Source organism: Allobosea sp. FW305-C-101 (assembly GCF_058783685.1).
Genome location: NZ_JBYSYT010000001.1, coordinates 1,451,583 through 1,565,399 on the forward strand (window position 1 = coordinate 1,451,583; position 113,817 = coordinate 1,565,399).

Annotated in this window: 94 protein-coding genes, 2 tRNA genes, 1 pseudogene and 3 riboswitches (1 of these 100 cut by a window edge); of the genes and pseudogenes, 58 read left to right on the forward strand and 39 right to left on the reverse strand. The window is 65.5% G+C overall.

All coding sequences use genetic code 11. The features are described from left to right. Together AC3WMA_RS06920 and AC3WMA_RS06925 are read right to left on the reverse strand one after the other, a co-directional pair. A protein-coding gene (locus AC3WMA_RS06920) for a ribonucleotide-diphosphate reductase subunit beta (protein WP_492284623.1) crosses the window boundary here: on the reverse strand, positions 1-877 show its 5' portion. 251 nt of this gene lie to the left of the window's left edge; only the first 877 of its 1,128 coding nucleotides appear in the window; the start codon lies at positions 875-877; its stop codon lies beyond the left edge, outside the window. A 147-nt stretch (positions 878-1,024) separates the two neighbouring features. After that, complete coding sequence (locus tag AC3WMA_RS06925; RefSeq protein ID WP_492284624.1) at positions 1,025-3,940, reverse strand: ribonucleoside-diphosphate reductase subunit alpha; 2,916 nt, start codon at positions 3,938-3,940, stop codon at positions 1,025-1,027. A gap of 113 nt (positions 3,941-4,053) precedes the next feature. Further along, a riboswitch (cobalamin riboswitch) is annotated at positions 4,054-4,253 on the reverse strand. Positions 4,254-4,407: 154 nt separating this feature from the next. After that, positions 4,408-4,610, forward strand: a riboswitch (cobalamin riboswitch). 116 nt (positions 4,611-4,726) lie between these two features. Between AC3WMA_RS06925 and metE the strand changes: the two genes are divergently transcribed. Beyond that, complete coding sequence (gene metE / locus AC3WMA_RS06930; protein ID WP_492284625.1) at positions 4,727-7,075, forward strand: 5-methyltetrahydropteroyltriglutamate--homocysteine S-methyltransferase; 2,349 nt, start codon at positions 4,727-4,729, stop codon at positions 7,073-7,075. Between the two features lie 62 nt (positions 7,076-7,137). On the opposite strand, the gene AC3WMA_RS06935 is transcribed toward metE, so the two are convergent. After that, positions 7,138-9,489: a xanthine dehydrogenase family protein molybdopterin-binding subunit gene (locus AC3WMA_RS06935; RefSeq protein WP_492284626.1), complete on the reverse strand. Its 2,352-nt coding sequence runs from the start codon at positions 9,487-9,489 to the stop codon at positions 7,138-7,140. Between the two features lie 425 nt (positions 9,490-9,914). Here AC3WMA_RS06935 and AC3WMA_RS06940 point away from each other — a divergent pair, with 425 nt between their 5' ends. Further along, positions 9,915-11,054 carry a GNAT family N-acetyltransferase gene (locus AC3WMA_RS06940; protein ID WP_492284627.1) on the forward strand — a complete coding sequence of 380 codons (1,140 nt, stop codon included), beginning with the start codon at positions 9,915-9,917 and terminating at the stop codon, positions 11,052-11,054. 10 nt (positions 11,055-11,064) lie between these two features. After that, a complete protein-coding gene (locus AC3WMA_RS06945) occupies positions 11,065-12,063 on the forward strand; it encodes a glycosyltransferase family 2 protein (RefSeq protein ID WP_492284628.1) in 999 nt (332 codons plus the stop codon). A gap of 3 nt (positions 12,064-12,066) precedes the next feature. On the opposite strand, the gene AC3WMA_RS06950 is transcribed toward AC3WMA_RS06945, so the two are convergent. Further along, positions 12,067-13,329 (reverse strand): lipopolysaccharide biosynthesis protein, encoded by a 1,263-nt coding sequence (locus AC3WMA_RS06950; protein ID WP_492284629.1) that lies wholly within the window; start codon positions 13,327-13,329, stop codon positions 12,067-12,069. 265 nt (positions 13,330-13,594) lie between these two features. Between AC3WMA_RS06950 and AC3WMA_RS06955 the strand changes: the two genes are divergently transcribed. The 8 genes from AC3WMA_RS06955 to AC3WMA_RS06990 are packed head-to-tail and all read left to right on the forward strand — an operon-like array spanning position 13,595 to position 22,816. Beyond that, positions 13,595-15,019, forward strand: coding sequence for a GumC family protein (locus AC3WMA_RS06955; protein WP_492284630.1), 1,425 nt, complete (start codon positions 13,595-13,597; stop codon positions 15,017-15,019). Then, complete coding sequence (locus AC3WMA_RS06960; protein ID WP_492284631.1) at positions 15,016-16,332, forward strand: O-antigen ligase family protein; 1,317 nt, start codon at positions 15,016-15,018, stop codon at positions 16,330-16,332. Before AC3WMA_RS06955 ends, AC3WMA_RS06960 begins: the two co-directional genes overlap by 4 nt. 13 nt (positions 16,333-16,345) lie before the next feature. Beyond that, entirely contained in the window at positions 16,346-17,143 is a 798-nt protein-coding gene (locus AC3WMA_RS06965; RefSeq protein ID WP_492284762.1) for a polysaccharide deacetylase family protein, read from the forward strand. Next, positions 17,140-18,366, forward strand: a complete 1,227-nt coding sequence (locus AC3WMA_RS06970; protein WP_492284632.1) for a glycosyltransferase family 4 protein — start codon at positions 17,140-17,142, stop codon at positions 18,364-18,366. The genes AC3WMA_RS06965 and AC3WMA_RS06970 overlap by 4 nt, the downstream gene beginning before the upstream one ends. Continuing rightward, on the forward strand, positions 18,366-19,577 hold the full coding sequence (locus tag AC3WMA_RS06975) for a glycosyltransferase family 4 protein (protein ID WP_492284633.1): 1,212 nt from the start codon (positions 18,366-18,368) through the stop codon (positions 19,575-19,577). Before AC3WMA_RS06970 ends, AC3WMA_RS06975 begins: the two co-directional genes overlap by 1 nt. A 29-nt stretch (positions 19,578-19,606) precedes the next feature. After that, positions 19,607-20,485: a class I SAM-dependent methyltransferase gene (locus AC3WMA_RS06980; RefSeq protein ID WP_492284634.1), complete on the forward strand. Its 879-nt coding sequence runs from the start codon at positions 19,607-19,609 to the stop codon at positions 20,483-20,485. Continuing rightward, positions 20,482-21,723, forward strand: coding sequence for a glycoside hydrolase family 5 protein (locus AC3WMA_RS06985; protein ID WP_492284635.1), 1,242 nt, complete (start codon positions 20,482-20,484; stop codon positions 21,721-21,723). Before AC3WMA_RS06980 ends, AC3WMA_RS06985 begins: the two co-directional genes overlap by 4 nt. 7 nt (positions 21,724-21,730) lie before the next feature. Beyond that, positions 21,731-22,816 carry an acyltransferase family protein gene (locus AC3WMA_RS06990; RefSeq protein WP_492284636.1) on the forward strand — a complete coding sequence of 362 codons (1,086 nt, stop codon included), beginning with the start codon at positions 21,731-21,733 and terminating at the stop codon, positions 22,814-22,816. Here AC3WMA_RS06990 and AC3WMA_RS06995 read toward each other — a convergent pair. After that, positions 22,786-24,366, reverse strand: coding sequence for a glucan biosynthesis protein G (locus tag AC3WMA_RS06995; RefSeq protein WP_492284637.1), 1,581 nt, complete (start codon positions 24,364-24,366; stop codon positions 22,786-22,788). The genes AC3WMA_RS06990 and AC3WMA_RS06995 overlap by 31 nt on opposite strands. A gap of 323 nt (positions 24,367-24,689) precedes the next feature. On the opposite strand from AC3WMA_RS06995, the gene bglX reads away from it, so the two are divergent. Beyond that, positions 24,690-27,086, forward strand: coding sequence for a beta-glucosidase BglX (bglX, locus tag AC3WMA_RS07000; protein WP_492284638.1), 2,397 nt, complete (start codon positions 24,690-24,692; stop codon positions 27,084-27,086). Between the two features lie 44 nt (positions 27,087-27,130). Here bglX and AC3WMA_RS07005 read toward each other — a convergent pair whose 3' ends face one another. Then, complete coding sequence (locus tag AC3WMA_RS07005; RefSeq protein WP_492284639.1) at positions 27,131-27,577, reverse strand: VOC family protein; 447 nt, start codon at positions 27,575-27,577, stop codon at positions 27,131-27,133. A 264-nt stretch (positions 27,578-27,841) separates the two neighbouring features. On the opposite strand from AC3WMA_RS07005, the gene AC3WMA_RS07010 reads away from it, so the two are divergent. From AC3WMA_RS07010 to AC3WMA_RS07045, 8 genes are all read left to right on the forward strand, one after another. Further along, entirely contained in the window at positions 27,842-29,440 is a 1,599-nt protein-coding gene (locus AC3WMA_RS07010; RefSeq protein ID WP_492284640.1) for an acyl-CoA carboxylase subunit beta, read from the forward strand. 5 nt (positions 29,441-29,445) lie between these two features. Continuing rightward, on the forward strand, positions 29,446-31,440 hold the full coding sequence (locus AC3WMA_RS07015; RefSeq protein WP_492284641.1) for an acetyl/propionyl/methylcrotonyl-CoA carboxylase subunit alpha: 1,995 nt from the start codon (positions 29,446-29,448) through the stop codon (positions 31,438-31,440). Between the two features lie 91 nt (positions 31,441-31,531). Further along, positions 31,532-32,452 (forward strand): GntR family transcriptional regulator, encoded by a 921-nt coding sequence (locus AC3WMA_RS07020; protein WP_492284642.1) that lies wholly within the window; start codon positions 31,532-31,534, stop codon positions 32,450-32,452. A 105-nt stretch (positions 32,453-32,557) separates the two neighbouring features. Continuing rightward, a complete protein-coding gene (gene aptA / locus AC3WMA_RS07025; RefSeq protein ID WP_492284643.1) occupies positions 32,558-33,883 on the forward strand; it encodes an omega-aminotransferase AptA in 1,326 nt (441 codons plus the stop codon). A gap of 40 nt (positions 33,884-33,923) precedes the next feature. Then, the gene (locus AC3WMA_RS07030) at positions 33,924-34,763 is read left to right on the forward strand and encodes an alpha/beta hydrolase (protein ID WP_492284644.1); all 840 of its coding nucleotides are present in this window, start codon (positions 33,924-33,926) and stop codon (positions 34,761-34,763) included. A gap of 69 nt (positions 34,764-34,832) precedes the next feature. Further along, positions 34,833-36,386, forward strand: a complete 1,554-nt coding sequence (locus tag AC3WMA_RS07035; protein ID WP_492284645.1) for an ABC transporter substrate-binding protein — start codon at positions 34,833-34,835, stop codon at positions 36,384-36,386. A 192-nt stretch (positions 36,387-36,578) separates the two neighbouring features. Further along, on the forward strand, positions 36,579-37,790 hold the full coding sequence (locus tag AC3WMA_RS07040) for an MFS transporter (protein ID WP_492284646.1): 1,212 nt from the start codon (positions 36,579-36,581) through the stop codon (positions 37,788-37,790). Between the two features lie 147 nt (positions 37,791-37,937). Further along, on the forward strand, positions 37,938-38,885 hold the full coding sequence (locus tag AC3WMA_RS07045; protein ID WP_492284647.1) for an N-carbamoyl-D-amino-acid hydrolase: 948 nt from the start codon (positions 37,938-37,940) through the stop codon (positions 38,883-38,885). Between the two features lie 19 nt (positions 38,886-38,904). Here the strand turns inward: AC3WMA_RS07045 and AC3WMA_RS07050 are convergent, their stop codons facing one another. The 5 genes from AC3WMA_RS07050 to AC3WMA_RS07070 all read right to left on the reverse strand — a co-directional run bounded on the left by AC3WMA_RS07050 (position 38,905) and on the right by AC3WMA_RS07070 (position 42,970). Continuing rightward, a complete protein-coding gene (locus AC3WMA_RS07050; protein ID WP_492284648.1) occupies positions 38,905-39,579 on the reverse strand; it encodes an amino acid ABC transporter permease in 675 nt (224 codons plus the stop codon). After that, a complete protein-coding gene (locus tag AC3WMA_RS07055) occupies positions 39,579-40,253 on the reverse strand; it encodes an amino acid ABC transporter permease (RefSeq protein ID WP_492284649.1) in 675 nt (224 codons plus the stop codon). The genes AC3WMA_RS07050 and AC3WMA_RS07055 overlap by 1 nt, the downstream gene beginning before the upstream one ends. Before the next feature lie 8 nt (positions 40,254-40,261). After that, a complete protein-coding gene (locus AC3WMA_RS07060; RefSeq protein WP_492284650.1) occupies positions 40,262-41,011 on the reverse strand; it encodes an amino acid ABC transporter ATP-binding protein in 750 nt (249 codons plus the stop codon). A gap of 14 nt (positions 41,012-41,025) precedes the next feature. Next, entirely contained in the window at positions 41,026-41,901 is an 876-nt protein-coding gene (locus tag AC3WMA_RS07065; protein ID WP_492284651.1) for a substrate-binding periplasmic protein, read from the reverse strand. Between the two features lie 142 nt (positions 41,902-42,043). Then, entirely contained in the window at positions 42,044-42,970 is a 927-nt protein-coding gene (locus tag AC3WMA_RS07070) for a LysR family transcriptional regulator (RefSeq protein WP_492284652.1), read from the reverse strand. A gap of 114 nt (positions 42,971-43,084) precedes the next feature. Here AC3WMA_RS07070 and ertC point away from each other — a divergent pair, with 114 nt between their 5' ends. From ertC to AC3WMA_RS07105, 7 genes are all read left to right on the forward strand, one after another. Beyond that, positions 43,085-44,182 carry a thiohydantoin desulfurase gene (ertC, locus tag AC3WMA_RS07075; RefSeq protein WP_492284653.1) on the forward strand — a complete coding sequence of 366 codons (1,098 nt, stop codon included), beginning with the start codon at positions 43,085-43,087 and terminating at the stop codon, positions 44,180-44,182. Between the two features lie 44 nt (positions 44,183-44,226). Continuing rightward, complete coding sequence (gene ertD, locus AC3WMA_RS07080) at positions 44,227-45,576, forward strand: hydantoin-5-propionate amidohydrolase (protein WP_492284654.1); 1,350 nt, start codon at positions 44,227-44,229, stop codon at positions 45,574-45,576. A 5-nt stretch (positions 45,577-45,581) separates the two neighbouring features. Beyond that, complete coding sequence (gene ertE / locus AC3WMA_RS07085; protein ID WP_492284655.1) at positions 45,582-46,826, forward strand: N-carbamyl-l-glutamate amidohydrolase ErtE; 1,245 nt, start codon at positions 45,582-45,584, stop codon at positions 46,824-46,826. A gap of 4 nt (positions 46,827-46,830) precedes the next feature. After that, positions 46,831-47,493, forward strand: a complete 663-nt coding sequence (locus tag AC3WMA_RS07090) for a flavin reductase family protein (RefSeq protein ID WP_492284656.1) — start codon at positions 46,831-46,833, stop codon at positions 47,491-47,493. Beyond that, complete coding sequence (locus AC3WMA_RS07095) at positions 47,490-48,173, forward strand: aspartate/glutamate racemase family protein (RefSeq protein ID WP_492284657.1); 684 nt, start codon at positions 47,490-47,492, stop codon at positions 48,171-48,173. Before AC3WMA_RS07090 ends, AC3WMA_RS07095 begins: the two co-directional genes overlap by 4 nt. A gap of 31 nt (positions 48,174-48,204) precedes the next feature. Then, the gene (locus AC3WMA_RS07100; protein WP_492284658.1) at positions 48,205-48,534 is read left to right on the forward strand and encodes an SDR family oxidoreductase; all 330 of its coding nucleotides are present in this window, start codon (positions 48,205-48,207) and stop codon (positions 48,532-48,534) included. 424 nt (positions 48,535-48,958) lie between these two features. Next, positions 48,959-51,559 carry a hypothetical protein gene (locus tag AC3WMA_RS07105; RefSeq protein WP_492284659.1) on the forward strand — a complete coding sequence of 867 codons (2,601 nt, stop codon included), beginning with the start codon at positions 48,959-48,961 and terminating at the stop codon, positions 51,557-51,559. 47 nt (positions 51,560-51,606) lie between these two features. On the opposite strand, the gene AC3WMA_RS07110 is transcribed toward AC3WMA_RS07105, so the two are convergent. Next, complete coding sequence (locus AC3WMA_RS07110; protein ID WP_492284660.1) at positions 51,607-52,080, reverse strand: transglutaminase-like cysteine peptidase; 474 nt, start codon at positions 52,078-52,080, stop codon at positions 51,607-51,609. 81 nt (positions 52,081-52,161) lie between these two features. On the opposite strand from AC3WMA_RS07110, the gene AC3WMA_RS07115 reads away from it, so the two are divergent. Then, on the forward strand, positions 52,162-52,401 hold the full coding sequence (locus AC3WMA_RS07115; RefSeq protein WP_492284661.1) for a hypothetical protein: 240 nt from the start codon (positions 52,162-52,164) through the stop codon (positions 52,399-52,401). 375 nt (positions 52,402-52,776) lie between these two features. Here AC3WMA_RS07115 and AC3WMA_RS07120 read toward each other — a convergent pair whose 3' ends face one another. Continuing rightward, positions 52,777-53,472 (reverse strand): thermonuclease family protein, encoded by a 696-nt coding sequence (locus AC3WMA_RS07120; RefSeq protein ID WP_492284662.1) that lies wholly within the window; start codon positions 53,470-53,472, stop codon positions 52,777-52,779. Between the two features lie 105 nt (positions 53,473-53,577). On the opposite strand from AC3WMA_RS07120, the gene AC3WMA_RS07125 reads away from it, so the two are divergent. The 5 genes and pseudogenes from AC3WMA_RS07125 to AC3WMA_RS07145 all read left to right on the forward strand — a co-directional run bounded on the left by AC3WMA_RS07125 (position 53,578) and on the right by AC3WMA_RS07145 (position 58,720). Further along, on the forward strand, positions 53,578-53,934 hold the full coding sequence (locus AC3WMA_RS07125) for a hypothetical protein (protein ID WP_492284663.1): 357 nt from the start codon (positions 53,578-53,580) through the stop codon (positions 53,932-53,934). A gap of 12 nt (positions 53,935-53,946) precedes the next feature. Beyond that, positions 53,947-54,195: pseudogene (locus AC3WMA_RS07130) on the forward strand (Ig-like domain-containing protein); the annotation flags it as partial. A 63-nt stretch (positions 54,196-54,258) separates the two neighbouring features. Then, positions 54,259-56,376, forward strand: a complete 2,118-nt coding sequence (locus AC3WMA_RS07135; protein WP_492284764.1) for a hypothetical protein — start codon at positions 54,259-54,261, stop codon at positions 56,374-56,376. Positions 56,377-56,531: 155 nt separating this feature from the next. Beyond that, entirely contained in the window at positions 56,532-56,900 is a 369-nt protein-coding gene (locus AC3WMA_RS07140) for a hypothetical protein (RefSeq protein ID WP_492284664.1), read from the forward strand. A 71-nt stretch (positions 56,901-56,971) separates the two neighbouring features. Further along, a complete protein-coding gene (locus AC3WMA_RS07145) occupies positions 56,972-58,720 on the forward strand; it encodes a type I secretion system permease/ATPase (protein WP_492284665.1) in 1,749 nt (582 codons plus the stop codon). Between the two features lie 22 nt (positions 58,721-58,742). On the opposite strand, the gene AC3WMA_RS07150 is transcribed toward AC3WMA_RS07145, so the two are convergent. The 3 genes from AC3WMA_RS07150 to AC3WMA_RS07160 form a co-directional block, all read right to left on the reverse strand. After that, positions 58,743-58,958, reverse strand: a complete 216-nt coding sequence (locus AC3WMA_RS07150) for a hypothetical protein (protein WP_492284666.1) — start codon at positions 58,956-58,958, stop codon at positions 58,743-58,745. 149 nt (positions 58,959-59,107) lie between these two features. After that, positions 59,108-60,250: a calcium-binding protein gene (locus tag AC3WMA_RS07155; protein WP_492284667.1), complete on the reverse strand. Its 1,143-nt coding sequence runs from the start codon at positions 60,248-60,250 to the stop codon at positions 59,108-59,110. An 86-nt stretch (positions 60,251-60,336) separates the two neighbouring features. Beyond that, positions 60,337-61,788, reverse strand: a complete 1,452-nt coding sequence (locus AC3WMA_RS07160) for an O-antigen ligase family protein (protein WP_492284668.1) — start codon at positions 61,786-61,788, stop codon at positions 60,337-60,339. Between the two features lie 177 nt (positions 61,789-61,965). On the opposite strand from AC3WMA_RS07160, the gene AC3WMA_RS07165 reads away from it, so the two are divergent. Beyond that, positions 61,966-62,667: a metallophosphoesterase gene (locus AC3WMA_RS07165; RefSeq protein ID WP_492284669.1), complete on the forward strand. Its 702-nt coding sequence runs from the start codon at positions 61,966-61,968 to the stop codon at positions 62,665-62,667. Here the strand turns inward: AC3WMA_RS07165 and AC3WMA_RS07170 are convergent. The 7 genes from AC3WMA_RS07170 to AC3WMA_RS07200 form a co-directional block, all read right to left on the reverse strand. Next, a complete protein-coding gene (locus AC3WMA_RS07170) occupies positions 62,574-63,914 on the reverse strand; it encodes a hypothetical protein (protein WP_492284670.1) in 1,341 nt (446 codons plus the stop codon). The two genes, AC3WMA_RS07165 and AC3WMA_RS07170, sit on opposite strands and share 94 nt — an antisense overlap. A gap of 122 nt (positions 63,915-64,036) precedes the next feature. Then, positions 64,037-65,359, reverse strand: a complete 1,323-nt coding sequence (locus AC3WMA_RS07175) for a hypothetical protein (RefSeq protein ID WP_492284671.1) — start codon at positions 65,357-65,359, stop codon at positions 64,037-64,039. Between the two features lie 367 nt (positions 65,360-65,726). Further along, positions 65,727-65,936: a hypothetical protein gene (locus AC3WMA_RS07180; protein ID WP_492284672.1), complete on the reverse strand. Its 210-nt coding sequence runs from the start codon at positions 65,934-65,936 to the stop codon at positions 65,727-65,729. 171 nt (positions 65,937-66,107) lie between these two features. Further along, on the reverse strand, positions 66,108-66,878 hold the full coding sequence (locus AC3WMA_RS07185; RefSeq protein ID WP_492284673.1) for a class I SAM-dependent methyltransferase: 771 nt from the start codon (positions 66,876-66,878) through the stop codon (positions 66,108-66,110). Between the two features lie 282 nt (positions 66,879-67,160). Further along, positions 67,161-68,525, reverse strand: coding sequence for an HlyD family type I secretion periplasmic adaptor subunit (locus tag AC3WMA_RS07190; protein WP_492284674.1), 1,365 nt, complete (start codon positions 68,523-68,525; stop codon positions 67,161-67,163). A 94-nt stretch (positions 68,526-68,619) separates the two neighbouring features. Continuing rightward, complete coding sequence (locus AC3WMA_RS07195; protein ID WP_492284675.1) at positions 68,620-69,291, reverse strand: acyltransferase; 672 nt, start codon at positions 69,289-69,291, stop codon at positions 68,620-68,622. Positions 69,292-69,391: 100 nt separating this feature from the next. Further along, positions 69,392-69,925: a serine O-acetyltransferase gene (locus AC3WMA_RS07200; protein WP_492284676.1), complete on the reverse strand. Its 534-nt coding sequence runs from the start codon at positions 69,923-69,925 to the stop codon at positions 69,392-69,394. 177 nt (positions 69,926-70,102) lie between these two features. Between AC3WMA_RS07200 and AC3WMA_RS07205 the strand changes: the two genes are divergently transcribed. From AC3WMA_RS07205 to AC3WMA_RS07215, 3 genes are all read left to right on the forward strand, one after another. Then, positions 70,103-71,152 (forward strand): glycosyltransferase family 4 protein, encoded by a 1,050-nt coding sequence (locus AC3WMA_RS07205; RefSeq protein ID WP_492284677.1) that lies wholly within the window; start codon positions 70,103-70,105, stop codon positions 71,150-71,152. Positions 71,153-71,199: 47 nt separating this feature from the next. Next, positions 71,200-72,453 carry a lipopolysaccharide biosynthesis protein gene (locus AC3WMA_RS07210; RefSeq protein ID WP_492284678.1) on the forward strand — a complete coding sequence of 418 codons (1,254 nt, stop codon included), beginning with the start codon at positions 71,200-71,202 and terminating at the stop codon, positions 72,451-72,453. Positions 72,454-72,539: 86 nt separating this feature from the next. Further along, positions 72,540-73,709, forward strand: coding sequence for a glycosyltransferase (locus tag AC3WMA_RS07215; RefSeq protein ID WP_492284679.1), 1,170 nt, complete (start codon positions 72,540-72,542; stop codon positions 73,707-73,709). Between the two features lie 190 nt (positions 73,710-73,899). Here the strand turns inward: AC3WMA_RS07215 and AC3WMA_RS07220 are convergent, their stop codons facing one another. The 4 genes from AC3WMA_RS07220 to AC3WMA_RS07235 all read right to left on the reverse strand — a co-directional run bounded on the left by AC3WMA_RS07220 (position 73,900) and on the right by AC3WMA_RS07235 (position 78,484). Beyond that, a complete protein-coding gene (locus AC3WMA_RS07220; RefSeq protein ID WP_492284680.1) occupies positions 73,900-74,643 on the reverse strand; it encodes a transglutaminase-like cysteine peptidase in 744 nt (247 codons plus the stop codon). A gap of 208 nt (positions 74,644-74,851) precedes the next feature. Further along, positions 74,852-75,613 carry a hypothetical protein gene (locus AC3WMA_RS07225; RefSeq protein WP_492284681.1) on the reverse strand — a complete coding sequence of 254 codons (762 nt, stop codon included), beginning with the start codon at positions 75,611-75,613 and terminating at the stop codon, positions 74,852-74,854. A gap of 16 nt (positions 75,614-75,629) precedes the next feature. After that, the gene (locus AC3WMA_RS07230; RefSeq protein ID WP_492284682.1) at positions 75,630-77,840 is read right to left on the reverse strand and encodes a polysaccharide biosynthesis tyrosine autokinase; all 2,211 of its coding nucleotides are present in this window, start codon (positions 77,838-77,840) and stop codon (positions 75,630-75,632) included. Positions 77,841-77,887: 47 nt separating this feature from the next. Further along, positions 77,888-78,484, reverse strand: a complete 597-nt coding sequence (locus AC3WMA_RS07235; protein ID WP_492284683.1) for a hypothetical protein — start codon at positions 78,482-78,484, stop codon at positions 77,888-77,890. Between the two features lie 685 nt (positions 78,485-79,169). Here AC3WMA_RS07235 and AC3WMA_RS07240 point away from each other — a divergent pair. Then, positions 79,170-80,255, forward strand: coding sequence for a polysaccharide biosynthesis/export family protein (locus tag AC3WMA_RS07240; protein WP_492284684.1), 1,086 nt, complete (start codon positions 79,170-79,172; stop codon positions 80,253-80,255). Between the two features lie 658 nt (positions 80,256-80,913). Here AC3WMA_RS07240 and AC3WMA_RS07245 read toward each other — a convergent pair. From AC3WMA_RS07245 to AC3WMA_RS07255, 3 genes are all read right to left on the reverse strand, one after another. Then, positions 80,914-82,260: a UDP-glucose dehydrogenase family protein gene (locus AC3WMA_RS07245; RefSeq protein ID WP_492284685.1), complete on the reverse strand. Its 1,347-nt coding sequence runs from the start codon at positions 82,258-82,260 to the stop codon at positions 80,914-80,916. 99 nt (positions 82,261-82,359) lie between these two features. Continuing rightward, positions 82,360-83,748: a mannose-1-phosphate guanylyltransferase/mannose-6-phosphate isomerase gene (locus AC3WMA_RS07250; RefSeq protein WP_492284686.1), complete on the reverse strand. Its 1,389-nt coding sequence runs from the start codon at positions 83,746-83,748 to the stop codon at positions 82,360-82,362. A 153-nt stretch (positions 83,749-83,901) separates the two neighbouring features. Continuing rightward, the gene (locus AC3WMA_RS07255; protein WP_492284687.1) at positions 83,902-85,344 is read right to left on the reverse strand and encodes an undecaprenyl-phosphate glucose phosphotransferase; all 1,443 of its coding nucleotides are present in this window, start codon (positions 85,342-85,344) and stop codon (positions 83,902-83,904) included. A gap of 730 nt (positions 85,345-86,074) precedes the next feature. Here AC3WMA_RS07255 and AC3WMA_RS07260 point away from each other — a divergent pair. The 13 genes from AC3WMA_RS07260 to AC3WMA_RS07320 all read left to right on the forward strand — a co-directional run bounded on the left by AC3WMA_RS07260 (position 86,075) and on the right by AC3WMA_RS07320 (position 100,270). Further along, complete coding sequence (locus AC3WMA_RS07260) at positions 86,075-87,493, forward strand: phosphomannomutase (protein ID WP_492284688.1); 1,419 nt, start codon at positions 86,075-86,077, stop codon at positions 87,491-87,493. A gap of 189 nt (positions 87,494-87,682) precedes the next feature. After that, positions 87,683-88,711, forward strand: a complete 1,029-nt coding sequence (locus tag AC3WMA_RS07265; RefSeq protein WP_492284689.1) for an NAD-dependent epimerase — start codon at positions 87,683-87,685, stop codon at positions 88,709-88,711. Between the two features lie 35 nt (positions 88,712-88,746). After that, positions 88,747-89,955 carry a 3-oxoadipyl-CoA thiolase gene (gene pcaF / locus AC3WMA_RS07270; protein WP_492284690.1) on the forward strand — a complete coding sequence of 403 codons (1,209 nt, stop codon included), beginning with the start codon at positions 88,747-88,749 and terminating at the stop codon, positions 89,953-89,955. 234 nt (positions 89,956-90,189) lie between these two features. Beyond that, positions 90,190-91,245 carry a dTDP-glucose 4,6-dehydratase gene (gene rfbB, locus AC3WMA_RS07275; protein ID WP_492284691.1) on the forward strand — a complete coding sequence of 352 codons (1,056 nt, stop codon included), beginning with the start codon at positions 90,190-90,192 and terminating at the stop codon, positions 91,243-91,245. A 12-nt stretch (positions 91,246-91,257) separates the two neighbouring features. Then, positions 91,258-91,815 carry a dTDP-4-dehydrorhamnose 3,5-epimerase gene (gene rfbC, locus AC3WMA_RS07280; protein WP_492284692.1) on the forward strand — a complete coding sequence of 186 codons (558 nt, stop codon included), beginning with the start codon at positions 91,258-91,260 and terminating at the stop codon, positions 91,813-91,815. After that, the gene (gene rfbD / locus AC3WMA_RS07285; protein ID WP_492284693.1) at positions 91,815-92,723 is read left to right on the forward strand and encodes a dTDP-4-dehydrorhamnose reductase; all 909 of its coding nucleotides are present in this window, start codon (positions 91,815-91,817) and stop codon (positions 92,721-92,723) included. Before rfbC ends, rfbD begins: the two co-directional genes overlap by 1 nt. Beyond that, on the forward strand, positions 92,720-93,595 hold the full coding sequence (gene rfbA / locus AC3WMA_RS07290; protein WP_492284694.1) for a glucose-1-phosphate thymidylyltransferase RfbA: 876 nt from the start codon (positions 92,720-92,722) through the stop codon (positions 93,593-93,595). The genes rfbD and rfbA overlap by 4 nt, the downstream gene beginning before the upstream one ends. A 640-nt stretch (positions 93,596-94,235) precedes the next feature. Continuing rightward, a riboswitch (TPP riboswitch) is annotated at positions 94,236-94,364 on the forward strand. An 86-nt stretch (positions 94,365-94,450) separates the two neighbouring features. Continuing rightward, positions 94,451-95,527 carry a LuxE/PaaK family acyltransferase gene (locus tag AC3WMA_RS07295; RefSeq protein ID WP_492284695.1) on the forward strand — a complete coding sequence of 359 codons (1,077 nt, stop codon included), beginning with the start codon at positions 94,451-94,453 and terminating at the stop codon, positions 95,525-95,527. 5 nt (positions 95,528-95,532) lie between these two features. Then, on the forward strand, positions 95,533-96,981 hold the full coding sequence (locus AC3WMA_RS07300; protein ID WP_492284696.1) for an acyl-CoA reductase: 1,449 nt from the start codon (positions 95,533-95,535) through the stop codon (positions 96,979-96,981). Then, positions 96,971-97,762 (forward strand): ABC transporter ATP-binding protein, encoded by a 792-nt coding sequence (locus AC3WMA_RS07305; RefSeq protein ID WP_492284697.1) that lies wholly within the window; start codon positions 96,971-96,973, stop codon positions 97,760-97,762. The genes AC3WMA_RS07300 and AC3WMA_RS07305 overlap by 11 nt, the downstream gene beginning before the upstream one ends. Then, positions 97,759-98,508: an ABC transporter permease gene (locus tag AC3WMA_RS07310; protein WP_492284698.1), complete on the forward strand. Its 750-nt coding sequence runs from the start codon at positions 97,759-97,761 to the stop codon at positions 98,506-98,508. The genes AC3WMA_RS07305 and AC3WMA_RS07310 overlap by 4 nt, the downstream gene beginning before the upstream one ends. A 5-nt stretch (positions 98,509-98,513) precedes the next feature. Beyond that, positions 98,514-99,506 carry an ABC transporter substrate-binding protein gene (locus tag AC3WMA_RS07315; protein ID WP_492284699.1) on the forward strand — a complete coding sequence of 331 codons (993 nt, stop codon included), beginning with the start codon at positions 98,514-98,516 and terminating at the stop codon, positions 99,504-99,506. Continuing rightward, complete coding sequence (locus tag AC3WMA_RS07320; protein ID WP_492284700.1) at positions 99,503-100,270, forward strand: SDR family oxidoreductase; 768 nt, start codon at positions 99,503-99,505, stop codon at positions 100,268-100,270. The genes AC3WMA_RS07315 and AC3WMA_RS07320 overlap by 4 nt, the downstream gene beginning before the upstream one ends. Before the next feature lie 9 nt (positions 100,271-100,279). Here AC3WMA_RS07320 and AC3WMA_RS07325 read toward each other — a convergent pair whose 3' ends face one another. The 6 genes from AC3WMA_RS07325 to katG all read right to left on the reverse strand — a co-directional run bounded on the left by AC3WMA_RS07325 (position 100,280) and on the right by katG (position 106,040). Then, positions 100,280-100,669, reverse strand: coding sequence for a c-type cytochrome (locus AC3WMA_RS07325; RefSeq protein WP_492284701.1), 390 nt, complete (start codon positions 100,667-100,669; stop codon positions 100,280-100,282). A 10-nt stretch (positions 100,670-100,679) separates the two neighbouring features. Next, complete coding sequence (locus AC3WMA_RS07330) at positions 100,680-101,003, reverse strand: hypothetical protein (protein WP_492284702.1); 324 nt, start codon at positions 101,001-101,003, stop codon at positions 100,680-100,682. 26 nt (positions 101,004-101,029) lie between these two features. Next, complete coding sequence (locus tag AC3WMA_RS07335; protein WP_492284703.1) at positions 101,030-102,337, reverse strand: sulfite oxidase; 1,308 nt, start codon at positions 102,335-102,337, stop codon at positions 101,030-101,032. A gap of 82 nt (positions 102,338-102,419) precedes the next feature. Then, positions 102,420-103,205, reverse strand: coding sequence for an anti-sigma factor family protein (locus tag AC3WMA_RS07340; RefSeq protein WP_492284704.1), 786 nt, complete (start codon positions 103,203-103,205; stop codon positions 102,420-102,422). Further along, positions 103,202-103,723, reverse strand: a complete 522-nt coding sequence (locus tag AC3WMA_RS07345) for a sigma-70 family RNA polymerase sigma factor (RefSeq protein WP_492284705.1) — start codon at positions 103,721-103,723, stop codon at positions 103,202-103,204. The genes AC3WMA_RS07340 and AC3WMA_RS07345 overlap by 4 nt, the downstream gene beginning before the upstream one ends. Before the next feature lie 142 nt (positions 103,724-103,865). Then, complete coding sequence (katG, locus tag AC3WMA_RS07350; protein ID WP_492284706.1) at positions 103,866-106,040, reverse strand: catalase/peroxidase HPI; 2,175 nt, start codon at positions 106,038-106,040, stop codon at positions 103,866-103,868. A gap of 184 nt (positions 106,041-106,224) precedes the next feature. Between katG and AC3WMA_RS07355 the strand changes: the two genes are divergently transcribed. Beyond that, positions 106,225-107,160, forward strand: coding sequence for a hydrogen peroxide-inducible genes activator (locus AC3WMA_RS07355; RefSeq protein WP_492284707.1), 936 nt, complete (start codon positions 106,225-106,227; stop codon positions 107,158-107,160). Between the two features lie 57 nt (positions 107,161-107,217). Here AC3WMA_RS07355 and AC3WMA_RS07360 read toward each other — a convergent pair whose 3' ends face one another. Further along, positions 107,218-107,526 carry a hypothetical protein gene (locus AC3WMA_RS07360; RefSeq protein WP_492284708.1) on the reverse strand — a complete coding sequence of 103 codons (309 nt, stop codon included), beginning with the start codon at positions 107,524-107,526 and terminating at the stop codon, positions 107,218-107,220. 266 nt (positions 107,527-107,792) lie between these two features. Then, positions 107,793-107,867: transfer RNA gene (locus tag AC3WMA_RS07365), tRNA-Gln, on the reverse strand. A 148-nt stretch (positions 107,868-108,015) separates the two neighbouring features. On the opposite strand from AC3WMA_RS07365, the gene AC3WMA_RS07370 reads away from it, so the two are divergent. The 5 genes from AC3WMA_RS07370 (at position 108,016) to AC3WMA_RS07390 (ending at position 111,156) form a co-directional block, all read left to right on the forward strand. Continuing rightward, positions 108,016-108,092: transfer RNA gene (locus AC3WMA_RS07370), tRNA-Pro, on the forward strand. 220 nt (positions 108,093-108,312) lie between these two features. Beyond that, complete coding sequence (locus AC3WMA_RS07375) at positions 108,313-108,897, forward strand: HAD family hydrolase (RefSeq protein WP_492284709.1); 585 nt, start codon at positions 108,313-108,315, stop codon at positions 108,895-108,897. Between the two features lie 552 nt (positions 108,898-109,449). Then, positions 109,450-109,605, forward strand: coding sequence for a hypothetical protein (locus tag AC3WMA_RS07380; RefSeq protein WP_492284710.1), 156 nt, complete (start codon positions 109,450-109,452; stop codon positions 109,603-109,605). Between the two features lie 485 nt (positions 109,606-110,090). Continuing rightward, positions 110,091-110,225 (forward strand): hypothetical protein, encoded by a 135-nt coding sequence (locus tag AC3WMA_RS07385; protein ID WP_492284711.1) that lies wholly within the window; start codon positions 110,091-110,093, stop codon positions 110,223-110,225. Between the two features lie 16 nt (positions 110,226-110,241). Then, complete coding sequence (locus tag AC3WMA_RS07390; protein ID WP_492284712.1) at positions 110,242-111,156, forward strand: MBL fold metallo-hydrolase; 915 nt, start codon at positions 110,242-110,244, stop codon at positions 111,154-111,156. Between the two features lie 9 nt (positions 111,157-111,165). Here the strand turns inward: AC3WMA_RS07390 and AC3WMA_RS07395 are convergent, their stop codons facing one another. After that, on the reverse strand, positions 111,166-111,942 hold the full coding sequence (locus tag AC3WMA_RS07395) for a DUF1499 domain-containing protein (protein ID WP_492284713.1): 777 nt from the start codon (positions 111,940-111,942) through the stop codon (positions 111,166-111,168). A 160-nt stretch (positions 111,943-112,102) separates the two neighbouring features. Here AC3WMA_RS07395 and AC3WMA_RS07400 point away from each other — a divergent pair. After that, positions 112,103-113,817 (forward strand): HAMP domain-containing protein (locus AC3WMA_RS07400; RefSeq protein ID WP_492284714.1); only part of this gene is annotated, 1,715 nt, incomplete at its 3' end.

The window sequence follows — 113,817 nt, forward strand, 5'->3', positions numbered from 1 at the left end:
CGGCCGCTTCCCGCAGCATGCCGCGCACCTCGTCCTGGAAGGCCTTGGTCCAGAGATGCGGATTCTCGATCTTGATCTGGTTGATAACGTCGATGCCGAAGTTCAGATGGATCGACTCGTCGCGCAGGATGTACTGGTACTGCTCGGCGATCCCCACCATCTTGTTGCGCCGGCCGAGCGAGAGGATCTGCGCGAAGCCGGTGTAGAACCACATGCCCTCGAAGATCACGTAGAAGGTGATCAGGTCGCGCAGCAGCGCCTGGTCGTTCTCGGGCGTGCCCGTGCTGAACGCGGGGTCCTCGATGCTCTGCGTGTGCTTCAGCGCCCAGGCGGCCTTGTCGGTGATCGAGGGCACCTCGCGGTACATGTTGAAGAGCTCGCCCTCGTCGAGGCCCAGGCTCTCGACGATATACTGGAAGGTGTGGGTGTGGATCGCCTCCTCGAAGGCCTGGCGCAGCAGGTACTGCCGGCATTCCGGGTTGGTGAGGTGGCGATAGATCGCCAGCACGATGTTGTTGGCGACAAGGCTCTCGGAGGCCGCGAAGAAGCCGAGATTGCGCTTGAGCATGCGCCGCTCGTCCTCGCTCAGGCCGTCCTTCGACTTCCACAGCGCGATGTCGGCCTGCATCGAGACCTCGGTCGGCATCCAGTGGTTGTTGCAGCCGGAAAGGTATTTCTCCCAGGCCCATTTGTACTTGAGCGGCAGGAGCTGGTTCACGTCGGCACGCGCATTGATCATGCGCTTCTCGTCGACCGTGACGCGCCCGCCATTGCGGTCGATCTCGCCGAGGCCGGTGGCATCGGCTGCGGGGGCTGGGTTGGTCAGGATGGCGGGATTGGCGGCGGGCGCCGGCTTGGTGTCGGACCAGTCGAGCATGGGGTGTTCCGTTCTTGAAACGTGAAGGGCGTCATGCTCGGGCTTGACCCGAGCATCTCTCGCCGAGGGAGGCTCCTGCGAGTCCTCTGGTCGGAGATTCTCGGGTCTGCGCTGCGCTTCGCCCGAGAATGACGGCGGATGACGGTCCTACTGGCAGGCTTCGCAGGTCGGATCGTCGAGCGAGCAAGCGTTGGGCACGGCCATGCCGTTCTCCAGCAGAATGTCGACGATGATCGGCGCGGCGGCCTTGGCCACGACCGGCACGGTAGCCGAAACCGCGTTGAGCTTGCCGTCCGTACCCTTCAGCGTCGACTTCTCGACATGGGTCGCCGACAGCGCGCGCAGGTAATAGGTCGTCTTCAGGCCCAATCGCCACGCCAGACGATAGGCCTCGTCGAGCTTCCGGCCCGAAGGCTGCGCCATGTAGAGATTGAGCGACTGGCCCTGGTCGATCCATTTCTGACGGCGCGCCGCTGCCCTGATCAGCCATTCGGTCGGGATCTCGAAGGAGGTGGCGTAAAGCGCCTTGAGATCGGCCGGGACGCGATCGATCCCACTGACCTTGCCGTCATAGTACTTGAGGTCCGAGACCATCACCTCGTCCCAGAGCCCCCTCGCCTTCAGGTCGTGGACGAGTCCGGCATTCACGACGGTGAAGTCGCCCGACATATTCGCCTTGACGTAGAGCTGGCTGTAGCTCGGCTCGATCGATTGCGAGACCCCGACGATGTTGGAGATCGTCGCGGTCGGCGCGATCGCCATCGTGTTGGAGTTGCGCATGCCGGTGGTCTTCATCCGCTCGCGCAAGCCTTCCCAATCCAGCGTCGCCGAGCGGTCGAGCTCGACATCGCCGTCGCGGGCTTCCGAGAGGATGTCGAGCGAGTCGATCGGCAGGATACCCTTCGACCAGAGCGAGCCCTCGAAGCTTGGATAGCGCCCGCGCTCGGCGGCGAGATCGACCGAGGCCGAGATCGCATGGAAGCTGATCACCTCCATGGACGTATCAGCGAAAGCTACCGCCTGCTCCGAGGCAGCCGGCAGGCGCAAGGTCTGAAGCGCGTCCTGGAAGCCCATCAGCCCCAGTCCGACCGGGCGGTGGCGCAGGTTCGAACGTCGCGCCTCGGGGATCGTATAGAAATTGATGTCGACGACATTGTCGAGCATCCGCATCGCGGTCTTCACGGTCCGCGCCAGCCGCGCCTGATCGAGCCCCTCGGCCGTGACATGCGCCGCAAGGTTGACCGAGCCGAGATTGCAGACCGCGACCTCGTCGGCCGAGGTGTTCAGCGTGATCTCGGTGCAGAGGTTCGACGAATGCACCACGCCGGCATGCTGCTGCGGCGAGCGCAGGTTGCATGCATCCTTGAAGGTGATCCAGGGATGGCCGGTCTCGAACAGCATGGTCAGCATGCGCCGCCAGAGATCGACCGCCTTGATGCGCTTGAAGACCTTGATGCCGCCGCTGGCCGCCTTTGCCTCGTAGGCCTCGTAGGCCGTCTTGAACGGCTTGCCATAGAGGTCGTGCAGGTCAGGAACCTCGTCCGGCGAAAACAGCGTCCAGTCGCCGCCGGCCTCGACGCGCTGCATGAACAGGTCGGGAATCCAGTTCGCCGTGTTCATGTCATGGGTGCGGCGGCGGTCGTCGCCGGTGTTCTTGCGGAGATCGAGGAACTCCTCGATATCGACATGCCAAGTCTCGAGATAGGCGCAGACCGCGCCCTTGCGCTTGCCGCCCTGGTTGACGGCGATGGCCGTGTCGTTGGCGACCTTGAGGAACGGCACCACGCCCTGGCTCTCGCCATTCGTCCCCTTGATATGCGCGCCCAAGCCCCGCACCGGCGTCCAGTCATTGCCGAGGCCCCCCGAGTATTTGGCGAGCAGGGCGTTGTCCTTCACCGCCTTGAAGATGCCGTCGAGATCGTCGGCGACGGTGGTCAGGAAGCAGGAGGAGAGCTGCGGGCGCAGCGTGCCGGAGTTGAACAGGGTCGGGGTCGAGGCCATGAAATCGAAGGAGGAGAGCAGGTCGTAGAACGCGATCGCCCTGCCCTCGCGATCGATCTCGCGGATGGCGAGGCCCATCGCGACGCGCATGAAGAAGGCCTGCGGCAGCTCGAAGCGGTTGCCCCGGACATGCAGGAAATAGCGGTCGTAAAGCGTCTGGAAGCCGAGATAGTCGAACTGGAGATCGCGCTCGGGCTTCAGCGCCGCCGCGATGCGGGCAATGTCGAAGCGGCCGAGCTCGGGGTCGATCAATTCATTGGCGATACCGGTCTTGAGATAGGCGGTGAAGTAGTCGCCGTAGCCGGCGGCCATCTCTTCCTGCGTCGCCTGTTCGGCATGGCCATGGACGAAGCTCAGCGCCTCGCGCCGCAGCTTGTCGAGCAGGAGGCGGGCCGAGACCTTGGCGTAGTTCGGCTCGCTCTCGATCAGCGTCCGCGCAGCGAGGATCGGCGCCAGTGCCAATTCGTCGAGCGAAATGCCGTCATAGAGGTTGCGGCGGGTCTCCATCAGGATCGGCTCGGCCGCGACGCCGTCGAGCCCGGCACAAGCCTCGCGCACGACCTTGTCGAGGCGGGCGGCGTCGAGCGGAACGAGCGTGCCGTCAGTGAGCTTCATCTGCAGCGACGGCGCGACAGCGACCGGCGCGGACCCGGCCTGCGCCCTCGCCCGCTCCTGCGCCCGCTCTGCCCGATAGAGAACATAGGCACGGGCAACCTTGTGGTGTGCGCCGCGCATCAGCGCGAGCTCGACCTGATCCTGCACGTCCTCGATATGGAAGGTGCGGCCGGTCGCGGCGCGGCGCGTCAGGCCGGAGACGACCTGTTCGGTCAGGTCGGCGACGACATCATGGATGCGACGGGACGCGGCGGCGCTCGCGCCCTCGACCGCCAGGAAAGCCTTGGTCAGGGCGACCGCGATCTTCGAGGGGTCGAAGGGCGTTACCGCGCCATTGCGGCGGATGAGCTGGTAGCCGGGCTCCGCCGCTGCGGCGCGCGGCGATGCAGCAGGTTCGGCACCCAGCGGGGCCAGTGAAGGCCGTTCGGCTTCGAGAGAAAGAGACATCGGCATCAACCCCAAGATGTTGGGGGCAAAGGCCGAGCGGTCGCGTCGAGAAGGCGCGCGACGATACGATGCCGCGACCTGCCAAGCGCACCACCGGGACACCCCGCCCGAGGACGTAAACAAGGGTCGCGGCAGGTCTCCTGGCTCGCGGGTCACCGCTCTCGTCCGTCTTCCCAAGGCCTTGCAGCCTCAGTGACAACGCTGGACTAAGAACTTACCGCTGACAGTTGCGGGGGCAGCGCCGGTCTCTCACCGGCTTCCCTCTTAGCTCTCGATCTTGCGATTCGAGAGACCATCGACAACTACATCTAGCGTCACTCTCCGCTCCGATGTCAATCGGTCGTATGCTCTTCCTCGATCGCATGCGGAAAGCGAGGACATCTCGGCGGCAGCTCCCCGAGCGCTGCTCGTCACATGAAGACATAAATATGTCTTTATATCTCTTGTTGACGGCCCGGAAATGATGGCCCATGATGCGGCGTCGAGGTTCTTCGGTGCGGCTTGCCGCATCGGAGCTAAGAGGGAAGCCGGTGAGAGACCGGCGCTGCCCCCGCAACTGTCAGCGGCGAGCTTTCTGCCCACCCATGTCACTGAGGCCGCAAGGCCTTGGGAAGACGGGCAAGAGCGACGACCCGCGAGCCAGGAGACCTGCCCCGACAACATGAACGTCCTCGGGCGGGGTGTCCCGGTGGTGCGCTTGGCGGCGCCGCCCGGATTCTTGCGTCCGGACGGTCCTCGTCCCGCGTCCGCTTTGGCCTTTGCCCCCAACTAGTCGGGGTTAAGCCTATGTCTCAATCAGTACCTGTCGCTGCACTCGGCACGCCGCGCATCGGTCCGCGCCGCGAACTCAAGACCGCGCTCGAAAGCTTCTGGGCCGGAAAATCCGACGAAAGATCGCTCGTCGAGGCCGCTGAGGGCCTGCGCGCGGCCAACTGGGCGCGCCAGAAGGCGCAAGGGATCAGCGTGATCCCGTCGAACGACTTCTCCTTCTACGACCAGGTGCTCGACACCAGTGTCATGGTCGGCGCGATCCCGGACATCTATGGCTGGAAGGGCGGGCCGGTGCCGCTTGGCACCTATTTCGCCATGGCTCGCGGCTCGCAGGGCGAAGCCGAGCCGCATACATCCTGCGGCCATGCCCATCACGACCACGATCATGCCCATGGCGTCCCGGCGCAGGAAATGACCAAGTGGTTCGACACCAACTACCACTACATGGTGCCGGAGTTCGCACAGGGGCAGAGCTTCGAGCTCGCCTCGCTGAAGCCGGTGGAGGAGTATCGCGAGGCAAAGGCGCTCGGCTACGAGACGCGCCCTGTCCTGCTCGGCCCGGTGACGTTCCTGAAGCTCGGCAAGTCCAAGGACCCGTCCTTCGATCCGCTGTCGCTGCTGGGCGAATTGCTGCCGGTCTATGTCGATGTGCTGCGCCGTCTCTCGGCGAATGGCGCTGAATGGGTGCAGATCGACGAGCCCTGCCTCGTACTCGATCTCGATGAGGCCGCCCGCACCGCGCTGCATCGAACCTATGCGACGATCGCGCATGCCCTGCCGCAGCTCAAGGTGATGCTCACCACCTATTTCGGAGCACTGGGCGACAATCTCGACACGGCGGTATCCCTGCCGGTCGCAGGCCTGCATCTCGATCTCGTCCGCGCGCCCGAGCAGCTCGATGCCGTTCTGGCTAAAGCGCCGCAAGGCCTGGTGCTCTCGCTCGGCGTGGTCGACGGTCGCAACATCTGGAAGACCGATCTGGAGGCGGTCCTCGCAAAGATCGAGCCGGTCGCGGCCAGGCGCGGCACCGACCATGTCCAGGTCGCACCGTCCTGCTCCATGCTGCACAGCCCGATCGATCTGGAACTCGAAACCAGTCTCGATCCGGAGGTGAAGAACTGGCTTGCCTTCGCGGTGCAGAAGATGGGCGAACTCTCCACGCTCGGCCGCGCGCTTGGCGGCGGGCGCGGCACCGTCAAGGACAGGCTGGCCGCCTCGACCACGGCAGCGGCCGCACGCAGGGCCTCGCCGAAGGTCAACGACAAGGCCGTCGCAGCGCGCATGGCTGCGGTCACGGAGGCCTTCGCCCGCCGCAAGACCGGCTTCGCGGAGCGTGCGAAGCTCCAGCGCGCCCGCTTCAACCTGCCCGCTTTCCCGACCACCACGATCGGTTCCTTCCCGCAGACGCCGGAGGTCCGCAAGGCCCGCGCCGCCCATGACAAGGGTCAGCTCGGCCATGCCGAATACGAGCAGTTCCTGCGCGAGGAGACCGCTCGCGCCGTGCGCTGGCAGGAGGAGATCGGCCTCGACGTGCTCGTCCATGGCGAGTTCGAGCGCAACGACATGGTGCAGTATTTCGGCGAGCAGCTCGCCGGCTTCGCCTTCACGCGCGGCGGCTGGGTGCAGAGCTACGGCTCGCGCTGCGTGCGTCCGCCGATCCTGTTCGGCGACGTCTCGCGGCCGAAGCCGATGACGGTCGAGTGGTGGCGCTATGCCCAGTCGCTGACGCGGCGGCCGATGAAGGCGATGCTGACCGGGCCGGTCACGATCCTGAACTGGTCCTTCGTGCGCGACGACCTGCCGCGCAGCGAGGCATCGAAGCAGATCGCGCTGGCGATCCGCGACGAGGTGCTCGACCTGGAGAAGGCCGGTGCGGCGATGATCCAGATCGACGAGGCCGCGTTGCGCGAGGGTCTGCCACTCCGGAAGAGCGACTGGAAGCACTACCTCGACTGGGCGGTGGAGAGCTTCCGCATCTGCGCGTCGGGCGTCGCCGACGAGACGCAGGTCCATACCCACATGTGCTATTCGGAGTTCAACCAGATCATCGACGCCATCGCGGCGATGGATGCCGACGTGATCTCGATCGAGACCTCGCGCTCGAAGATGGAGCTGCTCGACGCCTTCGTCGGCTACAAGTATCCGAACGAGATCGGTCCGGGCGTTTACGACATCCACTCGCCGCGCGTGCCGGATGTCGCCGAGATGACCGAACTCCTGAAGCTCGCACGCCAGCGGCTGAAGGACGACCAGCTCTGGATCAATCCGGATTGCGGCCTGAAGACCCGGAAGTGGGAAGAGGTCCGCCCCGCACTCGTCAACATGGTCGAGGCGGCACGGGAAATCCGCGCGGCCGCGCACTGACGAATGAAGCACAGCAGGCGCGACGGTGACGCCGCGCCTGCGATCCAAACCCGGCGACCATGTCAGGCCTTCGCGTGAATGGCCTTCCAGATCGCCAATGGCGTCGCCGGCATGTCGATATGGCGCACGCCATGGGGCGAGAGGGCATCGACGATCGCGTTCATGACCGAGGGCAGCGAGCCGGCGCAGCCAGCCTCGCCGCAGCCCTTGGCGCCGACCGGGTTGGTGCGGGTCGGCACACCCTCGCTGATGAAGGTGAAGAAGGGCACATCCGCGGCACGCGGCATCGCATAGTCCATATAGGAGCCGGTCAGGAGCTGGCCGTTCTCGTCATAGGAGGTCATCTCGCAGAGCGCCTGACCGATGCCCTGCACGACGCCGCCATGGAGCTGCCCCTCGACGATCATCGGGTTCACCAGCACGCCGAAATCATTGACCATGACATAGCTCGCGATCTCGACATGGCCGGTATCGGGATCGATCTCGACCTCGGCGATGTGGCAGCCATTGGGATAAGCTGAAGGAGCGGCCTTGAAGACGTGATCGACATCGAGCGTCCGCGGCAGGTCATCGGGCAGCGACGCACCCGCCTGCAGCTTGCGGGCGAGTTCCATGATGCCGATCGAGCGGTCGGTTCCGGCGATGGCGAAGCGTCCGTCGGTGAACTCGATATCGGCAGCGGCGGCCTCGAGGAAATGGGCGCTGAGCAGCTTGCCCTTCTCGATGACGCGCTCGCTCGCCTCGATGATCGCCGAGCCGCTCGCCATGATCGATTTCGAGCCGCCGGTGCCGCCGCCCGCGATCAGGCGGTCGCTGTCGCCCTGCACGAGCCTGATCTTGTCGAAGGGCACGCCGAGCTGGCTGGTCAGGACCTGGGCGAAGGGCGTCCAGTGGCCCTGCCCGTAATCGAGCGTGCCGGTGACGATGGTGACCGTTCCATCCGCTTCGAAATGGATGCCGCCCATCTCGTTGCTGGGCGGGGCGGTGACCTCGAGATAGCAGCCGATGCCGCGGCCGCGCAGCTTGCCGGCCTTGCGGCTGGCGCGCTCGCGCGCCCGGTAGCCCTTCCAGTCGGCCGCCTCCAGAGCGCGGGCGAAGAGCGCCGGGAAATCGCCGCTGTCATAGACCGTCCCGATCGGGGTCTGCCACGGCAGTTGCGCAGGCCCGATCAGGTTGCGTTGCCGGATGACGGCCCGGTCGATCCCCATCTCGCGGGCGGCGGTGTCGATCAGCCGCTCCATGAAATAATTGCCCTCGGGGCGCCCGGCCCCGCGATAGGCCGCGATCGGCACGGTGTTGGTGACGGCGCAGCGCGTCTGCACCTCGACCAGCGGCGTGCGGTACATGCCGACGCTGTTCTTGCCGATGTTGAGCGTCGCCATCAGCGGGCCCGGCGGCGAGAGATAACCACCCATATTGCCGAAGCCGGTGAAACGCGTCGCGAGGAAACGGCCGCGCGCATCGAGGGCGAGCTCCGCCTCGAACACCATGTCGCGGCCGTGATGGTCGGAGACGAAGCTCTCGGAGCGCTGGTCGGCCCATTTCACCGGCTTCTTCAGGAGGCGCGCGGCATGGAGCAGCACGACATATTCCGGGAACACGGCCGACTTCATGCCGAAGGAGCCGCCGACATGGCCGGTGATGAGGTGCATCTTCTCCTGCGGCACGCCCATCGCCGCCGCGAGATTGTTGCGCATGCCGAAGGCGCCCTGGCTCGGCGCATGGAGCGTGTAGCGCTTCGTCTTGCGGTCATAGGTTCCGATCGCCGCGCGCGGCTCGATCGGGTTCACGATGATGCGGTTGTTGACGATCCGCACCTTCGCGACATGGGCCGCCCCGGCAAAAGCCGCCGCGACCTTGCCGGCATCCCCGAAATGATAGTCGAGGATGAGATTGCCGGGCACGTCCTCGAAGAGCTGGGGCGCATCGGGGGCGAGCGCCGCCTCGGCGGAGGTGACCGCGGGCAGGATGTCGATATCGAGCGACACCGCCTCGGCGGCATCGCGCGCCTGCTGCACTGTCCGGGCGACGACCATGGCGACGGGGTCACCGACGAAGCGCACCTTGTCCGCCGTCAGCGCGTGCCGGACCGGCTTCCTCATCGCGGTTCCATCGCGGTTCGGCAGATCCACCACGCATTTCAGCGCGCCATAGCCCTGCCCTTCGAGGTCCCCGGCCGTGTAGATCGCCACGACGCCCTTCATCACCTTCGCGTCGGCGGTATCGATGCCACGGATGATGCCATGCGCATGCGGGCTGCGAACGAAGGCGGCATAGAGCTGGCCGTCCAGCGACAGATCGTCGGTGTAGCGTCCCTCGCCGCGTACGAGGGTCGCGTCCTCCTTGCGGGGAAGCGACTGGCCGATGCCGGCGCGTCCTGCGAGGCGATCTGGCTTGGAAACATGCATGTTCATCGCAAGGCACCACAGTCGAGTGAAGGCCGGAGCGGTGATCCCGAGCGGAGCGGCGGGAATGCCTCGGCCTTTCGCGGGCGCGCCCCCGGCTTTCAGAGTCGCGCTCAGCTGCGAGCGATCATAGGCATCCCCGGGCGCATTGGCGCCTGTTTCGTTGGCATAGCTCCATTGAACGTAGGGAAGCCCGCGGCACCGGCTCTTGGCGGCCGGACGATCCGCGATTCACCATAGAGCCTATCTTTTCTTTACTCATTCCATACAATTTGAACGTATAAGTTGTATCAACGTGATAACTCGCGTCGCCGGCGCCGGTTGCAGCGACCTCGGGAGCGGATGCCGGCCGTGACGACGTGGATGACCATGCCCAGCCCGTGACCGGTGCCTCGAATCCGCCCCCGCGATCCGCCCAGCGAGGATGCGCCCCGATGCTGCAGATGCAGGAAGAGACGCTCGCCGAGGCACGGCCTGCGCAACGTGGAGCGGTGAGGCCCGCCAGGCCATCCGACATCCCGGCGGTCGCCCGGCTGTTCCTGAAGATCTTCAGGGATGCCGACAAGCCTGCCGGCGCAGACCTGCAGAACTACCTGCGCACGCTGCTGCTCGCCTCCCCGTCCTATCACGAGAGCCTGGGCACCCAGGTCTACGAGCAGCGGGACGGGCGCATCCGCAGCGCGCTTCTGGCCGTGCCGATGCGTTTCGTCGCCTGCGGCAACATCGTGCCCGGGCGGCTGCTCGGCGTCTTCATGACCGATGCCGACCGGGAGGCGGCGGGCGCGGCGCAGCTCATTCTCGCCCTGCGGCCGAGACGGGCCGATTTCGCCTTCTGCGACAGCGCCTCGCCGACGAGCTGCAACCATCTCCTCGCCATCGGCGGCAAGCCGATCACCTTGCAGAATCTCGAATGGGCCCGCAGCTTCCGTCCGTTCGGCGCCCTCGCCGGGCGCTTCGACGCGCGCTTCCTACGGGGCAGGTTTCCCAGCCTGCCGGTTCTCGCCCACCCGCTCGACAGCCTGCTGCGCCGGCTGCTGCCGCAGCCAGATGCGCAGGGGCCAGGGACGACGCGCGTCGCCGAGATGCCGGTTGCAACGTTCCTCGTCCAGGCGCCGCGACTGATCGCCCATTACGCAGTGCGGCCGCTCTGGACGGAGGAGGAGCTGTCCTGGCTGGTGTCGCTGGCCGCGCAAAACACGAAGCTCGGCGCCTTCACGATCCGCTCCGTCCTCGACCGCAACCACATGATCATCGGCTGCTTCGTCTATTACGCGGCGCCCGGGCGGACCGCGCATGTGCTCAACGTCCTGGCGCTGCCGGGACAGGAGATCGCCGTGCTCGACGCGATGTTCCGCCATCTCGACGAGACCGGCCATGTCGAGGCGCGCGGGCGGGCGCAACCTGCGCTGATGGCCGGGTTGTCGCTGCAGCGCTGGGTCGTCTTCCGGCACCGGGCCTTCACCGTCGCGCTGACGCGCATCCCCGAGATCAACGAAGCGCTGGCGCGCGGCGATGTCTATGTCGGTGGCCTCGCCGGCGAGGACTGGAGCCGGCTCCTCACCGATTTCGATTGAGGCGGGTGCTATGACGGTCTCGGTCATCCTCAAGGCGCTGAACGAGGAGGCGCGGATCGGCGCTGCGATCGAAAGCGTCCAGGCTGCGCTCGAGGGGATCGGCGGCGAGGTCATCGTCGCCGATGGCGGCTCGCGGGATCGTACGCTTGCCATAGCCGCAAGCTATTCGATCCGGGTCGTCCAGCTCGCAGCGACGACGGCTCCGAGCTGTGGCATCGGCCCCCAGCTCGGCTTCCAGTACAGCCGCGCGCCCTTCATCTGCCTGATGGATGGCGACATGCTGCTCGATCCCGATTTCCTGCCCGAGGCGCTCGCCTTCCTCGCCGCCCATCCGCGTGCGGCCGGCGTGACCGGCCATGTCGAGGAGATGAACGACACGAGCCTCGAATATGTCCGGCGCGGACGCCGCGCCTCGCCGGAGAACCGCACGGGCGCGATCGACCGCATGAATGGCGGCGGCCTCTACCGGCGGGCGGCGATCGAGCAAGCCGGTTATCTCTCCGACCGCAACCTGCACGGCTACGAGGAATTCGACCTCGGCGTGCGCTTGCGGAGCCATGGCTGGACGCTGCACCGGCTCGACCGCCGCTTCGTCCGCCATTTCGGCCACGCGCTCAATGCCTACGCGCTGCTCGTGCGGCGCTGGAAATCCGGCTATCTGCGCGGGATCGGGGAATTGCTGCGCGGGGCGCTCGGCCAGCCGCGCTGGCGCCAGCTCCTTCGGGAGCTGCCGGAGCTCAGGCTCTGGGCCGGCGTCTATGCCCTGCTCGCCGTGATGATCGTGCTGCCCTTCGCGATGCCGAGCCCCCTGGCTGGCCTTGCCGTCGATGCCGCGCTCCTCACTGGTGTCGTCGGCGCGATGAGCCTGCGCCAGCGCAGCCTGTCGCTCGGGTTTTACGCGGTCGTCGCCTGGTTCTTCCACGCCGCCGCCCTGCCGCTGGGTTTCCTTCAGGCGCGCAAGGCTCCGGACGCCTGGATCGAGAGCCGGATCGTCAAGGACACTCCGTAGCGTTCAAGCTGCCGCGTCCTGTTGCGAAAGGCTGCGCCGCGCGAGCCGCAGCAGCACCCACCAGGCGATCACGACGATCGCGCCCTCGATCAGATAGAGCGCGATGAAGGTGCCGGCCGGGGCGGCAAGCCAGGTCGCGACGGCGATGAGGACGCTGCCCAGAAGGTTCGCGCCGTTCAGTATCCAGGCCCGCGCATCCTGGCGCCCGGACGCGCCGAGAAGGTCGACCGCGGCGGCCCAGGCACCGACGAGACCGATGGTACCCGCGAGGCAGCGCACGAAAAACGACAGCTCCTGATATTGCCGTCCGAACAGGGCGGGAAGCGCCGGCGCCAGCAGGAAGAGCGCGAGGCCGGTGACGGCGCCGAGCGCCAGTGCCGCGACGAGCGCCCGCCTCGCCAAGGGCAATGCGCGATGCAGGCCGTCGCGGCTCTCGCGTGCCAGGCGCGGATAGAGCAGCCGGTTCAGCGCGTCGATCGCGAGGTAGCCGGAATCCACGACCCGGCGGGCGACGCCATAGCTGCCGACCGTCGCGAGCGGGGCGAACAGGCCGATGACCAGCAGGTCGACATTCGAGCGGACCGCCCGCATCACGAATTGCGAGCTGAACAGGATGCCGGGCTTCAGCTCCTCGCGCAGGATCGCGAAGCGCGGCCGGCCCAGAGGCCGGAGCCAGGCCGCACCGGCGAGCGCGTAGAGCAAATTCCCCGCACATTGCCAGAGCGCCCATTCGGACAGGCTCGAGACCCCGAAGACCAGGCAGGCCAACGCCGCCGTGGCCATACGCGCCAAGGCGAAACCGATAACGGCACGGTTGGCGTCGTGAAACCGGCCGAGGCCGAGGAAGACGGTCTCGACGAGCAGGATCACCCTGACCACGACGACATTGCCGAACAACAGCAGCGCCAGCGTGGCGGTGTCGACGGAGGGACCCGAGCCGATCCGCAGCCACGCCGATAGCCCGGCAACGCCAACGCTGACGAGGGCAATCCCGGTGAAGGCGATCAGCAGGAGGTTGTGGCCGAGCAGACCCGCATAACGCCCCGGCTCACGCGAAACCCCGCGCAGCAGGCTATCGGAGGCACCGAGGCCGCAAAGCTGCACCGCGATGGCGGTGACGGCCGAGACCTGCACGAACAGGCCGAACTCGCTCGGCCCGAGCGCACGCGCCAGAATGGCGAAGGTCACGAGCTGCGAAAGCGCCGCCGAGGCCAGCGAGCCGCTCGACATGAGATAGCGGACGAGACCCGGAAGAACGCGCCGCAACCTCCCGCCTCCAGTCGATCCCGGCATCCTCTGCGCCACCCACAAGTTAAGGTTAACGTTTAATTGAAAACACTATCTAAGGTTGTATTTTTCTACCATAGAAGGATTACTTCAATCTGAAGACGATATTTCGCGAGTAACGCCAGTCCGGGTGACAGATGCTCAAGATTGCCGCCGCCAGCCTTCATCCAGCCTCCGACGCGCTGCCCGGGCCGACGCCGGCACGGCACGAAGCCGCCCCCCACGCTCACTGACGCAGATCGCCATGTACGTCACGACCGAAACCAGCCCGATGCCGGGCGGGAACGATGTCCCCTACCGACATGCCGTCGGCAAGGCTCTCCCGCCGGCCCATGCGATCAGCCCCACGCGGGTGCTGGGATGGCTCATGGGCGGCTGGCCGTGGCTGGTCGTGGCGGCTCTCGGCGGTGCTGTCGCGACCCTTGGTGCCGGCCAGCTCGTGACGCCGCGCTTCACCGCGACGACAGAGCTGACGATCGCGCCCTCCAACCTGCTGATCGCGCCCAACGATCTCTACGCGACCAATATCCAGAGCGACAGCCAGATCCTGGATGTCGAGAGCAAGATGCGGATGATCTCGTCCGGCAATGTTCTGCGACGTGTCGTCGAGGATTTGGACCTCCGGAACGATCCTGAATTCGCGCCCAGCCCGTGGCTGCCGAGCTTTCTGCGGTCCGCCGAACAGCCCACCGATACGGCCGAGCTCGCCCGCACCATCGCCCGGCGCATCACGGTCGCCCGACAGGAGCGATCCTATGTCGTCTCCGTCTCGGCCTGGGCGAGCAGCGCGGACCTCTCGGCCCGGCTCGCCAATGCCATCGCCGAAACCTTCCGCGCCGAGATCGTGCGGGCCGATGCCGAGCGCGTCGGCCGGGCGGCTCAGGGCCTTTCCTCCCGGCTCGGCGAGATCAAGGCCGCCGCGACGGAAGCCGAAGACCGGGTCGAAGCCTTCCGCAGGGCGCACGGCCTGCAGCAAGGGCTCTCGAAGCAGCCACTGAGCTCGGAGGCGCTGGAACGGATGAGCGCCAAGCTGACCGACGCCAAGGCGCGGCTGGCCGAGGCGGAGGCGCGTAACAGCGAGGTCTCGCGCTCGGTCTCGGCGCAAGGGGCGCAGGGCGGCGGCGTGCAGTCGCCTACGCTGACCGGCCTGCTCGCCGACGAGGTGGGCCTGCGCCGGCAGGTCGCCGTGCTCTCCAAGACGCTCGGGCCGCGCCACCCCTCCCTGACGAACGTGCTGGCGGAGGCCGATGCGCTGGCCAAGGCGATCAAGTCCGAGACCGAGCGTCTGCGGCGCGCGGCCCGTATCGAGCTCGATCAGGCAAGACGCGCGCTCGACACGCTGAACGGCGAGACGAAGGCGCTGCGCGGCAGCGTCTCTGTCGACGACCAGGCACTGGTCAAACTGCGCGAGCTCGAGCGCGAGGCCAGCGCCCGGACCGCGCTCTACCAGACCTTCCTGACGCGGGCCGGCGAGACCGCGCAGCGCCAGCAGATCGACGCCACGGATGTGCGCGTGATCACCCCGGCCACGGCGCCCGCGCGGCCGAACTGGCCGCCCCGCCCCATCGTCGCGGCAGCGGCCGGCCTGATGTTCGGCCTGCTGCTCGCGGGGAGCCTGCTCACGGGGCTCGGATACCTCCGCGCCATCCGCAGGAGCGCCACGCCATGATGGACCACACGCAACCGCGCGCCACCGGCCTCGCAGCGCCGATGCTCTTCACGGCGACGCTGCTGTTCTACCTGGTCACGCTGACGCCGTTCATTGACCTCTCGGCGGCCGGCACGGGCGATGCCGCGGCGGCCAAGTCGAACACGCTCAACCAGGTCGTCTATCTCGGCCTGACGGCGGCGCTGTGGTTCACCGTGCTCCGGTCGAGCGCCCGCCACCTCGTCGCGCGCCCGCGCGGCATCCTGATCGTGATGCTGATCTGGTTCGCGCTCGTCTCGGCCGTCTCGGCGCAACCCGACCTCGCGCTCAAGCGCGTCTTCCTGGCGGTGCTGACGATCGTGAACGGCAGCATCCTCCTCCTGCTGCCGCGCTCCGAGCGCCAGTTCGCGGGCATGCTGACGCTTTGCTGCCTCGGCGCGCTGGCGCTGGCCTATCTCGGCGTCACGCTGATGCCGCATCTCGCCATCCATCAGCCCGGCGAAATCCGCGAGCCGATGAATGCCGGTTTCTGGCGCGGCCATTTCGCCCATAAGAACGTCGCCGCCGCGGCGATGGTGATGATCAGCTTCGTGGGGCTTTATCTCTTTGGCACCGGCCGTCGCATCCTCGGCGTCGTCATGGTGCTGCTGGCCGCGGCATTCCTTGCCCGGACCGGCGGGAAATCGGCGATCGCGGCCCTACCGGGCATCCTCGCCATCGCCTGGGCCTTCGAGCGCTGGCGCGCCCTGCGTATCCCGATGGTCCTGCTCGGGATCGCCGCCATCAACATCCTGACGATCGGCTGCGCGATGTCCCCGGTCCTACGCAGCCTCGTCGCCCAGATCGGGATCGACCCGACCTTCACGAACCGCATCGACATCTGGAAGATCGGCGCCACTGCCGTTCTGGATAAGCCGCTCACCGGCCACGGTTTCCAGCTGCTCTGGCAGACCGACGCGATGGTCCACAAGGGCGGCGCGGCAGCCGGCTGGGCGTACGCGGCCTTCAACGGCCACAACGCCTATCTCGACATGGCGATCACCACGGGTCTTCCCGGCCTCGCCCTGACGCTCGTCCTTCTCGTCTGGCTGCCGCTGCGCGACATCAGCCGGTCGGAGGCGACAGCCAACGACCCGGCGCTGACCCGCCTCTTCGTGCGGATCTGGCTCTACGGAATCCTCGCGGCCTGCGTCGAGAGCCTGTTCTTCCAGTCGGGCAGCCTGATCTGGTTCATGCTGGTCGTCGCGATCTTCGGCCTGCACCTCCAGGCCAGCGCACACGAGATCCGCGAACCGGCGAACCATCCCCGCAGCCTGGAGCCGGCCCATGCGTGATCCCGACGCGACGATGACGGCTGCCTCCGGCCACGCGGCGCGCCTGCCGGCGCTGCTCGACCACTATGCCGCCCGCCTGGAGAACCGGCTGATCCGCGCCGTCCCGCGGCAGGTCATGCAGGTCCCGGCGCGAGAGCCGATCGTGTCCTTCACCTTCGACGACGTGCCGGCTTCCGCCCTCGACGCCGGAGCGGCGATCCTCGAAGCCAACGGCGTCCGTGGCACCTTCTACATCTCGGGAGGGCTGGAGGAGCAGGTCGAACCCGGCCGCACGCTGATCGACCGCGCCGGCTGCCGGGACCTCGCGGCACGCGGCCACGAGCTCGGCTGCCACAGCTTTTCCCATCACGACCTGCGCCATGTCGCCGGCGACGCCTTGTCCGCCGATCTTGCCCGCAACGCGGCCTATCTCGACGCCGTCGATCCGCGAACCACCCGCCGGAACTTCGCCTATCCCTACAATAGCGGCTCCCTCAGGAAGCGCGCCCTGCTCGGCCGCCTCTTCCGCAGCTGCCGGGCCGGCGGCGAGGGGATCAATCGCGGCCCGACGGACCCGGCTTTCCTGCGCGCAGTCGAGATCCGGCAGCCGCAACAGCATGTGTTGGGGCTGCCGCGCTGGATCGACGCGCTGGTCGTCGATCCCGGCTGGCTGATCTTCTTCACGCATGATGTCTCGCCGCAGCCCACGCCCCATGGCTGCACGGCCCCCAGCTTCCACCTGCTGGTCGGCTACGCGCTCGCACGGGGCTGCCGGGTTCTGACCGTCGATGCCGCGCTCGACCACATGGGCCTGCGGGAGGCCGAGCGATGACACGCGCGCGCCGGCTCCTGGCCATCAACAACTACTTCTACCGCCGCGGCGGCGCCGAAAGCGTCTTCCTCGACCATATCGACCTGTTCACGGCAGCCGGATGGGATGTCGTTCCCTTCGCGATGCAGCATCCCGCCAACCTGCCGAGCCCATGGTCCGGCTATTTCGTCTCCGAGATCGAATATGGCGCAGCCGGCGGACCGCTCACCAAGGCCCGGCAGGCCGCCAAGGTGATCTTCTCGCAGGAGGCCCGCCGCAATATCCGCAACCTGATCGGGCAGGCGCGGCCGACCGTTGCGCATGCCCATAATGTCTACCACCACATCTCGCCCTCGATCTTCGGTGCGCTGAAGGCCGAGGGCGTGCCGCTGGTGATGACCGCGCATGACCTGAAGATCGCCTGCCCAGCCTACAAGATGCTCAGCGGCGGCCGCATCTGCGAGCGCTGCCGGGGCGGGCGCATCCACAACGTCCTGCTCCATCGCTGCGTGAAGGATTCCGTCGCGGTCAGCGGGCTTGTGCTGATGGAGACGCTGCTCCATCGCAGCCTCGGCCTCTATCGCGACACGCTCGACCGCGTGATCGCGCCGAGCCGCTTCTACCGCGAGAAGCTGATCGCCTGGGGCTGGGACGCAGACCGCATCGTCCATATCCCGAACTGCATCGATGCCAGCGAGTACAGGCCCGCGCCCGCTGAGGGCGGCTATTTCGTCTATGCCGGGCGGCTCGCGCCCGAGAAGGGACTGGCCACGCTCCTGCGCGCCGCCGCGCTCTCGCGCCAGCGACTGGTGCTGGCCGGCAGCGGCCCGGAAGAGGAACGCCTGCGCCGGCTGGCCCAGGATATCGGCGCCGATGTGAGCTTCGCCGGCCATCTCGACAAGCCGGCGCTCCAGCGCCTGATCGGCGAGGCGATTGCGCTCGTCCTGTCTTCCGAATGGTACGAGAACGCCCCGGTCAGCATTCTCGAGGCCTATGCGCTCGGGCGCCCGGTCATCGGCACGCGGATCGGCGGCATTCCCGAGCTGGTCGTCGATGGCGAGACCGGCCTGCTGGTCGAGCCCGGCAATGCCGCCAGCCTCGCCGACGCCCTCACCGCCCTCGCGGGCATGCTCCCCTCCGCACGTGCTGCGATGGGCGCGGCCGGGCGCGACTGGGTCCTGCGCGAGTTCTCACCCGGCCGATACCGCGAACGCACCCTCAACCTGTACGAGGCGATCTGCTGATGTACACCCTGGTCCCGCCCCTTCCCGCCACCCTGCCCGAGAGAAAGGTCGTCTTCGTCGGCCTGCGCGGCGTCCCCGACATCCAGGGCGGGGTCGAAACCCATGTCGCGGCGATCTCGACGCGGCTGGCGGAGCGCGGCTGGCGCGTCGAGGTGCTCGGACGCGCACCCTACCTTCGATCGCGACGTCCCTATGTCTGGAAAGGCGTCACCGTCACGCCGGTCTGGTCCCCGCGCTCGCGCAGCTTCGAGGCGCTGCTGCATACGATGCTGGGGCTGTTCGTCGCGGCCCGTGACAATGCCGATCTCGTGCATGTCCACGCGATCGGGCCGGCCCTGCTGACCCCGCTCGCGCGCCTGCTCGGCCTCCATGTCGTGGTGACGCATCACGGCTTCGACTACGAGCGGCAGAAATGGGGCCCCGTCGCCCGGTCGATCCTGCGGACCGGCGAGGCCATGGGCATGCTGTTCTCACATGCGAATATCGGCGTGTCCAAGGCGATCGTCGATGCCGTCCACCGCAAGTTCAGCGTGAGCGCGACCTTCATCCCGAACGGTGTCGAAAAGCCGCTCGCGGAACTGGGGACCGCCTATCTCGACCGCATCCAGGTCAGGCCGCGGCGCTACATCCTCTGCGTCGGCAGGATCGTCGAGGAGAAGCGGCATCTCGACCTGATCGAGGCCTTCGCGCGCCTTTCCGCTCCCGATCTCAAGCTCGTCATCGCCGGCGCGGCCGATCATGCCGGAAGCTACCAGCGGGCCGTCGCGGCTGCGGCCGCGGCGACGCCCGGCGTCGTGATGGCGGGTTTCCAGCGCGGCGAGGCGCTGTTCCAGCTCTACCGGCACGCCGCCCTGTTCGTCCTGCCATCGAGCCATGAAGGCATGCCGATGGTGCTGCTTGAGGCGCTGAGCTACGGCGTGCCCTGCCTGGCCAGCGACATCGACGCCAATCTGGCGCTTGGTCTCGGAGAAGGCAGCTATTTCCCGCTGGGCGCCGCGGACCGTCTCGCGGAGGCGATGCGCCGGAAGCTCGACACGCCCGACACCGCCGATGGCGCAGAGCGCGCGGCCCGCATCCTCGACTCCTTCGGCTGGGGGGCGATCGTCGATCGCACCATGGATGTCTACGAAAACGCGCTTCACGACTGGCGGCCGGGCAACGTCCGTCATGGCGGCGCCGGCTTCAGGAAACGCGTCGAGTTCGGGGGCTGACGATGAGGCTGGCGCTACGAAACCTCGAAATGACCGTGCTCGGCCTCGGCTTCCTCGGCCTCGCCTGGGGCAAGAGCAAGCTCAACGGCTACACCACGCCGAACGACGTGGCGAAGTCGGACGCGGACGGCCAGATCGCCTATCTGCTCGATATCTTCGCCTCGCTGCGCCGCTTCATGCCGCCGGATTTCGATCTGCGCGGGCGGGACGTGCTGGAGCTCAGCCCCGGGGCATCGCGCGGCAATGGCGTGCTCTTCCTCGCGCTCGGTGCCCGATCCTATCACGCGATCGACGTGTTCGATCTTGCTGCCGGGGAAGATCCCACCTTCTACGAGCGGCTGCTCACGCGCTTTCCGGACGGTTTGCCGGCGGACCGGGAACGCGCGCTATCGCTCGCTTGCGCGCCGGGCTCCCGCGATTTCGGCTATGCTGTCGGGCGCGATTTCGACATTCCGCGCCTGGCCGAGGGGCGATTGTTCGACCTGATCGTCAGTTGCGCGGCCTTCGAGCATTACGATCATCCCGCGAGCGCCATCGCGGCGATGACCGAGGTCGCACGGCCGGGCTGCGAAGCGGTCCACATCATCGACCTGCAGACCCATTCGCGCTGGATTCGCGAGCAGGACCCCAACAACATCTATCGCTATCCCGAAGCGCTCTACCGGCTCTTCGCCTTTCCGGGGCAGCCGAACCGCCAGCGCCCCGCGAGCTATATCAGTGAGTTCGAAAGCTCAGGCTGGAGTGACGTTTGCTTCGTGCCGTCGCGGACGATCGAGCCCGCGCTTCGCGAAGCTTCGCTCAGCGGCCTGGCCGCTCCGTTCGCGGGGCTGGACGGCATGACGATCCTCGATGGCGCCCTGACGGCACGTTATCGCGGCGGGGCGGTCGTCACGGAGCCGGCATCATGACGACCCGCCGATCACTTCTCACCGGCATGGTCGGCCTCACGGCATCCGCTGCTGCCGGGAGAGGGCGAGCAGCAAGCCATTCCGACAGCGATATCCCGCAATTCCGCCGCGGCATCGGCGTCTCGCATGCACTGGGCTGGGCCGAGGTCGCCGCCGACGGCTCCTATGGCGAGGCGCCCTTCTCGGCCCCGCGCTTCCGCTTCGACGCGGCGCAGCGGCAGGCGATCCGCGCCGCGGGCTTCGATTTCGTGCGCTTGGCGGTCGATGCCGGGCCTTTCCTCGCGTTCCAGGGCGCGGCCCGCGACCGGCTCGATGCGCTTCTCATGAGCACGGTGCGCGACCTGCTCGATGCCGATCTCGGCGTGATCGTCGACCTGCATCCGAGTGCGATGCATCCGGCCTACCGGCCGGCTGCCCTGACTGCGGGCGTGGCCGCGCCCCACTTCCGGGCCGTGCTCGGCTTGCAGCAACGGCTGGCCGGTCTGCTCGGGCGACTGGCCGAGGACAGGGCGTCCACCGGCCTGCCGAGGCTCGCCTTCGAACTGATGAACGAGCCGGAAGTGCCCCAGCCGGTCTGGCAGCCCATGCTCGAAGCCAGCTACAGGGCCGCCCGCATGGGCTCGGCCAGGCTGCCGCTCGTTCTGGGTGGCGGGTCGATGAATGCGGCGGCAGCGCTGACGGCGATCGATACGCGACCTTTCGCGGGCGATCATCGCCTGATCTATACCTATCACGACTACGCGCCCTGGCAGTTCACGCATCAGGGCGTGCGCGGCAGCCCGGCCCATGCGCTGGATGCGATCCCCTACCCGGCACCGCCCTCGGCCGACGCGATGACAGCGGCAACCCGACGACGCATCGCCAAGCTCGGCTTGGAAGGCGCTGCGCTGGCCGAGGCCCGGAAAGCGAAGCGAACCCTCGCGCGCTACGCCGGGTTCGATCGCTCGGCCCTCGAACGGACCTTCCGGGAGGTGAGTGCCTGGCGCAGCGCTCAGCGCCTGCCGGCTCACGCCGTCCTGCTCGGGGAATTCGGCGTGCACAGGACGCCCTATCTGAGGACGCCAGAGGGAAACGCCTCTCGCGAAACCTGGCTGCGCGACATGCGCCAGATCGCCGAGGCCCATGGCTTCGCCTGGGCCGCCTGGACCTATGCGGGAACCGGCGGCTTCGCGCTTGCCGAGAACGAGACCGGGCCGGGCTTCGACGGGACGACGCTCCGCGCGCTCGGCTTGCGATGAGGCCGGCATGACGCCCCAGCGCTATGCCCATCTCGACGGATTGCGGGCGATCGCGGCACTCGGCGTGATCGTCGAGCACCTGTTCGGTGACCTGCTTCGGCAAGCGCCCACCGCGACGGGACCGATGAGTGTTGTCGCTCGATCGGTCTCCGAGAATCTGAGCCTCGGCCGGTTCGGCGTGGCGTTGTTCTTCCTGATCAGCGGTTTCGTCGTGCCTTTCAGCATCTCCGGCGAGACACCGCTCCGGCATTTCGCGATCTCGCGGCTGTTCCGGCTCTATCCCGCGTTTTGGCTGGCGCTCGCCTTGCTGATGCTGGCTGGTGGATTGCCCCCCACGGCAACCGTTCTGGCCAACATGACCATGGCTCCGACGCTCTTCGGCCAACCCTGGCTATCACCGATCTACTGGACTTTGTTCGTCGAACTCGCCTTCTACGCCCTCGTCGCCTTGCTGTCCGCGACGGGGCTCCTGCGCCATGTCGGCGCCCTGCTTGCTCTCAGCCTAGGCCTGATCGCCGCCACCGCCCTGCCCGTTCAGCTGCGCGTGCAGGACGTCGCCGAGCTGCCAGTCCAGTATCTCGGCATGCACCTATCCTTCCTGTTCCTCGGGCTTCTCCTGCGGCTCTGGCTGGTCGAACGCAGGCCCGGCGCAGGCCTTGCGACGCTCGCTCTCGGCCTTGCGCAGCTGGCGGCTCTGCTGGCGGTGGCGTCGTTCTCGCTGGCGCGCGGCGACAATTTCGTCATGGAGGGGCTCACGCCCGTCCTCGGCGCCTACATCGCGGCCCTCGCGGTCTTCCTCGCCGCCCTCCGGCTGGAGCGGCCGCGCTCCGGCCTGCTCGCCCGTATCGGGCTGATCAGCTATTCGCTGTACCTGTTCCACGGGATCGTGAACGCCGCCGTCTATCGCGTCCTGCCTCTGAGCGGCGGGATCGGCGATATCGGCACGATGCTGATCTGCGTCGGGCTGACCCTAGCGTTGTCCTGGCTCGTCTATCGAGTTGTCGAGCGCCCGCTGATCAGGCTCGGGCGCGCGCTATCGGCGGGGCGCGAAGGCCCCGCCACCTACTCCATCGCCTTGAAGCGGTTGAGATAGGTTTCCTTGTTCGTCGCCGCCTGCGAGGCCGGCAGCCTGAACTTCCAGGTCTCGGTCAGCGTGCGGTCGCCGAGCTTCAGCACCGCCGTGAGATCGGACGAAACCGCAGGGTTCTTGATCTTGATCCGGTAGCTCAGGCGCCAGCCCTGAATGGCGGGGTTGGGCTGCAACTCGGTGCCGACGATCTCGACATTCTCGTTGGCGCCGACCACGGCTGTCGGCCGGGCATCCTTCGGGAGCTTGCGCAGCGAAGGTCCCTTGAAATCGATCAGGAAGGCAAGCGTGCCGTCCCCGGCGCGGATCAGGTTGGACTGGTAGAACTCACCGCTCGAACGCATCGTCTGCCAGACATGCGAGATGTCGCCCTTCATCAGGGCCGGCTCGTCCATCGTCCAGTGCATGCGGTAGTCGAAGCGCATCGGCTCGCCGAAGGGTGGCCTCACGTCCGGCACCCAGAGCGTGACGATGTTGTCGTTGGTCTCGTCGGCGGTCGGAATCTCGACGAGGCGGACATTGCCCTTGCCCCAGTCGTTGGTCGGCTCGATCCAGGCGCTCGGGCGCAGGTCGTAGCGGTCCTTCAGGTCCTCGTAGCGCGAGAAGTCACGCCCGCGCTGGAGCAGGCCGAAGCCCTTCGGGTTTTCCGCCGCGATGTCGCTGATCGTGACCATGGACGGGTTGACCAGCGGGCGCCAGATCCATTCGCCATCGCCACGCCGAACGGCAAGCCCGTTGGAATCGTGGATCGCGGGGCGGAAATTCGGCGTCGGCGAGGGCTGCTGCGGACCGAAGAGGAACATGCTGGTCAGCGGCGCGATACCGATCGTCGTCGGCGAAGCGTCCCGCCGCAGGAAGATCCGCGACTTGACGCTGAGAACGGCGTCGGCACCCGGCGTCAGCGTGAACTCGTAGGCGCCGGAGGCGCGCACCGAATCCATCAGCGCGTAGAAGGTCAGGTGCTTGTCCTTCGGCTTGGGGCGGCGCAGCCAGAACTCGCGGAAGGCGGGAAACTCCTCGGCGATCGGCAGCCCGGTATCGATCGCCAGCCCGCGCCCGGACAGGCCATAGATCTGGTTCTTGCCGATGACGCGGAAATAGCTCGCGCCGAGCACGCTCATGATCTCGTCGAGCTTCCCGGCCTTGTTGATCGGATAGACCACCCGGAAGCCGGCCCAGCCGAGCTTGCTCGTGGCGTCGCGGTCGAAATGCAGGTCGGCGAAGTCGAAGCGCCCGGAATCGTAGGGGATTTCGTGAGCGGCACCGTCGACGATCTCGCTGATCTTCACCGGCGTGTTGAACTGCATGCCCTGGTGATAGAAGGCGAGCTTGAACGGGGTCTTGTGCTCCATCCAGGCGAAGCGATCGCGCTTCGGCTGCATCTTCTGGTAGTCGGCGAACTGCATCTTGCTGAAGACGTCGGGCAGGTTGCTGACCGGCGCGACATAGGGCGCCTCCGCCAGCGCCCTGGCCTTGGCGACCACGTCGTCGAGCCCGAATGTCGGGCGCTGCTGCGCGAAGGCCGACGGGCCGGCGACTGCCGCAGCGGCGAGCATGCCGAGCGCCAGACCGAGACGCGCGAGACCGGACCCGCTCCGGGCCTGTCCGCACCGGTTCAGCAGCCGCATCAGCATGGGTCGGGCTGAAGAGGAAGACCGGGCCATGAGCGGGGCCCCGTCGGCGGAACGGGTCGACAAGTTCACACTAGCTCCTTAAAGGTGGGCGTCGGCGGGACGGAGCGCTCGTCCTCTGTTGACGGCGGCGCGACCCAAGCACAAATGCCCATCATCGCGACGAGGGTCAAGGAATGAGCGCCGTTCTTCCCGAACCGCTCCCGCGCTCCCCGTCACCCCCGACAACCTGAGTGAACGAAATCAGCATGGATCATCAGAAGGCTGCGCCGGTCGTCGAAGGACTGGAGACGGTGTCCCCTGAGGAGGCCGCTGCCGGCCTCTCCCGCCGGCAGGCGCTCGGTGCCATGGCCTCGGCCGCCTTCGTGGCCGGAATGGCGGCGCTTCCCGCCGCGGCCAAGCCGAAACAGGCCCGCGCCGCCGATCCGGCTGCCAAGAAGAAGGCCTTCGTCGACAAGCTGATCGCGCAGATGACGGTGGACGAGAAGGTCGGCCAGTTGCGCCTGATCAGCATCGGCCCCGAGATGCCGCATGCGCAGCTCATGGACGAGGTCGCGGCCGGGCGCATCGCCGGCTCGTTCAACACCGTGGTCCGGCGCGACAATCGGCCGCTCCAGGAGGCCGCCGTCAAGCGCTCGCGCCTTAAGATCCCGCTCTTCTTCGCCTATGACGTGGTCCACGGCCACCGCACCACCTTCCCGATCCCGCTCGGCCTGGCGTCGAGCTTCGACATGGCCGTGATCGAACGCATGGCCCGCGTCTCGGCCGTCGAGGCCTGCAATGACGGCGTCGACATGACCTTCGCGCCGATGGTCGACATCAGCCACGATCCGCGCTGGGGCCGCACCTCCGAGGGCTTCGGCGAGGACCCGTTCCTCGTCAGCGAATGCGCGCGAGCGAGCGTCCGCGGCTTCCAGGGCACCTCGCCTGACCAGCCGGACACCATCATGGCCGCGGTCAAGCATTTCGCGCTCTACGGGGCGGTCGAGGGCGGGCGCGACTACAACACGGTCGACATGAGCCTGCTGCGCATGCACCAGGTCTATCTGCCGCCCTATCGCGCCGCGATCGAGGCGGGGGCCGGCGGCGTCATGGTCGCGCTCAACTCGATCAACGGCGTGCCGGCGACCTCCAATATCTGGCTGCTGCAGGACCTGCTGCGCAAGCAATGGGGCTTCAAGGGCGTCACCGTCAGCGACCATGGCGCGATCACGGAACTGACGCGCCACGGCGTTGCCCGCGACAACCGCGAGGCTGCCAAGCTGGCCATCCGCGCTGGCATCGACCTCAGCATGGCCGACCAGGTCTATCTCGCGGAAGTGCCCGGCCTGATCGCCTCCGGCGAGATCAAGATGGCCGAGCTCGACGCCTGCGTGCGCGAGGTGCTCGGCGCCAAATACGACATGGGCCTCTTCGCCAACCCGTTCCTGCGGATGGGCAAGCAGGAGGACGATCCGGTCGATGTCCGCTCGAACGACCGCCTGCATCGCGAGCCGGCCCGCGAGATCGCGCGCGAGTCCATCGTGCTGCTGGAGAACCGCAACCAGACCCTGCCGCTGAAGAAGCAAGGCACGATCGCGCTGGTCGGACCGCTGGCCGATTCCGGGCTCGACATTCTCGGCAGCTGGTCGGCGCAAGGCGTCGCCGAACAGGCCGTCACGGTCAAGGCCGGCATCGAGAAGGCGATCGGCGACAAGGCCAAGCTCTTGATCGCGCGCGGCGCCAATGTGCTCGATGACCAGAAGATCGTCGACTACCTGAACTACCTCAACTGGGACAAGCCCGAGGTCATCCAGGACCCGCGCCCGCTCGACGCGATGATCGAGGAGGCCGTCGCCGCCGCCAACCAGGCCGATGTGGTGATCGCCGTCGTCGGCGAGGTGCGCGGCATGTCGCATGAATCGTCGAGCCGCGTCACGATCGAGATGCCGGGCTCGCAGCGCAAGCTGCTGCAGGCGCTGAAGGCGACCGGCAAGCCGCTCGTCGTCGTGCTGATGAACGGCCGCCCGCTCGCGATCGGCTGGGAAAAGGACAATGCCGACGCGCTGCTGGAGACCTGGTATGCCGGCACCGAGGGCGGCAACGCCATTGCCGACATCCTGTTCGGCGACCACAACCCCGCCGCCAAGCTGCCGATCAGCTTCCCGCGCTCGGCCGGCCAGATTCCGACCTATTACAACGCGCTGCGGATCGGGCGCCCCTTCACCCCGGGCAAGCCCGGCAACTACACCTCGCAATATTTCGAGGAGGAGCAGGGCGCGCTCTATCCGTTCGGTTTCGGCCTGAGCTTCAGCAGCTTCACCCTGACCGACCTCAAGCTCTCGGCAGCCCGCATCAAGCGCGGCGAGAAGCTGACCGCCGAGGCGACACTGACCAATACCGGCAGCTTCGCGGGCGCCAACGTCGTGCAGCTCTACATCGCCGACCCCTACGCCTCGATCGCGCGGCCGATCAAGGAGCTGAAGGGCTTCCAGAAGGTGACGCTGAAGCCCGGCGAGAGCCGCGTGGTGCGCTTCGAGATCGGCCCGGACCAGCTGAAGTTCATCAACGGGGACCTCAAGGAGGTGCTCGAAAGCGGCCAATTCGACGTGCAGCTCGGCCTCGATTCCCGCGACGTGCTGCAACAGTCCTTCCATCTCGTGTGAGTGTGCCGCCCCGCGGGTTCCGCGGGGCGCGCCTGACAGCCTGATCAGCCCTGCGACGGCTTCCAATCCGCCACGGGGATGGTGTTGATCATCCAGGGAATGCCGAACTTGTCGGTGAGCGAGCCGAAGCCGGGCGACCAGAAGGTCTCGCCGAACGGCATGCCGGCCCGCCCGCCCTCGGAGAGCTGATCGTACCAGCGCTGGCCCTGCGCCTTGTCATTGGTATGCAAGGTGACGTCGAAACCGTTCTTGGGCTTGTCGACATTCGGAGCCCAGGCCGTGTCCATGTCGGCGCCCATCAGGGCCTGGTCGCCAATCTCCAGCCAGCAATGCATCAGCCAGGTCTTGTACTTCTCGTCGGTGATCGGCATGTCGGGCGGCGCGTCACCATAAGGCATGGCCGCGGTGATCTTGCCGCCGAGGACCTTGGCGTAGAACTCGAATGCGGCCCGGCATTCACCCCGGAAACTCAGGCTGGTCACGATCTTCATGGTCGTCTCCATTGTGACGGGAGCTTCGGCGCCCCTCGAATGGCTTGATATCAATATATCGACACGCCTGTGTCAGGATGACGAATGCCGGCCACCGCCGAACGTTCCCTGCCTCCGTGCACCCTCATCTGAATCCTGCCTGCCGCCACGCCCATCGCGCCGCTGCCATCAACGCCTCTTGCCTAACTGCCTACCGGCAGGTAGGTAAATAACATCATTCTACCGGCGGGCCAGCCGCCGGGAGGCCGAGGAGGCGCAGCACGCATGCCGGTCATCGAAAGCAGGGTCGGCTCCGGGGCCGAACAGCAGCAGAAGCGGGCCGCCTACGGGGCACTGATCCAGACCTTGCGTGAGCGCCATGCGCGCGTGCTGGCCGGCGGCGGCGAGAAGCTCAGGGCGCGCCATCGCGAGCGCGGCAAGATTCCGGTGCGCGAGCGCATCGATCTCCTGGTCGACCCGCTATCGCCCTTCCTCGAACTCTCCCCGCTCGCGGCCTGGGAGCTCTATGGCAACGAGGTGCCGGGCGCCGGCATCGTCACCGGCATAGGTGTCGTCGCGGGCACGCCCTGCATGATCATCGCCAATGACGCGACGGTGAAGGGCGGCTCCTTCTTCCATGAGACGGTCAAGAAGCACCTGCGGGCGCAGGAGATCGCCTTCGAGAACCGCTTGCCTTGCGTCTATCTCGTCGATTGCGGCGGCGCCTTCCTGCCGGAGCAGGACCGCGTCTTTCCCGACCGCGACCATTTCGGTGGCGCCTTCCTGCAGCAATGTCGCATGTCGGCGGCCGGCCTGCCGCAGATATCGGCGGTGTTCGGCGGCTGCACGGCGGGCGGGGCCTATATCCCGGCGCTCGCCGACGAGGTCGTGATGGTGCGCGGCACCGGCCGCATCCATCTCGGCGGGCCGCCGATCGTCAAGGCCGCGATCAACGAGATCGTCGATGGCGAGACGCTGGGCGGCGCCGAGATGCATACGCAGGTCTCGGGCGTCAGCGACTATCTCGCCGAAGACGAGTTCGAGGCGATCGCCAAGCTCCGCGACATCGTCGGGGCGTTGAACTGGCCGGCATCGCCGCGCTTTCCAGCACGTGCTGTCACGCCGCCGCTCTACGATCCCGCCGAGATCGAGAGCATCGTCGGCACCGACCTGAAGCAGCCTTTCGATGTGCGCGAGGTCATTGCCCGCATGGTCGATGGCAGCGTCTTCGATGCCTTCAAGCCGGATTTCGGCGCGACGCTGGTCACCGGTTTCGCCCATATCCACGGCCAGCCTGTCGGCATCATCGCCAATAACGGCGTGCTGTTCTCCGACAGCGCTCTCAAGGGCGCGCATTTCATCGAGCTTTGCGACCAGCGCCGCATCCCGCTGCTGTTCCTGCAGAACATCACCGGCTTCATGGTCGGGACAGATGCGGAGCGCGGCGGCATCGCCAAGCACTCGGCCAAGCTCGTCTACGCCGTCTCCAACGCGCGCGTGCCGCGCTACACCGTCATCATCGGCGGCTCGTATGGCGCCGGCAATTACGGCATGTGTGGCCGGGGTTTCCAGCCGCGCTTCCTCTTCGCCTGGCCGAATGCGCGGATCGCGACGATGTCGCCCGATGTCGCAGCGACGGTGGTGACCGAACTCCGGCGGTCGAGCCTGACGCGCAGCAGCGCCAACGAGGCCGACATCGAAAAACTCGACCGCCAAACGCGCCGTCAGTTCGAGGAGCAGAGCACGCCCTATTACGCCACCGCCCGGCTCTGGGATGACGGCATCATCGAGCCGGCCCAGACCCGCGACGTGCTGGGCCTGTGCCTCTCGCTCGCCGCCCGCGAGATCGACCTGCCCGGGCATCGCCCCGTCTACCGGATGTAATCCCGATGATCGGCTCTCTTCTCATCGCCAATCGCGGCGAAATCGCCGTGCGGATCATGCGGACCTGCCGGCGCCTCGGCATCCGCACCGTCGCCGTCTTCTCCGATGCCGACCGCGATGCACAGCATGTCGCCTTCGCCGACGAGGCCGTCCGCATCGGCCCCGCCGCCGCGCGCGACAGCTATCTGCGGGCGGAGGCGATCATGGAAGCTGCCGCGCGCAGCGGCGCGGAGGCCATCCATCCGGGCTACGGCTTCCTTTCCGAGAAGCCGGACCTGCCGCTGCTCTGCCGGCAGGCGGGGCGCATCTTCGTCGGCCCCTCCGCCGAATGCATCACCGCGATGGGCCCGAAGATCGGCTCGAAGCTGATCGCCGAGAAGGCCGGCGTACTGAGCGTGCCAGGCTATGCCGGCGAGGACCAGTCCAATGCCGCGCTGGCCGATGCCGCGGCGCGGATCGGCTATCCCGTGATGATCAAGGCCTCGGCCGGCGGCGGCGGCAAGGGCATGCGCCGCGTCTTCGCCGCCGAGGAGCTGGTGCCGGCGCTGGAGATGGCGCGTGCCGAGGCGCAGGCCGCCTTCGGCGATCCCGCTTTGCTGATCGAGAAGCTGGTGATGCGGCCGCGCCATCTTGAGGTGCAGGTGGCCGGCGACAAGCACGGCAATGTCGTGCATCTGTTCGAGCGCGACTGCTCGGTCCAGCGCAACAACCAGAAGGTTCTGGAAGAAGCGCCCGCCCCCAATCTCACGCCAGCGATCCGAACCAAGCTGCTGGAGCGCGGCGTCGCGCTGGCAAAGGCCATCGGCTACGACAATCTCGGCACCGTCGAGTTCATCCTGGAAGATGGCTTCGACGAGCCCTGGTTCCTCGAAATGAACACGCGCCTGCAGGTCGAGCATCCCGTCACCGAGGCGATCACCGGCTACGACCTCGTCGAGTGGCAGATCCGGATCGCCGCCGGTGAGCGACTTCCGGCCTTGCAGCCCGAGATTCGCGAAAGCGGGCACGCGGTCGAGGCACGCATCACCGCCGAACGCGCCGACCAAGGCTTTCGGCCGGACACCGGACGGATCGAGGGCTATGCCGAGCCAGCCTCGATCCGCGTCGACAGCGGCGTGCGGGCAGGCTCCGAGGTCACGCTGTTCTACGATTCGCTGCTCGCCAAGGCGATCGCGGCCGGGCCGGATCGCGCCACGGCCTGCGCGCGGCTAGCGGCTGGCTTGCGCGACTTCGCCATTCTCGGCCCCGCCACCACCCTGCCCTTCCTGATCGACGCGGTCGAGCATCCGATCTTCGCCGCGGGCAAGGCGACGACGCGCTTCATCGAGGACGCCTTCCCCGATGGCTGGACCGCCAAGCGGCCGCGGCAACGGCTGGCGCGCGCCGCCGCCGCCCTGCTCTGGCTGGAGAAGCAGAAAGCGGCGCGCCCGAACGTCGATGCGTGGAGCAGCCTCGCAGGATTCCGCCTGCTGGCGCCGGCCGGCGGCGCGGCGACGAGCCGCCTGATCGCCGAGGAAGAGGACGGGACGACGAAGCTGGAGGTTCGATTGCTGCCGGATGGCCGGCGTATCGTTCTCGACTCGGACGGCGAGATCGAACTGGCTGTGCACATCGGTGCCGACAGCTTCGAGCTCACGTTCGAGGACAGACTCCTGCGCGGTAGCCACGCCACGACGGACGGGCTCGTTCGGCTGATGCTCGATGGCGAGAGCTTCGCTATCAGGATCGGCAGCGAGGCACGACCCGCGGCGGCAGCCGGTGGCGGTGGAGCAGGTTCGGGAGCAATACTTGCTCCGATGCCGGGCGTGGTCGCCGAAGTCCGCGTTGCGCCGGGCGACAGGGTCGAGGCCGGGCAGGTCGTCGTCGTGCTGGAATCGATGAAGCTCTTCACCTCGCTTGCGGCCGGCATCGACGGCGTGGTGGCCGACATCGCTTGCCAGCCCGGCGAGACGGTGCAGGCCGGCAAGAGGCTCGTGCTCATCGAACCGCCCTCCGCCTGACAGCCGGCGGAATTGCCCTCGGCTCGCGGCATGGTAAGAAAGGTGTCTTTTTTCGCCCCTTAGGACCATCTGCCGTGAGCCTGTTGCCGAGATGACGGACGCCTCCCGTTCCGAAAGGGCTGGCGCCAAGCCCAGCGGGCTGCATCTGTCGCTGGCGCGGCGCATCGCGGCACTCGCCGCCGAGCGGCGTTGGCCCGCCGGCTTCCATCTGCGCGAGATGGAGATCGCGCGAGAATTCGAGGTCTCGCGCACGCCGGTGCGCGCCGCGCTCGGCGTCCTTGCCGGCCAGGGCCTCGTCGAGAACCGCACCAACCAGGGCTTCTTCCTGTCGCGCGACGGCGCCGAACTCGAAACCGCGGAGCGCTCGCTGCCGGCGGCTCTGGAGGAGAACGTGCTCCAGGCGATCCTGCGCGACCGCGAGGCCGGCCGGCTTCCCGAGCAATTGATCGAGACCGACCTGCTCGAAACCTATGGCATCGGCCGCAGCGGCCTGCGCAAGGTCCTGCTCCGGCTCGCCGAAGACGGGTTGGTCAAGCGCAGGCGCGGCCATGGCTGGAGCTTCGTGCCCTCGCTCGCCTCGAACCAGGCGCGCGAGGAGAGCTACCGCTTTCGCCTGATCATCGAATGCATGGGCTTGCAGGAACCCGGCTTCCGCGTCGACAAACATCAATTCGCCCGTAGCCGTGCGGCGCATGAAGCCTTCATCGAAGACCTCTACCGTTCGCCCTCGGTCGAGCGCTTCTTCGCGATCAATGCAGGCTTCCATGCCATGCTCGCGGCCTGCTCCGGCAACCGCTTCCTGCTTCAGGCCATGGAAGCGCAGAACGCGCTGCGGCGGCTGACGGAATATGCCGATTACGGCGAGCTTGATGCCGATGCCCTGCTCAAATCCTGCCGCGAGCACCTCGCCATTCTGGATGCGCTCGAACAGGGCGACATCAACTGGGCGGTCATCCTGATGCGCCAGCACCTGACCCGGCCCGCGCGCGAAGCGGCCTCTCCCGCGGAATAATGCCCGTAGCCGCGGCGCCCTTCCCTCGGCTTCCGCACGCTCGCTTGACATTGTATTTTTTATGCAAATAATTCATTTCATCATCACCCAGCAGCGAGACCGACCGTGCCCGCCACCGCCGCCCGCCCCAATGATCTCGATGCGCATTGGATGCCCTTCACCGCGAACCGCCGCTTCAAAAGCGCGCCGCGGCTCTTCGTCGGGGCGGAAGGCAATTACTATCTCTCGTCGGACGGGCGCCGGATCCTCGACGGCATGGCAGGCCTCTGGTGCGTCAATGCCGGCCATGGCCACCCGCGCATCCGCGAGGCGATCAAGGCGCAGGCTGACGGGCTCGACTATGTCTCCTGCTTCCAGATGGGGCATCCGGAAGCCTTCACGCTGGCGAACCGCATGGTCGGCATGCTGCCTGACGGCCTCGACCACGTCCTGTTCTCGAATTCCGGCTCGGAAGCCGTCGATACCGCACTGAAGGTCGCGCTCGCCTATCATCGCCAGCGTGGCGAAGGCGGTCGCTACCGCCTGATCGGGCGGGCGCGCGGCTATCACGGCATGGGCTTCGGCGGCCTGTCGGTCGCCGGCATCAGCCGCCATCGCCGCGATTTCGGACCACTGCTGCCCGGCGCCGCGCACCTGCCGCATACGCTCGACCTCGCGCGCAACGCTTTCTCGCGGGGCGAGCCGGAGCATGGCGTCGAACTTGCCGACGATCTGGAGCGGCTCGTCCAGATCCATGACGCCTCGACCATCGCCGCCGTGATCGTCGAGCCCGTCGCCGGCTCGACCGGCGTGCTGCCGCCGCCGAAGGGCTATCTCAAGCGCCTGCGCGAAATCTGCGACAAGCACGGCATCCTGCTGATCTTCGACGAGGTGATCTCGGGCTTCGGGCGGCTCGGCGCCTCCTGCGCGTCGGAAGCCTTCGGCGTCACGCCGGACATGATCACCTGCGCCAAGGGCCTGACCAACGGTGCCGTACCGATGGGCGCGACCGTCGTCGGCAAGCACATCTACGATGCCTTCATGACCGGGCCGGAATCCGCGATCGAATTGTTCCACGGCTTCACCTATTCCGGCCATCCGCTGGCCTGCGCCGCCGGCCTCGCGACCTTGCAGGTATATGAGGAGGAAGGGCTGTTCGAGCGCACCCGCAAGATCGCGGATCATTGGGAGCAGGCGGCGCATGCGCTGAAGGGCGCGCCGCATGTTATCGACATCCGCAATATCGGCCTGGTCGCCGCGATCGAGTTCGCGCCGCGCCCCGGCGGCGCCGGCCAGCGCAGCGCCGAATGCGCCGAGGCCTGCTACCAGGACGGCGTGCTCGTCCGGGCCGGCGCCGATCTCATCGTACTGTCGCCGCCGCTGACGATCGAGCCCGACGAGATCGACCGGATCTTCGCCAGCATCCGAAAGGCGCTCGACACCATCGCCTGAGCCATCAGGCCGGCCAGCAGCTCATTGAAGAGAGGGCGGAATGCGCAAGGGGCACGGCGAGACCATCTCCTACTACCTGATGGGCCGCACGGCGATTTCCGCCTGCCGGGCCGACCAGCGCTTCTCCTATTGCTGCTACCTGCCCGAAAGCTACGAAGAGACCGGCACGCGGCGCTATCCGCTCGCCGTTCTCGTCCATGGCAGCCTGCGCGATGCGACGAATCTGCGCGACCAGTTCATCGATTTCGCCGAGGCGAACCAATGCGTGCTGCTGGCGCCGCTCTTCCCCTGCGGGATCGAGGAACCCGGCGACACCCATAACTACAAGCGCATTCTCTACCGCGGCATCCGCTACGACGAGATCCTGCTCTCGATGATCGACGAGGTCGCCGGCCTCTACCGGCTGGAGACCGACAAGCTTTTGATGCACGGCTTCTCCGGCGGCGGCCAGTTCGTGCACCGCTTCTTCTATCTCTACCCGGAACGGCTTTCCGCGGTGTCGATCGGTGCGCCCGGCGTGGTCACGCTGCCCGATCCGGACAAGCCGTGGTGGCGCGGCACCGGCGACATGAAAGCGATCTTCGGGCGCGAACCCGACCTTGCGGCGATGCGCGAGGTCGCGGTGCAGATGGTCGTCGGCGGTGACGATATCGAGACCTGGGACGTGACCGTCTCGCCGAAATCCGCGAACTGGATGGAAGGGATCAACGACACCGGTGCGACGCGGGTCGAGCGTCTGCGCTCGCTCGAGGCCGCTTTCGAGAAGCGCGGCATCGCCGTGCGCTTCGATGTCGTGCCTGGCGTCGAGCATATCGGATACCTCGTTCATCCGCTGGTGAAGGATTTCTTCGCTGACGTGCTGCGCCGCAGGCGGGAATAGGGCGGCGAGACCGACGATTTCTGCGGTGACACCGGAAAGCCGGGCCCGCCCTTTGGGAGGAGCAGGATCATGAAGCTTGGATGGCTTGCGGCTGTCGCCGCATTCGCTTGCCTCACGCCGGCCGCAGCGCAAGAGCCGAAACCCGGCGGCGAATTGCGGGTCGCGATCTCCGGGGACATCACCAGCAGCGAGCCCGGCGTACGCCGCAGCGGCGATGCCGACACTGTGCTGCACCATGTCGTCGAGGCACTGGTCGCCTATCGCGAGGACCTCAGCATCGCGCCGATGCTGGCGGAATCCTACGAGATGGCACCGGACGGACGCAGCTACACCTTCAAACTGCGCGACGGCATCACCTTCCATAACGGCGCGCCAATGACCTCGGCCGACGTGAAGTGGAGCTGGGAGCGCATGCTCGCCCCGGCGACGCGCTGGCAGTGCCGCGGCTGGTATGACGGCACGCAGGACATGAAGATCGAGGCAATCGAGACGCCCGATCCGAAGACCGTGGTGTTCCGGCTGGCGGCCCCCTCGGCGCTGTTCCTGCACTATGTCGCCAATATCCAGTGCATGACCGCGATCCTGCATCGCGACTCCGTCAACGCCGCAGGCGAATGGGTAAAGCCGGTCGGAACCGGCCCCTTCGCCTTCACGGAATGGCGCAAAAACAGCTTCATCCTGCTGAATAAATTCGCCAGCTACAAATCCCGCAGCGAACCGACGAGCGGCTATGCCGGAGCGCGGAAAGTCTATGTCGATCAGGTCCGCTGGATGGTGGTGCCTGACGATGCGACCCGGCGCGCCGGATTGCAGGCACGGCAGATCGACTGGATCATCACCGATGTCGCGGATATCGCCGAACTGCGCGCGGCGAAGGGCATCAAGGTCGCGACGGCGCAAGGGCTGAGCTGGAACGTCCTGCTGATCCAGAACCGCGATCCCCTTCTCGCCGATCCCCGTATCCGCAAGGCGCTGGCCCATGCGATCGACCTGAAGACGCTGGTCGAGAACCGGACGGACGGCTTGGGCAAGCCCAATCCCTCCGCCATCCCGACGACCAGCGGCAGCCATACGGCCGTGCACGACCAGGGCTACAAATATGACCCCGATCTCGCCCGCAAGCTGCTGAAGGAGGCCGGCTATGACGGGCGGCCGATCAAGCTGCAGACCTCGCAGAAGCTGGTCCATCTCTACGACACCGCCATCATCCTGCAGGCGATGCTCAAGCAGGTCGGCTTCAACGTCGAGCTCGACATGCTGGAATGGGCGACGCAGCTCGACCGCTACAGCAAGGGCAATTTCCAGCTTCAGTCCTTCCGCTTCACCGCGCGGTTCGAGCCCTCGCTGAACTACAAGACCTTCGTCGGTTCCAAGGACGACGATGCCGACGTCCAATGGGAGGACAAGCGGGCCATCGAGTTGCTGCTGGCCTCGGCGACCGAACTCGATCCGGCCAAAAGGCAAGCGATGTTCGACGAGATGCACCAGCGCATGATCGAGCAGGCGCCGATCATCAGCCTCTACAATACCCCGCTCGTCGAGGCCTCGACCGACCGCGTCGCCGGCGTCGAACTGACCAATTCCGGCAAGACGCGCGCCTGGGGCGTCTGGGTCACGAAATAGGGACGGCCGACCGACCTGCCCGGCAACAAGGCTGCGCCGGGAGCCCGCATGCTCCCGACGCAGCCCCGCCAGCCCATCAATCCATCTCGACCCCACGCGGCCCTTGCCGGATGAACGTTTCCGACGCCGCCGTTCTCACCTGCTCGGCCCGAGAAGCAAGGCAGGTGCGGCGACGGGATCGGGGGAACCGCCTTGAAGCTGCCTTTGTGGGGAAGCGCACTCAGCGCCACTCTCCTCGTCCAGGTCGTGAGTTCGTTTGCCGGCGCCGCCATCCCGCTCCTCGGCCCGCTCCTGACGCTGCGCTGGGGCCTTGCGCCCGAAAGCATCGGCTATGTCTCGGCGGTGGTTTCGGTCGGCATCTGCTGGTTCCTGGCCTGCGGCAATCCGATGCTGGATCATCACGGGCCGGTGCGGGCGTTGCAGATCGGCCTCACCTTCGTCGCGGCCGGGCTTCTGCTGCTGTCGCAGCCTTTCGCGGTGATCGGCCTTGCCGGTGCGCTGCTCGTCGGGCTGGGGCTCGCGCCCAACACGCCTGCCGGCAGCCAGATCTTGATGCGCACGGCGCCGGCCGATCATCGGACGCTTGTCTTCTCGATCAAGCAGGCCGGCGTGCCTCTGGGAGGCGCCATCGCAGGCTTTGCCGTGGCGCCGATGGTTCTGGGTTTCGGCTTCACCGGCGCGATCTGGGCCGTGATCGCGGTCGTGCTGATCAGTGCGCTGGCCGTGCAACCGTTCCGGAAAAGTCTCGATGCGGAAAAGGGCACGCAGAACCGCGCCTGGGCGCGGATGTTCCTGTCGCCATCCTCGCTGTCGCGCTCGGCGCGGGTGCTGAGCTCGCATGCCTCTTTGCCGATGCTGACGGCGCTTGGCGTCTCCTTCTCGATCACGCAGGCCTGCATCACCGCCTTCACCGCGACCTATATGGTCACGCGGCACGGCCGGACGCTGGCGGAAGCCGGCCATCTTGTCGCGACGCTGCTGGTGGCCAGCACGCTCGCGCGCATCTTCTTCGGCTGGCTGGCGGACCGCATGGGCGGCGGCCTGCACCTGCTTTGCCTGCTGGCGGTGGCAGCGGGCTCCGCCATCGCCCTGCTGATCGGCACGGCCGGGACGAGCCCCTGGCTGATCTATCTCTGCATGGCCCTGGTCGGGGCGACCTCGATGGGCTGGAACGGCGTCCATATGGCGGAGCTGGCACGCGTGTCGCCACCAGCCCTGATCGGCGACGTGACCTCGGGTGCGAGCCTGTTCGGCTTCGTCGGCTCGATCTGCGGGCCATTGGCCTTCGCGGTGATCGCAAATCGGACGGGCTCCTTCGACTGGCCCTTCTTGATGGTCGCCTGCCAGCTTGCGGTGTCCGGCGCCTTCGCGCTCTGGTATCTCCGGCGGCGCCCGTCGCTCTGACGCCGATCCGGATAACATCAGGTTATGCCTGATCCCGAATAAAGCATGAGAACAATGGAGGCAGGGCCTCTAGAGCTTGTCGGTGGAACAGGCTCCGCTGCCGTTTCCAGAGAGAACCAGATCACAGGCCAGATCAGGACATTGCCGATGCCTCGCCTCATCACCGTCGCCGCCGCACAACTGGGCCCGATCCAGCGAGCCGACAGCCGCAAGCAGGTCGTCGCGCGGATGATCGCTCTGCTGGAGAAGGCGAAGGCGCAGGGCGCGACATTCGTGGTGTTTCCCGAGCTCGCGCTCACCACCTTCTTCCCGCGCTGGTACCATGAGGATCGCGCCGAGGCGGACCAGTGGTTCGAGCGCAGCATGCCCGGGCCGGAAACGCAGGCGCTCTTCGACAAGGCGCGCGAGCTCGGCCTCGCCATGAGCTTCGGTTATGCCGAGCTGACGCCCGAGGGCCGGCATTTCAACAGCTCGATCCTGGTCGATCGCAGCGGCCGGATCGTCGCCAAGTACCGCAAGATCCATCTGCCCGGCCATGTCGAGTTCGACAGCGAGCGGACGCACCAGCATCTTGAGAAACGCTATTTCGAGCCGGGCGATCTCGGCTTCCCGGTCTGGGAATTCGAGGGCGGGCTCTTCGGCATGGCGATCTGCAACGACCGGCGCTGGCCCGAGACCTATCGCGTCATGGGCTTGCAGGGCGTCGAGATGGTCGTGCTCGGCTACAACACGCCGTCAGCCAACTCGCAATCGCCGAACGAGACGGCGGCCGATCGCCTCTTCCACCATCGCCTCTCGGTACAGGCCGGCGCCTACCAGAACTCGACCTGGGTCGTGGCTGTCGCCAAGGCCGGCACGGAGGACGGGCACCACCTCTTCGGCGGCACGCTGATCGCGGCGCCCGATGGCAAGATCGTCGGCGAGCTCACCCATGAAGAGGACGACGTGCTGGTCCATCCCTGCGATCTCGACGAGACCCGCTTCGGCAAGGCGACGATCTTCGACTTCGCCAGGCATCGCCGCGTCGAGCATTACGGCCTGATCACCGAACGCACCGGCGCCGGCGCGCCGCTCGGCAAGCCGGAGAGTGCCTGAGCGCGCTGGCAAAGCGTCCTCAAGCCGCGGACATGGCCGGGCGGTTCTGCAGGCGTGAGACAAGCCGCACGAAGGGCCAGAACATCAGGAAATAGACGATCGCCACCGCGATCAAGGGTGTCGGATTATAGAGCAGACCCTGGGCGAGCTGGGCCGAACGCAGCAGTTCCTGCAGCGCGACGGCCGAGGCGATCGAGGTCTGCTTCACCAGCTCGACCGTGTTGCTGATCAGGTCCGGCAGCACGTTGCGCGTGCCTTGCGGCACCACGACATGGACCATGCTCTGGTACCAGCTCAGGCCCGTCGAGCGGGCCGCCTCGCGCTGGCCCCTCGGCACGGATTCGATACCGGCGCGGAAGATCTCGGCGAAATAGCTGGAGCCGTTCAGCGTCAGCGCCAGCACGGCGGCGGTGAACTCGTTGAGCTTCAAGCCGAGGAAAGGCAGGCCGAAGAAGATGAAGATCAGCAGCACGAGCGGCGGGATGGCGCGCATCACATCGACATAGGCGATCAGCAGAAAGCGCAGCAGCCGGTTCGGCACGTCCTGCGCCATGGCAATAGCCACGCCTGACAGCACCGCGAGCGGCACGGCGACCGCGGCCAGCGCGAGCGTCATCCAGAAGCCTTGCAGCAGCAGCGGCCAGACCTGCTTGAGAACGTCGAGGTTGAAGAAGGTCGTGACGAGATCGTCCATCATGACCTCGGATGCGCATAGGCGCGTTCGAGCCAGCGCGTGAAGCGCACGAAGGGCAGGAACAGCAGAAGGAAGAGCAGCGCGCCGACCGTCAGCGCTGTGGGGTTCGCGACATTGGACTGGATGCTGGAGGTGACGTTGAGCAATTCGGGTACCGCGACGACCGAGCCCAACGTCGTGCCCTTGCTGATGCCGATGGCGCGGTTGGTCAGAGGCGGAATCGAGATGCGTACGACCTGCGGCAGGATGATGTAGGCCAACGTCTTCGTGAAGGAGAGGCCCGTCGAGCGGCCGGCCTCCCATTGCCCCTTCGGCACGGCGTTGATGCCGGCCCAGAAAATCTCCTCGGCAAAGGCCGAGAGCACGATCGCCAGCGCCAGCACCGTCGCGGTGATCGGCTCCAGCACCAGCCCGAAATAGGGCAGCGCGAAGAAGGCCAGCACGATCAGGACGAGCTGCGGGATCGCGCGGAAGAAGTCGATATAGAAAATGATCAGCCAGTTCAGCGGCCGGATGCCGTAGAGCCTGAGGATCGCCAGCGCGAGGCCGAGCGGTATGCCGATCAGGATCGTCAGGATCGACATCTGCACGGTGATCAGGAAGCCGCGCAGGATGTCCGGCCAGAAGGCCGCCATCAGCGAGAAATCGAAGAAGTACCGGACGATCTGGTCCATCGGCGCCGTCAGCCGTGCGAGCGCATCACGAAGTCGCGGATGCGCTGGTGCTGCGGGTTGACCAGGATTTCCTGCGGCGTGCCCTCGGCGAGGATCGCGCCATGGTCCATGAAGACGACGCGGTCGGCGACGTCGCGGGCGAACTTCATCTCATGGGTCACCACGATCATGGTCATGCCCATCTCCTTGGTGCGGACCATGACGTTGAGCACCTCGCCGACGAGCTCGGGATCGAGCGCCGAGGTCGGTTCGTCGAAGAGCATGACCTGCGGCTCCAGCGCCATGGCCCGCGCAATGCCGACGCGTTGCTGTTGGCCGCCGGACAATTCCGCCGGATAGGCATCGGCCTTGTGCGCGAGGCCGACGACCTCGAGATGGCGGCGGGCCTTCTGCTCCGCCTCCTCCTTGCTCAGGCCGACGACCTTGCGCAACGCCAGCGAGACATTCCCCAGCGCGGTCTTATGCGGGTAGAGATGGATGCCCTGGAAGACCATGCCGATGCCGCGGCGCAGGCGGTCGAGATCGACCTTGGGGCCGGTGACCACTTGCCCACCCACACGGATCGTGCCCGCCGTCGGTTCCTCCAACCGGTTGATGCAGCGCAGGCATGTGCTCTTGCCCGAGCCGGAGGAGCCGACGATGACGACGGCCTCGCCCTTGCCGACCTTGAGATCGATGCCGCTGAGAACCTCGACCTGGCCGAAGCTCTTGCGCAGCCCCTCGATCGACACGATCGTCTCAGGTGACGCGGCCGCCATCGCGGGCGCCAAGCTCACTTGCAGGCGGCCTTGTGCGGCGTCGCGTCATAGCCCTCGAAGTCCGGCGCGCCGATGCCGGGATAGACCTTGCTGCTGGAGGAGTCGGCCGCCGGCTTCACGCCGAACCATTTCTCGTGGATCGTCGCCAGCGTGCCGTCGGTCTTGATGCATTCCAGCGCCGCCTCGACTTTGGCCCGGAAGGCCGCATCCTCCTTGCGGAAGGCGAGGCCGAAATTGCGGCCGCCATCGAGGACAAAGGCGACTTCTGCCATCGGGGTCTGCGTCGAGACATAGCGCGTGACCGGCGTGTCGGCGACATTGGCGAAGGCGCGCCCGATCATCACCGCCTGCACGGCGTCGGCATTCTTGTTGTAGCGCTGGATCGTGTAGCCGTATTTGGCCTCGTTGTCGGTCAGCCACTTGTCGGAGATCGAGCCGTTATTGACGGCGATAGCCTTGCCCTTCAGCTCCTCCAGATTGGCGATCTTGGCGCCCTTCTTGACGAGGAAGCCGAGGCCCGTCGGCATATAGGGCTCGCTGAACAGCATCTGCGCAGCGCGCTCGGTCGTGATGTTGGTCGGCGCCGGGATCATCTCGTAGCGCTTGGAGAACAGGCCGGCGAAGATCGCCGAGAAGTTGGAATCCGTGACCTCGACGCCGGGGCGGCCGAGCTGCTTCGCCAGCGCGACCGACATGTCATAGGTGAAACCGGTGGTCTCGCCGGCCGGTGTCTTGAAGCAGAACGGCGCGAAGCCGAGATCGCAGGCAACCTTCAGGTTCTCGCCCTGCGGATGGTCGGCATCCTGCGCCATGGCCGGCATGGCGATCAGCGCCGCGAGAACGGCGCCTGCGGCAATGGCACGCGTCAGCTTGATCGAGTCGATCTTCATGATTCCCGCTCCCGTTGTCGTGGTGGTTACGCCGCGATGCCGCACCCCTCTCATGCAACAATCCGGCCATGCCCAAGGGGAGCCTAACAGGGCGGAATCATGCCCAGCCAATCATTTGTTGTCGGGTGCCCATAACCTGATGTTAAGCGCTGTCGTCGCGTTCCCCGGCTTGCCCGGCCGGCGGAGACGGCACCAGCCCCCGCAGGATCTCGACAAAGGCGTTCGCCGTGCGCGAGAGGGGTTCGAAGCGCGGCGTCAGCAGATGAGCGCGCACCCGCGTCTTCGGCGCGAGCGGGCGCGAGACCAGCTCCGGCCAGGTCCGCCCGCGCAGAACGAACTCGTCGACGACGGCGACGCCCGCCCCCGCCCGCACCATGGCGCAGGCGACCGGGGTGAAGCGCACGACCGTGCTGATCTTGAGCGGCGCCGATTTCAGCGCCAGCGCGCGCCCGACAACGTCGCCATAGGGCGTTTGCGGCCCGAAACCGATCAGCGGATAAGGCGCGAGATCGGCCGGGCGGACCACGCGCAGCCGCGCCAGCGGATGGTCGCGCGGCATGATGACCATGAGCCGCCCTTCGGCGAGCACCTCCGTGTCGAGCGTCGGCTCGTCGACGGGAATGATCGAGACACCGAGATCGGCACGGCCAGCCACGACCTTGGCGACGACCTCCAGCAGGGTGAGAACCTCGAATTCGACGCGAAGGTCAGGAAAGCGCGCGCGCAACCGGGCGATGGCGTCCGGCACCAGCGCCTGGCCGACGCTCGGGCTCGCGACGATCCGCACCGAGCCCGTGCCGCGCTCGCGCAGTTCATCGGCGAGTTCGTTCACCCGCACGACGCCCTGATGGACCTGATCGACTTCCTGGAACAGGCGGCGCGCTTCCGGCGTCGGCTGCACGCGGCCGCGCACGCGCTCGAACAGGCGCAGCGCCAACCGGTCCTCGGTATAGGCGAGCAGGCGGCTGATGGCGGGCTGCGAGACCGAGAGCAGGCGCGCCGCGCCGCTGATCGAGCCTGTGATCATGATCGCCCGGAACACTTCGATCTGCCGGAGATTGAGCCGCATGGGGATAACATCCGATTATGGTCGGCTGCATAATAAGCATGATCCATTTCACGCCTAGCGCTCTAAGCTCGGCTTCGCCGGAACCGACCGGCTGACATGGGACGAGGCCGGCCGATGAGACGCTTCCTGACGATTGGGGATGTCGAGGCCGCCGTCGCCGGCGGGTCTGTCTTCGCGGCGGGCGGAGGCGGCTGGGCCGACCATGGCCGCATGCTCGGCACCGCCGCGGTCAATACCGGCAAGCCCGAGCTCGTCACGATGGACGAGATTCCCGACGACGCGATCATCGCCACCGCCGCCGCGATCGGCGCCCCCGGCGGCACGACCGAGTGGGAGATGTGGGGCATCGACTACGTCAAGGCGGTGCAGTTGCTGCAGGAAGCGTTGGGCAAGCCGATCTACGGCCTGATCATCGGCCAGAACGGCATGTCGAGCACGCTGAACGCCTGGCTGCCGAGCGCGATTCTCGGCGTGAAGGTGGTCGACGCCGTTGGCGATATCCGCGCCCATCCCACCGGCGACATGGGCTCGATCGGCCTCGCCAACAGCCCGGAAGCGACGATCCAGGTCGCGGTCGGCGGCAACCGCTCCAAGAACCAGTATATCGAGCTGGTGACGCGCGGCGCGACCGCCAAGGTCTCGCCGATCCTGCGCACCGCCTCCGACATGTCGGGCGGCTTCATCGCCTCCTGCCGCAACCCGGTGTCCGCCGCCTATGTCCGCAAGAACGCCGCGCTCGGCGGCATCTCCATGGCTCTGGCGCTGGGCGAGCGCATTCTCGCCGCCAAGCCGAAGGGCGGCAGCGCGGTCATCGACGCGATCTGCGACGAGACCGGCGGCTCGATCATCGCGCGCGGCACCGTCGCCAAGAAGGACGTGCGCTACACCAACGAGGCCTTCGACATCGGCACGATCCAGATCGGCACCGGGGCCGCCGCCCGCGTCATCCATGTCATGAACGAGTACATGGCGGTGACCGATCTCGACGGCGCGCGACATGCCTGCTTCCCGGACGTGATCACCACGCTCGACACTGACGGCCAGCCGGTCAGCTCCGGCCATGTCCGCGAGGGCATGGCACTCTCGGTGCTGCGCGTGCCCAAGAGCAAGATTCCGCTGAGCTCGAGCGTGACCGACCCCAGCGTCTATCCGATCGTCGAGAAGGCGCTCGGCATGAACTTCACCGACTATGCGCTCCGCCGCGAAGGCTGAGCGCATTCCCCACCTACCCCGCAGGATCAACCGGATACCCCACCATGAGCGATTTCGATCTCGTCCTTCGCGGCAATATCGTGCTGGCCGACCGGATCATCGAGGACGGCTATGTCGCCGTGAGCGGCGGCAAGGTCGGCAAGGTCGGTCAGGGTACGCCGCCCGCGGCCCGCGAGACGCAGGATTTCCGCGGCCAGTGGATCATTCCCGGCGTGATCGACGGGCAGGTCCATTCCGGCAGCCAGGCCAATCACGAGGGCATCGGCATGTGCTCGCGGGCCGCTGCGGCCGGCGGCGTCACCGTGATGGTCGACATGCCCTATGACGAGCCGGAGCCCGTCACCAGTGCCAAGCTCTTCAACGAGAAGGTCGCGGTGGTCGAGCGCGACGCCCATGTCGATGTCGCGCTCTACGCCACGATCACCGTCGAGAACGGCCTGCATGCCATTCCGGGCCTCGTCCAGGCCGGCGCCTGCGCCTTCAAGTTCTCGACCTTCGAAGCCAACCCGACGCGCTTCCCCCGCATCGGCGACGACACGCTCTACGAGGCCTTCAAGCTGATCGAGCCCACCGGCCTGCTCTGCGGCGTCCATAACCAGGACCAGGAGATGACCCGGCGCAATATCGCCCGGCTGATCGAGGCCGGCGACACCGGCGCGGACGCCTTCCTGCGCGCCCATCCTCCGCTGGTCGAGAACCTCGCCACCGCCCGCATCTACGAGATCGGCGCCGAGACGGGCGCTCGCGCTCATGCCGTCCACGTCTCGACCGCGCGCGGCTTCGAGATCTGCAACATGTACAAGCGCGCCGGCTACAAGGCGACGGCCGAGAGCTGCGTGCAGTACTTCATGCTCAATGCCGAGGAGCACGGCCCGCGCTTCGGCGCCAAGATCAAGCATTACCCGCCGATCCGCCCGAAGGCCGAGAGCGACCTGCTCTGGAGCCATCTCGCCGCCGGCCATTGCGACTTCATCTCGTCGGACCATGTCTCCTGGGGGCTGGAGAAGAAGGGCGACCCGATGATCTTCAAGAACACCTCGGGCGGGCCGGGCATCGAGACCCTGCTGCCGGCGCTCTGGACCGGCTGCGAGGAGCACGGCCTGTCGCCGACCATCGTGGTGAAGCAGCTCTGCGAGGGGCCTGCCAAGGCCTTCCTGCTCGCCGACAAGGGCCGGCTCGAAGCCGGCGCCGATGCCGACATCACCGTGCTCGAACCCGGCCGCTTCATCCATGATCCCAGCAAGAGCCTGTCGGCCGTGAAATGGAGCTCGATGGAGGGCCGCGAATTCCGCGTCCGCGTCGCCGCCACCTATGTGCGCGGCCAGCTCGCCTGGGACGGCAAGGCGATCCGCAACAAGGCCGGCGACGGCCGCTTCCTGCGCCCGGCGGCCTGAGCCCCATGTCGATCGATCAGGACCGGCTCTGGCGCCGCATCGAGACCCTCTCCGGGATCACCGACCCGGAGCGTCCGTGGACGCGCCGCTCCTTCACCCCGCGCTTCCTCGAAGGGCGCGACTGGCTGGCAGCGGAATTCCGCGAGGCCGGGCTGGAGACTGAGCTCGATGCCTCCGGCAACCTGATCGGTCGGCTTGCGGGCGCCGATCCGAGCCTGAAGCCGATCCTGGTCGGCTCGCATTCCGACACGGTGCCCTCCGGCGGGCGCTATGACGGTATTCTGGGCGTGCTCGCCGCGCTGGAGGTCGCGCAGAGCTTCAGCGAGCGCGGCGACCGCCTGCGCCATACGCTGGAGGTGGTGGACTTCCTCGCGGAGGAGCCGAGCGAGTTCGGCCTCTCCTGCATCGGCAGTCGCGCGCTCGCCGGCACCTTGACCGATGAGCATCTGGCGCTGACCCGCCCTGACGGCATGACCTTGCGCGATGGCATCGCTTTCGTCGGCGGGCGACCGGCGGAGCTGGCCTCGGTCAAGCGGGCGGCCGACGGCATCGCTGCCTATGTCGAAGTCCATATCGAGCAGGGCCGCGTGCTGGAGAACGAGCGCATCCCGATCGGCATCGTCACCGATATCGTCGGCATCCGCCGCGAGCGCATCATCGTCACCGGCCGGGCCGACCATGCCGGCGCGACGCCGATGCCGCTTAGGGCCGATGCCTTGGTCGGCGCCGCGAAACTCGTCGAGGCCGCCTACAAGCGCGCGCTTGGGACCGCGCGGGACAACCAGCCGCTCGTCGCCACTTTCGGGCGCATCGAGGTCAGCCCCAACGCGGCAAATGCCGTGCCAGGCGAGGCCTTGCTGACGCTGGAGGTCCGCTCGGGGAACGAGGCGGCGGTGAAGGCCTTCGGCGAGGCGCTGGTACACGACCTGCGCCCTACCCTCGAAGAATTGCGTCTCACGATCGCGGTCGAGCCGATCAGCCATGTCGCGCCGACGGCCTGCGCGCCGGAGGTGCGCGCGGCCATCGCCAATGCCTCGGCCGCGCTCGGGCTCGCCACACGCGATCTGCCGAGCGGGGCCGGGCATGACGGCGTCCACATCGCTTTTATCGGCCCCGTCGGCATGGTCTTCGTGCCCTGCCTCGAAGGGCGCAGCCATGCGCCGGAGGAATCGATCACGCCCGACCAGGCCGGCGACGGCGCCCGCGTGCTGGCCGAGACGGTGCGCCTGCTCGACGCGCAACTGGGCTGAGGCGATGGACTGGGCCGCGAGCGACCTCGGGGAGCGCGATCTCTACAAGCTCCTCGTCAACACGGTGCTGCCCCGGCCGATCGCGCTCGTCACCACGGTCGACGGGAAGGGCCGCGCCAATGCCGCGCCCTTCAGCTTCTTCAACGTGTTCAGCCATGCCCCGCCCCTGGTCGTGCTCGGCATCGAGGGACGCAGCGGCACCGAACCGCTGAAAGACACGATGCGCAATATTCGCGAGACCGGCGGCTTCGTCGTCAATCTCGTCGACCGGGCGATGGTGGCGGCGATGCAGGTCTGCGCCATCGACTTCCCTTCCGAGATCGATGAGATCGCGGCAGCCGGGCTCGATACCGTGGCGAGCGCCAAGGTCGCGGCGCCGCGGCTCGCTACCTCGCCGGTCCAGCTCGAATGCCGCGAGACGGTGTCGCTCTCGTTCGGCACCAGGCATCGCAATCTCGTCATCGGGGAGATCGTCCATCTCCATATCCGCGACGGCATCGTCGACGAGCGGCTGCATGTCGATATCGACAAGCTTGATCTCGTCGGCCGCCTGCACGGCGCCGACTGGTATGTCGGCCTGGGCGACCGTTTCCAGGAGCCGCGCCAGACACTGGACGGCTGGCGCGAGCGGACACGGACCGCCATTCTTGAAGGAGAGATGTCGTGAGCGGCACGATCTACGTCATCAACCCGAACTCGACCGAGCGCGTGACCCGCGAGATCGACGTCGCCGTCGCGCCGCTGCGCATGGCGGGCGGCCCTGCCATCGAATGCCTGACGCTGGCGGACGGGCCACCCGGAATCCAGTCGCAGCGCGATGTCGACGGGCTGATCCCCGCGTTGCTCAAGCGGGCGGCGGACCTTGAGAACGAGGCGGCCGCCTTCGTCGTCGCCTGCTTCTCCGATCCCGGCATGCACGCCCTGCGCGAGCAGAGCGCGAAGCCGGTGCTGGGCATTGCCGAAAGCGGCGTGCTGACGGCGCTGACGCTCGGCCAGCGCTTCGGCATCGTCGCCATGCTCAAGAATTCGATCCCGCGCCATCTGCGCTATCTCGGCGCGATGGGCATGATGAGCCGCTTCGCCGGCGACCTGCCGGTCAACCTCACCATCGCCGAAATGGCCGATGACGACCTCACGATCGGTCGCATGATCGCCGTCGGCAAAACCCTGCGCGACGCGCATCATGCCGACGTGCTGGTGATGGGCTGCGCCGGCATGGCGCGCTTCCGCGAAGCGCTGGAGCAGGAACTGGGCCTGCCCATCGTCGAGCCGACGCAAGCGGCGGTGACGATGGCGCTCGGGCGTGTCAGGCTTGGCTGGGGCGGGCGTCCCCTCGGCGGATCCTGACGTCCGCTATCGCTAATAAGACTGAATAGCATTGGCAATCGATGCCGGCATCCGTGCCACGGTGATCGGCTGGTCGAAGACGCTGGCCTCGGAGGTCGCGAGCAGCGGCGTCACAGTCAATGCCATGCTGCCCGGTCGCATCCATACCGAGCGCGTCGACCAGCTCGACGATGCCGCGGCGACCCGGAACGGTGGCACGCGCGAAGCCGTCGCGGAGGCCTCGATGGCGGCGATTCCGGCTGGCCGCTACGGCAAGCCGCAGGAATTCGCCGATGTCGTCACCTTCCTCGCCAGCGAACGGGCGAGGAAGGTGACCGGCGCGAAGATCCGCATCGATGGCGTACTGATCAGGAGGATCTGAAGCATCGGCCCCATTCGGGCCTGCCGCGAAATGGCAGGCCACGCCTCAACGCCATCGAACGGCGGCGCGGCTCAAGCACGCGCGCCAAAGATTGCGGTGAATGCGATCGCTATGGCGTAGACGGCCAGGATGAGCCGCAGGTGGCGATCAACGAATGTCATATCGCAAATAAGCCATTCGGCTGAACGCTCGTCAACGCAACGAGCTGACGGCTTCGCGACCCGCTCTGCCTCGGGTCGGCTGACCGCGCTCTCGAATCCAGCCGAAAAAGATGATCATCGCGGGAACGATTGCTCTACGCCAGATCAACAAGAAACGCGCAATTTGAGAGAATGATATTTGTCTAGATTTTTACGTCTTTGCATCGCGGAATCGGAATAAATTTCGAGAATAGATCATCGCACAATCACGATCGAGTGCCGCGATGAGTTCAGCTTCCACCGCTTCTTTCGAGACGACATCCAAGACGGTGTTGCATCTGAATTCGACCGAAACCGCCGCCTCCTTCATCGACTCCGTCGGCATCAACATGCATAGCGGCATGGCATCACTCACGCTCCCCTATGCCTACCGGGATGCGGTGCTGGTCGAGAATTCGCTGAAGTACCTGCACATCACCCATATTCGCGACGGCATCGGCGCCGGTTTCGGCAAATCGGGTTACGACTACACCACGACGACGGAAACCTATCTCGCCGAACGCGGCTACAAGTTCGACTTTCCCATCAGCACGCTGGCCCCGTACGAGATCAAGGCGCTGCAAACCTTCGCGTCGCGCTTTCCCGGCGCGCTGGAATCGGTAGAGGGCCCGAACGAGGCCAACTCCTGGGGTGTAGACGGAGTCAAGGCGTTCCAGAAATCGCTGTTCGACTTCGTGCACAGCGATCCGTTGCTGAAGAACGTCAAGGTCATGGATTTCACGCTGGCCTATGCGACGACGCACTACCTCGATGGATACGGCGATCTGTCCTCGATCTCGGACGAGGGCAATGTCCATATCTACGGTACCTATGGCCGCTCGCCCGCCAGCTTCGGAACATGGCTTTCGGTCGCACAGGCGGCGACGCCAGACCACAAGATGAACGTGACCGAGACCGGGTACAGCACGCTTCCCAGCAATGCCCAGTGGGGCGTCGATGAGGCGACGCAAGCCAAGTATATCCTGAACACCTTGATGAATGCGGCCGAGAACAACGTCTCGATGACGTATCTCTACGAGCTGCTGGACAGGAATGTGCCCAATCCCTCCTCACCCATCCAGGAGCACTACGGGCTGTTCCGGGCCGACGGCACGCCCAAGCCGGCGGCCGATGCGGTCCATAACCTGATGACGATCCTCCAGGCGGGCTCCGATGCGAAGGTGGAGCCCGGACAACTCGACGTCACCTTCAACAAGCCCCTGGACAAGGGCGTCCACACGCTGCTGATCCAGAAAAGCGCCGGCACCTACGATCTCGTGCTCTGGGCCGAGCCGAACATCTGGGATCCGAACAAGCAGACGGCCATCCAGGCGCCCAAGATCGCCGTCGACCTGTCCTTCGCGGGCGCCACGACCGCGACGCTCTACGATCCGCTCGTCGGTACAGCTCCCCTGCGCGTTTTCGGCGACCCGCGCGCCAGTTCCGTGATCGAAGTCTCGGACCATCCCGTCATCATCGAGGTGACGCTCGGCCCGATCGTCCATTCGGTCGTCCAGACGCGCACGAACGGCCTCGTCACCAAAGAAGTCGCGACCTACGCACCGAACGTATCGGAAATCTCCGTCACCAAGACATTCAATGCGATCGGGCTCCTCACGAGCGAGACCCAGCTTCATGCCGACCGCAGCAAGGACGTCTATCTCTCCGCCATCGTCGGCAAGAGCTACGTCGCCGAGCACGACGTCTACAACGCGGCGGGGACCCTGATCGAAGCTACCCGCACCCATGCCGATGCCAGCCTGGACTATCATTACCGGCTGACCGCAGACGGCACCAAGATCACGGACACCTATGACGCTGCCGGTCTCCAGAAATCCCATGTCGAATTGAGGACCGACGGCTATACCGACACCATCACGTTCAAGGACGGCGTGGTCTCGCGAGACGTCGTGAAATTCGCCGCCGGCGGGACCGAACAGAGCGAAACGAAGGTCTACGCCAATGTCGGCGGAAAGGCCGTCCTGACCCGAGACACGCTCGTTCACGCCGATGGCTCGAAAGACGTGACCTCCCTCAACATCTCGGGAAGTGCCTACAGCGCCCAGCACGACAGCTATGACGCCAATGGCACGCTCATCCACCAGACGCGTACCTTCGCAGGCCATGAACTTCAAACGTTCGATCTCGCCAGCGACGGGACCAAGACGACGGACACTTACGATGCGAGCGGCCAGCAGCTGCTCCACACCCAGGTTCGGACGAATGGCGCCTCCGACACCCTGACCTACAAGAACGGCGTGCTCGCCAGCGAGGTCATCAAGTTCGCGCCGGGCGGCACGGAGATCAGCGAAACGAAGCTGTTCGCCGCCATCGCAGGCGTAGCCGTGATGACAAGCGATTCGCAGGTGCACGCCGACGGCACGAAGGATATCTACACCACGCCGGCTGACGCGAGCGCCTCAGGCTATGTCGCGAAGCACACGGCCTATGACGCTGCTGGAAAGGTGCTCTTTACCGACCAGGCGAATCTCGACGGCTCCCATACCCAGACTGCCTGGCAAGGTGGTGTGACGCTCATCTCGACGGCAGGCGTCGCTGACATGTTCCGGAGCCAGGGCAACGATACCTTCGTTTTCGCGGAGGGTTTCGGGCACGATGTCGTATCGGGTTTCCGCTCCGGCTCCGGCTCGAATCACGACGTACTGGTCTTCGATGCCGCGCAGGTCCGTGATTTCGCGGACATGCAATCGCATCTGAGCGCCTCAGGCCGTGACACGCTGATCGATCTCGGCGGCGGGGACAGCATCCTGCTCAAGGGCGTGGCGCCAGGCGCGCTGACGATCGACGACTTTCACTTCCTGGATCACGGGACCTTGCTGGCCTGAAGGCGTCAATGCCGCGATGTCCGAGGCCGGCCTCGATCCGCACGGGCTCAGGCACCCGAGATATCTTCCCAGATATTCGGATCGGAGCCGGATTGCCGTGTGAGCCAGGTGAAAGCGGTTCGGTGGGGGGGCAGGATGTCGTCGGTGAGATTATCGAGCACGCGCTCGCCGCGATCGGTACGAACGACCAGCAGTAGATGTCCTTCGCCTCCCGGCGTGCGCGCGGTCGCGATGAGCAGCGCCGAGGCCGGAAAGCCGCGCTTGATCAGTTCATGGCGTTTGGTGACGACATAGTCGTTGCAATTGCCTGTCGTCGGATGGATTCGCCAAGGCGCGGTCCAGGTCACCGGCTCGATTCGGCGGTTGATCGCCTTGTTGACGTCCGCGATCACTCCCTCTGATTGGGTCGTCAACGCGATCACGGCATTCGGACGATCCGCCCTGCATTCGGAGCGGTAATCCATGCAGAAGCGCACGAAATCGAGCGGAGCGAGCGTGCGCTGACCGCGATCGCTTTCCATGGCCAAGCATCCGCCCAGCCCCATGGAGAGGAGCAGGACGGCCTTGGGTCCCAGCCCTGCGTGCATGTTCGTCGGAGACATATGGGCGATCATGCGCCCAATGGTGCAGCGCGTCAAAACGTCATCGCAACCGCTTGTCCGATGAAGGACAGGACAGATGCACCGGGCGCCGGGATGGAAGCCCCGGCCTTATTGCAGCCTGTCGGTCCCGAAGCGCCGCGTTTTCACCTCCGGTTCCGCATCGCCAGCTTCCTGAGCATCAGCTTGCATTTGCCGACGCCGCCGCAGGCCCGCCAGATAAGCGCCGATCAGATAGCCTGAGTGAAAAGCGAGGAGATGACCCACGAGGACGAGAAACTCGAAAAACTCGAATTTCTGCCGCGCCAGCCAAGTGACGACAACGAGGACAGTTGCCACGATCGGCAACCCGATCGCCAATATGAAATTCGATAATAATCCGATCGCGAATGCGAATATGAATAGAGCAAATGCAATTATCATCTTTTATGACAGTTTTATTCGACAGAAATCGATCCTATATTGAAAAACGACACCACTCAAACCTGCCATGTGGATAGAATAATGTATTCGATTCTATTTTTATGAAAACTTTATAGTGCTAATCCAAATCGAGGGCCCCTGACGATTGAAAGCATCGGCAGGGCTGAACTCCAGATGGCGGGCGTCGGACCGCTTCTATTGCGCCTGTGGAGCGATCTTCCACCCACCGCGCCACAGCCCTGCCTGCCTCTGCCTGGCATTGTCGGCCTCGGTGGCATAGAGCGCCTGCCCATCGGCATCGGGGCGGGCCCATCCCTGCGCAACCATGAGCGCCGCCAGATCGCCGCCCTGGCGCCCTTCCCCATCCGATATCTTGCAGGAAGCAGCCAATGCTCCTGCCGGCAGCGCCTTGCGCGGCTGGCATTGCAGCCCGCGACCCGTAACGGTGTTGTGCAATGCCGCACGCGCCTGCAGGCCGCAGGACCAGCGTCGTCCGTCACCATCGAGGCAGACATCCTCCTGCTTCGGACCCTCGACGCCCCAAAGGCGCACGATCTCTTCGCCGCGGCGGAAACTCGTCCCGTCAACCGAGTACATCGGCGGAGGCACGGCGAATGCAGGCCAAGCCGACATGTCGCCCCCCGCCGCCGCGCGCGCTTCCGCCGCGGCGGCTGCCTCCATGCGCGATTCGATCTTGGCGGCCCTCGACGTTTGCGGCTTCCCGTCCGATAACGGCGTGGTGTTCTCGAGCGGCTCCGGCGGAAGGTCCTGCCCCGCCAGGACAAAAAGGCCGGCGGCCGCGATGGCGGCCAGGCATGCCGGGATCGCCAATGTGAGGTTATGGCGACGCAGCCAGCGGCGCGCGCGGAATATGAGGATGGGAGTTCTCATTCGCTCTCGCTTCGCCAGGCGCCCGGCACCGCCACGACGAACTTATCCCCGCCAGCCTGCATCCCCGTAGTCTCCGGTTTTCCCACCGGAGCAGAGAACCCAACCATGACCGCCTTTCATGAAGAATACCCTTTGATGTCCAACCGCGCCGCGTTGGCTCCCCCTTTTACCGATTGGGTCGAGAACATCGTGCTGGCGGCGGATACGCTCCATCATGTGGCGATCCCTGCGGGTCGACGCTTCGCCGTGTTCAGTTTCAACAGCGATGTTCGTGTCGCGATCGGCACGTCGACCTCGAGCTTCTCTCTGCCCACTGCTACCACGAATGACGGCTCCGGCTCGGTGCTCAATCCCGGCGCGCGCCGCATTCCCGGCAAGCTCCCCGACGGGATCACGACCCCGACGCATGTCCTTCTGCGCGCCCCGGCCGCTTGCGCCGGCTCCATCGAGTTCTACGAATAAGAAGGGCCAGCCATGACAGCATTTCTGACGGGAAGCGTCTTCTCCGGCAAACGCAGCGCAGCTGCGACGGCTGCGGCGGTTTCGCCGCCCGCGAGTCTCGCTTATTCCAAGACGACACATATCCTCTCCGGCACGTCCGAACCAGGCGTATCGATCACGGTTCGCCGCGATGGCATCGTCGCCGGAACCACCACGGCGAATGGAACTGGCGGATGGTCATTCACCTTTTCAGAAGCGCCGGCGGCGGGCTCCCAGCTTTCGGCATCTCAATCGCGGGTCGTCACGAGCGGGAACAGCCCGTCCATTGTCGTGCCGGGTGACGACGTGACGTTGTCGGCCCTCAGCCTGTCCTCATCGTCCTTCACGGCAGAGGCCGCGTCCGGCACCCTGATCGGGGCAATTTCCGGTCTGACCGCCGGCTCGACCGTGTCGATCGTGCCGGCAGATGCGCGCGTCGCGATCTCGGGAACCAATCTCGTCGTCGGCCCGACGCCCAGCGTTGCGGGCAGTTTCGGCGTGACGTTACGGGAGACGCTGGCCGGCGCGACGAACTCGCCGCGCGACACGGCCGTCTCATTGAGCGTCAACAGCGCCTCGACCGCGTTCCCCAGCTTTACGCCGGCATTCTTCCGCGTTGCAGGGGGAGATTCCGGCAACACCGTCGAGCAACTCGACCAGCATTTCACACCTGCGGATGTCGATCTGGGCGCCGGGAAAATCGTCCTGCCGGACCTTGGTTTCGCGGCATTCTCGACATTCGCGTCGGCGGCCGCGGTCAGGGTCTATTTCTCGTCGACCGGCAGCCTGCCGACACCCTTGCAGGCGGACGCAGCTTACTTCCTGTCGCCCCGTTCAGGCGGCGGCTACGACGTTTATCCCGAGGCGACGCAGGCTCATTGGGCGACAACGCCCACCATGCTCTCCGAGGACACGCCGATGCCGGCGCAAAATTTCGCGCAAGGCGTCAACAGGGTCGTCTTCGCCGATCAAGGCACGGGCACACATCGCCTGACCACCTTGCCGCTCGCGAAAGAGCTGCCGAACCTGATCGCCGGCAAGCCAGCCTACAAGATCGGCATCGCCTCGACCAACCGCCACCACCGCTTCGAGATCGTCGCCGACAGCCGAGGCGACAAGGCTCTGCAAGGGCGCCTGCTGGTGCGTGATCCGGCCAGCAACAGCTCGTACAATCTGTACGGGTTCGGTCTCGACATGAGCGCGACCGATCAGCGCATCGCGTTCCAGACGGAAACGAGATCCAAGCGGTCGATCGTCCAGTTCGCGGTGCTGCGCTGGGACGAGACCGACACGCGCGGCCTCGCCAAGGTTCCGATCGTTCCGACCGGCGTCAGTGCCTCGACAGGCGTCATCAGCTTCACGACCCACCAGATGACCACCGGCTGGCGCGTCAGGCTGCTCGCCCATGCCAATGGCGGCGCGCTACCGGCAGGATTTTCGGGAGGAACCACGAATTATTGGGTCCGCGCGGTCACGGCCAATACCATGACGCTCCACGTCTCACAGGCCGATGCCTCCGCCGGTACCAATCCCGTGATACCGTCCGATCAGGGCTCCGTCGGTTTCCTGATCTACGCTCCGGAGCGGCCTGCCGACAGCGAGCGCATGCGCTTCGTGGCCGAATGGCGCGAGCAACAGACCGGCGGCAATGTCTGCACGGTCCGCTCCAACGCCAACCAGTACGGCGACATCACCAACGACGTCGCGGCCGACTTCACGGTCAGCGGTTCGAACAACGGCAGCCTGGGCGGAACGGGGCGATCGAGTTCCGGACTGGTTCCAAGCAATGCCGATATCGCCAGGATGCGCCTCTGGTTTCCCAGCGCCTCGCCGGCACCGACCCGCGCGGATAACGGGCAACCTCTCGCCAGCGGCGAATACTGGATCAGGCGCCGGCCCGGGTCGAGCGTCGCCGTCCTGCTCTACGAGAACCAGGCGACCTGCCAAAGCGATGCTTCGGCAGCGCTTGCTGCCAGCTCCTCCGCCTGCATCAAGTTCTCCGCGGCAGGCTCCGGCTTCTGCCGGATCGAGCAGGCGGGATCCCGGCCCTTCAATGCCGCTATCGAGCGCGGTGCGACGACCTTGCCGCCGAACCGCTGGGGTCCGCCCCTCGGTCAGAAGGGCCTGCTGACCACGGTCATCGACTATGATGACCCGGCGTCCAGCTTCATCCGTTGCCGGCACTACTGGAATGGCACCCTGGTGGCGGATTACGAGTCGAGCAATGGCGCCAAAGGATCGACCAATGCCGTGACAAGCGCAGCGGATAGCGGCCTGACGCTGATGAACTCGCCGCAGCGGCACGTCGCCTTCGAAGGCCTGCTCTACGACCTGACCCTCGGCGCCTCGACAGGAGAGATTTCCGCTTCCGATCTTGCTCCGGTCAACGCCTGGCTCATGACAAAATACGGCATCGCATCGTAGCGGGGCATCGGCTCGACGGGCCCGGGCCCGGGTGCCGCACAGGCACCCGGTTCGGCGCGAGTTTTACACTCCGTTATGCTGAACGCACACTCACCATAACCATCAACCATTAGGGAAGGTGGTTCCGATAGGAGGGGCGTATCCAGGAGGACGCCATGCCGCAGATTTGGCTGGACGACGAAGAACTCGCTGATTTCACAGGCTTAGGCGCCGCAGATGCCCGCATCTACGCGATCCAGCAAGGCTGGCCTCGCATGAGAAGCCGCTCCGGCCTCTCCCGCAGCCGGCTGCCGGACGAGCTCACAAAGGATTATCTGCGCATACTTGCGCAGGCATCGCCCGCGCGAGACACTATGGTGGGCTCCTGGACCGCGCTTCGGGAAACGCTGATGACACTTGTGCCGGGCAGCGGAAACATGTCGCACCGCACTCGCCGGGAGGTGCCCGGCGAAGAAGCAAAGTCAGGGCATAGTATTGATCCGACGGTTCTGGTATCGGAAACTCGTCAGAGCAAAGTGGCCTGACGACAGATAACCTGGAGCTTGTGGGCCGGGGATTTGCATTTGAGCATCGCGATCATCGGCGGGCGTGACGGTTGACCCAGGGTAACACGGAACTTCGGGCGGCTCTCGCTCCCTATCGCTCGGCATTCATGGGCGTGGCAGCGATGAGCTGCATCGTCAATGTGCTGTATCTGAGCGGCTCGTTCTTCATGCTGGAGGTCTATGACCGCGTGATCCCGAGCCGGAGCGTTCCGACGCTTGTCGGCCTCAGCATCATCCTCGCAGTGCTTTATGTCTTTCAAGGATCGATCGACATCATTCGTTCGCGCATCATGGTGCGCATCGCGCGGTCGCTTGACCTCGCGATCTCGCCGCGCCTGTTCGAGGCGATGACCTTTCTCTCCATCAACAAGGGGCTGAAGCTCGACGCCAGTCAGCCCAACCGAGATTTCGACAGCATCAAGTCTTTTCTCGTCGGAGGGGGCCCCAGCGCTTTTTTCGACCTGCCCTGGATGCCGGTCTACATTCTGATCTGCTACCTCTTCCACCCGGTTCTGGGTGGAATGGCCGTTATCGGCGCGCTGATCCTGATTGCGCTGACGCGGTTTACCGAGGTTGGCACGCGAGATGCCGCGAAGGAGGCCACTCGGTACGGAACGCAACGCGCTGCGCTGGCGGAAGCTGGCCGGCGGAATGCCGAAGCCATCCGCGCGCTGGGCATGCGCGGAAACATCTCGCGGCGCTGGGAGGCGGCGAACAGCGCTTTCGCCGATGCCAACAACAAGGCGGCCGACGTATCGCTGGGTCTGGGCAGTATTTCCAAGGTCGCGCGCCTGGCGATCCAATCGGCGACGCTGGCGGCCGGCGCCTATCTCGTCATCCAGCAGATCGCCACTCCGGGGGTTATGATCGCTTCCTCGATCCTCATCGCCCGCGCACTGGCGCCGGTCGAGATGGTCATCGCTCAATGGAAGTCCTTCCGGGCAGCGCGAGACAGCTGGACCCGGCTCAACCTGCTGTTCGATAACCTGCCGCGGAACGAGGTGATGGCGCTTCCGGCCCCATATCGGTCGCTTTCGGCCGACCACATCAGCGTTGTGCCTCCGGGAGGCAGCAGCCTGACTGCCCGCGAGGTCTCGTTCAAGATAGAGGCAGGATCGGCGCTGGGCATTATCGGGCGCAGCGCGTCGGGCAAGTCGTCGCTCGCCCGGGCGCTGGTCGGAATTTGGCCAACCGCCCGGGGAAATGTCCGCCTCGACGGCGCGGCGCTAACGCAATGGCCGCCGGAAAGGCTGGGACAACATATCGGCTATGTGCCGCAAGATGTCGAATTGTTCGCCGGAACGGTGGCCGAGAACATCGCCCGCTTCAACCCGAAATTCGACCCCAATGACGTGATTGCCGCATCGATTGCGGCGGAGGTGCATGAGATGATCCTCATGCTGCCTCAAGGGTATGACACGCAGATCGGCGAGCACGGTTCCTCTCTCTCGGCGGGGCAACGTCAACGCATCGCCCTGGCGCGCGCCTTGTTCTGCGATCCGTTCCTCGTCGTGCTGGACGAGCCCAACTCGAATCTCGACGCGGAAGGCGAAGCCGCCCTGACGCGCTCGATTTCAAGGGTCCGCGAGCGCGGGGGCATCGCCGTCGTGATCGCCCATCGTCCCAGTGCCTTGGCAGCCTGCGACTACGTGCTGGTGATGAACGCAGGCCAGATGCAGGCTTTCGGCGACAAGGATCGCGTCCTCAATTCCGTGCTGAGTCGAGTCTCGAACGCCCCGGCCGCAAGCATCGAAGAATCACCGGCTTCGAGGCCTGAACGTCAGCTTCCATCGTCCTGAGCTCGCAGCAGGTCCGGGCCCATTAAACGGCTCGGGCCGCCTTGGCCGGGCGAGCCGGCCAGCCCAGCCATAGTTCGATCCCCAGCCAGGCCGCCACACGATAGGCGACGACGGGCAGCAGCAGCCCCGCACAAAGTCCAATCAACAGATGCAGGGCCGGATCCTGAATCGGCGTGAAGCGCAGCAGGATGATCCGCAGCCCCGACGCGATGATGATATGGGTCACGAAGATCACCATCGAACAGCCGCCGAGTATCTTGGGAATGGCATGCCGTCGAGAAGCCCGACAACTTACAGAACCGATTTGATGAGAGGGCTACGAATGCAACAAAAAAGGCCTGCGGAGCGAACTCCGCAGGCCTTTTCCGAACTATTGACGAATGAGCGTCAGACGACCACGAAACCAGCGCCGTGGCCGATCAGCTTGACGCTGTGGTCGGCATCGATCGTGATCAGCAGGTTGGCGCCGCCATCCACAACTGTAGTGGTGTGAGCCGCCGCGAAAGCCACAAGCTGGGCCTCCGAAGTGATCTTCACGAGCCCCGTAGCGCCGGAGTTGAAGGACAGCGCATCCCCATCCCCGAAATCAAAATCAGTGACGATGTCGTGCCCAAAATCATCCTTGAACAGGAAGGTATCGGCGCCTTCACCACCCGTCAGGAGATCAGCACCGGCGCCACCGGCAAGCACATCGTTGCCGCCGCCACCGAAGAGGATGTCGTCGCCCGCACCGCCGCCGATCAGGTCGTTACCGGCGCCACCGACGAGCACGTCGTTGCCCTCGCCACCATTGATGTTGGCATTGCCCGAACCGGCGAGCGCGATATCGTCGCCACCTTGGCCGGTGATCTGACCATTCGAAGTGCCGGTATGAAGCACGTCGTCGCGGGGCGTGCCGGCCGCATTCGGGCTGCCCGTGGTCGCCTCATAGTTCTGGAAAGTGATCGAACCATTCGAGCCAAACGTGAAGGTCGCGGCGCCATGACCGTCAACCGTCTTCGTTGCGAGGTTGTTGGCAACCAGCGCATCAAGGTCGGCCGTCGAGGTGATCGTGATGTTCTTGGCGTTGCCGATAGCGCCAGCATAGATGTTCAGCTTGTCGCCATCAGGGCCGCCGAAGGTGAAGTCGGTAATGATGTCGTTACCGAAACCGGTCTTGAAATTGAAGGTGTCGGAACCCGAGCCGCCGCTGAGAATATCGTCGCCGATGCCGCCATCGAGCTGATCGTTGCCTTCGCCGCCGATCAGGATATCGCTGCCGGCGCCACCGCCGAGCACGTCATTGCCGGCGCCGCCATAGACGACGTCATTGCCTTCTCCGGCGTCGATCTTGTCATTGCCGTCGCCGCCGAAAACGACGTCGTCACCGGCGCCCGCATTCACGGTGGTGTTCACTGCGACGCCACCGGCAGCAGCCTGAACGAAGATCAGGTCGTCCTTCGACGTAGCCGCGATGCTGCCCGTGGAGCTGTTGAACTCCTTACCCGTCATCCCATTGAAACCATTATCGATCGTGCCGACGTCGTTCATAACCCAACCCCTTCAGAAAGCAGAAAAACGCATGTAGCCGCATCAGCCGTAGTTGGCAGTATCCTAAAATTTTACGTTTGGTCAAGCTAGTATTTTAACCCATTATTAACAGACAAATTTGCCGCTCTTCTTCGGGGAATCACCAAGGCGATCGGCATCGCCGCGCCCAGGATTACGGCCACAAGCAGCCCGATTCCGGGAATCTGGATGGAAAAATCGAAGATCGAATGACATGCGACTAGCATCAGGACCATGCCGCCGATCAGCGGGATGACCCTGAAACTGCGACGCCGCCGATAACCGGCAAAGAATACTCTTCCAATCCATGCGATGAAGATCAGCACGATGCCGGTCAAGACGACCCCGCCGCTGAGTATCATCTCCAGATAAACGCTGTGCAGGTATTCCCACTCGCCATAAATCCCGCAAGCAGGATCTCGCCGTGTCGGATAGAATGCCTCGAAACCGCCAAGCCCGATGCCGAGCCACGGCCTCTCCAATGCGGCCCGAGCCATCGTTTGATAGACGCACCAGCGCCCGCTATTGGCCCCTTGGGCCTCGAAGCGGTCGATCACCTGATCAAGGACCATGATCGCCACGGCGAACAATGCGGCGATGACAAATGCCGTTCGCCCGGCCAACACCAGCGTCAATCGCCGTTCACGCAAGAAGAGATAGCCGTGGAGCGATGCCACCGCGAGCAGCGGCAGCAAAGTGGACACGACTCCCGCGCGAGACCGCGTGAGGGCGAGGCCGATCGCTGCGATTGGAATGACCAGCCGCAAGCCCCATTCCGACCATGAGGAACTCGTGACCTGAAACCAGCGGTGAGAATGGCCGGCCCGTCGCAGAGCCATCTCATTCAGCGACAGAACGGTTGCGAGAAGCAGCACGATGCCACAGAAGGTGGCCGCCGTATTGCGATTGACGAAGGTCACCGTGAAACTGTCGCGATAGGCGAGCTTCCGGAAAAACAGCAACGTGTCCGGCATGATCATGAACTGGACGAGCGCCAGCCCCACGATTAACCCTCCCACCAGCACGCCACGCCGCATGAACCGCGCTGCGGCGACCTCGCTCTGATGCAGGAGCATGCTGGCGGACATCGCCGCCAGCGGCACGATGATCGCCAGACAGGTTGAGATCGTGGCAGAAGGATTTGCCGAGATCGCGCGAAGATGCCCATCGCCAAGCAGCGGCTCGGAGAACATTGGGTGGAGCAGCCCAGCTGGCGGCCAAGGAAGGATCTGAACTGCGGCGAAACCAAGCACGGCGAGAATTGCCCAGTTGATCGTGGCATGGCAGCGCGCCAGCCAGTCCGGGACCGGGATCAGCAGATTCGCGCCAAGCCAGATCGCGAAAACCGCAAAACCAATGAAGGCGAACAATAGGCGGTCGACCGCGCCGAGCCCGATCACCGCGAGCCCGAGAACGAGATAGAGCGCCGATCGCAAGACGAGTTCGGCCGACGGCAAGGTCCGCCTGCGGCGTCTGCTCCTCCGGCCCTGCGCTTGCGCCTCTCCCGTTACCGTCTTCATCCCGTCCGACGCTTCGACAAAGCCTTATGTCCGTTCGGTACCCGGCAGGCGCCTGACGATCTAATGTCGTCTTAACGAAGAATGAGCAAGTCTACGCATATGCAAACTTCCCTTCCTCTCGTAACGGGCCCCAGCCCATCCGGCGCGTCGTTGCCTTCAGGCGTCCGCGTCTACGCGATGGGCGACATCCACGGGCGAGCCGACCTGCTCAAGGCGCAACTGCTCGCGATCGGCGCTGATATCAGGGACCATCCCATCGCCACGCCGCTCTTGGTCTGCCTCGGCGACTATGTCGACCGTGGCCCCGCTTCGGCAGAGGTCATCGAACTCTTGCTGCGGGCCGGGCGGTTCATGGCGATGATCTGCCTCGCGGGCAATCACGAGCTCTATCTGTTGCGCTTTCTTCGGGATGCGAGCTTCGGCCCCCGCTGGCTCGGCATCGGTGGGCGGCAGACATTATCCTCCTACGGCATCACGCCGCCCCTGCATGCTTCTCGTCATACGCTTGCGGAGACGTCGCAGACACTGCGCGACACCATGCCACCCAGCCATCTGCGCTTTCTCGCTAATCTGGGTACGAGCGTCAGCCTTGGCGACTATGTCTTTGTCCATGCCGGGGTCGAGCCCGGCAAGCCGATTGTCGAACACGATGCGAATACCCTCACGACCATCCGCGAGCCGTTTCTGACGACGCCCAGCGGCTTCGGGCGCGTGGTCGTGCATGGCCACAGCCCAGTTTCGGCACCAGAAGTCGGGCCTGACCGGATCAACCTCGATACCGGAGCCTATGCGACCGGCCTGCTCACCTGCATCGTGCTGGAGGCGTCGACGTTTCGTTTCCTGCGCCCGGACGCCGACAGCGCCCTGGCCGCCGGCTGATGCATCGCGAATTGCAGGCCGGCCACGAGCTGATTGTAGAACATGTAAGTGAAGATGAAGAGGAAGCCCCAGAGCCCGAACATGCCTATCATCCGGTTTTCCGGCAACGGCGAGCGTAACGTCCGCCAGATATTGGCTATCAACAAAAACGCGAAGCATGTGAGATAGAAATAGCCGATGTAACCGTATCGCAGCTTGAACAACGCCCAACCGAAATGGGCGTGGCTGTAGTTTTCCGGCATGCGACCGCCCGAGAACTCGACTTGATAGATGCCTCCGGCTCCCAGCCCGAACATATGGGCATTGAATCCGCGGCGATCCATTTCCTCCGCTATAGCGGCAACCTCGGCCGCTCGCTCGCCCAAAGAGCCCTCGCCGGCGGCGCTGGTGGACGAGCTCTCCGCCATTTCCAGCGTGCCGCGAATACGGACCATGAGCGGGCTGTCCTCCGGCACGATCATCGGAAAGCTCACGGCCGTCAGCATCACGACCATGATCGACGTGTAGATGGCGATGCCGCTGCGAAAGACCTTCGGAGCGACGAAGATGCCAAAGGCGAGCACGAAGGCGAGAAGCGTCGTTCGCGTCAGATTGGGCGCAATCGGCACCAGGATCATGCCGAGGATGATGACGTCGAGCGCGGCAATGCGGCGCTTGATCATCATCGTCACCAGCAGAACCGCAAGGCAGATCGGGGTCCCTGCCGACCCGCCGAGGCTGACGACCGAGGGCTTACCCATCGCTACGGCCAGCGTGCCTGCGAGCACCATGATGAGGCTGTAGCCGCGGACCACGATCGTCAGTCGCTTCAAGCTGAACCCGTCGAAAGCGTCCACCCGCGACAGAAGAATGACGTTGAGCACGACGACGATGACAGGAATGCTGTCGGTGATGATCTTCGCCGGTGCGTTCCCCCAGGCCACTCCTCCCAGCAATCCATGCAGGAACATAATGAGGAAGAGAAAGGCGGCCATGTGGTTGCCGCTTTTGACATAACGCACGCGCGCGAATGACCGCAGCTGAAGCAGATACTCGATCAGCATCACGCCGTAGAAGACCCACTGCTTCGGCTGGGTCAAAAAATACCAGTACATGCCCGCGCCGAGTTCCAGCACCACGCGACAGAACAAATCCGGCAAGAGCAGATAATAGACCAGCCGTTCGAACAGCGGAATATGCGGGATACGTAGCGTCCGGCCACGGGTGGCCGGGAAAGGCTTCGGAGCCATGGTCGAGATTGGCGTCATGGGCTTTGGCGGGCTCCGGATGAGGCGATGGCGGTCCGACGCGATTATCGCTGGCGTGATGTAGAGCATCTCACGGGAAGACGATAACCTCTTCTAACTCATCAGCCTGCCGCGAACCTCGGTCAGCGCATGGGGATCTCGATCCATTGCGGACGAGACGTTGCCTCGACCGAGACGACGCTCGCACTGCCGTCAGCTTTCAACGTCATGCCTTGCGGCTTCCGCTCGTCGGCGAAAAAGAGCCGGCCAGTCGCGCTCTTAACTCCCTCGATGCGCAGGCTGGCGCTCGCGCGTCCGCCCTGGACGCCGTCGAGCCCGGTGGACCAAAAGACGATGACCTCGGCGCCGTCGCTCTTGCGCCTCCAGGATTTCGTCTTGATGGGCGCACCCGGCGCGCTGACGTCGATCTGGCGCTTCGAAGCCTCGAAAGCATCGGTCTGGCCGAAATAGGCATTGAGAGCCTTCATCGCCTGGAAGGCCGGCTTGCGGCGCGTCAGGTCGAAACCGACAAGACCATAGCGATGCTCGCCCTTGTCATCCTTCTCGCCGTCGTCCTTGAGGTCGTACCAGTGGGCCGAACGCAGCGGAACCCCACGCAAACGCACGTCCTGGAAGATCATGAAGCTGCGGGCGAGATAGTCGGCCTGGGTCGCTTCGTCCACATGGGCTCGCCCCGCGGTTGCTGTATTCCAGCCGAATTCCGTGAAGAACAGGTCGAGTTTCTTGCCTGACTTGTTCCAGTTTTCGATCTGCTTCCAAAAGGCATGCAATGCCTTTTCGCGCTGATCGGGATCGGTGGCCGGAGCACCCCGCCAATGCGGATCGGCCTCGGGCGGCGAGTCGACATTATAGGGGTGGACGGCGATGCTGTCGCAGAAATCGAGCAGACCGTGATCCACGGCACGCTTCAGCCAGCCGATGCCGGGGCCCCACCATAGGCTTGAAATCGCACCGCCGACGATCCGGACGTCCGGCCGCTTCGCTTTGATCGCCTGGGCAAGCGGCCGGTAGACATCCACATATTGCTCCGGCGTGCCCTTCCAGAAATGGGTCAGGTTAGCCTCATTGTGCAGTTGCACCGCAATCACGGAGGGGTGAGCCGCGACGAGTTCCGCGACCCACGCAAACATTTCCGTGTTTTTTTCGACTTCGCGTGGTGTCTTGGGCGGCTGCCCGAGAACGGCCAACACGACCTTTACGCCAGAAGCGTCATAGGCCGCGAGCCACTGGCCGACGAGGCGACGGTTTTCCTCGACCATCCTGACAGTCGCGGGGTCGGTCTTCCCGCCGGTTATGAGCGCCCTCGGTGAAGCCTCAAGCGAATAGATCGCCTCGTGAACGGTCTTGACCCCGAGCTCCTTCACCAGCGGGAGCGTGAGATCAATCCGCCAATAGGGCCCATATTGAGGATAGAAGCGGCTGTGATGGAGAAAATGCCCGGTCACCGCGATTAGATCCTGTGCGGAAGCCGGCTGTGGGAGCGAACCATACAGCCCGCTCATCGCGCCGATGAGGCAGGCCGTGCGCCAATACGACAAAGGCCGGCTGCTGCGGTCGCTCGCGCGCGTCGTGCGCCTTGCAAGAATCTTTGTCAGCACGCCGTCCCCTCTCTACCTGCTACGGCTTGGTTGCCGCCCCGAGTCCGAGTGATTTCGTCCAACCTGATTTTCGAAAGCACAAAGGCTCAGCCTATGCGCAGGAAGTCAGCACGCTCTCATGTCGAATCTCTGACCGTGCCGGCGGAGGAAGAAATTATTGACAGCGCGCCACCGCCAGGATCCGAAAACACACGAAAGGCGGCGGCGTTTCCGCTCATATCACCATTGGGATGTCGCGGATCAGAACCGGTGAAACGCCGCGCCCGTCGTGCAGGTTCTTGGCTACCATTTCGATCCAAGGCCGCGAGGCCTCGAAGGCCGATATCATCTCGTCGGGATCACGCAGAGGCTCAAGGACGTCGCCGCTAAGCGCTTCCGCCGTCACGAAGACCACCAGCGGCTCAGCTTCGGCAGGGTCGAGCATCTCGAAACAGATGCCGCTCGGAGCGGCGAGAACCCGGCCAACACAGTACGCAACCATTCCGATAACCTTGTGCCGGATTCCATTCCCCACGAGGAATACCCTACCGTATCGTCATCGCAAAGTGTCCGGAGGGTCACGATCTCCTCAAAATCGTCACACGCAGGCCAAGCCTCATCGGAAGCGACGGTGACGGGCGGCACTCACGGCAGACGAAGCCGAGCGCCGCGACGCGACGAGGCTTAGCTCAACCCTCGCGCCTAGCTGAGAACTCATCGGCAAGACGGCTTCGGAGACCTGCTCCTTGTAACAGACGAAGATCTTGTCGCCGCGAACAAGCCCATGCCGGGATACGTAAGGTTCGCGCGCCGTGAATTCCTCCACCAGGAAGCCCGCATCGGCGAGCCGGAGGCGAATATCGGAACCATAGAAGCGAACGTGATCCGACTGGCCAAAATAAAGGCTTCGCTTGGCAGCAGAGGTAGCCGCCTCGTCCTCGTAGGTATCGTCCCAGCCTTCGACAACCGGCGTCATCAGAAGTGCCACGCCTCCCGGCCGCAGGATGCGATGGATCTCCCGCATAGCCTTGCGGTCGTCGACATGCTCGAGGACATGCGAGCAAACCACGATATCATGAGATGCTGGAGCGAGGTCGATCGCCTCGATGTTCAGAACCCTGCGCGCCCTTCGCTCGGAGAGGTCGGCGCTATCGTAGGAGCGCGCCATCTGGCTCAGCTGATGCCCAAGTTCGGGCTCCGGCGCGAAATGCAGCAGGTCCGACTGAGCAACCAGGCCGGCATTCTCGTCGATCCAGAGCTTCAGCAAACGGTGACGTTCCAGGCTGCCGCAAGATGGACAATGCGCATCGAACCGCGGCGGCTGGCCAAAGGCCATGAAACGGCCGTGGTAGCCGCACACATTGCAGTGCCGCGGATGCATGCCCATGAGACGCGGAATTGTCGCCGCGACATATGCTGCATGCCGCGCAAGCCTGTAGGCTACGCGCCCTGCTCTCCACGCCATGGATTGCCCCGAATCACCTCTGCCGCCGCGATCACTGTGCCGACAGGATTAAATCCTTGTCCAGCGCCTTGGCGCGCGTGAAGTCTTTCAGGAAAGACCGTCAAATCTGCCTTGATGGCAATATCCGCAAAAGCGCATTTCCAGGAACTAGAGAGGCTATTCGCTCCACTCATCCACAGCCTGTTACCGCGAACGGGCTCGACGTCATTTCTCTCGAAAGGCACGGGCCATCTGGTCACTGACCGGCTTGAGCAAATACGATAACATGCTGCGCTGCTGCGTCTGGATGAAGGCCTCGACCGGCATGCCGGGAACGAGCTTGGCCGTTCCGAGCTTATCGATTTCCTTTTGCTCGAGCGCGATCCGTACGCTGAAGAAGCTCGCCCCGGTCCGCTTATCGGTCTCCGCATCCGCCGAGACACGGTGGACCACGGCATCGATCTCGGGCGTCGTGCGTGCGCTGAAGGACGGGAATCGCAGTGTGCTGGCCTGCCCGACATGCACCTGATCGATATCGGTGGGCGAGACCCGGACATCCACCGCCAACGCATCCTGGTTCGGGACGATCATCATCACCGGCTCGTTGGGAGGGAGGACCTCTCCCTTCACATGCACCTGCAGCTGATGGACGATACCGCTCTGGGGAGCGCGAAGATCGGTCTTGCGCAGCTGATCGTCAGCCGCGATCCGCCTTTCGCGCAATTCGGAGCTTCTCGCCTGAATCTCGCGCAGCTCTTTGGCGACCTCGCTGCGGAGATCCTGATCGATCTGCAAAATCTGGAGCTCGGTTTCGCTGACCCTGCCGCCGGCGGCGGCCAGAGCCGAAACGAGGCGCCCGCCTTCACCGCTGGTGCGGACAGAATCGCGCTCGATGGCCGTCACACGCGAAATCGGCACCAAATTCTTGCGCCAGAGTTCGCGAACGCTCTCGATCTCCTTGCCCATCAAAACCACCTCCTGCTTGTTGGCGGCGATCTGGGCGTTCAACCCCTCCATCTCCTTGTGGAGCTGGGATATGCGCTCTCTCAGCTGGGCGCGCTGGCCTTTGCGTGCCTCGTCCCTCAGGTCGAAGACGCGCTGTTCGCTGGTGATGAGCTTGTCGACCCGCGGCTCCGCCTTGGCCTGCTCGCGCAGCTCCGCCGGGAACGATATCGTCGCACGACCGTCGCGCTCAGCCTCCAGACGCGCCTGGCGGGCCATCATCTCATCGAGATTACTTTGGATGACGCCGAGATTCGAGCGCAGCACGACGTCGTCGAGACGCAGAAGAAGATCGCCCGCTTCAACCCGCGCACCCTCCTTGACCAGAAGCTCACCGACCGTGCCGCCGCTCTGGTGCTGGATCTTCTTCACCTCGGATTCGATGACGACCTGGCCACCGCCGATGACCGCTCCGGAAATCTGCGTGCCGTAGGCAAGCCCGCCGAGCCCGAACACCAGTGCCAGCACGATGGCGACGCCGCCGCGCAGATAGCCGCGGATCGAAGCCATGGCCTCGCGCGACGAGACAGGCAGCTCGGGCGGGTTCGCCTCTTTCACAACGATATCCCGCGCCATCGCCTCCACCATGTTCCACGCAACCCATCGAGCATAGCACGGATGGAGACGATCCGTCAGAAAGAGAACCGAAAAGAGATAACGCCGGGCACGAGCCCTGATATTGTCAGGGCACGTAACCTGTCTTGCGCTCGAAATAGGCGCAATCCGCGTCCAGTGCCCGCACCCGCTCTGCGGGGACCCCGGAATAGATGCCGTGCGTCTCCTCGAACGCCCGGTGCAATGTCGAATTGGCGGCAAGCACGCTGAAATCCGGCAAGATCGCGCCCTTCAGCACCACCGAAGCGGCGCCGACGAAGCAATACTGCCCGATGCGCACCGGAGCGGACACCTGCCGGTTCCGCTTGATACTGATCGCGTGGGTCAGGATATGCGTTCCGGCTCCCGCGATCGTCGTGAAACGGCCGATCTCGATCCGGTTGCAGCAGTCGATCATGTGATGGCCGGTGATGGACGCATGCTCGCCCAGAATGATTTCCGGGCTGCGACCGGTCTCGTCGCCGAAATGCTTCGCGTTCCGGCTGCCGATGCCGCTGATGTGGTTGCGGTTGCCGATCTTCGACATAGCCAGCATTTCCAGCCGGTCGAACGACTTGATGAGGTTGAGATGCCCGATCCGCGCCCCCTCCTCCAGAACGAGTTCGTCGAGCAGCACCAACGAAAAGCCGATTCGCGCCGTCGGCGCGATGCGATAGCCGAACAGTCGATTCAGCAGCCGGCGCCTGACGCTCCAGGGCAACACGAACAGCAACATGCTACCGAGAATCTTCAGGCGCATCGAAAACTTCCGCAGCTATAATCGATCGGACCGATGCCCTGTACCGTCCAGCTGGATTTTACGCAAAGAGAGGCGTGCCTTCTCCCTGCGTTCAAGGCACCTAAGATCGCGATTTCAGAACACGCGCCGGAACACCGGCAACCACCGAGCCGGCAGGCACATCACGGGTCACGACGGCGTTGGCTGCCACCACCGCATTGGCACCAACCGTCACAGACCCGAGGACGACGGCTCCCGCATAAAGGACCACCCCATCCTCGATGGTCGGATAAAGCTCGGACGGCACGGTGGATGAATCGGGCGCGCGCGAAAGACCGAGCGTCACATTCTGATAGATTGTAACGCCTTTACCGATTCGTACGCCTTCGCCCAGAACGATGCCTACCGGATGGGGCAGCTTGAGCCCGCCGCCGATCCTGACACCTGCCGAGATGTAGCATCCTGTCAGTAGCACCGAGACGCGCCAGAGCAGCATCGCGAGAAGGCGCCCCAGAGGCCCCCAACGCCGCAGCCGAACGACCGCTCGATGCAAAGCTACAGTGAAGAAGCCAGGACTATAAATCAGACCAATGAGGAAGCCAATCGACGTGCGGCGACCGGTGTTTACCCAGAGGTCGTCAAAAAGCGGGCTCATCACGGCCTAAACCAAATTGTAGCAATGGCGCGTTAATGCCACTATTGCACTGCAACAGCAATGCATCATTCCGATGAACTTGATTGTAATCGCTTGCAGCAACGTATCATGCCCCCAACGCCCGTCCTATTTCTCGCACCGGTCCCCAATTTTAAAGGCGGAGCTGAGCGGTCGCTCATGGATTTGATGGCCAATCCAAGCGTCCGGCCTTATCTGGCGGTGCCGGCAGAGGGGCCACTCAGCCGCAAAGCTTCCGAATTGGGCATCCCTTTCGACGTCGTCGATTTCGGTTCAGTCAGCACGATCCGGCGCCCCTTCCGTTTGCGGGACGGCTTTGCGGCCGGTGCCGACTTCTGGCGCGCCGCGCGACGCCTGAAGGAGCTTGCAGCCGATCGCGGCGTGGCGCTCGTGCACAGCAACGGCCTCAAAGCCCATGCCATCGCCATCGCGGCGCGCCGCCTTGGCGGCAAGCCGGCGGTGATCCACATCCGCGACATCGCCAACACCGCGGTCGAAAGGATGACATGGCGAGCCTTCCAGATGGCTTCGGATCGAGCCATCCTGGTTTCCCGCGCGTGCTGGCCGCACCAGGCACTGCCGGCCAATACGCATGTCGTCTATAATGGCTTCGATGTGCCGGACGAACGCTCGCCGGTCCGAACGGACGGTAGCATCGCAATCGGCTTCGCCGGGCGCATCCATCCTGCCAAAGGCCTGCATATCCTCATCGACGCGCTCGCTATCGCCCGGCGCCAACAACCGCAACTAAGGGTGATCGTCCGCGGGACTTTCGCTGAGGAAACGCCTGGCTACGAAGGCGAAATCCGCGACCAGATCGCGAGCCGGGGCCAGGCCGAGGCGGTTTCCTTCGAAGGCTTCGTCTCCGAGCCTGCCCAGGTCTATCGCGACATCGACATCATGTGCGTTCCGTCGACCACGCCCGACCCCCTGCCTCGCTCGGTGATGGAAGCGATGGGGCGGGGCCTGCCGGTTGTGGCGACGCGTTCCGGTGGCATTCCGGAGATGATCGTCGACGGCGAGAGCGGGTTCATCGTCGATGACGCGGAGATGCTGGCGAATGCGCTGGTCAAACTCGCCGGCGATCCGCTCTTGCGCGGCCGCATCGGGGACCACGCGCGCGAACGATGTCTCGAAATGTTTACTCTTTCGACGCTACATCGGGAGACGTCCCGCATATACGGGCTCGTGGCGGGTAGCCGGGCGTGAGCGCTTTTTCCACCGACATGAAGCCCTCTCACGGGAGCGCTGCTGCAGTGTCTGTCCGCAGGGTTGGAATCGACGCCCTCTATGTGGTGATCTCCACCGCTGCGATGGCCCTGCTGCAATGGCTGATCATGGCCGCGATCGCGCGGATCGATGGGCCAGCAGCCCTCGGCTACTATACCCTCGCACAGGCCTTCGCGACGCCGGCAGGCTATCTCGCGTGGCTCGCAATGCGGCAACAGTTGCTGGTTTCCCGCGAGGACGGCGCGTCGCCGGCCGATTTCATGGCCCTGCGAATCGTCATCCCGCTGCTGCTCTTTGCGGCAATCCTGTCCTTCATCGATTTCTATTACGCCTCCGCCGGCCTCCTCGCGATCAGCTTCGGCGTTTTCGCGATCAAGTATGCCGAGGGCTTTTTCGACCTCGTCTACGGCTGGCTTCAGCAGGCAGGCCAGACGCGCCTCGTCGCCATGACGTCGCTGTCGCGCTGCGCGGTCTCTTTCGCTGCCTTCGCCGCGATTTACCTCTGGGCTCGCAACCTGCCGCTCGCCCTGACGGCTATCGCGGCGATCTGGCTCGTGCTGTTCGTCGCGCAGCGTCGGCGGCTCTGGTCCTTGGTCGGGCTTCGCGAGCTCGGCGACATGTCGCCGAAGCGTCTGATGAAGCTTGCACGTATCAGCGTGCATCTTGCTCCGCTCGCAGTCTCGCTCGCGGTGATGTCCTTCACGGTCAATGCCCCGCGCTTTTTGCTCGAACATCTCTTCGGCGCGGAGGAACTCGGCCATTTCGCCGCCTCCTATCATTTTCTCGCATTGGGGTCGGTCGTCGTCGGTTCCCTCGGCCATTCGCTGCTTCCCGGCCTGTCGAAGGCCGTCAAGGAGGGCCGCCAGCGCAGCTTCTGGAAGCAGCTGCTCTTTCCGGCCCTGCTGATGCAGCTTCTGGCTGCCCTGGGCGTCGGACTTGCCTGGATGTTCGGCTCGCAGATACTGGGCCTGGTCTATGGCCAACGCTTCGCCGGATATGGCATGCTGCTGGTCTGGGCTGCGGCGGTCGCCGGCCCGTTCTATGGCGCGGCGCTCCTGACAAACGGCCTGCACGCTGCCCAGATGAAGCGTTCGCTTCTCGGCGCCCAGATCGTCGGCTTCGCGGTGCTCGTCACTGCCACCCTCTTGTTGGCGCCGCGCATGGGACTACCGGGCGGCTTCGCCGGCATCCTGCTGGGCGCGCTGGCCCAAGCCTTGGCGAGCGCCGTGCAACTGATGCGCTTCTGGCGCGCTCACCCGGGCGCAACGCCCCTGCCCTAACTGCGGCACTCCGCCGCACCCGAACGATGCTAGCTTTGGCCGCTCAGATGCATGAAGACCCCAGCGGACGACAGGAGAGCTGAAGAGTGAAAACCGCGATCGCCCATGACTGGCTTCCGGTCTATAGCGGTGCCGAACAGGTCCTGACCCAGATGATGAAGGTCGTGGGACCTTCGGACCTCTACACGCTCTACGAGTTCCTTTCCGAAGCGGATCGGAAGAAGCTTGGAGCGTCACGGATCATCACGAGCTACCTTGATCGGCTGCCCTTCAAGAAACAGATCTACAGGCACACTTTCCCACTCTGTCCGGGGGCAATGGAGAGCTTTGACCTGTCGGATTACGACCTGATCCTCTCCTCTTCGGCAGCATTCGCGAAGGGGGTGATCGTCCATCCGCATCAGCGGCATGTTGCCTATATCCATACCCCGCCGCGCTACGCCTGGGACCAGACGTTCGAATATCTGTCGCGCTCGTCCCTCTCCAAGCCGCCGATCGGCATTCTCTTGCGCAGCAGCCTGCATCGCCTGCGGATCTGGGACGCCCGTACCGCGCATGGCGCGGATACGCTGCTGGCGAATTCGACCGTCGTCAGGCGGCGCATCGAGCAGATTTACGGCCGGGACTCGATCGTGGTGCACCCGCCCGTGGATGTCAGCCGGTTCCCGATTTGCGAGGACAAGGACGATTATTTCGTCGTCGCCTCCCGTCTCGTTCCCTACAAGCGGATCGACCTTGTCGTCGATGCTTTCAAGCAGTTGCCAGACAAGCGCCTCATCGTCGTCGGCGACGGACCGGAGATGAGCAAGCTCCGCGCGATTGCGGGCCCCAACGTAACCTTCAAGGGCCATGTTCCGCGCAACGACCTGGTCGAAACCATCCGCCGGGCGCGTGCCTTCATTTTCGCCGCCTATGAGGATTTCGGCATCGTGATGGCAGAGGCACAAGCCGCCGGCACACCCGTGATCGCCTATCACCGTGGCGGCGCGGAGGATATCGTGACCCCGCTCGGGAAGCCGAAGCCGACCGGAATGTTGTTCAAGCGTCAGGACAGCGATGCGATCGTCGAAGCCATTCGCCATTTCGTCGACCGCGCCGCCGACATCCATCCCGCAGACTGCCATGAAAAGGCGCTGAGCTTCTCGAACGAAGCGTTTCAGCGGCGCCTGCACCGTGTGATCGACCTCACGATGGATAAGTCCTTCACGCGTGACACGATCGGCCGTTTGGTCGCTCAACTCGCCAACGCTGCCTGAAGCGTCGGCGAACTGAGCAGATTTCATTCAGCACCGAGCCTCAAACGCGCGCGGCCTATAGTTTCGGCCCGAAACGTGGATTGCGGTTTTCGGGAAAAAGCCGATGCAGGATCACATATCTGGAACATCGGACTGAATACGATATTCAGTCCGATGTTCCGCTCCGGCTCGCGGAGAGCTGCCTCCACTCTCAATAGGCCAAGATCGTCCCGCGGATTTCTGCAACCTGATAGCTGCTATCAGGCAGTTTCAGGTCCGACAAAATGACGGGAGCGGGAAGCGCGGGCCGTGGCTGCTCCAGGCGCAGAGCAGGCTTCGGCTGAGGCGCCTGGGCAATGAGCTGCGGACGATCGACCTCGACCCAGTAGAGCGGGCTCCGGGCAGACTGCATTTTCTCCCACCGGTAGTTGCTTTCCGCCGTATGCACGATCTGCGAGCGCAGATTGTCGAGGATGAAATCCCCGCGATCGGTCCTCACGACCAAGACGAGATGCGCCTCGCCGCGCGGCGTCCAAACCGCGGCGAAAAGGAGCGCCCCCTGCGGCCAACCCAGAGCAATCAACTCATGCCGCTTCTGCACGGCGTAATCGTCGCAATCCCCAGCCGACACATTCAGTGACCAGATATCCTGTCCGGGAGCATCAGCCTTCGGCGATATCCGGCGGTTGACCGAAAGATTGACCGATTGCATCTGCTCCTGACGCTCAGTTGTCAGAGCCATCGGCTCGGCGGCCGAGGCCGAGCAATCGGAAGCATATTGCATACAAAATCGAATAAACCCCATCGGGGCCAGAGTGTAGCCTCGCTCAACGAGCGGTGACGCGGCGACCACGCGATCGATGTTCAACGAAGATACCTTAACCGGCTTCGCCTCAGCTGTCATAGACGCGCAAAGAACCGCCAACGGGATCGCAAATTTCGAGATCAGGCTCATATTCAAGCTCCTCATGGAGCCATTCATACGAGACTGAATTTGAGATCACGTGGAGGAATGTAGTCGAATACTTTCAGACAGATTCAACGACTATTAACCTAACTATCCGCCCGGCGCGATGCCCCAAAATACATGGAAACCCGAAGCGGCGAGGCCGAGCGGCTCGTTTGCAACCGCCTGCCGGCCGCGCCGCGTGCTCCAAGCGATGCTATCGTGGGTAACGCCGCGGCGGCGGCGCCGGAGGCGGCAGGCTTTCGGCGTCTGGCCTCGTCCCGGTCGCGACGATGGCGCGATAGACCTGCGCATAGCGAGCTGGCGAGAGCGCCTTCAGCCGGGCTTCCAGCAACGTCCTGCCATCGGGCGAAGTAGAGGCATAGACTGCCGCAATATCCTGCGGAAAGGCCTCGCTCATGAATACCGCGAGTTCGTTCTCGAACTGCGTCGCAATGCCTTCGACGCCGGACGCCGAGAGGCGCGCCGCAAAGGGAATGCGCGCCCGCATGATCCAGAGATCGGCAGGGGCGGACAGATAGGAGGCCTGCAAAGCCCGCACCACATCTGGAGTCGGCCCGCTGCGCTGGACCTCGACCATAGCAAGCCGCAACCAGCCATTGCCGTCCAGGGGTGAGCATCGCAGCAAATCGCGCAGCGCGACCGCGGCATCGTCCAAGGCATCGTCGAAGCGCGCGAACTGGTCTGCTTCGACCGCCGCATCAACGGTCGCCAGTCGCATCGTGGCGAGTGCGCGTGCGGCTGAGAGGTTGCACAGGCCTGCCGGGCGGGGCAGTTGCGGATCGGCGATGGCCCCGCGTCCGGGAATACGACTGAAACGCGAGCCCGATTCGAGCCGCTGAGCATCCTGCATCAACGGCCAAGCACGGACATATTCAACTAAGCCATAGCCGGTCGCCGCAAGCCCGGCGACAGCAACGACGCAGGCGAAGGCTCTGCCGACGAGAAGAGATCCCACAAACGATCAGCCGATCTCAATAGGACGAGTAGGTATAGAAATTGCGCTTGTCGGAGATGTAATTCCCGATCCGGTCCGGATCGGCCTTATTCAGGATTGCCCCGATGCATTTCGCATGAACACTTGGGTTGTGATCGAGCATATTGCGTACGCTCTCGCGCGGCGTATCTCCCCACTCCGCCACAAGCAGGAAATTTGGAATGATCGGCTCGATGGCGCGCGCATCGACCAACGCGCCAAGCGGCGGCAGATCGATGATAATATAGTCGAATTGCGAGGCAGCGGCCTCGACCAATCGTTTCATGCCCTCAGATCGCAGGATTTCGCTCGAATGCGCCACGCGCAGATCGGGCGGCGAGGCAAGCAGCCAGACCTTCAACCCACCAAGCTGTTTCAGCGCTGAGCTGAGGGGCTCCTTGCCCTGGACCACCTCTGCCAAACCGATTGTCGCATCTTTGGCCAGTTCACGCGAAAGCCCGCAGCGGCGAAGATCTCCGTCGATCAGCAACGTGCGTGCGCCCGTGCTGCCCAAGAGCATGGCGAGGTTCACAGAAATCGTGGTCTTGCCTTCGCCGCTATGGGACGACACCAGGCCGAGGATCTTGGCGCCGGAGCCCGGCTGCTCGAAATCGAGCGTGACCTTGATCGTCCGCATCGTATCGGCAAGCCGCGAGAGCGGCTCCGTAATCGACGCAATCATGTAAGGGCTGATCATCGCCAGAGGCGACTTCTGATCTGGCTTGGGAGCCGAACTCGTCGACATCAGCGGAACGATGCCGAGGAACTCGACACCGAGCTCCGAGCGAACCTGATCGCCGGTGCGGAAGGCGATGTCGCGATACTCCCGGATCATCCCGATACCGATGCCACTGGCAAGGCCGGCCACGAGGCTGAAGGCGAGCACAAGCATCGTCCGAGGCTGGCTCGCCGAACTCGGCTTGGTCGCCCGCGTGATCACGCGGGCTTCGGTTACCGGATAGGTCTGCTGCTGGATCAATTCCTGATTGCGCTGCAGGAAGGTCTGATAGAGTCCGCGATAGCTCTCGGCTTCGCGCTCCTTCTCGCGCAACGTGACCAGCGTCATGTTGTCCGCGGCATTGGCTCCGATCAGCTTGTCGAGGCTCTCCTGAAGCGATTGCTCGCGCTCACGGCTGGTCTGCAGCTCGCTCTTGACGCTTTCGGCGATGCGACCGAGTTCGGCAAAGACCTGATCCTCGTAGTCACGCAACTCCTTGCGCGCAGAGATGACCTGGATGTGATTGGTTCCGAGCCGATCGACCAATTCCGAGAGGCGTTTGGACGCGGTCAGGTAACGCGTCCGCAGATCGTTGATGACGGGGCTCGTCAGAGCCTCCGGCACGGCAGCGTTCATCTGCCGGCCTGCGATGATCGACTGGATCTGTGCGAAACGTGCCTCGGCGAGCGCACGTTGCGAGCGGGCGAGGCTGAGCTGCGTGTTAAGCTCGGACAGCGCCTGATCGTTGATCAGCCGGCCTCCGGCCAAAATCAGATTGTTCTTCTCGCGGAACTGCTGCACCGCACGATCGCTCTCAAGCGATTTTTCGCGCAACTCGGCAATGCGGTCCTGCAGCCACGCGCTCGCACGGCGGGTCGCGTCGTATTTCGAATCGAGCTGCTCAATCAGATATCCATCGGCGATCGCATTGGTGATCGTCACCGCCTTGGCGGGATCACGCGAAAGAAAATCGACTGAGAGAATAAAGGTCTTGTTCAGCCGCTGGACATTGAGTCGCTGCAAGATCTTGTCGGACACCTTGCGTCGCAGCTCGGCCTGCGCGGCCTCGATGTCACTGCTACTGCGCGGCAACAGCCACCCGAACAGGCTCGAGAACAGCGAGACATCCGCATACTCTGGATCTTCCAACAGCTTGAGCTTGTCGATCACGCCGTCGATGACGCGTTGCGACTTGAGAACCTCCACCTGACTGTCGATCGCGCTGTTCGCGAGCACGATCTGCGTATCCTCCGGCTTGTTCGCTCCGAAGTTACGGCCGTCGATCAGAATATCGGCTGATCCGGTATAGAGCTTCGTAGCCGTGGCCAGATAGATCGCCGCCAGCAACACGCAGATGACGATGGCTCCGATGATGACTTTAGCCTGGCGCCGCGCACCCGCCAAAATCCCGTCGAGGTCGATCGTCGTGCCCTCGGCGTCATCGCGAGCGGAACCGGCGCCATCGCTGCGATGATGGATTTGCTGAAGCATGATATCCGATGGTCCTTCGCTGGACGGCTTGTCGGGCGCGGCTTGAACTACCGGACGGGGCTGACCGAGCCACCTCCCAGGGTAATGTTAATCACCACCGAACTGCCGCCGGCACCGAATGTGCTGACGGTCGCATTATTGCGCAAACGCGAAAGGCTCACGCCTCCACTGCTCGCCACGCCACCACCGGCGCCGGAGGTGTCACCACCGCCCGGCGATCCGCCGATACCGCCGGCAGCCGCAGCTCCACCGGCTGCCGCGCCACCGATCGCCGCTGTGGCCACATCACCGGAACTGGACACGAAGGCGGTCGTGAGCGGCGCCAAGCCGGCCCGGATGATCAACTGCTGGATGATCTGGGCGACATCAGGGCGCTGCCTCACACAGGCCCTGGCCGCTTGCGCCAGCCCGGCGCCGATAGCCGCCGTTTGGCCTGGACTGGCATTCCGGGCCAAATCGATCAGCATCGGGACCGTATGAACGTCGGTTCCGGCAAGTCCCCTGACATCCTGCGCCATGCGACCGCCGCCGTCCGGATAGGGGGTCAGCAAATTCTGAGGCGTCGAACGAAAAGCCACGACCGCGGAAGGATCGATCGCCAGCGGCGACAAAAAGCACGAAGGAGAGCCGGTCAGCAGCGTCATCGGATCCGGCCCGGCATCGGGCACCGGCGTCGCCGCAGGCTGAGACTGAGCTTCAGTGGCGGTGCCAGACGGAGGCACAACCGAAGGGGTCGGCAAAGCCGTGGGCGCAGCGGCTGGCTGGACGGTCCCGGGCGCTCCCTGGGCCTGCGCCGAAGCACTCGCAACGAGACAGGCGACGATCGCGAACGATGCCCTCAGGCACGAAAGGCTCTCGGTCTTCATGGGCATGTTCTACTGTCTCGACAAAGCGGTGGAACAATACTGCCTGACCCAGCGAACAAAAGCAAGAAATGCACCGCCAAACGCGCTTCAACACACATACGACGACGACGGCGAGTCGACCCGGGCAACGGCAGAATCGAACCAGGGCGCTTTTCTCGCCAGCCAGCACGGGAAACCGGCACCGTTTACCAAGAATGCCCTTGGGAGCCAGCGAAACAACATTGTAAGAATTGACACATAGCATTTATGCCACAGGGAACCCTCAAAGGTTCTACGGAACATCATCGCATCTTGCTCGCGCCATGCCCTCGGTGTTAGCAGAGGGCCGGATGGGGACGATATGCTAACTGGTCTGATACGGTTCACGGCAGCCGGAGTGCTCGCGGTTTCGGTCTCGGCATGCACGTTCTTGCCTCGCTCGGGACCCGACCACCGTCAACTCGCGACCGAGGCTGCGGGTTCAGTGGCGCCGGAAGCCCGGCAGCCGGACCTTGCCTATGCGCTGGTCGATCTCTCCGACACGATCGTCAAGGCATCCGTTGCGTCTGCTCCGGGCTCGATCCATCAGTCTTTCGGCGGCGGTAAGGGCGGGGCCCCCGATATCAGGGTTGCGGTCGGCGATACGCTTCAGGTCACGATCTTCGAAGCCGTCTCGGGCGGGCTCTTTATTCCGAAGGATTCGGGAACTCGCCCCGGCAACTTTGTCACGCTCCCCTCCCAGGTCGTGGAGCGCAGCGGTGCGATCACCGTGCCTTATGCGGGGCGGGTGCCTGTCGTCGGCAAGAGCCTGAACGAGATTCAGGAAGACATCGTTTCCCGCCTTTCCAATCGCGCGATCGAGCCGCAGGTCCTGGTCACGTTCGCCGACCGCGGGTCCGAGGTCGCCGTCGTCGGGGACGTCAATTCGTCGGCAAAGCTCAAGGTCAATTTCGAAGGCGACCGCGTGCTGGACATGATCTCCCGCGCCGGCGGCCTGCGCTATGCCGGCCATGAGAGCTACGTCACGCTGCAGCGCCGCGGCCGGAAGGCAACGGTCTATTTCAACCGGCTCGTCCAGGAGCCGCGCGAGAATATCTTCGTCGCGCCTGGCGACACGGTCTATGTCTATCGTGAGCAGCGCTTCTTCACCGCCTTCGGCGCGTCCGGGTTGCAAGGCCGCTTCGATTTCGACGCGGAGAAGCTTTATCTCGCCGACGGCGTCGGCAAGGCGGGTGGCCTGCTGGATAATCGAGCCGATCCGGGCCAGGTCTTCATGTACCGCATGGAGAGCCGCCGCATGCTTGAGCAGCAGGGTGTTTCCCTGGAGAATTTCCCGGCCGACCAGAAGCAGATTCCGACGATCTATCGCGTCAACATGCGCCAGGGCCAAGGCCTGTTCCTGGCGCAGCGGATGGAAATGCGCGACCGCGACGTCATCTACGTCTCGAACGCCGATCAGGTCGAGCTGACCAAGTTCCTCAATCTGGTCAACGACATCTCGTCGACGGTCTCGGGCGTATCCAACGACGCGCTCGTTACGCGGAACTCGATCAGAGCTCTGAGAAATTGATGGTTCGCGCCGGGAGATGACAAGCTCCCGGCGCATTCCGTCCCTGAGCGAGCCGCTATCGCTGCTGCACCCGTCATGGCTCTTCGACACCTGACGGACGCCGGAACGGGACGCTCAGACCCACAAGGTCTTTGTTGTATGGCGGCTTCGCTGAAACGGGCCTTCGGTTCTTCAGGTGAACCGGCATCCACTTCGCTCGAAAATGCTCGTGCAGCCTGCGCGCGGATCTCGCGAATAGGGGATCTGGTTCGGCCAGAAGGCCAACCTGCAACATCCTAGGGGCGAACGCTGATCTGTTCGAGGATGTCGAGCGTTTTAGCCAGCGGCTGCCCCCACATCTCGAAGAGCGTTTGATCGAGCGAATCTCGGGCCATGTTCGTTGCCGAGATAATTGGGTGCTAGGCCGGACCGGGCTGCCATCAAACAGGCTTGCGCTTGTGGAGGCGCTGGCCGGCGAGCCTGCGCTGAAGCGTTATCACTTGCTGCCGGGCGTGTGCGGCGACCTGCTCGCCACACTCGGCCGTCATCGAGAGGCGGCCGAGGCCTTCGAAAGCCCTCTCGGGCTCATGCAGAACGCCCGGGAGCGGGCGCTGATGCAGGAAAGAGCGGCGGAAGGAGCGCGCGACGGGTCAGTGACACGCCGCTCCGCCGCGCCCGCTCAAGCCGCGCTTTCGGCTTCGTTGCCTTCGGGGGCTGCGATGCCGCGGCCGACATCGGCATAGGCGAAGCCCTTGGCCCGGACCTGCTCGGCCCGGTAGACATTGCGCAGGTCAACCAGGACCGGCGCCGCCATCGCCGCCTTGACCCGATCGAGATCGAGCGCGCGGAAGATGTTCCATTCGGTCACGATCACCGCCGCGTCCGCGCCCGCCACGCATTCATAGGCGTCGCCGCAATAGGTCACGCCCGCCGGCAGCACCGCCTTGGCCTGCTCCATGCCCTCCGGATCATAGGCGCGGATCGTTGCGCCGCCGTCGAGCAGGGCCGTGACCACCGCGATCGAGGGTGCGTCGCGCATGTCGTCGGTGTTCGGCTTGAAGGTCAGGCCCAGCACAGCGACCGTCTTGCCCCTGACCGCGCCGCCGCAGGCCGCGATCACCTTGCGCCCCATCGCGCGCTTGCGCTGGTCGTTCACCGCCGCCACCGTCTCGACGATGCGCGAGGGCGTGCCGTAATCCTGCGCCGTCTTGATCAGGGCCAGCGTATCCTTCGGGAAGCAGGAGCCGCCATAGCCCGGCCCGGCATGCAGGAACTTGCCGCCGATGCGGTTGTCGAGGCCCATGCCGCGCGCCACGTCCTGAACATTGGCGCCGACCTGCTCGCAGAGATCGGCGATCTCGTTGATGAAGGTGATCTTGGTCGCCAGGAAGGCGTTGGCCGCGTATTTCGTCAGCTCGGCGGTGCGCCGGCCGGTGTTCAGGATCGGCGCGTTGTTGAGATAGAGCGGCCGGTAGATATCGGCCATCACCGTGCGGGCGCGCTCGTCATCGGTGCCGACGACGATGCGGTCCGGCCGCTTGAAATCCTCGATCGCCGCGCCCTCGCGCAGGAATTCCGGATTGGAGACCACGGCGTAATCGGCATCCGGCCGCAGTTCCCGGATGATGCGCTCGACCTCGTCGCCGGTGCCGACCGGGACCGTCGACTTGGTCACGATCACCGTATAGCCCTTGATCGCCCCGGCGATCTCGCGGGTCGCGGCATAGACATAGGACAGGTCGGCGAAGCCGTCGCCGCGGCGGGAGGGTGTGCCAACCGCGATGAAGACCGCATCGGCCTGCGCGACCGGGCCGGCGAGATCGGTGGTGAAGGACAGCCGCCCCGCCGCCGCATTCGTCCGCACCAGGTCGGACAGACCGGGCTCGAAGATCGGGATCTCGCCGCGCTTCAGAGCCGCGACCTTCGCCTCGACCTTGTCGACGCAGACCACCTCATGTCCAAAATCGGCAAAGCAAGCCCCAGACACAAGTCCTACGTAGCCGGAACCAACCATCACGATCTTCATTTTTTGCTCCTTAGAAACGCCAATGACGCGGAGGCATCGCCTTCGCGTCTTGCTGCCGGCAAGCCCTACATGGCTGCGGGCGGCTCGCCCTCGTGCGCCTCAGGTGCGCGCGTAAATGTCCTCGATCCGCACGATATCGTCTTCTCCCGTATAGCTGCCGACCTGAACCTCGATGAGCTCCAGGTCGATCTTGCCGGGATTCGCCATCCTGTGCGTGCAGCCGATCGGCAGATAGATCGACTCGTTCTCGTGGACGAGACGTATCGTACCGTCGAGCGTGACCTCGGCGGTTCCCCTCACCACGACCCAATGCTCCGAGCGGTGAAAGTGCTTCTGCAAGCTCAGCTTTCCACCCGGTTTGACATTGATCCGCTTGACCTGGAACCGCGCGCCGATATCGATCCGCTGATACCAGCCCCAGGGGCGATACATCCGCAGGTGCTCAACCGCTTCCGGGCGCCCCCGCTGCTTGAGCTCCTCGACCAGCGCCTTGACCCTGGCAGCTTCCGATTTCGCCGCGACGAGGACAGCATCGCGCGTGGCGACGACAATCATGTCACGCAGGCCGATACCGGTGACCAGCATATCATCGCTGCGCAGCAAGGAGCCGGAGGTATCGAGGGCGACGACCGGCCCCTGCAAGACGTTGTCGGCGCCGTCCTTCGCCATCACCTCGTGGATCGAGTCCCATGCCCCGACATCGGACCAGTCGAAATCCGCAGACAGGACCCCGGCCTTGTCGGTCTTTTCCATCACCGCGTAATCGATCGAAATCTTCGTGATCTCGGCGAACGCTGCCGGGTCGAGCCGGATGAAATCGAGATCGGTCTTCGCCGCGTCCAGCGCGGCGCGAGCGCCTGCGAGCACCTGCGGGGCAAAGCGTTCGAGCTCGGCGAGCATGGTCGCCGTCGAGAAAACGAAATTGCCGCTGTTCCAGAGGAAGCCGCGATCGAGATAACCTTGTGCCGTCGCCGCGTCCGGCTTTTCCACGAAGCGCGCCAGGCGCCGCGCCTTGTCCGAACCCAGTGTCTCGCCCGGCTCGATATAGCCATAGGCCGTCGAAGGCTGGTTCGGAACAATGCCGAGCGTCATGATCCGCCCGTCGGCTGCGAGCGCAGCCGCCTCCAGGCAGTCTGCCCGGAAAGCATCCGCATCCATCACCACATGATCCGCCGCCAGCGCCATCGCGACGGCGTCGGGTGAGCCGGCCTGGGCGAAAAGCGCGCCAACTGCCACGGCGGCGGCCGAGTCGCGGCGCTCAGGCTCAAGGATGATATCGCCGGCGATGCCGAGCACATGCATCTGCTCGGCCACGACAAAGCGGAATTCCTGGTTGGTGATGACGACCGGCCGCCCGAATTGCGGGCCTTGAACCCGGAGCAACGTCGTCTGGAACGTCGACAGCCCGTCATCCAGCAGGTTGATGAACTGCTTGGGCATCGAGTCCCGCGACACCGGCCAAAGTCGAGTTCCCGCGCCGCCAGCCATGATCAGCGGCGTGACGATGACCCTTGTTCCGTCCCCGTTGGCTGGCTGAAGAGCGGGGGACCGGCTGGGTGCTGACGTTGATTCAACAGGCATGAAAAGGATCCATCGACGTGGAGAGACGCTGCTCTACCTCGCGCGCAAAAACCACAACGATCAGTAGGTATGCTTTATGTTGAAAAGCGTCCCGAAGGTTCGCGCAATGATCCGGATATCGAGCCAGATGCTGGCGTTCTCGACATACCAGAGATCCAGCTTAACGCGCTCAGCCATGCTTTCCGTGGTCGGCGTTTCGCCACGGCTGCCATTGACCTGAGCCCAACCCGTCAGTCCGGGCTTGACGTGCTGGCGATAGGGATAATCGCCGATCAGCTGCTCGTAATATTCGTCATGAGCCATGGCGTGCGGCCGCGGCCCCACGATGGACATCTCTCCCCGCAGGACATTCCAGAGCTGCGGCAGCTCGTCGATGCTCAACTTCCGGATCCAACGGCCGACCGCAGTCACGCGATCGTCCTTGCGCGAGGCCTGCCGAACCACCTCCCCGTCTTCCATAACCCGCATGCTGCGGAATTTCAGGATCTTGAACGGCCGGTTGTTGAAGCCGTTGCGCGCCTGCTTGAACAGGATCGGGCCCGGACTGTCGAAGCGAATGGCAATCGCCGTCATGATCAGCAAGGGCGAGATCAGCAGCAGCCCCGAGCCGGCGACAGCGATGTCCAAGAACCGCTTGGCGGCACGCTCGCCCTCGCTCATCGGCGCGCGATGCACCTCGACCGCAACCAAGTTCGGACCGAAGCGCTCGACCGGACGCAAGACGAGATCGCCCAGCTTGCCGTCCAACATGAACTTGATCGGCAGCGGCAGAATCCGCAGCCGCGCGAAGACCAATTCCGCGAGGTCGAGGCGGCTGCTATCGAGCGCCACGACGATTTCCTGGATGTTCGACCCCCGGATCGCCGCGACGGCCTGGTCGAGGATCGTGTCCACGTTCCCCTCGGACGTTGCGTCACCGACAGGCAGGCGCACGCTCGCGTTCACCGACAAACCGAAAGGCGCGAGCCGCTGCGTCGTCCGGCTCAGGTCCCGGCCCGAACGATCGGAAATGATCGCGACCCGCCGTGTCGCGAATTTGCCATGCTCCAGTGCGCGGCGGATGAAGCCTTGCCAGTACAGGCGCGACATGGCGACCACGCCGAAAGCGACGACCACGAACGAGATGGTCGTCGCACGCGAGACGAGGTGCCCCGTCTTCAGCGCGAAGCCGATCAGCGTCAGGAACCCGGTAATGACGAGCCAAATGGCCAAGGCATTGGAAATCTGCCGGAGCGGCCGCAACAGCTCGATAGGCCGGTAAAAGCCACGCTGCTGCATTAGAAGAACGAAGAGGGCGGCAAAAAGCGCACCCAGCGCGGTGGAATCCACCAGGACGGACGAGGTCCCGTCCCGCACCACGTCGTAGACAAAACCACAAATCAGGCTCGAGCCAATAATCGCTGCAATATCGGTTAACGCAACGAAACGCCCCGAAAGGTCATAGCGAAACCGTATACCGCCTTCTCGGGTTGACTCGTTTGCAGCAACGAAATCGATCGCCATGAGAATCCCAATCATCGGTCAGCAGCGGGATATCTACGCTTTCTTAACCGCACTATCAACTATGAGCGCATCGCGTCGTTTTTTTAACGAAGATGAAACTTTTGATTGCCTGAAGCAAAGTCTGGGCCAGAAATCGGATGCGCCGCGCGTCCGGCCGGGCGCATGAACTGGAATCGAAATCTCCGTTCTCGTGCAGTGCGTTGTCGGAAGCGCCATAACCCAGATCCATGCATGATCGTGGCTTTCCTCCGCGATTCCGCATCACCGCCAAGGGCCCTTGTTGCGATAATTTTAGACACGGCGCGCACAGCCACCGGCAAATGTCCGCCACCGGAACCCCGTCCGCGCCCTGCTTCAGGATGAACGCCTTCTGGGCGTTTCAAGGGCTCAAATCAGGCTCGGATCATCATGCATGGTTTCAGGCGGCCTGCTTTCCAGCTCGGATTTGAGGGCGAGCCCGGCAGGCGTCGTATTGCCGAGGGCCGATTGGGCCGCGATCACTTCCTAAGCGGCTTGCGGAAACATGCGCCGCAAGGCGGGATCACGCGATGCTGTCGAGCGATCTGTCGCGAAGAGCCCCCCGGAATGCCGGCAGGAGATGACGATCTCCCGCCGGTTGCCTCACACGATAACCTCAGAGCGCGCTTGGAAACCCGAGACGACGAAGTGACTCCACAGGCTGTGCTGCGCTAGGTATCGCAGACAATTAGAAACGACGGACCGGCGGCATATGACGAGCCTGAAATTCGGTACTTCCGGCCTGCGCGGCCTCGTGACGGAGCTGGTCGGCCTGCCGACCTATGCCCATGTCCGCGCCTTCTGCGCCATGCTGCTGGAGGATCAGGCGGCCGGGCCGCAAAGCGAGGTGCTGATCGGCCGGGACCTGCGCTCGTCGAGCCCGCTTATCGCCGCGCAATGCGCGCAGGCCGTCGCCGATGCCGGGCTCAAGCCGGTGGATTGCGGTGCCGTGCCGACGCCGGCCCTCGCCCAGGCCGCCATGGCTGCCGGCAGTCCCGCCATCATGGTCACGGGCAGCCATATCCCCGACGACCGGAACGGGCTGAAATTCTACCGCGCCCAAGGCGAGATCGACAAAGCCGACGAGACACGCATTCTTGCCCAGCATGCCGCGCTCGCCCTTGCGGCAGCGCCAAATGTCTCGGTCGTGGCGCAACCGCGTGACGTGATTGCCAGCTACCGCGCCCGCTATGTCGATTTCTTCGCACGGGCGCTGGAAGGCCTCACCATCGGGGTCTATCAGCACTCCTCCGTCGGCCGCGACGTCATCTGCAAGGTACTGACCGCGCTGGGCGCCACACCGGTCGCATTGGGCCGCAGCGATGTCTTCATTCCCGTCGATACCGAGGCGCTGCGCCCGGAGGACGAGGATCTCGCCCGCCGCTGGGCCGGCGAGCGCAAGCTCGACGCGATCGTCTCGACCGATGGCGATGCGGATCGTCCGCTGGTCGCCGACGAGACCGGTCGCTTCCTGCGTGGCGACCTCGTCGGTGCCCTCACCGCGCGCTTCATCGGGGCCGACGCGATCGTCACGCCGGTCACGTCGAATTCGGCGCTCGACCGCCCGGGGTCGTTCGAGACAGTCGTCCGTACGCGCGTTGGCTCGCCCTATGTCATCGCCGGCATGGCGCAGGCCAAGACCGAGGGTGCCGATGTCATCATAGGATTCGAAGCGAATGGCGGCGTCCTGCTGGGCTCGGACGTCACGCGGGACGGGAGGCGCCTCGATGCCTTGCCGACACGCGACGCCCTGCTGCCGATCCTGGCGACGATCGCGCTGGCCCGCGGTTCCGGCAAGCCGCTGAGCACGGTGGCGGCGGAAGCGCGCTTCGCCATCGCCCTGTCGAACCGCCTGCAGGAGGTCGCGCAGGAGAAGACCGCAGCCCTGATCGCCCGGCTCGACGGCGAGGATGCGAGCTTCCGGGACACAGCCTTCGCCAGCCATGGCGGGGTCGCCGCACGCGATCGCCGGGACGGGCTGCGCCTGACGCTCGGCAACGGCGCAACGGTGCATTTCCGGGCTTCGGGCAATGCGCCGGAGCTACGCGTCTATGTCGAGGCGCCGACGCTCGAAACAGCCGAAGCGCTGCTTGCGGAGTATCTCGCTTTCGCCGCGGCGCAAACGCGTTAGAGCATCAGACGGAACATCGTATGCCGTTCGATGCCCTAGCTCTTTGATCTTGTATCGGCTTTGCCCGAAAACCGCGTTCCACTTTTCGGGCCGATGCTCTAGGACGATCCAAACTCGCCATACACGGCGAAAACACCCCGCACAGGAAGCGGCGCAGCCTGCCCGCGACCGTTTCTACAGGAAGCTCAGGTGGATCAAGCCCCTTCGTTCGAACGCGTGCTCCTGACCGGCGCGGCCGGCTTCGTCGGCTTCCATGTCACGCAGGCCCTGCTCGACAAGGGCGTTCAGGTTCTCGGCATCGACAACCTCACCCCCTATTACGACCCGGCCCTGAAGCAGGCGCGCCTCGACCGTCTCACGGCCCGCAACGGCTTCTCCTTCGAGCAGATCGATATCTCCGATTACGATGCCGTGCAGGCCGCCTTCGCCGCTTTCCGCCCGCAGGTGGTGATCCACCTCGCTGCCCAGGCCGGGGTGCGCTACTCGCTCGAAAACCCGCGTGCCTATGCGGCCTCCAATCTCGACGGCTTTCTCTCGATCCTCGAGGCCTGCCGGCATAACCCGGTCGATCATCTGGTCTATGCCTCGTCGAGCTCGGTCTACGGCGCCAATGCCAAGGTGCCGTTCAGCGAGCATGACGGGGCCGACCATCCGGTCTCGCTCTATGCAGCGACCAAGCGCGCCAACGAATTGATGGCGCATTCCTATTCCCATCTCTACGCCATCCCGACGACGGGCCTGCGCTTCTTCACGGTCTACGGACCCTGGGGGCGGCCGGACATGGCCTATTTCAAGTTCACCAAGGCGATCCTCGAAGGCCGCTCCATCGACGTCTACGACGAGGCGACGATGAGCCGCGACTTCACCTATGTCGACGACATCCGCGAGGCGATCGTCAGGCTGGCCGGCAAGCCGCCGCAGGCCAACCCGTCGGTCGACGGCAGGGCCGCGGACCCCGCAACGTCGTCCGCGGCCTGGCGCATCTACAATATCGGCAACCACACGCCGGTGCGGCTCGACCGTTTCATCGCGGCGATCGAGGATGCCTGCGGCCGCAAGGCGATCAAGCGGCATCTGCCCGCCCAACCCGGCGACGTTCCTGCGACCTATGCCGATGTGGCGGACCTGACTGCCAGCGTCGACTTCCAGCCGTCCACGCCGATCGAGACGGGCCTCGCCAGCTTCGTCTCATGGTATCGGGACTTCTATCGCATCTAAAAGCCATCCGCCTTCGAGACAGCAGGATCCGTGACATGACCGAAGCCTTCATCTGCGCCTATGTCCGCACCCCGATCGGCCGCTTCGGCGGCTCGCTGTCCTCGGTCAGGGCGGACGATCTCGGGGCCGTGCCGCTGAAGGCGCTGGTCGAGCAGAATCCAGGCGTGGATTTCGGCGCGGTCGACGACGTGATCTTCGGCTGCGCCAACCAAGCGGGCGAGGACAACCGCAACGTCGCGCGCATGTCGCTGCTGCTGGCCGGCCTGCCCAAGGAAGTGCCGGGCACGACGATCAACCGGCTCTGCGGCTCGGGCATGGATGCCGTCATCGCCGCGGCACGCGCGATCAAGGCCGGCGAAGCCGAGCTGATGATCGCCGGCGGCGTCGAGAGCATGTCGCGCGCGCCTTTCGTCCTGCCCAAGGCCGACAGCGCCTTCTCGCGCCATGCCGAAATCCACGACACCACGATCGGCTGGCGCTTCGTCAATCCGCTGATGAAGGCCCAGTATGGCATCGATTCCATGCCGGAGACCGGCGAGAACGTCGCCGCCGACTGCCATATCAGCCGCGCCGACCAGGATGCCTTCGCGCTGCGCTCGCAGCTCAAGGCGGTCGCCGCCCAGCAGAACGGCCGACTGGCCAAGGAGATCGTCCCGGTCCTGATCCCGCAGCGCAAGGGCGATCCCATCCGCGTCGAGATCGACGAGCATCCGCGCGGCGACACCACGCTGGAGAAGCTCGCCAAGCTCGGCACGCCGTTCCGCAAGGAAGGCGGCACCGTCACCGCCGGCAATGCGTCGGGCGTGAATGACGGCGCCGCGGCGCTGATCATCGCCTCGGAGAAGGCGGCTGCGAAATACGGGCTGACGCCGATCGCGCGTATCCTGGGGGGCGCGACCGGCGGCATCGCGCCGCGCGTCATGGGTCTCGGACCGATCCCGGCGACGCGCAAGCTTTGCGAACGCCTCGGCCTCAAACCCACCGATTTCGACATCGTCGAGCTGAACGAGGCCTTCGCTTCGCAGGGCATCGCCGTTCTGCGCGAACTCGGCATCGCCGAGGACGGCGCGCATGTGAACCCGAATGGCGGCGCGATCGCGCTCGGCCACCCGCTCGGCATGTCCGGCGCCCGGATCAGCGGTACGGCCGCGTTGGAGCTTTCCTTGACCGGCAAGCGCCGGGCGCTCGCCACGATGTGCATCGGCGTCGGCCAGGGCATCGCGGTTGCGCTCGAGCGGGCGTGAACGCCTGCGCGGCAGCCTCTCCCCGCGCAGCGAATTCGGCGCCCGCCATGAGAGGCCTTGGTTTCGCCGCGGTTCGGGCGTTTCGCTGTCGCGCGAAAACGCTTCGTGATACCTGCGGTTCGGTGAAGGGGGATATGAGTTGAGGCCGACGGTCAGGACCGGCGATCAGGGCGCGTGCGCCTCGCCCGTTTCATCTCTCCGCCTTTACGGCTGCCGCCGCCAGGATTTCATCCCATGCCCCTGAGGTTTCTCGTGACCGGCGGTGCCGGCTTCATCGGCTCGGCCGTGGTGAGGAAGCTGATCGGCGAGACGGAGCATGAGGTCTGCGTCGTCGACAAGCTGACCTATGCCGGCAACCTCGCCTCGCTGGTGCCGGCCTCCGGCAGCAACCGCTACCGCTTCGAGCAGGCCGATATCGGCGACGGGGAGCGGATGAAGGCGATCTTCGCCGATTTCCAGCCCGACATCGTCATGCATCTCGCCGCCGAGAGCCATGTCGACCGCTCGATCGACGGGCCGGCGGCCTTCATCGAGACCAATATCGTCGGCAGCTTTACGCTGCTGCAGGAGACGCTGCGCTATTTCCGGGCGCTGCCGGAGGAGCGCAAGGCGCGCTTCCGCTTCCACCATATCTCGACAGACGAGGTCTTCGGCTCGCTGGGCAGCGATGGGTTCTTCCGCGAGGATACCGCCTATCAGCCGAACTCGCCCTACTCCGCCTCCAAGGCGGCGTCGGACCATCTCGTGCGCGCCTGGCACCACACCTATGGCCTGCCGGTGGTGATGACCAATTGCTCGAACAATTACGGGCCCTATCACTTCCCCGAGAAGCTGATCCCGCTGATGATCATCAATGCGCTGGAGGGCAAGCCGCTGCCGGTCTACGGCAACGGGCTCAATGTGCGCGACTGGCTCTATGTCGACGACCACGCCGACGCGCTGCTGATCGTCGCGACGACCGGCAAGCTGGGCGAAAGCTACAATATCGGCGGCCATAACGAGAAGACCAATCTCGACGTGGTGAAGGCCATCTGCGCCCTCCTCGACGAGTTGCGGCCCGATCCGAAGGGAGCGCGCGCGCGCCTGATCACCTATGTCACCGACCGGCCGGGCCATGACGCGCGCTATGCGATCGATGCCGGCAAGATCGGCCGCGAGCTCGGCTGGGCACCGAAGGAGACCTTCGAGACGGGCCTGCGCCGTACGGTCGAATGGTATCTCGCCAACCCCACGTGGTGGGGCGATATCCGGTCCGGCGTCTATCGCGGCGAGCGCCTCGGCGCGGCCTGAGCGGGGGAAGACATGCTGAGCGTCGAGGCAACGGCGATCCCGGCCGTCAAGATCGTCACGCCGAAGAAATTCGGCGACCATCGCGGCTTCTTCTCGGAAACCTGGAGCCGCAAGGCCTTTGCCGAGGCCGGGCTCGATCTCGATTTCGTCCAGGACAACCAGTCGTTGTCGGCGCCGGTCGGAACGCTGCGCGGCCTGCATTTCCAGTCGCCGCCCTTCGCGCAGGATAAGCTGGTGCGGGTCACGCGCGGCCGCATCCTCGATGTCGCCGTCGATATCCGGGCCGCCTCGCCAACCTTCGGCAAGCATGTCGCGGTCGAGCTTTCCGCCGAAAACTGGAAGCAATTGCTGGTTCCGGTCGGCTTCGCCCATGGCTTCGTCACGCTCGAACCGGATACCGAGGTGCTCTACAAGGTCACGGCTCCTTACGCGCCCGAGAACGATCACGGGCTCGCCTTCGACGACCCGGCGCTCGGCATCGACTGGCGGCTGCCGCTCTCCGGCCTCACCCTCTCCGACAAGGACCGCAAGCATCCTCGCCTCGCCGAGATGCTGCGCTATTTCGACTGATGACACTCCGTATCGCCGTCACCGGTTGGACCGGGCAAGTCGTCTGCGCCATGCTGGAACGTATTCCGGTCGGCGTTGAGGTCATCGCGCTGCGCCGCCCCGACCTCGATCTCGCCGTCCCGAAGACGGTCGCGCCCGCCCTGCGATCGGCCCGGCCCGACGTGATCGTCAACACCGCCGCCTATACGGCCGTGGACCAGGCCGAGAGCGAGCCGGAGCTTGCCATGCGCGTCAACGGCGAGGCGGCCGGCGAGGCGGCGCGGGCCGCGGCCGCGCTCGGCATCCCCGTGATCCAGCTCTCGACCGACTATGTCTTCGACGGCGCGCTCGACCGGCCCTATCGCGAGGACGATGCGACCGGCCCGATCTCGGCCTATGGCGCGAGCAAGCTCGCCGGCGAGCAGGCGGTCGCGGCGGCGACCGACAACCACGCCATCCTGCGCACGGCCTGGATCTACAGCCCCTTCGGCAGGAACTTCGTCAAGACGATGCTGCACCTCGCCGAGACGCGCGACGAGATCGGCGTCGTCGCCGACCAGGCTGGGTGTCCAACCAGCGCGCTCGACATCGCCGATGCGATTTTCACCGTCGCGCGCAATCTGACCGCACGGACGGACGATACTCGCTTGCGCGGCGTGTTCCACATGAGCGCGGCGGGAGAGGCCGTCTGGGCCGATGTGGCCGAGGCGATCTTCGCCGAGCGCGAGCGGCAGGGCGGCAAGCCAATCCGGGTCAAGCGCATCGCCACAGCCGATTACCCGACGCCGGCCCGGCGGCCCGCGAATTCCAGGCTCGATTGCAGCAAGCTTTCACAGGCTCATGGCGTGAGGCTGCCGGATTGGCAGGGCTCGCTCAGTGCCTGCGTCGCGCGGCTGCTTGGGGATCAAGGCAAGGAGCAGCAACGATGAAGGGCATCATCCTGGCCGGCGGCTCCGGCACGCGGCTGCATCCGATGACGCTGGCGATGTCGAAGCAGCTCCTGCCCGTCTACGACAAGCCGATGATCTACTACCCGCTCTCGACGCTGATGCTGGCCGGCATCCGTGAGGTGCTGATCATCTCGACGCCGCATGACCTGCCGAACTTCAAGCGCCTGCTCGGCGACGGTTCCGACTGGGGCATGAGCCTGACCTATGCCGAGCAGCCCCATCCCGGCGGGCTGGCGCAGGCCTATCTGATCGGCGCCGATTTCGTTGCCGGCGAACCATCAGCCCTGATCCTCGGCGACAATCTCTATTACGGCCACAGCCTGCCGGAGATGATGGCACGCGCGACGGCCCGCGCGAGCGGCGCGACCGTCTTCGCCTATCATGTCCGCGACCCCGAGCGTTACGGCGTGGTCCAGTTCGACAAAGCCGGCAAGGCGATCTCGATCGAAGAGAAGCCGAAGGCGCCGAAATCGAGCTGGGCCGTGACGGGCCTCTATTTCTACGACGCCGAAGTGGTCGAGATCGCCCGAAGCCTCAAGCCGTCGCCGCGCGGCGAGCTCGAGATCACCGATGTCAACCGGACCTATCTGGAGCGGGGCGCGCTCTCGGTCGAGTGCATGGGACGCGGCTTCGCCTGGCTCGATACCGGCACGCCCGACAGCCTTCTGGAAGCGGGCGAGTTCGTCCGCACGCTGGAAAGCCGCCAGGGGCTGCGCATCGCCTGTCCCGAGGAAATCGCCACGCGGCGAGGCTGGATTTCGGCTGCGCAGTTGACGCTGCTGGGCGAGAGGCTCGCGAAGAGCGACTACGGACAATACCTGCTGCGCATCGCGGGCGATCTCGGCGGATAGCTCACGCCGGATGCGTCGACACAGGGCTGCAATACTCTCGGGAGCATAGCAGTTCCCGGCCTCGACAACGTCAGGGCTCCATCGTCAACGCGTGGAGCTTCTCATCGACCTCGCGGCGCGATTGGCGACATCGGCGAGGCCCAGGGCGACTGCAGCCAAGGTCAGCACGAGGGCGCCGATTATGCCCAGCGGCACGCTGATATAGGGCGAGCTCCATTTGGGCGGGCCATCGTCGATAGGAGGTCGCATCGCCCAATGTGAACGAGAATGGCTATCGCATCTGGTCATTGGCGCATCCTCTTGAATTAAGGTCGATCTAGATGTGCTTCAATCGAACATTGACCACCACACGCCCAGCATTACCGGAAAGCTGATGACGCCGATATGCGTTGGTGAATCAATGGTAAACGCCTGAACCCGCTATCTTCGTCAGATGCAGCGCAACAGGGAATGTTGCGGACGCACAAACGCTGCCGTTGTCAGTGGCGCACCGGTCTGAGCCGTCTCGAAGCCAATGACGGCACTGTCATAGTCATGCCGAGCAGCTTCGCCACAGTCCGCCACCGAGATTGCCGTGGCCGCAGTTCACGGCGCCTTTTCCTATACTGCTTGACAGCAGGGCCCACCGCTCGTCATCTGCATCCGTTCCCAGGGGGGCCTCGCTAGGAGGCTGAGATTCCGCCGGCTGGGCTTTCGAGCCCGGCAACGCGGTGACCCTCCGAACCTGATCCGGATCATACCGGCGTAGGGATGCGGGACATGCGGCCGTCACAGGCCCTGATTCCAGCTTGCGCTCGTGATCCTCCAGCGATCGACGCTTCGGCTTGGCCGCGCGTCCGAACGGAGTGGGTTGAAGTGACGCAAGCCGAGATCATCGCGGCGCTATCGGCGTTCATCGCGCTTCCCGACGCGTCGGAAGCCGCGTTCGAGGCGATGGCACTCAAGGTCTTCGCCTATCAGTTTCGCAACAACGAGCCCTATAAGCGCTTCTGCCTGCAGCGCGGCCGCACGCCGCTCTCGGTGAAGCGCTGGCGCGACATCCCGGCCGTGCCGATCACCGCCTTCAAGGACCTGACGCTGAGCTGCAGCCCGCCGGAGCAAGCCGAACGCGTCTTCATGACCAGCGGCACGACGCAAGGCATCCGCGGCCGCAGCTACCACCCGACGCTCGACGTCTGGAAGCGCTCGATGCTGGTGAATTTCCGGGCGCGCTTCATGCGTGGGCGCGAGCGCATCCGCATGGGCATCCTCTTCCCGAACGAGACGGAGCTGCCGAACTCCTCGCTCGCCACCTATCTCTCGCTCGCCAAGCGCGAATGCGGCACGGCGGATTCAGAGACCTTCATCAATGCCGCCGGTCTCGATCTCGGCCGCTTGCTGGCAACGCTCGCGCAAGCCGAAGCCAGCGGCGAGCCCTATGCACTGCTCGGCGCGAGCTATTCCTTCGTGCCCGTGCTGGACGCGCTCGCAGCGAGCAACCGGCGCTTCGCCCTGCCGGAAGGCAGCCGCATTCTCGATACCGGCGGCTTCAAGGGCCAGTCGCGCGAACTGGGGCCGGACGAGTTCTATGACGGGCTCAGCGCCGCCTTCGGCGTGCCGCGTTCGGCCTGCATCAACATGTACGGGATGACCGAGCTCAGCTCGCAGCTCTATGACGACGGCAATGCCGTCTGCCCGTCGGTGAAATCCGGGCCGCACTGGATCCGCAGCCGCGTCGTCGATCCGCTGATCGGCGCGGACCTGCCCGATAGCCAGCGCGGCGTGATCGTCCATCACGACCTCGCCCATTTCAACTGCGTCGCGGCGATCCTGACCGAGGATGCCGGCGAGATCGTGCCGGGTGGTTTCAAGCTGCTCGGCCGGGTCGATGGCGAGGCCTCGAAGGGCTGTTCGGTCGCGGTCGCCGAATTCCTCGCAGCGGCGCGAGGCTGATCGCCGTGATCGAGCATGCGGGCCATCTGCCGGGCCTGAACCGCGAGGCGTTGCGCTGGCGCGAGGTCAGTCACAGCGCCTGGGGCGAGAGCGCCACCATCGCGCTGCCGGAGCTCGACGAGGCGCAGGCCGCAGCGCTCTGCACGCATGTGCGCGACAACGCCCGCGCCAAGCTGAAGCGGATGGAGACGGCGCGCATCGTCACCGCGATCGATGCCGCCATCGCGCGCCTGCTCGACCGCAGCCACCCGCTGCGGCGCAAGGCCGAGCACCTGCTGCCGATCGTCACCGGCTATGATCGTGAGACGGTCCGGCTCGGCCTCACCGGCTATCTCAAGACCTTCCGGCGCCCGCAGCTCCTGCGTTTCCTGGCCGAGGACTTCGCCAATCCCGGCCTGCTCGACGGTTTCCAGCCGACGCCCAAGGGCGGTTATCTGCGCGCCCATGGCCCGGAGCTGCTGCTGCATGTCTGGGCGGGTAATGTGCCGGCGCTCTCGCTCTGGAGCCTGATCTGCGGCCTGCTGGTCAAGGCGGGCAATATCGGCAAGCTCGCCTCGGTTGAGCCGCTGACGGCGGGCTGGTTCGCGAGCCTTCTCGCCGAGATCGACCCCGAGATCGGCGAATGCCTCGCCATCACCTGGTGGAAGGGCGGCGAAGCGGCGGCCGAACCGATCTTCCTGCATGCGGCCGACACCGTCATGGCCTATGGCGGCAACGAGACGCTGACGGCGCTGCGCGCCAAGCTGCCGATCACCACCCGCTTCCTGCCGCATGGCCACAAGATCGGCTTCGGCGTGATCGCGCGCGAAGCGCTCGATTCGCGTAAGGCCCCTGCCCTGGCCCGGCTCGCGGCCCTTGATGTCGTGCGCTATGAGCAGCAGGGCTGCTACTCGCCGCAGATGCTGTTCGTCGAGCGCGGCGGTCGCGTCGAACCAGCCGAGTTCGCCCGTTACGTCGCGCAGGAACTGGCCGCCCTCGCCTCCCGCCATCCGCGCCGAGTTCTCTCGCAAGGCGAAGCCGCTTCGATCGCGGCTTGGCGCGGTGCGCAGGAGACGCGCGCGATGGATGGAGCCGCCGAGCTTCTCGGCGAGCCATCCGATCCCTGGAGCGTCGTCCATGTCGAGGCGCCGGAAGCCCTGAGCCCGACTGGGCTGAACCGCACGCTCAAGCTGGTCTCGGTCGAAAGCCTCGACGATGTCCCCGCGCTCGTCGCGCCCTATCGCAGTTTCCTGCAGACGGCCGGCATCGCCGCATCGCCCGAGCGGCTGTTCCGGCTTTCCGAGAAGCTCGGCTCGGTCGGCGTCAGCCGCATCGCGCCGCTTGGCCGCATGACCGCGCCGGAGGCCGGCTGGCATCATGACGGGCGCTTCAGCCTGCTCGACCTCGTCACTTTCACGGAGATCGAGCAATCAGCGGAAGCCGCCGCAGAGGGGTTCGCGCCCTATGTCGACTGAACCGCACAAGCCCGGCTTCGTCACGATCGAGCGGGCCAGCTATCGCTACGAAGCGGCCGGCCCGGCCGTGGTCGATGCGGTCGACTGGTCGATCCCGCGCGGCGAGATTCATTGCCTGCTCGGCCGCAGCGGCTGCGGCAAGACCACCTTGCTTAAGCTCGCCGCCGGCCTGCTGATGCCAAGCGAGGGCGCGATCCACATCGGCGGCGCGGCGCTGGCCGGCCCAAGCCCGCGCGCCGGCTTCGTCTTCCAGGCGCCGACGCTGCTCGGCTGGCTGAGCGCGCTCGACAACGTCCTGCTGCCGGTCTCGCTGAAGCGCCGGCCGAGCATCGCGGACAAGGACGCCGCGCTCGACCTGCTGGAGCGCGTCGGCCTCGCCGATTTCGCGACGCGCCGCCCGGCCGAGTTGTCCGGCGGCCAACAGAGCCGCGTCGCGGTTGCCCGCGCGCTGGTCGGCAACCCCGACCTGCTGCTGCTCGACGAGCCCTTCGCTGCGCTCGATGCATTGACGCGCGAGGAGTTGCAGGACGACCTGCTGCGCCTCTGTGCGCTCCGCGGCACGACCGCGCTCTTCGTCACTCATGATATCGGTGAGGCCGTCTATCTCGCCGACACGGTCGCGGTGATGGCGGCCGGCCGCGTGACGCATGTGCGCCGGATCGAGCTGGTCCGCCCGCGCCATCGCGACATGCGCTATGCGCCCGGCTTCATCGCCGCCTGCCGCGGCTTGCGCGACGCCATGGATGGCGCCGCCACCGTCAATCGGAGGCCGGCGGCATGATGGCCCGCCTGCCCTCGCTCCTGCTGCTCGTTGCCCTGCTTGCCGGCTGGGAAGCGTGGTGCCGGTTCGGCGGCTTGTCGCCGCTCGTCCTGCCGCCGCTCTCCGCCGTGCTCGCGACGCTGTGGAGCGAGATCGCGACCGGGCGGCTCTGGCCGCATCTGGCGATGACTGCCGCCGAGATGGCGCTAGGCCTCGGCATCGGCGCCGTCGTCGGGCTCGGCGTCGGCATCCTGCTCGCGGAATTTCCGGCGCTGAGCCGGCTGCTGCGGCCCTATGTGCTGGCAAGCCAGCTCGTGCCGAAGCTCGCGCTCGGACCGCTCTTCATCATCTGGTTCGGCTTCGGCATGACGCCAACCGTCGTCATCACCGCGCTGATCTGCTTCTTCCCGCTGATGGAGAACACGCTGACCGGGATCAGCGAGGTCGATGCCTCCCGCCGCGAGCTCTTCCGCATGCTCGGCGCCGGCCGGCTCCAGACCCTGCTGCGGCTCAAGCTGCCGGCGGCGCTGCCCGTCATCATGGCGGGCCTGCGCGTGGCGGTCGTGCTGGCGCTGGTCGGCGCCGTCGTCGGCGAGTTCATCGGCGGGCGGATCGGGCTCGGCGCCTCGATCATCGCCGCGCAAAGCGTGATGGATTCGAGCCTGATCTTCGCGCTGTTCATCGTCATCACCGCCCTTGGAATGCTGCTCTACGAGGCCGTGCGCCTGATCGAGCGCCGCGTCCTGCACCGCTTCTCGAAAGGCTAGATCCCATGTCCGCGCTGCGCGCTTTGCTCATGCTCGCTCTCTCCTGCCTCGTCGCCACGCCCGCTACGGCGCAATCGCTCGACAAGGTCACCGTCGCCGGCTGGAGCCAGCCGATCAGCGAGATCACCAATCTGCTGGCCGAGCCTGACAAGGGCTTCTTCAAGGCCAAGGGCATCGCGCTCGACTATGTGCCCGGCAATGGCGGCGGCGCGGCCTTGCAGAACATGCTCGCCGGGCAGGCCGACATCGCCTTCACCGATCCGGCCGCGCTCTATCTCGCGCTCGACAAGGGCGAGAAGCTCGTCGCGATCTACAACATCTATCCGCAGAACGTCTTCAACGTGGTCGCGCTGAAGAGCAGCGGCATCCGCACCGCCGCCGATCTCAAGGGCAAGCGCATCGGCGTCTACAGCCTCGCCAGCGGCACCTACCAGAACCTGCTCGTGCTGCTGCATCAGGTGGGCCTGGGCGAGAAGGACGTGCAGGTCCAACCGACCGGCCTGCTCAATTTCGCGCCGCTGATGCAGGGGCAGGTCGATGCCACCGCCGCGACCGATACTGGCCTGCTCGTCGCCCGCGCCAAAGGCCTGGGCGAGGCCCATGTCATCGAGGTCCGCGACCAGCTCAACCTGCCGAGCGATATCTTCGTCGTGAAGGAGACCTATTACGAGCAGAACAAGCCGCTGCTGAAGCGCTTCCTCGCCGCCTATCGCGATTCCGCCGCCTGGATGATCGCAAAGCCCGAAGAGGCCGCGCGCATCGCCGTCACCCGCGCGATCAACGGCCGCGACGAGGCCGTGAACCTCGATATCATCAAGCTGCGCAATGCATCGAGCGTCTCGCCGACGACGGAGCGCGAAGGGCTTGGCCGCTTCGATCTCGATGCCTTGCAGAAAGGCGCCGACACGTTCCGCAGCCTCGGCCTGATCACCCGCCAGATCGACATGAAGACGGTGGTGAAGAGCGACCTGATCCCCGCGAAGGACGGCGCACCGTGACGTTCCGCGACAAGGCCATCCTCGTCACCGGCGCGAGCCGCGGCATAGGGGCTGCGATCGCGAAGGCCTTCGCGGCCGAGGGCGGGATCGTCATCGTCAACTACCGGACGAACGAGGCGGCAGCCGAGGCCGTCGCTGCGGAATGCCGCGCTCTCGGCGGCGAGGCGCTGGCCATCGCAGCCGACGTCACCTCTCCCCAAGCCGTCGCCGAAATGGCGACGCACATTGCCGAGGAGGTCGGGCGGCTCGACGTCGTCGTGAACAACGCCTTCGCGCCCTATCGCTTCGACCCGGACAACCGCACCCGCTTCTGGGAGACGCCTTGGGAGTCTTACGAGCAGCAATTCGAGGGCGCGGTGAAGGCGGCCTATACGGTCAGCCGCGCGATGCTGCCGCTGCTCCAGCGTCGCAGCGGCGCCAGTATCGTCAATCTCGCCAGCGATCTGGTGACGCGGCCGAGCATTCCCTATCACGACTACACGACGGCCAAGGCCGCTCTGGTCGGCTTCAGCCGCAATCTCGCGGCCGAGCTCGGCCCGCTCGGCATTCGCGTGAACTGCGTCGCGCCGGGGCTGGTCTACCCGACGCAGGCGAGCGCGACGACGCCGGAGGAAGTCCGCGAGATGCTGATCGCGCAGACGCCCTTGCGCCGCATCGCGACGCCGGAGGATGTCGCCGGGCCGGTCCTGTTCCTCGCCAGCGACTGGAGCCGCTTCGTCACCGGACAGGTGCTCCATGTCGATGGCGGGCTGGTCATGGCCTGACGATGGCCCTCACTCAGCCTTCTTGCCGGCGGCGTCGAACTGCTTGAGATAGGCGAGCAGGTCGGCGATGCGCTTCTCGTCCTTGAGGCCGGCATAGATCATCTTGGTGCCTGCCACCTTGCCGCGCGGGTTCTGGATGTATTCGGCGAAGGTCGCCTCGTTCCAGGTGAGGCCGGAATCCTTCATCGCGGCGCTGTAGCTATAGCCGTCGCGCGTGCCGGCCTTCTGACCGACGACACCGTTGAGGATCGGGCCGACCAGGTTCTTGGCGGTCTCGCCCACCTGATGGCAGGCGCGGCACTGGGCATAGACCTTCTCGCCGGCAGCGGCGTCCTGGGCGCGAGCGGGCTGGGTGGCGGCCGCGAGCAGGGCGGCGCCGGCGAGGATTGCGAACTTCATCTCGGAGATCCTATTGCTTGGGAGCGAAGGGGCTGACCCAGCCGCCGCTTTTCGCCGGCGCCTTCGGCGGGAAGGCCTGGGCGAGATAGTCGAGCAGGGTCTTGCGCATCTCCGGATCGGGCTCCGGCATGCTGTGCTTCTCGGTCATCCAGTTCAGCGTCTCGTCCCAGCGAGCGCGATCCATGCCCTGCCGGCCGACGACCTTCATCGAATGGCAGGCGATGCAGTAGCCGAAGGTCTCCTCGCGGCCGGGGAAATCCGGCAGCGTCTCGGCGGTCTCCTCCTGCGCGAAGCCGGCGGAGGGGGCGAGGAGGGTGGCCGCGAGAGCGGCCATCCGAAGCGATTGCGCGAGCACCATCGTCAACCCACCATGATGGCGATGCGATGGAGCGGGTTGGAGCCGTAACCCTGCGGGTTCCAGTTCGTCGCGACATGCGGCTGGGCGACGCTGCGGGAATCGGTCGCGCGGGCCCAGAGCTCGAAATAGCCCTCGCTCGGCAGCTTGAGCTTCCCGGTCCAGCGCACCCAGTCGTAGCGGTTCTTCGGCTTGGCGAGCGTCATGGCGTGCCAGCGCTGGCCGGCATCGAAGGAGACCTCGACCTTCGCGATATTGTGGTCGCCGGCCCAGGCCGCGCCGCGCAGCGTGACCTCGCGCGTCGTGGCCGGCAGGCGCGTGCCGTTGGCGGGCGCGCTGATGATCGAGCGCACCGGCATCGAGGTCAGGTCGGCGAAATTGGTCTTGCCGTCGGCATTCGAGCCGGGAACGAGCGGGACGGTGGGCACGCGATAGGAGGTGCCGCCCATGCCCTGCCCGTCATGCGGCGTCGCGCGGACGAGGATGCGGTTCAGCCATTTCGACGAAAGCGAAGCCGGCCAGCCCGGCACGACGAGGCGCAGCGGGCCACCATGGATATGCGGCAGCGGCTCGCCATTCATCGCCCAGACGATCAGGCAATGCGGCTCCAGCGCCTTCTCGATCGGCATGCCGCGCGAGATCGCGTCCTTGGTGGTGTCGCCCGAGAGATGCGGATCGGCACCGTAATGGCCGGTGAACTTGGCGGATGCCTTGAGGCCCGCCGCCTTCAGCACGTCGGCGAGGCGCACGCCGGTCCATTCGGCGCAGCCGGCGCCGCCATTGGTCCATTGGTTGCCGCGTGCGGCCGGCTGATAGAAGGAACGGCCGTTGCCGCCGCATTCCAGCACCATGCGGAAGGTCTGCGGCTTGAAGCGGGATTTCAGCTCCTTGACCGTCAGCGTCAGCGGCTTGTCGACCTCGCCCTCGATCTTGAGCTGCCAGCCATCGGCATCCTTGATCGGCTCCGGCACCTGACCGTTGTTGCGGATGAAGAATTTCGAGATCGGCGTGGTGTCGTCGTCGAGCAGGCTCTCGGGCGTCTCGGCGACGAGCGGGCGGTCGCCGAGCAGGGTCAGGCCCTTGTCCTTGCCGGGATAGTCGAATGGCTGCGGGCCCTTGGCCGGCGCGGCGGCCGGGGCGCCTTGCGCGGCGGCAGGAGACGGGCGGGCGAGACTGCCGGCAGCGAGGCTCAGGGCGGCGAGGCTGCCGCCGAGAATGAGGCGTCGCGATGTACGGGGGGTATCGGTGGCGCCGGCAGCAGGCACGGCATCGGTATCGGCTGCGCCCTCGCGCAGGTCTGCTTCGTTGAGCATGGCGTTTCTCCCGAGGACATATTCCTCACTGGAGACGACGCTTCAGGCCTTCGATTTATTCCAAGCCGAGAGAAAAAAATTCTCAGCCGAGGCAGGCAGGACCAACGCTGCGCGCCTCGGCCAACGCCGCGACCTGCTCGCGCGGGATGCCGGGCTCGTCCCGCGTGATCCGGGCGACGAGCGCGGCGATGCCGTCGAGGCGGGCCGGATCGATGCCGCGCCCGAGCAGGGCATAGCTCGCCCGCTCGCCGCGCCAGGCGCGGATGGCGAGGCCGTCGCGGTCCTGCACCGCCGGCTGGAGCGGCAACGTCGCCTCGACCGGGGCGATCCAGAGGCCGACACGGCAGCCGTTGGGGCCGACATAGCCGGCGAGCATGCCGCCGCCGCGACGCCCCGCCGGGTCGAGCGAGAGATGGACAAGGCGCAGCGAAGCGAGCGACAGGTCCGGCAAGGCCCCGGCATCGGCACCGGCGAGTTCGACGCCGAGACGGGGTGTCTCGCCGGGCGTGGCCTGGGCGAGCCAGAGCTGATGCGCCGCCACGGCAGCGGAAAGCGACGAGCCCGGCGATTGCCGGTAGCCGATGCCGAGCGAGGCAGCGCCGACGAGCAATACGAGACAGGCGGCGGCAGCCCAGGGCAACCAGCGCGCGACGCGCGGGCGGGCTTGCGGCAACGCGAAAGGCGGTGCCGCCGGCATGGGCGATGCAGCTTTGACGGTGGCGCGCAGCTTCGCCAGTGTCGCGACCTGCGCCGCAGCCTCGCGGTCATGAGCGAGCGCCGCCGCGACCTTGGCGGCTTGATCGGGCTCCAGCTCGCCGTCGACATAGGCGTTGAGCGTGGTCCAGGAGAGGCGTTCGCTATCGGTCACGTGTCGTTGGCTCGTTTGCGCTGCCGCGCGGCGAAGGGGCGGACGGCCCCGCCCTCGATCGCATTCAGAAGCAAAAGCCGCCCCCGGCTGAGGCGGCTCATCACGGTTCCCACGGGCACGCCCAGGATATCCGCCGCCTCGCCATAGCGGAAACCGGCGAGATCGACCAGTTCGATGACTTCGCGATAAGGCTGCTCGAGACGCTCCAGCGCCTGCCTGACGGTGATGACCGCGATCATCCGGTCGTCATGGCGCCATTGCTCGTCTTCGAGCGTCTCCTCGGCAGCCAGCGCGCCGGTCTCGCCGCGGCGATGCTCGTCGATCCAGATATTGCGGAGGATCGCGAAGAGCCAGGCCCGGACGCGCTCCCCCTCTTCCGGCGGTGCGGCAGCGAGCGCCTTGGTCGCGCAGGATTGCAGGAGATCGGCCGCGCCGTCGCGATTGCCGCTCAGGCGCAGAGCATAGGAGAACAGGCGCTCCCAGTTCTGGCGCAGCGCGCGCTCGACGATGATACGCAAGGACGAAGCCCTCCGCAGCGGATGCGCCTGTCTAGCGCAGCCATGGAGAGGCTCCAAGCCTCGCCAAATGCATCACCCCAACGAAAAGCCCCGCCGGTTGGGCCGACGGGGCTTATGACAAAGCGTTATGGCGAGATGCCGATCAGGCCGCGTCGGCGCGGTCGGCGTTCATCACCTTGGCCCAGGCAGCGACGAAATCGTCGACGAATTTCCGGGCATTGTCGTCCTGGGCATAGACCTCGGCATAGGCGCGCAGCACCGAGTTCGAGCCGAAGACGAGGTCGACGCGGCTGGCGGTCCACTTCACCGCGCCGGTCCTGCGGTCGCGGATCTCGTAGAGGCCGTCAGCGGTCGGCACCCAGCTGTAGTGCATGTCGGTGAGGTTGGCGAAGAAGTCGCTGGTCAGCGCGCCGACACGGTCGGTGAACACGCCATGCTTCGTGCCGCCATGGTTGGCGCCGAGCACGCGCATGCCGCCGAGCAGCACCGTCATCTCCGCTGCCGTCAGGCCGAGCAGCTGGGCACGGTCGAGCAGCATTTCCTCGCCGGTGACGACATAGGCTTCCTTCTGCCAGTTGCGGAAACCGTCGGCGAGCGGCTCCAACGGGGCGAAGGAATCCGCGTCGGTCTGCGCGGCGGTGGCATCGCCACGGCCGGGCACGAAGGGCACGGTCACGTCGAAGCCGCCAGCCTTGGCCGCCTTTTCGACGCCGACATTGCCGGCGAGCACGATGACGTCGGCGACGCTCGCGCCGGTCGCCGCTGCAATCGGCTCCAGAACCGAGAGAACCCGCGCCAGACGCGCCGGCTCGTTGCCGGCCCAGTCCTTCTGGGGAGCGAGGCGGATGCGGGCGCCGTTACTGCCGCCGCGCTTGTCCGAGCCGCGGAAGGTGCGGGCGCTGTCCCAGGCGGTCGAGACGAGATCGGCCGTCGACAGGCCGCTTTCAGCGATCTTCGCCTTGACGGCGCCGACATCGTAGCCGACGCGGCCGGCCGGGACCGGGTCCTGCCAGATCAGCTCCTCGGACGGGACGTCCGGGCCGAAATAACGCGATTTCGGACCGAGATCGCGATGGGTCAGCTTGAACCAGGCGCGGGCGAAGGCATCCGAGAACGCGTCGAAATCGTTGAGGAAACGCTCCGAGATCGCCCGGTAGGCGGGATCGACCTTCAGGGCCATGTCGGCATCGGTCATCATCGGGTTGTGGCGGATCGCGGCGTCCTCCACGTCGACCGGCCTGTCCGCGTCGGCGATCGAGACCGGCTCGTACTGCCAGGCACCGGCCGGCGACTTACGCAGCTCCCAGTCATGGCGGAACAGCATCTCGAAGAAGCCGTTGTCCCAGCGCGTCGGATGGGTGGTCCAGGCGCCCTCGATGCCGCTGACGACCTGATCGCGGCCGATGCCGCGGCCCTTCCGGTTCATCCAGCCGAGGCCCTGGTCCTCAAGCGAGCCGCCTTCGGGCGACGGGCTGAGATTGGCCGCATCGCCATTGCCATGGCTCTTGCCGATGGTGTGGCCGCCGGCGGTCAGAGCGACGGTTTCCTCGTCGTCCATCGCCATGCGGGCGAAGGTCTCGCGCATCATCGCGGCGGTCTTGAGCGGGTCCGGCTTGCCGTTCACGCCTTCCGGGTTGACGTAGATCAGGCCCATCTGGACGGCGGCCAGCGGGTTCGCCAGCGTCTTGGCATCAGCGACGTCGCCATAGCGATTGTCGCTCGGCGCCAGCCACTCCTTCTCCTCGCCCCAGTAGATGTCCTTCTCGGGGTGCCAGATGTCCTCGCGGCCGAAGGCGAAGCCGAAGGTCTTCAGGCCCGCGACCTCATAGGCGATCGTGCCGGCGAGCGCGATCAGGTCGGCCCAGCTGACGCGGTTGCCGTATTTCTTCTTGATCGGCCAGAGCAGGCGGCGCGGCTTGTCGGTATTGGCGTTGTCCGGCCAGGAGTTCAGCGGCGCGAAGCGCTGGTTGCCGGTGCCGGCGCCACCACGGCCGTCGGAGATGCGATAGGTGCCGGCGGCATGCCAGGTCATGCGGGCCATGGTGCCGACATAGCTGCCCCAGTCGGCCGGCCACCACTCCTGGCTGTCGGTCATCAGCGCGCGCAGGTCGTTCTTCAGCGCGGCGACGTCGAGCTTCTTCAGCTCCTCGCGATAGTTGAAGTCCTTGCCGAGCGGATTGGTCTTGCTGTCCTGCTGGTGAAGGATGTCCAGGTTCAGGGCGTTCGGCCACCAGCTGGTGACGGAACCGCCGGTCTGGGTCATCCCGCCATGCATGACCGGGCACTTGCCGGCCTTCTTCACGTCGCTGCCGTCCATGATATCCCCCTTCGGAGCCTGCTGAATCGGGTCTTTCCGGAAGGCGCCTGACGCCTCGCGCCGGAAGACGGCGCCTCCCGCATCCGCCCGAAGCCGATGCCGCGCCGTTCCATTCGAATGGTTCTAGGGAAAAGCTATCATAATGAGAACTTGAATTTTCAAATGATCACGATAGGTTTTTCAAATGATCTCGATCAAGCATCTCCGCTATTTCTCAGCTTTGGCCCAGCATCGGCATTTCGGCCGCGCAGCGGATGCCTGCGCGATCAGCCAGCCGGCGCTGTCGCTCCAGATCAAGGACCTGGAGGATCTGCTCGGCGCGCAACTGGTCGAGCGTGATCGCCGCCAGATCCGCCTGACCAGCCTCGGCGAGACCTTTGCCGGGCGGGCCCGGCAGATCCTGCGCTCGGTCGACGAATTGGCGGATCTTGCGCGCGCTTCCAACCCGTCCTTGGGCGGCCGCCTGCGGCTTGGCATGATCCCGACCGTCGCGCCCTATCTCCTGCCGGCCGTGATCCGGCGATTGACCGAGCGCTTCCCGGCGGTCGACCTGCGCCCCCGCGAGGCGGTTACCGGCAAGCTGACGGAAGACCTGATCTCCGGCGGGCTCGATGTCGCCGTCATGGCCCTGCCGGCCTCGGAACCTTCCTTGCAGCATCATCCGCTGTTCGACGAGGAATTCGTCCTCGTCAGGCCGCTCGCCGACCAGAACAGGCCGCCGCCGGGCGTCGAAAGCCTGCGCGCGATGCGCCTGCTGCTGCTGGAGGAAGGTCACTGCTTCCGCGACCAGGCGCTGGCCTTCTGCAACATGGCACCGGGGTTGGCGCAGGACCCCATGGAAGGCAGTTCGCTGGCGACGCTGGTGCGCATGGTCGGCGCCGGCATGGGCGTGACGCTGATCCCGGAAATGGCGATCGCTGCGGAAACCTCAGCGGTCGAGGTCAGCATCGCGCGGCTGGCCGAGCCGCGGCCGGCACGCAGCATCGGGCTGGTCTGGCGCAGGACGAATCCGCTTGCCCAGCATTTCATCGAGATTGGCGAGATCGTTCGCGAGGAGCACGCCATGCTGCGGCGGCGGGATGGTGACGCAAATCCGCTGCCGACCCCGCAGCTCCAATAGAAAAGCGGCCCGTTTCCGGGCCGCTGATCATCAGGAATCTTGGCCGGCGAGGACCGCTTACCAGCCAGGATGACGGCGATAGTATCCCGGGCGCGGCCCGTATCCAGGGCGCGGACCATAGCCGTAGCCCCGGCCATAATAGCCATGACGGGGGCCAGGCCCGTAGCCGCCGCGACCATAGCGCTGCTGGCGCTGGGTCTCGCGCATGATCATGTGGCGCCGTTCGGCAGCCGCCGACCAGGTGTATTCCGCGTCCTGCTGGTCCAGCCGCTGGGCAGTCGATGCCGGCAGATCCTGCGAGGCCATCGCCGGGGCCGCGAGCGCCATGCCGATGCCCAGAGCGGCGAGGGTGAGGAATTTACGCATAAGCTGTCTCCTTGAACTGACCACATTAAACGCGCCAACAGGCCAACGGTTCATGAACCGGATTGTTGGCTGGCGTTCATCAGGCGGGGATTGCCGCCCGATTGCCGGGCGCCTCGCCTGAGTGGTTTGCTGCGCGGCCCTTTGAATGCCCGATTGAGGCAAGGGCACGGCGCGCATCGTTGTTTCCCGGCGGAAGCCTTACGCGCCGCCTTCGACTTTTCCACAAGGGCTATGCAGGGTGCGCTTCTACAAAGATCAGAAGCGCTTGGCTGGGGCGCCAGGATTCGAACCTGGGAATGGCGGTACCAAAAACCGCTGCCTTACCACTTGGCGACGCCCCAATGTGCGGCGCCTTCTAGAACGCGGCGCCGCAACGCGCAACCGTCAAGCGGCCTTGTTCCCGCAGGCGCAGCAAGAATTCCTCCACAACCTGCAAAGAGCCTGTTGCGCCGAAGCCGCGTGCTGGCTATAAGCCGGCCACCAGCGGATCGGAGTGTGGCTCAGCCTGGTAGAGCACCTCGTTCGGGACGAGGGGGTCGCAGGTTCAAATCCTGCCACTCCGACCAAAATTTCCCGATATCTATCAAGATACTAGAAAATCGGCCCTTCGGGGCCTTTTTCTTTGACCGGCAGGTATGCCGAGCGTTTCACGCGTCCCCATCGCCGTGCTTCCACCGCGTGCTTCCGGCCCGCGGCTTCACGCCCAGCCGGCCACGATGATCCACCGGCTTCAGCAGGCCAGACTGCGGCTTGAACGTTCCGCGCCGTCAGCGCTATAGCCACCCGATGGCAAGCACATTCGACATTCCGGCGAGCATTGAAGCGCTCATCTTCGATTGCGACGGCACGCTCGTCGACACCTTGCCGATCTATGCCAGCGCCTGGGCCCATGGCTTCCAACCGTCCGGGCAGGCCATGGAGCGCGACTGGTATCTGAAACGCGCCGGCTATTCCGAACATGCGCTCATGGACCAGTTCGACGCCGACCACGGCGTCACGGTCGATCGGGAGCACGTCATCGACCTGATGCGCCGGAAATTCCTCATGGATATCGCCGCGGTGCAGGAGATCACCGCAATTGCCGGCATTGCCCGGACCCACCAGGGCAGCCTTTCGATGGCGGTCGCCTCCGGCGGCTCGCGCCAGATCGTTTCAGCCTGCCTCGAAGCGACCGGCCTGACCAAGCTGTTCGCGACCGTCGTCACCATCGAGGACGTTGCCAGGCCGAAACCCGCGCCGGACCTGTTCCTCGAGGCCGCTCGCCGCCTTGGGATCGAGCCGACGAAGTGCTGCGTCTTCGAGGATTCGCCGCAAGGCCTGGAGGCCGCGCGCAATGCCGGAATGCTCGCGATCGACGTCCGGACCGTCTGACCCCTCAGCAGGAATCACGCGCCAGGGACAAGGGTCGCACCTCAGGGAAGCCTGCAAGGCACCGGACGTCGCCCCGAGCCCATCGCCCGGCTTCGGCAAGGGCATGAACGAAACGGCACGTCCATCGTGCGATCGAACACCGGTGATCAAGAGGGCTTGTTCGCCGACCGCTTCGTCGGCGCAATAGAGACGCGCTCGTTCAAACCGCCTGGGCAGAGCGTCGGCTCACGCTCCCGGCGTTTCACTCGATGATCGGAGCCCGATCCGCCATCTCGAGGAAAATAGCGATGCAGGCCGCATAACACATCGCGATTGTCAGCATTCCACCCTCCGGACGCCGGAACGTCTCTCGTTTGGACCGACAATAACATCAAAATGCATTCGCATTCGCAGCAATCGTCGCTGCAGTGCAGCCAGAGCTCGTGGAGGCGCCAGGGCGGTGATGCCCGGCCAACGGTTGCCTGTGAAGGATGCGATGCCGCCGGCGAGGGCTCCCGGCGGTTGGCACGAAATGTGCGAAATCCCCGAGACGAGGAAGGGAACCGAACCACAATGACACAGATCGAATTCGGGGTGGCACAAGGCCACCGACCTCAGGTCCTTTCCGAGCAGGCCGTGGCCCTGCTGCTGGCCGGCGTCATCGTCGTCGGGCAGGCGAGCTGGCTCGCTCTGCTCGGCTACGGCACCTGGCACCTGCTGTTCGGGTAAGCCTCGCCAGCGCTCAATCGTGCCATTCGAGGGTTGGGGCGCGATCGGCCAGTTCGAGGAAGATGCCGAGGCACCCAAGCATGATCGTCATCGCGGTCAGCATCGTGCCATCCTAGGCAATCCCGGAACTTCTGTTCCGACGACGATGATCCAGTTGCCCGCTTAATGCGCGGCTAAGGCGCAGCGTTAAGGAACGGTCAATTCATGCCTCAGCAGGCGCGCGCGGCCTCGGCGCTTCGGCCGACCGTCACCCATCCGTCAAACGGCACGACTATTGCGTCGGCCCCGAAACGGAGACCGACATGCTGCGCGACTGCCCGACCGACGCCAAAGCCACCCTCGCCCTGATCGCGATTTCCGCGATCTGCATCCTGGGCTGGCTTGCCGATCTCGGACTTTGAGCGCATTTTCCCGCCCGAGTTGCCCCTGTCATCCGGCTCGACCGGCATCTAGACTACGGCTGCAATGAATCGAATGGTTGGGCCATGAAACGTATTTCCCTCCTTGCCGGCATCCTCGGACTGGCCGTTTTCCTGTCCGGCTGCGACAAATGCGGCAATTTCAGCCCGCTGTTCGGCCCCTATGACACCAAGAGCTGCAGCGGCAAGTCGACCAGCTGAAGCCGTATCGCCCGAGATGAGCGACGAGATCACGTTCGACCGCAGCGCGACGACGGAAGCCGGCACGGTCGCCAGCCTGTCGCCGCTGGTCCGCCGGATCATCGCCGGCAATAGCGGGCCGATGACCTTCACCGGCACCTGCTCCTATATCGTCGGCCGCGGCACCGTCGCGATCATCGATCCTGGTCCTGACGATGCCGGCCATGTCGAGCGCCTGCTGGCGGCGGTCCGCGGCGAGACGGTGAGCCATATCGTCGTCACGCACACGCATCGCGACCATTCCCCGGCCGTGCCGGCACTGAAGGCCGCGACCGGCGCCATGGTGGTAGGATGCGGGCCGCATCGCCCCTCGCGGCAGCTCGGCCTCGGCGAGGGCCGCGTGCTCGACGCCGCCGCCGATACCGATTTCGCGCCGGACCAGGAAATGCGCGACGGCGACACCGTTTCCGGTCCCGGCTGGAGCCTCGCCGCGGTCGAGACGCCGGGCCACACCGCCAACCATCTCGCCTTCACGCTGGCCGAGGAAGCGACCCTGTTCTCCGGTGACCATGTCATGGCCTGGTCGACCTCGGTGGTCGCGCCCCCCGACGGTTCGATGGCCGCCTATATGGCCTCGATCGAGAAGCTGCGCGGACTGGAGCATGCCCGCTACTGGCCGGGTCATGGCGGGCCGGTCACCGAGCCGCAGCGCTTCCTGCGCGGGCTCGTCCAGCATCGGCGCCAACGCGAGGCCGCGATCCTCAACCGGCTCGGCGCAGGCGACGAGACGATCGCCGCGATGGTGCCGGTGATCTATCAGGGCCTGGCGCCGGCCCTGCACGGGGCTGCCGCGCTCTCGGTGCTGGCGCAGCTCGAGGACCTCGTCCTGCGCGGCAGCGTCCTGTCCAGCGACGCCATTCCCGCTCTCGCCAGCCGCTACAGGCTCGCCTGACGCGCCCCCTCAGCGGCTCTCGGTCAGAAGCTCGATCTCGTCGGCGAAGGCCGCGATCCGGGCTGCGTTCGCGCCGAGATCGTGGCTGCCGAGGCGCGAGGCGGAGCGGATATCGATCCGGCTGCCATCGACGCGCGGCCGAATGCGGATGGTGATGTCCTCGGAGAAGCGCAGGATGCGGCCGCGCGCGACGGCCTCGACCCGCCCGGCCCCGCTACGCCCACCCGGCCGCGCCGTCTCCAGCACCTGCCATCCGAGACCCAGCGCCGCCCTTCTGGCGAGATCGAAGGCAGCGTCTGCCGGCAGTTCGAGCAGGATCGGCACGGCCTTGGGATAGGCCTGCCTCTGGAGGCGCCGGCGCTCGGCGGGAAGATCGGGCGGAACCCGCCCGGCGCGCGCGGTCAGCGCAGCCTGCGAGCGGCTGAAGGCGGGCGGATCGTCGATATCGGTCGAGACGTCGGCGAGGGCCGGCCGGGTCACGAGCCGGACCGCGACATAGCCGGCAGGCGCGAGCAGGATGAGCGACAGCAGCATCGCGCCGGCCGCCTTGCCGACGCCGCGATGGCCGGAATGCCAGATGCGGATGAAGGCGAGGATGGCGAGGCCGAGCGCCGCGAGCACGAGAACATAGGCGCCGGCAACCGGCGCAAGCCCCTCGATGCTTGGTTCCCGCAATCGCACGAGCAGCAGCGACAGCAACAGCACCGCACAGGAAAACCAGGCCAGCCGCCGGCTCCAGACGGCCGCGCGCGAAACCGGTTCCTCGAAGACGAGACGGCGGTGCATGCCCTTTCGTGCCCGTCGCGCAACCGGAAGGCAAGCCGCGGGACACGCTAAGCGTAATCTTAATCAAATCGGCAATAAAACGGTGGAACGAGGTCAGCTGCGCCCTGCCCCCCGGCCTTCGTCACCGCCTTATCGCCGCCTGTCACGCCCGAGTGCCGCCGTGAAATTCTTCCCCTCGTCGATCCAGAACTATCTCGTCGCCACCATGGCGTGCCTGTGCGTGCCCGGCATCGGGGCGCTGGGCTACATGGCGTACCAGTCCATCTCGGATGTGCGCACAAACATGGAGCTGGCCGAGCTGGTCGAGGCCGACAAGGCCCTGCTGCTCGCCGGCAACGCGATCCGCACCGCGCGCGGCCAGGCCCAGACCAGCATCCAGGTCGCCGACGATCCGGCCGCGACGCTGAAGCAGATCGAGGAGAGCAATCGCAGCCGCATCGCTGACGCGGTCGCGCAGCTCGGCGAGACCGGCCTGCCGGGCCGCCAGGAGCTGATCGCCGGCATCCTGCAACAGCAGAAGCTCACCGACGCCCGGATGGCCGATCTCTATGCCGAGGCGTCGAAGCCGAAGGCGCAGCGCAGCCTTGCTGCGACCATGCCCTGGTATAACGGCATCGGCGCGATCGAGGCCGCCATCGTCAAGGCCTCGGACGAGACCTCCAATGCCGCCCGCCTCGCCGACCCGATCCTCGCCGACCTGCAGGGCTTCAAATCGGCCGGCTGGGACGTGCGCTCGAATTACGGCACGCAATGCTCGGTGCTCCGCCCGGTCTTCGGCTCGGGCAAGGCGCTGGAAACCGCGCAAATCCGCAGGCTCGGCGAATTGCGCGGCGTCTCCAACACCTCCGGCGAAACATTGAAGCAGCTCGCCTCCCGCCCCGGCGTCGGCAGCGAGCTCGCCCGGAAGGTCGGCGTGATGTCGGCCGAGGTCGAGGCCTCGAACCGCAAGATGGACGAGCTGATCGGCAAGCTCGGCCAGGGAGCCGGTCCCGTCATCGCGGCGGAAGAGTGGACGAAGCAGTGCAATGCGCCGTTCACCGCCATCGTCTCGGCCGTCACCCAGTCGCTCGACGACATGGTCGTGCGGACCGACAAGAAGCTCAACGCCGCCTGGATCAAGCTCGGCATCGTCGCGGCGCTGCTGGCCACCCTGCTGGCGATCTGCGTGATGAGCCTGCGCGGCGTGCAGCGCCGGATCGCGCGGCCGCTGGTCTCGCTGAAATCCGCGCTGGACGAGATGCAGCAGGGCAATTTCGCCAAGGCCATCCCGGCCGCCCCCTCGCCGGACGAGATCGGCGCGCTGAGCGGCGCGCTCGAAATCTACCGTGAGAACGCGCTCGCCCTCGAACAGAACCGGCGCGACCGCGAACTCGCCATGCTCGCCGATGCCGAGCAGGCGGCGCATGTCCAGAAGCTGCTGGGCGAAGTCGCCACCATCGTCGCCGATGCGCGCGAGGGCAATTTCTCCGGCAAGGCGCAGGTCGGCGGCATGGAAGGCCCGTTGAAGGAACTCGTCGAGGGCATCAACGAGATCAACGCGGTTGTTGACGGCGCGACGACGGAGTTCGCGGAGGCCCTGTCGGCGATCGCGGGCGGCGACCTGACCAACCGGGTCGAGACGGCCTATCGCGGCCGCTTCGCCGACCTGAAGGGCGCGATCAACGAGACGGTGGACCGGCTCTCGGACACGGTGGCGACGATCCAGACGACCTCGGCGGACGTTGGCCTCGCCGCGCGCGAGATCAACATGGGCGCCGACGATCTGTCGAAGCGCACCGAGGAGCAGGCCTCCTCGCTAGAGGAGACCGCCGCCACGACCGAGGAGCTCGCGGCCTCGGTCAAGGCCTCGGCCCAGGCCTCGAAGGATGCCGCCCG

What these genes read in the sequence shown, in the direction of transcription:
- AC3WMA_RS07260 (WP_492284688.1), top strand. Translation starts at nt 86,075, where the DNA reads ATGACGAGCCTGAAATTCGGTACTTCCGGCCTGCGCGGCCTCGTGACG.
- AC3WMA_RS07015 (WP_492284641.1), top strand. Translation starts at nt 29,446, where the DNA reads ATGATCGGCTCTCTTCTCATCGCCAATCGCGGCGAAATCGCCGTGCGG.
- AC3WMA_RS07385 (WP_492284711.1), top strand. Translation starts at nt 110,091, where the DNA reads ATGAAACGTATTTCCCTCCTTGCCGGCATCCTCGGACTGGCCGTTTTC.
- AC3WMA_RS07165 (WP_492284669.1), top strand. Translation starts at nt 61,966, where the DNA reads ATGGGCGACATCCACGGGCGAGCCGACCTGCTCAAGGCGCAACTGCTC.
- AC3WMA_RS07105 (WP_492284659.1), top strand. Translation starts at nt 48,959, where the DNA reads ATGAGTTCAGCTTCCACCGCTTCTTTCGAGACGACATCCAAGACGGTG.
- AC3WMA_RS07060 (WP_492284650.1), bottom strand. Translation starts at nt 41,011, where the DNA reads ATGGCGGCCGCGTCACCTGAGACGATCGTGTCGATCGAGGGGCTGCGC.
- AC3WMA_RS06995 (WP_492284637.1), bottom strand. Translation starts at nt 24,366, where the DNA reads ATGCTCGCCGCTGCGGCAGTCGCCGGCCCGTCGGCCTTCGCGCAGCAG.
- AC3WMA_RS07325 (WP_492284701.1), bottom strand. Translation starts at nt 100,669, where the DNA reads ATGAAGTTCGCAATCCTCGCCGGCGCCGCCCTGCTCGCGGCCGCCACC.
- AC3WMA_RS07170 (WP_492284670.1), bottom strand. Translation starts at nt 63,914, where the DNA reads ATGACGCCAATCTCGACCATGGCTCCGAAGCCTTTCCCGGCCACCCGT.
- AC3WMA_RS07390 (WP_492284712.1), top strand. Translation starts at nt 110,242, where the DNA reads ATGAGCGACGAGATCACGTTCGACCGCAGCGCGACGACGGAAGCCGGC.
- rfbC (WP_492284692.1), top strand. Translation starts at nt 91,258, where the DNA reads ATGCTGAGCGTCGAGGCAACGGCGATCCCGGCCGTCAAGATCGTCACG.
- AC3WMA_RS07115 (WP_492284661.1), top strand. Translation starts at nt 52,162, where the DNA reads ATGGGCGATCATGCGCCCAATGGTGCAGCGCGTCAAAACGTCATCGCA.
- AC3WMA_RS07305 (WP_492284697.1), top strand. Translation starts at nt 96,971, where the DNA reads ATGTCGACTGAACCGCACAAGCCCGGCTTCGTCACGATCGAGCGGGCC.
- AC3WMA_RS06940 (WP_492284627.1), top strand. Translation starts at nt 9,915, where the DNA reads ATGCTGCAGATGCAGGAAGAGACGCTCGCCGAGGCACGGCCTGCGCAA.
- AC3WMA_RS07005 (WP_492284639.1), bottom strand. Translation starts at nt 27,577, where the DNA reads ATGAAGATCGTGACCAGCCTGAGTTTCCGGGGTGAATGCCGGGCCGCA.
- AC3WMA_RS06925 (WP_492284624.1), bottom strand. Translation starts at nt 3,940, where the DNA reads ATGTCTCTTTCTCTCGAAGCCGAACGGCCTTCACTGGCCCCGCTGGGT.
- AC3WMA_RS07230 (WP_492284682.1), bottom strand. Translation starts at nt 77,840, where the DNA reads ATGCTTCAGCAAATCCATCATCGCAGCGATGGCGCCGGTTCCGCTCGC.
- AC3WMA_RS07155 (WP_492284667.1), bottom strand. Translation starts at nt 60,250, where the DNA reads ATGAACGACGTCGGCACGATCGATAATGGTTTCAATGGGATGACGGGT.
- AC3WMA_RS07335 (WP_492284703.1), bottom strand. Translation starts at nt 102,337, where the DNA reads ATGCTCAACGAAGCAGACCTGCGCGAGGGCGCAGCCGATACCGATGCC.
- AC3WMA_RS07315 (WP_492284699.1), top strand. Translation starts at nt 98,514, where the DNA reads ATGTCCGCGCTGCGCGCTTTGCTCATGCTCGCTCTCTCCTGCCTCGTC.
- ertD (WP_492284654.1), top strand. Translation starts at nt 44,227, where the DNA reads ATGAGCGATTTCGATCTCGTCCTTCGCGGCAATATCGTGCTGGCCGAC.
- AC3WMA_RS07190 (WP_492284674.1), bottom strand. Translation starts at nt 68,525, where the DNA reads ATGGTGGAGGCGATGGCGCGGGATATCGTTGTGAAAGAGGCGAACCCG.
- AC3WMA_RS06955 (WP_492284630.1), top strand. Translation starts at nt 13,595, where the DNA reads ATGTACGTCACGACCGAAACCAGCCCGATGCCGGGCGGGAACGATGTC.
- AC3WMA_RS07035 (WP_492284645.1), top strand. Translation starts at nt 34,833, where the DNA reads ATGAAGCTTGGATGGCTTGCGGCTGTCGCCGCATTCGCTTGCCTCACG.
- AC3WMA_RS07185 (WP_492284673.1), bottom strand. Translation starts at nt 66,878, where the DNA reads ATGGGCATGCATCCGCGGCACTGCAATGTGTGCGGCTACCACGGCCGT.
- AC3WMA_RS07020 (WP_492284642.1), top strand. Translation starts at nt 31,532, where the DNA reads ATGACGGACGCCTCCCGTTCCGAAAGGGCTGGCGCCAAGCCCAGCGGG.
- AC3WMA_RS07140 (WP_492284664.1), top strand. Translation starts at nt 56,532, where the DNA reads ATGCCGCAGATTTGGCTGGACGACGAAGAACTCGCTGATTTCACAGGC.
- AC3WMA_RS06975 (WP_492284633.1), top strand. Translation starts at nt 18,366, where the DNA reads ATGTACACCCTGGTCCCGCCCCTTCCCGCCACCCTGCCCGAGAGAAAG.
- AC3WMA_RS06945 (WP_492284628.1), top strand. Translation starts at nt 11,065, where the DNA reads ATGACGGTCTCGGTCATCCTCAAGGCGCTGAACGAGGAGGCGCGGATC.
- rfbA (WP_492284694.1), top strand. Translation starts at nt 92,720, where the DNA reads ATGAAGGGCATCATCCTGGCCGGCGGCTCCGGCACGCGGCTGCATCCG.
- AC3WMA_RS06990 (WP_492284636.1), top strand. Translation starts at nt 21,731, where the DNA reads ATGACGCCCCAGCGCTATGCCCATCTCGACGGATTGCGGGCGATCGCG.
- AC3WMA_RS07125 (WP_492284663.1), top strand. Translation starts at nt 53,578, where the DNA reads ATGACCGCCTTTCATGAAGAATACCCTTTGATGTCCAACCGCGCCGCG.
- AC3WMA_RS07380 (WP_492284710.1), top strand. Translation starts at nt 109,450, where the DNA reads ATGACACAGATCGAATTCGGGGTGGCACAAGGCCACCGACCTCAGGTC.
- AC3WMA_RS07360 (WP_492284708.1), bottom strand. Translation starts at nt 107,526, where the DNA reads ATGCGTAAATTCCTCACCCTCGCCGCTCTGGGCATCGGCATGGCGCTC.
- ertE (WP_492284655.1), top strand. Translation starts at nt 45,582, where the DNA reads ATGTCGATCGATCAGGACCGGCTCTGGCGCCGCATCGAGACCCTCTCC.
- AC3WMA_RS07235 (WP_492284683.1), bottom strand. Translation starts at nt 78,484, where the DNA reads ATGACGCTGCTGACCGGCTCTCCTTCGTGCTTTTTGTCGCCGCTGGCG.
- AC3WMA_RS07310 (WP_492284698.1), top strand. Translation starts at nt 97,759, where the DNA reads ATGATGGCCCGCCTGCCCTCGCTCCTGCTGCTCGTTGCCCTGCTTGCC.
- AC3WMA_RS07010 (WP_492284640.1), top strand. Translation starts at nt 27,842, where the DNA reads ATGCCGGTCATCGAAAGCAGGGTCGGCTCCGGGGCCGAACAGCAGCAG.
- AC3WMA_RS06965 (WP_492284762.1), top strand. Translation starts at nt 16,346, where the DNA reads ATGACGGCTGCCTCCGGCCACGCGGCGCGCCTGCCGGCGCTGCTCGAC.
- AC3WMA_RS06970 (WP_492284632.1), top strand. Translation starts at nt 17,140, where the DNA reads ATGACACGCGCGCGCCGGCTCCTGGCCATCAACAACTACTTCTACCGC.
- AC3WMA_RS07120 (WP_492284662.1), bottom strand. Translation starts at nt 53,472, where the DNA reads ATGAGAACTCCCATCCTCATATTCCGCGCGCGCCGCTGGCTGCGTCGC.
- AC3WMA_RS07205 (WP_492284677.1), top strand. Translation starts at nt 70,103, where the DNA reads ATGGATTTGATGGCCAATCCAAGCGTCCGGCCTTATCTGGCGGTGCCG.
- AC3WMA_RS06960 (WP_492284631.1), top strand. Translation starts at nt 15,016, where the DNA reads ATGATGGACCACACGCAACCGCGCGCCACCGGCCTCGCAGCGCCGATG.
- AC3WMA_RS07050 (WP_492284648.1), bottom strand. Translation starts at nt 39,579, where the DNA reads ATGGACGATCTCGTCACGACCTTCTTCAACCTCGACGTTCTCAAGCAG.
- AC3WMA_RS07355 (WP_492284707.1), top strand. Translation starts at nt 106,225, where the DNA reads ATGATCTCGATCAAGCATCTCCGCTATTTCTCAGCTTTGGCCCAGCAT.
- AC3WMA_RS06935 (WP_492284626.1), bottom strand. Translation starts at nt 9,489, where the DNA reads ATGAACATGCATGTTTCCAAGCCAGATCGCCTCGCAGGACGCGCCGGC.
- katG (WP_492284706.1), bottom strand. Translation starts at nt 106,040, where the DNA reads ATGGACGGCAGCGACGTGAAGAAGGCCGGCAAGTGCCCGGTCATGCAT.
- metE (WP_492284625.1), top strand. Translation starts at nt 4,727, where the DNA reads ATGTCTCAATCAGTACCTGTCGCTGCACTCGGCACGCCGCGCATCGGT.
- pcaF (WP_492284690.1), top strand. Translation starts at nt 88,747, where the DNA reads ATGACCGAAGCCTTCATCTGCGCCTATGTCCGCACCCCGATCGGCCGC.
- AC3WMA_RS07055 (WP_492284649.1), bottom strand. Translation starts at nt 40,253, where the DNA reads ATGGACCAGATCGTCCGGTACTTCTTCGATTTCTCGCTGATGGCGGCC.
- AC3WMA_RS07065 (WP_492284651.1), bottom strand. Translation starts at nt 41,901, where the DNA reads ATGAAGATCGACTCGATCAAGCTGACGCGTGCCATTGCCGCAGGCGCC.
- ertC (WP_492284653.1), top strand. Translation starts at nt 43,085, where the DNA reads ATGAGACGCTTCCTGACGATTGGGGATGTCGAGGCCGCCGTCGCCGGC.
- AC3WMA_RS06985 (WP_492284635.1), top strand. Translation starts at nt 20,482, where the DNA reads ATGACGACCCGCCGATCACTTCTCACCGGCATGGTCGGCCTCACGGCA.
- AC3WMA_RS07220 (WP_492284680.1), bottom strand. Translation starts at nt 74,643, where the DNA reads ATGAGCCTGATCTCGAAATTTGCGATCCCGTTGGCGGTTCTTTGCGCG.
- AC3WMA_RS07250 (WP_492284686.1), bottom strand. Translation starts at nt 83,748, where the DNA reads ATGGCTGGCGGCGCGGGAACTCGACTTTGGCCGGTGTCGCGGGACTCG.
- rfbD (WP_492284693.1), top strand. Translation starts at nt 91,815, where the DNA reads ATGACACTCCGTATCGCCGTCACCGGTTGGACCGGGCAAGTCGTCTGC.
- AC3WMA_RS07180 (WP_492284672.1), bottom strand. Translation starts at nt 65,936, where the DNA reads ATGCTCGACCCTGCCGAAGCTGAGCCGCTGGTGGTCTTCGTGACGGCG.
- AC3WMA_RS07150 (WP_492284666.1), bottom strand. Translation starts at nt 58,958, where the DNA reads ATGGTGATCTTCGTGACCCATATCATCATCGCGTCGGGGCTGCGGATC.
- AC3WMA_RS07375 (WP_492284709.1), top strand. Translation starts at nt 108,313, where the DNA reads ATGGCAAGCACATTCGACATTCCGGCGAGCATTGAAGCGCTCATCTTC.
- AC3WMA_RS07200 (WP_492284676.1), bottom strand. Translation starts at nt 69,925, where the DNA reads ATGAGCCCGCTTTTTGACGACCTCTGGGTAAACACCGGTCGCCGCACG.
- AC3WMA_RS07045 (WP_492284647.1), top strand. Translation starts at nt 37,938, where the DNA reads ATGCCTCGCCTCATCACCGTCGCCGCCGCACAACTGGGCCCGATCCAG.
- AC3WMA_RS07255 (WP_492284687.1), bottom strand. Translation starts at nt 85,344, where the DNA reads ATGGCGATCGATTTCGTTGCTGCAAACGAGTCAACCCGAGAAGGCGGT.
- AC3WMA_RS07090 (WP_492284656.1), top strand. Translation starts at nt 46,831, where the DNA reads ATGGACTGGGCCGCGAGCGACCTCGGGGAGCGCGATCTCTACAAGCTC.
- AC3WMA_RS07110 (WP_492284660.1), bottom strand. Translation starts at nt 52,080, where the DNA reads ATGGAAAGCGATCGCGGTCAGCGCACGCTCGCTCCGCTCGATTTCGTG.
- AC3WMA_RS07330 (WP_492284702.1), bottom strand. Translation starts at nt 101,003, where the DNA reads ATGGCCGCTCTCGCGGCCACCCTCCTCGCCCCCTCCGCCGGCTTCGCG.
- AC3WMA_RS07395 (WP_492284713.1), bottom strand. Translation starts at nt 111,942, where the DNA reads ATGCACCGCCGTCTCGTCTTCGAGGAACCGGTTTCGCGCGCGGCCGTC.
- AC3WMA_RS07160 (WP_492284668.1), bottom strand. Translation starts at nt 61,788, where the DNA reads ATGAAGACGGTAACGGGAGAGGCGCAAGCGCAGGGCCGGAGGAGCAGA.
- AC3WMA_RS06980 (WP_492284634.1), top strand. Translation starts at nt 19,607, where the DNA reads ATGACCGTGCTCGGCCTCGGCTTCCTCGGCCTCGCCTGGGGCAAGAGC.
- AC3WMA_RS07245 (WP_492284685.1), bottom strand. Translation starts at nt 82,260, where the DNA reads ATGAAGATCGTGATGGTTGGTTCCGGCTACGTAGGACTTGTGTCTGGG.
- AC3WMA_RS07030 (WP_492284644.1), top strand. Translation starts at nt 33,924, where the DNA reads ATGCGCAAGGGGCACGGCGAGACCATCTCCTACTACCTGATGGGCCGC.
- AC3WMA_RS07070 (WP_492284652.1), bottom strand. Translation starts at nt 42,970, where the DNA reads ATGCGGCTCAATCTCCGGCAGATCGAAGTGTTCCGGGCGATCATGATC.
- rfbB (WP_492284691.1), top strand. Translation starts at nt 90,190, where the DNA reads ATGCCCCTGAGGTTTCTCGTGACCGGCGGTGCCGGCTTCATCGGCTCG.
- bglX (WP_492284638.1), top strand. Translation starts at nt 24,690, where the DNA reads ATGGATCATCAGAAGGCTGCGCCGGTCGTCGAAGGACTGGAGACGGTG.
- AC3WMA_RS07195 (WP_492284675.1), bottom strand. Translation starts at nt 69,291, where the DNA reads ATGCGCCTGAAGATTCTCGGTAGCATGTTGCTGTTCGTGTTGCCCTGG.